The following is a 90517-nucleotide window of genomic DNA, read 5'->3' as shown; positions in this document are numbered from 1 at the left end:
AACAGCGACGTTTAATAACGGTACTTGCGAATGGGTTGTAATAGGAACACAAGCAGCAGAACCAATCACAGAATGTTATGAAACGGCAACGTTTAATAATGATACGTGTATTTGGGAGGTAACAGGAGAACAATCAGCAGCACCAGCGACAGAATGTTGGGAAACAGCGACGTTTAATAATGATACTTGTAGTTGGGTTGTAACAGGAACACAAGAAGCAGCACCGACAATTGGTAATCAAACTGATTTATGCATTGATAATGATTTCGATTTTGATTTATTTAGTCTATTAGGAGGTGATTTTCAAACAGATGGTTCGTGGTCTGTAACTTCAGGAAATGCAACTATAAACGGAAGTATGTTTAATCCCTTTGAGTTGGAATTAGGTGTGCATACATTTACTTATTTTCAGAATACTACAGAATGTCCTAGAAATACAGAAGTTACAATTACTTTAAATGATGACTGCATAGTGTTAGGTTGTGGTGATGAAGTAATAATTTCTAAAGCGGTTACTGCAAATGGAGATCAATGGAATGAATATTTTACTGTAGAAGGTATAGAAGATTGTGGATTCACCGTTGATATTAAAATATTTAATCGATGGGGAGCTAAAATTTATGAATCTAGAGATTATAAGAACAACTGGAATGGATTTACACACAGTAACTCGGTTGGAGGTGCAGATAAAGTTCCGACGGGAACATATTATTACATTGTTAACCTAAAAGGGAGTGGTTTGAAGCCTCTAGTTGGTCCGATTTATCTAGGTACCAAATAATTAAACTATCATCAATAAGTTGGTTGTTGTAATAATATTGTATTAACCACACAGTTATCTACTGTGTGGTATTGAATGAAGATACTGCCAAATTTAACCATCTCTTGATAAATTGGGTTTGATGGAGAACCGTAAAGGGATTGTTAGCTAATCTATTTGTTACGTAGCATATTCTTGTTTAAGGCATATCTCAATATTAGTGCTATCGCGTCTGCCATACGTTAACAATCTTATCTCAAATTTGAGGGTGCCATTACTATTAAAATTGAAACTTGGAATTATTTCAAACCAAGATTCTGTAAGTTATCGGTTAGAGTTTAAACCTCACAATTACGTAAACGTAATTAGGATTGGTTGGCTTTTTTAATATTATTAATAACACCACCATCTAAAAGAATATTGGTGCCAGTAATTAATCTTGCGTCATCACTAATTAAAAAGCGAATAACATCGGCAATGTCTTCTGGTTGACCATTTCTTTTTAAAGGCGTTGCTTTTTTTATTAACGCCATTCTTTCTGGATGTTCTTCAGCTGCTTTTTTACCCCACTTATCTGCGTGTTTCTGAGTTAGAAATTGCACGCCACGTTTCGCGAAAATATACATTATATTAGAACTCTCATTTACGAATTTGCTAATCGTGTTGAATGAATCGACCTTTTTGGGATTAGACAAGGCAGCATAATAGTTGGCGTTTGTTGGTTCTGTATGAGACATCACTGAAGTTAGTAAAACTGCAGAAGAATTTTTCGTTGCTAATCTATAAAAGCCATCAATTAACAGCTCTGTGGCTAGCCAATCGATTGTAAAAACTTTTTTAAATCTTTCAAGGGTCCGCTTATACCAGCAGTATGAATTAGCGCTTTGAACAGCCCATTTCGGGATGTAAAATCTACAAGTTTCTCGATATCATCTTCATTCGTAATATCGCAAGGTGTTCCTTTAGCACTAAAACCTTCTTTTATAAGACTAGTAATCGATATATCAACTAATGCTTGTGAATAGTCGGTGATAATTAACAAATCCTTTTTTAGTACCCTTGCGCACTATAGAGCTATACCTCCGGCATCTTCAGTAATTACAATTACTCTTTATTGTGTTTTTATTTTAAAAAAAATAAGATTTAGCAGTAGAATCTAAAAGTGCTTTCATTTTTCCGTTCTAAAACTGATCTAGGTCATTGGACACCTTCTCTTTTAGTCTTAAATTTAATGAAAAGAGTTGCGTGTTTCAAAATTCAATATTTTGTAAAATTGAGCGATTTTTAAGTGATGTTTTACTTTTACAGGAGGGCTCTATACATAGAGTCTATCGCCTCTATCTGAAACAATAAATCACAATTTGTTACGTCGAATATAAATTACTTAAATAGAAAACTAATGAAGAGAAATATTTCATATTATCACGAAAATCATCTGCGCATTATTGCAAAAACAACATTTCCTAAACTGATTAAATCGAAAAAGGAAGGTGATAAAATTCATTTTAATCAGCATCTACTAAAAATTATGCCCGAATTGAAAATATATATCAAAGGACGGCTAGATGCAGCAATTAATAAAGGGGGCTTTCCTAAAGGAATGTACAAAGCTGACGATTTTATAGATCAACTCTTCATAGAGATTTATGACCATATAGAAACTATTACCGATGATAAGGATTTTTATCTCTGGCTTTTCAAAAAAACAAATGCCCTTTTAGAGGATGTAATTATTGAGGAAGAATTTGATGACTTTTTCTTTAAAAATATTGACGACTATTCGAAGCCTGAATGGGACGCTATGGAAGAAAACTTTAGTACTGACGGTGGAGGTGATTTAGTAATGATTGAAGAATTGAACGATAGTTCATATAATAAAAATGACTATACTTTGAACCACGTATTTATAGAAGATAACTTGAAAGCCCTTACTAATACTATAGATAAAGACTTAAATGAAGAAGCTCTAAGCCGTCATATTCAATTGGTTTTACATAATCTCTCGCTACCAATGCAAACGGTTTTTGAGCTCTCAACAAAACAACATCTTAGTTTACAAGATATTGCTGAAATAAGAAATGTTACGGTGGAAGAGGTGGATAAAATTTTGAGTAACGTAAGAAAAGCATTAGAATTAAGTTTGTTAAACAGGTATCCATCACGTTAAAAATGTGATAGGTTTTAAAGCGTAAAATTAGAAATATAGTGCCCATAAGACTTCTGTTATCGGCACTTAAATTGGTGATCGAGAAATGCGGACGCTTCAAGATTGTAAGGTTTTAAATGGTGCATTAGTTGTGTCTAACAGCCCGATACGAATATTTTTAAACACCTACCTCCGTAGCATACTAAATAGTAATAGAAGACCAAGTAAAGTGAGCATTTTTGGCTGATTTAAATCAGTTATAAAATTGTTTTTTTTACGTAACTTGATGCATAAGTGTAATTTATAACGTTAAAATATATGTTAGGAGAATTAAATAGTAGACAAATTGAATTTGTATTGCACAGTCTTATAATTGGAAGAATAGGCTGTCACGCCGATGGTAAAACCTATGTGGTTCCTATAACCTATGCTTATGACGGGAAATATATTTACGGACATACTACGGAAGGACTTAAGATTAATATGATGCGAAAAAACCCGATGGTGTGTTTTCAAGTTGATGTTATGGAAAATATGAGTAATTGGCGAAGTGTTATTGCTTGGGGAAAATACGAAGAATTAAAAACACGAGAAGAACGCCAAGAAGGTGTTAAGATACTGAGAGACTCCGTAATGCCCGTAATGACTGGTGATACTACCATTAAAAATTCTATGAGAGATTCTCATCAAAAAAGTAACGAAGCTATGGTAGGGGTCGTTTATAGAATAGAATTGAAAGATAAAACGGGACGATATGAAAAAATGTAGTAAAAAATAGATAAAATCGAGTCAGTTATTAGAGTAGAATCGTGACGGCATATGTTAAATAATAGCGCATACCCGTGGTGTTGAAATACAGTGTATTAGAGTTTAGTTTTTATTTCTTGGTTTTAGTTGGTAAAACCACATTTAGTCCCTTATTTACATTAGTAATGTGTTTTTATTCGATATCAAGAGTATTTGGAACACGATTATCAAAAGTCAATTAAAAGAGGTTTTATTTCTGTTTTGCATTCTTATATATAATATTATAAATTAATTGTTAGTCCCTAAGATGACGGTTATCATCTTAGGGTACGCAATAATCTTCTATTTTTGAACGAACCTAAAATTCGCAATGCATATTTTTACTAACATAAAATCCGCCTCAAAGTCCTTTTTTACCGAAATTGGAGAATTGTCGTTTTTTACCGTTCGATTTTTTAAAGATGTACTTAAACGTCCTTTAGAATTGAAAGAATTAGGACGACAATGCTATAATATGGGTAATCGCTCTCTCTTTTTGGTCTGTATTACTGGGTTTATAATTGGTTTGGTTATCACCTTGCAAACACGTCCCACTTTAATGGAGTTTGGTGCCGCAAGTTGGATGCCATCTATGGTGAGTATATCTATAGTTAGAGAAATTGGCCCTATCATTATAGCTCTGGTTTGTGCGGGGAGAATAGGTTCTAGTATTGGTGCAGAGTTAGGTTCTATGCGTGTTACTGAGCAAATTGATGCAATGGAAGTTTCGGGAACTAATCCGTTTAAATATTTAGTAGTAACGCGTGTTTTGGCAGTTACTCTTATGCTTCCTCTATTGGTTATTATCGGTGATGCCATAGCCTTATATGGCTCCTTTTTAATTGAAAACAGCAAAGGGAATGTCTCTTTTACACTCTATTTTAATCAGGTGTTTAATGCCTTAGAATTTGCCGATATTATACCAGCAACCATTAAAACATTCTTTTTTGGTTTAGCCATTGGTATAGTGGGGTGCTATAAAGGGTATTATTGTAAAAAAGGGACGGCCGGCGTTGGTAAGGCGGCAAATTCGGCCGTAGTCGTAGCTTCTCTGTTATTATTTGTAATAGACTTTATTGCCGTTTTTGTAACTGATATTTTCTTTGATTTATGATGGATAAAAAGCACATAACCGAACGTGACATTGTTTTAGAGATTAAAGACCTGCAAAAAAGCTTTGGAGATAACCACGTAATTAACGGTTTTAATTTAAAACTTTATCAAGGTGAAAATTTGGTGATAATGGGTAAATCCGGTTCTGGAAAGTCTGTAATGATAAAATGCTTAGTGGGCTTAATGGAATTAGATAGCGGCTCGATTTCTGTAATGGACAAAGATATTACTAATTTAGACCAGAGAGCTTTAGATATTTTAAGAGCAGATATAGGATTCCTTTTCCAAGGAAGTGCTTTGTACGATTCTATGACGGTACGAGAAAATTTAGAATTTCCCTTAAGACGTCATTCCGATAGATTTGATGAGACCAATACCGAAGCTATGGTTATGGAAGCGTTAGAGAGTGTTGGGTTAATCCACGCTATCGATTTAATGCCTTCAGAATTGTCTGGTGGAATGCAAAAGCGCGTGGCTTTGGCTAGAACCCTCATCTTAAAACCGAAAATTATGCTTTACGATGAGCCTACCAGTGGCTTAGATCCTATTACATCAAAAGAAATTATAATGCTTATGCAGGAGATTCAGAAAAAATATGGCACATCATCACTTATTATCACTCACGATGTCGATTGTGCTCGTGTTATTTCAGATAGAATGATTCTACTAATTGATGGTACCAATTATGCAGAAGGCTCATTTGCAGATTTATCTAAGCGTGAAGATCCAAAAATAAAAGCCTTTTTTAAAAATAAATAATTATGAAACATTCAAACTCACAAAAATTTAATTTAGGGCTCTTTGTAATTATTGGGATAATTCTATTTATTGCGGCGGTTTATCTTATAGGACAACGTCAAGATATGTTTAAGAAAACATTTACGATTAGTTCTTTTTTTCAGAATGTAAATGGTTTGCAAAACGGTAATAATGTGCGCTATGCTGGAATAAATATTGGTACGGTTAAAGGCATCTTAATGATTAACGATTCAACAATAAAAATAAATATGAGTATCGATGAGAAAATTATTACTCACATTAAAAAAAATGCTATTGCAACTATTGGATCAGATGGATTAGTAGGTAATATGATTGTGAATATTGTGCCAGGCAAAGGGGCTTCAGAGGTTATAAAAAATGGCGACCGTATTGAGTCTTACAGTAAAATCGGGCCAGAAGATATTTTAAACACGTTAAATACGAGTTCAGAAAATGCAGCGATATTGACTTCCGATTTGTTGAAAATAACAAAAAATATTACTCAAGGAGAAGGAACTATTGGCGTATTACTTAATGATACAACTATGGCAAAAGACTTAAAAATATCTATCGCTAGTCTTAAAAATGCAAGTTATGGTGCCTCTAACTCTATTCGTGAAGTAAATAAAATACTCTTAAAATTAAAAACTAACGACACCTCTGTGTTAGGCGTTTTGCTTAACGATACCTTATCTGGTGCTAAATTAAAAGCAATGGTAACTAATCTTGAAGCGTCTAGTGCGAAAATGGATAGTGTAGTAGATGCGGTTAACGCTGCTGTTTCAGACTTTAATTCTAGCGAGGGGGCGTATAATTACATCGTGCAAGACACCGCCTTAGTGAATAGTTTAAAATCTACATTACAGAATATAAATGAGGGTACAGACAAGTTTAACGAAAATATGGAAGCGCTTAAGCATAATTTTCTAACCCGAGGTTATTTTAGAAAGTTAGAACGCCAAGAAAGAAAAGCGGCGAAAAAAGAGAAGTAAGACGCAGTTATTGTATTTCGGGCTAAAGACTTAATTAAGTTTTCGTTTTTAATGCTATAAAAGTAATTTCTGGACGCATACCAATTCGAGCAGGGAACCCTAACCATCCCAAACCTCGATTAACATAAAGGTATTGAGATTTGTGTTGGTACAGGCCGGCCCAATGTTTAAACTTATATTTTATAGGACTCCATTGCAAGTTTTTATATTGAAATGCGGCCTGCATACCGTGAGTGTGGCCAGCAAGAGTTAACGTAATATCGGTTTTATCTATAACTTCCTCAGGCCAGTGTGTAGGATCGTGCGACAATAGAATTTTAAACGGAATGTTTTCAATATTGGCCATCGCTTTCTTTAAATCGCCATACTCCTTAAAGGCGGGTTTTCCCCAGTTTTCTATACCTATTATTGCTATTTTCTCAGTATCTTTTGAGATAACCTCAGACGCGTTTAGTAATAATTTAAAATTAATTGTCTTGAAAAAGTGTTGAATCGCCTCAAAATTCTCCTGCTTTAATTCTGGTGTTTCCCATTCGCTGTAATCGCCATAATCGTGATTACCTAAAATAGCATATTTTCCTTTTTTTGCTTCTAATTTTTTAAAAACGCTGTCCCACCCGCGTAATTCCCAAGCATAATTATTTACTAAATCGCCGGTTATAACAATATAATCGGGTTTTAAATTATTAATCTTTTCAATAGCACTTTCTAGTTTTTTATAGGCGTAATTGAAACTACCTAAATGCAAATCTGAAATTTGAACAATCGTTAATCCATCGAAAGATTTTGGTAGGCGTTTAGATTCTATTGTATGATGGTATACTTTAAATTTATAAATAGCTTTAAAAACACCATGTAAAATCACGAAAAAAGGTAAGAATCCTGAAAGCACTCCAATTATAGGAATTATAATTAGCGACTTGTTTTCAGAAAATAAGAAGTTGGTAAAATAGAGAATTGAGATTACAATAATAAAGACAAGCTTGGGGACAAAAGATAAAACACCAAGCCCATAAAACCTGGAAATAAGTAATTGCTTTCTTACTGGGCTAATAGCGTCTAAAGTAATTTTTAAAACTAAAATGGATACCACCAACCCCACAGTGAACAGCCAAAACATAGTGTATAGTAGTGTTTTAAAAATCACAGAATCTACAAAATGCATTATGGATTGCAACCAATAAAAGGCGGTGATATCTACTAATAATAGGGCAACACATAATAAAGTAATAGTTAAAAGAGAAAACGATTTCATAGTTGTTATTTTAGCGGTCCTATTTTTTGACACCTCTAAGATATGGCCTTAACAGGATACATCCTACTATCGTGGATATTCATTGCGTTGATTTTTTAATGGAACCTACAAAACATCAAAAGGTAGTCTAAAATGATATTAAATAACTTAGGTCGTCTATAATAATCAAAACTTGTAATCAAGGTTTTATCATGTATAGAGAGCAAATTGTAACAGGCGTAGAAGGTAGTCGGTTTTGAAATTTAAAATAAGCGCTTTGGTACGAGTAAGATAACATTAAGAAATAATAACTGAGAAATTAAAATTACAAAGACTATTAATGATGAACTCTGAAGTTTGCAAGCGCTATTTTTTAGAGTAACTAAATAATAAGTGTACTAACGCAGAGTAATAACGACTATAAACGGGAATTGAGTAATGTTCTATTCTTGCTTTGCGATATTTACTTTAACATCCAATTCTGGGATTTTAATAAGCTCAATGGTGGCAGACGCTAATACAATTTTACCTTCTGAATTTTCAAATTCTACTCGAATTCTATCACTTAAATGGTGTTTCACAGAGCGTCGTTTTTTAAAATCTACAATATACCTAAGGTTAAATTTAATCCAATTATCGGTAAGTGATACCGCTAAGGTCGGTTGTACTTCAGCATCTTCTATATAATATTTCTTAACGATACCTTCCCATTGTGATTTAGAATTAATTGTAAATTCCGATAGTATTTCAGAAGCTATTTTAATAACAATCGCTTTTGCCAAATCAATATCTGATCCATAGCGAATAGGTAAATCAAGTTCATCCCAAATAAACGGAAAATCTTGCGAGTAATTATAAACACCACCTTTAAAAACATAAGCATTACTCAACTTTACAATCCGACCGCTATAGTTATCGCCACTTATCCATCCTCCAATCTCCATCATGGTGGTGTACATACTATCCACATCAATAACATCGCCTTTAATATTATTAATTTCTATGCGATCTCCAGGTTGGTACACTTTAAATAAAAGAATATAAATAGAGCCGACAATACTCAAAATGAGCTCCTGCAAAGCAAAAGCCAACCCAGCGGTGATTACTCCTATAATAAGAGTCAAATCTTTAATAGAACCCGAAAAATAAGAGATTGCTAGCAAAAAAAGTAAAATATAGCCAAAAACCTCCGTGCCTTTTTGCGCTTTATACCGAATGGCAGTATTTGTTATTTTTCGTTTTAGATAGGCTCTTATTAATTGTATGCCTATTGTAACGACTAAAACAACAATCATAAACTTGAAAGCCATTAAAATAAAGGGATAATCATTAAACCAGTCTTGCATATTAGTTAGTTCTACCATTATATTTTTAAAGGAAGTGTTTTTAGAGTTCGAATATTTACTGGTTTTCGTAGTTACCTTATATTCTCTTCAAAAGTTTTTGTCATAATCGATAAATCAACTTTCAATACGACGTTGGTGCAGCCACTTATAAACTCCCCTTTTTTAATTCAATATTAAGCGTGCCGAGTAGAATGAGTTCCGATTTATTAATACCAGAGAAACTTACCGCTATCTCCCTAGCTGTTTTTAAAATGAGCATACGTATTTGGTCTGTAAAAATAAATTCATTTTGTTTTTTGAAGTCTATAAAACTATTGTAACAATCTTCAGCACTACGCTCTTTATCTTTACAAAGGTTTGTAAATGTATTAACAATGGTGTTTTTAGAATTGGTTATAGAAGACTCTTTAGGTGGCCAGTAATTTTTTATTAATTTCTCGGTGCCAATGACCTCTTCGTCTCTAACGGTATTATCAGCAGACGCAACAGCATAAAATAATTGACCTAAGCTTTGGTTAAATTGAAATGTTATGTTTTCGTCTGTATTCAAAATGCGTGTTTTTACGGCTTAAAAGTAAGTTGTTTGGTGCTTTATAACTATGATATAAATCAGTTTGAATTAAATAAAGAAAAACTTCACGGTTAGTATTAGGCTACCCGTTGCGAAACAATTAAATTTAAACCTAATAGTGTACATCTTAAATCCCAAATTAATGATTCCTCAAAATCAAGAAATATTTAATATACTACTCGAAGCTGTTTCAGAAGGTGTCATTATAGTGGATAGCACACAAAAAATTGTGGAAGTTAACCAGACTGCTGAAACCCTATTTGGATATAAAAAACGTGAGTTACTTCAAAAAGAATTAAATAGTCTGATCCCTCCAGAATACCATAAAAACCATCATAATCACTTTGAGAATTTCATTAAAAGTGGTGAACGCAGAAGTATGAAAGAGGCTTCAGATATTTATGGTTTAAAAAAAAACGGCTCTAAAATTGCTATAGAAGTTGAACTAAGTCCCTTTACCATATACAATAATAGCTATGTTATGGCTTTAATTAATGATGTCTCGGAACGGAAGGAAATCGAGAGAAATTTAATGTTAAAAAGTAGTGCCTTACAGTCTGCCAGTAATGGCATTTTTATTACAGATGCGCTACAAGAAGATAATCCTATTATTTATTCTAACACTGCATTTCAAAATCTTACAGGGTATTCAAGCGAAGAAATAATTAATCGAAATTGTAGGTTTTTACAAGGGATTGATGGGGACAAAGACAGTCTTAAGCTATTAAAAGAGGCCTTTACAAACGCGAACAGTAGCCAAATTAAATTGCGTAATTATAAAAAAGACGGCACTTTTTTTTGGAATGATATTTACATTATGCCTATTATTAATAGTGAGGGTGTGGTTACTAATTATATTAGTATTCAAAATGATATAACAAACAGTATTAAAGCGGAAGAAGAGAGTAACCATTTGTCTAATATTATCCATAAGTCTTTAAATGAAATTTATGTTTTTGATGTACTAACTTTAAAATTTCTTAATGTTAATTACGGCGCACAAAAAAACTTGGGTTATACGCTCAAGGAGTTGCAAAAATTGACGCCTTTAGACCTGAAAATTAATGATAGTGTAACCGATTTTAGAGAAAACATGGCGGTTCTTTTAAAAAAGGATCTCGAAAAATTAGAGTTTGAAAGTGTTCACCAAAGAAAAGATGGATCGCTCTATCCTGTCGAGGTACACTTACAACTTTCTTGTTATGGAGAAAAAGAGGTTTTTGTTGCGATTGTTCTAGATATTACAGAGCGTAAAAATTATACTAAAAAATTAGAAAAGACTGTTGAGGAGCGCACCAAGCAACTTAAAATGGCGTTGTCTAAAGAAAAAGAACTTAACGAACTTAAAACAAAATTCTTAACGTTAGTGTCTCATGAATTTAAAACACCTTTAAGTGGTATTTTAACTTCGTCTGTATTATTAGGTAAATATAAACGTAGTAAAGAACAAGATAAACGGGATAAGCACGTTAAAATTATTGGTGATAAAGTAGAGTATTTAAATACAATTCTCAACGATTTTTTGTCTTTAGAACGCTTAGAATCGGGAATGTTAAAATATAATTTATCGCACTTTAAACTTAGTAAAGTTATAGATGAGGTTATTTACAACGCCAATATGCTATTAAAAGAAGGACAGTTTATTACATACCCCGATAATATTGATGATTTATCGCTCTTTCAAGATGAAAAAATTATGGTATTAGTGCTTTCTAACTTAATTAATAACTCTATATTATATTCTAAAGCGCATACAACAATAACTATTGGTGTAGCTCAAGATAATACTTTTACAACAATCGAGATTAAGGACCAAAGTATTGGTATCCCTTTAGCAGACCAGAAAAATATATTCGATCGGTATTTCAGAGCGCGTAATGTTGTTAATATTCAGGGCACTGGAATTGGTTTAAATATTGTTAAAACGCATCTAGAAAATTTAGGGGGTACCATACGTTTTACAAGTAAAGAAAACGAGGGTGCAACCTTTACAATAACGCTTCCTAATACGGCAAAACAATGACAAGTATTTTACTTATTGAAGACGATCTCGTGCTGAGAGAAAATATCGCCGAAATTTTAGAACTTTCAAATTATAAGGTTTATATGGCATCAAATGGAGCGGTTGGTGTGACTTTGGCTAATGAAATTGTGCCAGATATTATTGTGTGTGATATTATGATGCCCGAGCGCGATGGTTATGATACACTTAAGATGTTGTCTAAAAACGAGATTACAAAGTATATTCCTTTCATATTTCTTTCAGCAAAAACAGAACATAAAGATGTGAGAAAAGGAATGAATATGGGGGCGGACGATTATATTACGAAACCTTTTACAGAAGAAGAACTTATTAATGCTATCGAAAGTCGTTTGGCTAAGGCATTAATTCTTAAAGATTTTAATACGGTTGCTAACGGCGCTACATTAGAAGGTATGAAGTCTATTAATGACTTGAAAAATTTCTTCGATGATAATGGGACTTATTTTACATTTCAAAAAAATACCACAATTTATTGCGAAGGCGGTCACTCCAATTATATTTATCTCATCAATAAAGGTATAGTAAAATGTCATCAAAGCGACGAACAAGGTAAAGAGTTGGTTACTTCGTTATATAAAGAAGACGATTTGTTTGGTTACACTTCATTTACCACGAGCGTACTAAATAAAGCCACCGCAATTGCTATTGAAGACGTGCATTTAACGGGGATTTCAACTGTTCTATTTAATGAGTTATTAAGTGATAATCCTAAGGTTGCTTTGGAGCTGATGCAACTAATATCAGACGATCTTTTAATTGTAAAGAACCAATTACTGGAAATGGCGTATGGTTCGGTAAATAAAAAAACGGCAAAAACCATTTTAAAATTTGCTGAAAAATTAAATCGAAAACCAGAGGATCCCATTAATATCTCTCGCAGCGATTTAGCTAGTGTTGCAGGAATAGCCACTGAAACTTTAATTCGGACTTTAACCCGTTTTAAAAAGGAAGGTATTATTACTGCGGATGGGAGAAATATTAGAGTTTTGGATCTCGAGAAATTGAAAAATATGACATAGGCTTTAAAAAAGACTGTAATAAAATGAGCAATATCATTTTAAGTTTGTCGTCTTATCTTTAAATTAGCCATTCTAAAATTAATGAGCTATGAAAAACATATTACTACCTACAGACTTTTCTGAAAATTCTTGGAATGCCATAAATTATGCTATTCAGTTTTTCGAAAACCAGAAATGTAACTTCTATATTGTGCACATCAACGATATGAGTGATGCAATGACTAGTGGAGTGCCGCCATACTTAGACAAAAGCGAAAGAGAGGCTATTCAGCTCAAACAGTCAAAACATAAAATAAGCACACTTTTAGAACGTGTTGAAACCTTATCTATAGATCGTAAGAATCATAACTTTTACTCCATATTAGAAAAAAATATTTTCGTAGCAGGTATTCGTAAAATTATAGACCAAAAACAAATAGATTTTATTGTGATGGGGACTAAAGGTAAGTCGGGCTTGAAAAAAGTTATTTTAGGTACTAATACAGCCGATGTTCTTACAAAAGTAAAATGCAACACTTTAGTAATACCCGAAAACGCAACCTTTACTTCGCCTAAGGAAATTGCATTACCTACCGATTTTTCGCTAGCACATAATTTGCAAATTTTACAACCAATAGCCGAAATCCTAGAACGATTTAATGCTACATTACGCATTCTGCATATTAGTAAAAACAAAATAAACCTTAATAACGACCAAACGCAGAATAGAGAACTACTGGAAGATTATTTTCACCACCACGAACATCATTTTCATTACTTAACTGAAAGTAAAGTAGAAATTGGTATTCAAAACTTTGTAGAAAGCAGAGATATAAATATTATTTGTATGGTAGCAAAAAATTTAAACTACTTCCAGAAAATACTTTTACATTCAAAAGTGGGTAGCATAAGCTATCACACAGACATTCCGTTTTTTGTTATACACGAGAAAAAAGAGGATTTCGAATAAATAAATTCAAATTAAAAAGCTGTATTAAGGATTTAGAAGAACAATACAAAAAGAATCCTAACCGTTGTTTTTAAGCGAAATATTGGGCGTTATAAAACGGCGAGATTCTCTATTTTAGAGATCTCATAATTTAACTCTTAACCTGATATAGCGCTTCTTTTTATAATTTTAGAACCCTCTAAACAAGCCTCTGAAAAAGAATAATTTTATATTATTTTTTTTAGAGGCGATGTGGGTTTCACGCTAATCACTCTTGAGCGTAATTAAAAGATTAAACCACATAACCGTTAAGCGAAGTAGTCGCTCTTTAATTATAAATAATTAAGATTCACCTTAATTTACACACCGTTAATAAGAATTATCGGGAATACAAATTGGTCGCTATAAACAGAGGCGCTAAAAGTCTTATTTTAAATGGTGTAATCTGATATATATCATAGTTTCTCAAGAATTATGTACTTAGTTTTATAGTTAATATATAAAATAAGCGATCATGCTATCGATACTATTACCAACAGATTTCTCAGAAAACTCAGTGAATGCGATTAACTACGCTTTGGCATTCTTTAAAAATCAAAAGGTGCAATTTTATTTTATGCATACGTATAGAAATGCATTTTACGACCATAGTGATCTAAAATCGCGAAAAGATTTTGAAGTTGTTTTAACTAAGGTGAAAAAAGAGTCTCAAGAGAATCTTGAAAATCTGCTTAAAAAAGTGAATGAATCGGAATCAAATCCGAAGCATAGTTACCACAGTATTTCGGCCTTTAATACGCTTGTGGAAGAGTCGAACGACATCGTCGATGATAAAAATATCGATTTAATTGTTATGGGCACCAAAGGCAAATCTGACGCGCGAAATATTGTTTTTGGAAGTCAGGCTTTTCAAGTTTTAAAGTATGTACAATGTCCTGTTTTAACAATTCCAGCACAATATACTAATACGGCACTAAAGCGTATATTGTTTCCAACAAGTTATCTCATTCCATACAAACAACGTGAGTTAGAGTTATTGTGCGTATTAGCGAAATTGCACCGAAGCGCTGTAGATGTGGTACACGTTTCTACAAGTAATAAACTGTCTATACGTCAAGAAGATAATCAAAAGTTTATAAAGGAGGCACTTATAAATAGCACAGTTAATTTTAGCGTAAAAAACGGTAAAAATATCACTCAAGGTATTTCAGAATACATTCAAGAAAACGATATCGATATGTTAACGATGGTCAATACGCAATATTCCATTTTGGAGGATATGCTTTTTCCTTCTAAAATTGATCAAGTGAGCCTCGGCTTAGAGATTCCGCTTTTAGCGCTTCAAAATACGTCCCGCAATTAAAATATAACACAGAGTTATCCTTATGAAACATATACTTTTACCAACCGATTTTTCTGATAATTCCTGGAATGCAATTCAATATGCTATTACGCTTTTTAAAGATGAGAGGTGCACGTTTCATTTGCTAAACACTTATATTCCAGTAGTGTATACTGCCGAGTTTGTATTGGGGTATCCTGCGCAGTTGGAACTGGGAGATGTTATAAAAAACACGTCAATAAATAACCTTAATGCGTTTAGTGAGAGACTCTCTGAAACGTTACAGAAGAATTCCAAACATACCTTTAAAACCGTTTCTCGGTTTGACTACTTAATTTCTGGGATTAAAGAATTTATTTCCCAAAACGACACCTATCTTATAGTAATGGGTACTAAAGGCGCCACTGGTGCTAACGAGGTGTTATTCGGTTCTAATACAGTGCACGTATTTAAAGAAATAAAATGCCCTATATTGGCAATTCCATCGGGATTTGAATATCAAAAACCACGTCAAATTCTTTTTCCCACAGATCTTCAGATAGATTTTGATACAGAGCAATTAGAGGTGTTAAAACAAATGGTTAAAGCGCACCATTCTAAAGTTAATGCACTGCACGTTTCTATGGGAAAGGCATTAACGTCTAGACAGAAAAATAGCCAATCACAATTAAAAGAACAATTTGCAGACGCCTTCTTTTTATTTCATCATTACGAAAGTAGGACAGTTACCGCTGCAATTGATAGTTTTCAGACAACGACAGATGTGAATTTACTCGTAATGATTAATAATAAACAATCGTTTTTCGAAAATATATTTTTCAAATCTACCATAAATCAAATTGGTTTTCATATTAATGTACCCTTTTTGGTTATTCCTGCTACGCACTGACTTTTATCAGTATAAAATAGTATTTATAATGTTAGTTTAGCGTTTTATTTTAAGATAAACACTATGAAAATTAATATACTTTTACCAACAGATTTCTCAGTAAACGCTTGGAGTGCGGCTTTATATGCCTTCAAATTATACGAAAAAGAAGACTGCACATTTCACTTTTTGCATTCCTCGAACCTGCCAGTGGTGGCTATGCAGAACGTGTCTAATAAATTAGCACGTGTTATGGACGAAAACGCAAAGGCAGCGCTTTTAAAATTAAAAAAATTAGCCGAAGAATCTAAGGTGAGTATTACTCATAATTTTGAAACGATTGTAACTAATGAGGACTTAAAAGATGCGCTTGAAACCTGTGTAGAAAGTAAAAAAATAGACCTTGTTGTTATGGGGACCAAGGGAGCTACTAATGCAACAGAACGATTTATTGGAAGTAATACGGTAAGTATTATAAAAAGAGTAAAGAATTGTCCGGTGCTTGCTGTACCAGATAATTTCGAATTTGTTAATCCAAAACAAATTGCGTTTCCAACAGACTTTAGCCGTCTTTATAATACAGAGTTACTGCCGTTAAAACAGTTAGCAGAATTATTCGATTCTAAAATTAGAATTGTTCATCTTAATAAAACTGACGATATTTCAGAAGCTCAAGATTATAATTTAGAGCAGCTTAAAATAGCTTTAAAACAATATTCTTACACGTTACATTGGATTCCGGAATACGACAAAAAAGATCAAGGAATTAAAGATTTTATTGAAGAGTTAGGTGTAAATATACTGGTTATGATTAATTACGAACATAGTTTTATTGAAAACATTATGAGAGAGCCGGTTATAAAAAAGATAGGTTTTCACCCAACTATTCCTTTTTTAGTTATACCGTGTAAAAGCTAAAAGGATGCGTATTATTATAAAAGAATAAATATAGAATACTATGAGACATCATATTCTACTACCTACTGATTTTTCCAAGAACGCTTTAAGCGCAGCGCTATATGCGATAAGATTATATAATAGCGAGCCGTGCACGTTTTACTTTTTACACGCTTGGTCTTTTTCAAATTCTAGTACGCGCACTTATATTAGTTCGGAGTACATTGATAAATTAGAAGAAAAAGCGCAATACCAATTGTTAGGGCTGAAAACACAAGCTGAAGCAGATAAAACAAACGCATTGCATAAGTTCGAGATTTTTTATAGTAAAGATCCTCTGGTAAAAAGTATTGAGGTAGCTATTGAAACTCACAGCATAGATTTAGTTGTTATGGGAACAAATGGGGCCTCAGGCACTAATAGATTTCTTTTTGGTAGTAATGCGGTTAGCATTATTACTAAAATGAAGCTATGTCCTATTTTAGTTGTTCCGGCCGATTTCGATTATATAGAACCTAAACATATTGGTTTTCCAACGGATTTTAAGCATTTGTATAGCTCAGAATTGCTCTCTTTAAAGCACTTTTCTAAGCTGTGTAATTCTGAGGTTAAAGTGGTTCATTTTAATGAAAGTGATGATTTATCACACAGACAGAATACTCATTTAGTACTACTAAAAGAGTCTTTGGAAGGGTATAAGCATAGTTTTCATTGGATGACAGATAATAATACTAAAGAGCTTGCTATAAAAGAATTTATTAGAGCACAGGACATTAATGTTTTGGCCATGATAAATTATAAACACAGTTTTATTGAGAGTATTACAAAAGAGCCCATCGTAAAAAATATAGGCTTTCATCCTGTTATCCCTTTTTTAGTCATTCCTTGTTTTAGCTAAAAACTATTACTTTAAATTGAGAAGGACGATGTTAAGTTATGTGTAATGGCGTAAAAATAAAAGTATGAGACATAAAATTTTACTGGCAACAGATTTTTCTAAAAACTCCGTAAAAGCCATTCACTACGCTAGGGAATTATATAAAAATGACTTTTGCGATTTTTATCTACTTAATGCGTTTTCAACAACGCGCCCTATTTTAAAAAGTTTATTACAAGCAAATCCTGAAGGAGAATGGTACCAAACGGCAAAGCTAGACTCAGAAAATGGTTTAGCCAAGGTTTTCGATATTATAGCACTGAACGATAATTTTAACTCTAAGCATAGTTTTAAAGTCATTTCAACGTATAATACTGTTGTCGATGCCATTAAAATAATTGTAGACGAAAAAGACATAGAAATGGTTGTAGTGGGAACCAAAGGAGAAACAGATGCATTAACAACCTCTTTTGGAAGTGTGGCGGTTAATGTAATGGAGAAAATACGAAATTGTCCCGTAATAGTAGTGCCCAATAAGGCGCAATTAGCATTACCTAGAGACATCGTGTTTCCAACAAGTTATAAAACACATTATAAGAGAAGAGAACTCAACTATTTAACCAACATTGCTAAATCGTGTAATGCAACGATTGTAGTTCTCCATATTTTAGAGCAAGATGAATTAGATAAAAGACAGTTAGAAAACAAGAAATTACTTCAAGAAATATTAAAAGGGACAGACTATAAATTTCATAATGTTTCAAGTGATTCTGTTTTAAGTGCTGTAAATATATGTGTAGAAAGTAGATCTAGCGGTATGGTTGCTTTTATAAATAGGAAGCATGTTTTTTTCGAAAGTATACTTACCAATCCAATGGTGAAAGAAATTTCATTTCAATTAAACGTGCCTATTCTAGCGCTGCACGATTTAAGAAATTAATAAATAAGTCTATTAATATTTTAAACTAATCGTTTCCGATTACTCTTTTTTCTTGATAAGAATAAACTCTAATTTTTTGAGACCGATTGTGATGCCAAAAAAAAAGAGTTTATCAATTAATACTTCTAGTAGAGTCCTTTTATCGCAGAGCGCACTTAAGGTATTTAACGAATAAATTTAAAATTGCTCAATTAAGTAATTTATAAGATCTGTTGTCGTTACAATTCCGACTAAATTATCATTATCAACGACAGGTATAGCGTGAAATTCTTTTTTAGACAGTATTTCTGCCACTTCTTTTATGGTTGTATTTGCGTTTACATTAACTAAATTCTTTGCCATAACTTGTTCTATGGAGAACATATTATAAACCGTTGAATCGATCTCTTGTTCGTCTTCATAGGCGGCTTCAACAAAACTTATACGTAGTAAATCTGTGTAACTTAACATTCCTACAATCTGAGATCCTTTTACAACAGGAATATGTCTAATGTTATGTTCCTTAAAAATTTTTTCCGCGACTTCCAATGAATCATTTGTATTGAGTGTGATAACGTTTTTTGTCATTATGCTAGATACTGGTGATCTTTTTTTCATTACTTTTTAGTTTTAGATTATACGCTAAGTTAAAGCAAATAAGGTGTGTATAAGATGATAAAAGTCATTATGCACAGTAAAAACAGCTATAAATTAAGGGTGATTAAAACACTTTTTATTATATATTTTTGCGCCATAATATACTTGTTTTTGCTATTAAAAATGATGACTTAAAAGTTTCAAAGCACAATTGAGATGTCAATTTTTAAAAAAAAAATGAAGCAATGTTTTGTTCTGTAATATTATTTGTGCTAACCATAATTTTTAAATGGCTTTACTATCTTAATATAGAAAATAACTACGAGGCCTAGTTGCGCTAAAAATAGGTGTAAATTATCGTGCAATATTTCCAATGTAAAGCAGTCTTATAAGCACAATACATTATTTTATTGAGGGGATAATGCTAAATATGGACAGATAAAAACGTGGCGTTTCTAAAATAAATTTAGATTAGGTTGGAGCAATTAAAGGGAACTTAAAGTAGGTGTTCTTTTATTTTGAATAGGTAAACTAAGATAAGTTTTAAGTTAAATGTCGTTTTTGCACTATACACATTAGTGCACCTATTTATTTTTAGTATTGTAAATAAAATATAAATCCAACAAACGTAATTTTTAGATAATTAAAACACCGAGATTACGAGGGTTTAGAGTGGTGCCTTATTAAATAGCTGCTTGTGCGATGATGTGATTGTTTGTCTAATTTAGGTAATCGTTAGGTTTCGGTTTAACTAGGCTAATGGTTTTATAAAATTCCTTGTTTATATTTGCATTTAAATTTAATGGCAATTTAAATGAAATTAAAATCTGTACTATTCTGCATTACTGTGTTGGTCGCGTTAAGTGCTTTTTCTCAAAATGACACTTTAGTGATCGCTAATGGAGATAGAATTATTGGAGAGATAAAAAAAATGGAGCGTGGAGTGTTAACCATTAAAACATCATACAGTAATAGTGATTTAAAAGTTAAATGGAAAAAAGTAAGTACGATTAAAAGCATTGAAAGTTTCCTGATAACGGCTTCCAATGGCACGCGTTATAAACTGGACGGAATAAACTCCGCCACCGCAAATGAAATTATTGAAATTAGTGACAATAATAGTGTTATAAATATTTCTGATGTCGTCTTTATTAAACCAATCAAAGATGGTTTTATGTCACGTTTAAACGCCTCGGTTTCTTTTGGGTACAATTTTACGAAGGCAAGTAATTTAAGTCAATTATCGTTAGCAAGCAATTTGGGGTATACCTCCGATTATTTTAGTGTTGGAGCTACCTTTAATTCCGTGAGAAGTAATCAAGATGAAGTAGAAGAAATTCAACGAACGTACGGGGAATTGTCTTTTAATTATTTCTTAAAACGCGATAATTTCTTAATCTTCCAATCGGAATTCCTTTCTAATAGCGAACAAAAATTACAGCTAAGAATAACAAACAAGTTAGGTTTTGGTAAATATTTTGTCCACAATAACCGTATGTACCTTGCAGGTGCTATTGGAGTGGCGTGGAATAATGAAGACTTTTACGAAGCGCTAAACAACAACCGAAATAGTGGTGAAGCTTATGCGTCTTTAGAAGTTAACCTGTTCGATTTTAATGATTTGGGTTTAGTGTCAGGTGTCACCACTTACCCAAGTTTAACTGAGAAAGGGAGGGTGAGAACCGATTTTAAAATAGATTTTAAATACGATTTACCCTTAGATTTATTTGTTAAAATAGGATTAAATTACAATTACGATAACAGACCAATTGAAGGCACCTCGTACGATGATTATATTATTCGTACCACCCTAGGATGGGAATTATAATAAACAAGATTTAAACCCGAAAAAAAATGCCCCATAAGTATATAAGGCATTTGGTATAAATAGAATCAGGTTGTATTAAAATTGGGTTTGTTTAAACGATCGTTGTTGCATCAGACCTTTATCTTTATCGAAATACTCAATTACAAAATCATTATTTTGATTGAAATAACCAACTCCAGAGTAATCATTCATCGTTATAACATAGATTTCGTCGTTTTGAGTTCGTCTAGCGGTACCAAAAACACGTTCTGCCTCATTACTTGTTACGCTCATTACAAAGCCTGAATTGGTCGATTTAAATCCGTACGAACGATCATTGTAAGTATAATAAGTGATTTCAGAAATTTCTTCAAAACGATCGTCATTATCTTTGTCAACGCTAATGGTTTTCGTTATTTTTGTTGGCGTTTCAATCATTGGTGCGTCAATCTCCCCAGATTTTAACGGCGCTGTTTTAACTTCCTGCTCTTTCTTGGTAACAATTTTAACTTTCTTTTCCACCATTTTACCATTTTCATTTACGGTTTCAGTTTTTATTTGAGTGGATTCCATTTTGTCTACTGGCTTGGTTTGTGCAAATGCGATGGAACCGACCATTAGCGTTGTGATAAAAAATATAGTTTTCATTGTGTTGTTTTTAGATTAATAATTACTGAGTTGTCAGCGTTAACTTATTTTGTTGCTAAAATTTATCCTAAATTTCTTCTTGTACATCTTCAACGATACCCAAAACATCTGGTGCATCATCAATGTCGTCGCACATTGTAGTGCCTTAAATTTTTTATCTGCTCATTTCTCTTCTTGACACAAGATGAATACAGCTAAGCTAAAAATTAGCGTTGAAATTATAAGTAAGCGTAATTTTTATACGTTATAAAGTTTTAGTAATAGAATAGTGGTTATAATTCGGTTGGTTAGGTTTATTCTATTTCATAGATCCTTTAATTAACGACAGGATAAAAAGAACGATAAAAATAAAAAATAGAACTTTAGCTATTCCTGCAGATGCTCCTGCAATTCCTCCAAAGCCTAATACTCCGGCAATAATGGCTATTATAATAAATGTGATTGTCCAACGTAACATAATGGTTTGTTTTAAGGTTAATAAGTCAATTCTTGACTTATACTTTTACTGAAATATCAGAAAAGATTGATAGTTATTTGTTACAAATCTAAAGGCAATTAGAAAGGTATTCTTGCTCATTTAAACCGTTAATTAACTCATTTGGGAAAGCGTTAATTTTTTCACAGTGTTTTAACAAAAAGCAATCAATAGTTATTATAATTTAACATAATTATGCTTTTTTAGTGAGTAAAAATAGAATCTGTCCGCGTCGTGATACAGTTAAATATCGTTTTATACGAACAACTAATAGTCTTTCAATTGACTTATTTTTAGACTGATAATCGTATAATACTATGAGATATGAATTATAAACTCTCTATCGACGCAACTCGGCAGGCTCTAGAAAACACATTCAAACGGTATTTCCTTTTTCCTAATATTTACCGAGCGCACAAAACAATAGATGGCGCTAAAGAAACTACGATACTTATTATTACATTGCAACAAAGTGATGTCATTTCTCAGGGTATTTGGGGGATTTTACCTCACAATTATGAAAATGATTGGAAAATGTTTCAGAAAGCGCTTAATACGTTAAGCGTTAAAAGTAAAGATGTAGAGTCCCAATCGCATTATGAAGAGGCCTTTTTTATACGCTGATGTTTAATTTTAGTAACGGGTATTGTCGCTACGTATTTAAACGATGGTGTTTTACAAAGAATTTTAATTCAAGCAAAAGATACAAAACCCTTCACCTTAGCAGGGATTTATAATGTAACAAACGATGTATTTTTAACGGTCTCCATCATTAATACTCTAAAAAAAGAAAGTATTACTGGTAACAAGTCAATACCTCTAAAAATGCCAGTAATAATACGAGAAGCGCAAAGAGAAGACTGGTTAGGCCTTAATACAGAAATGAAAACCATTAAAATAATAGTAAAAAGCGCAAACGAATTGCAGCTCTACACCATTAAAACAACTTAATTTTTAACGTAAAGTTTAACGTCGCTTATTTTTTTGAAAAGCACTCGGACTAATTTTATACTTATTTTTGAATATCTTAGAGAAATAACTTCTACTACTAAAACCTATGGTGTAAACAATTTCCGAAATATTTAAATCACTTGTATTTATTAAGTCTCTCGCCTTTTCAAGTCTTACGTGTCTAATGTATTCGGTTACCGTTCTTGCGTACAACAGCTTAAATCCTTCTTGAAGTTTCGCTTGAGCCAAGCCAGAGTTTAGCGATAATTTCTCTAAAGAATACTCAAGAGAAACGTTATTAGAAATCGTGTTCCCAAGTGCTCGTATGGTTTTTAGTTCGTTTTTAGTTAACGATTTAGAAATGGGTTTGTTAGTCACCGCTTTATTATGCTGTTGCATATGTAACGATAGCACTTGGTAAACTTGCCCCTCAATAAGTAAAATACGGAGCATTCCTTTTTGTTCAACTTTTCTAAACTGGCTAATATGGTCGGCCAGTTTTAAATTATAAGTTCCATAATAAGAAAATACATTTTGATAATCCGTATCGTAGAACACCTTAAAAAGTTTATCGTTTAAAATAGACGCATCATTTAATCGTTTGTTAAGGAATTTAATTCTATTAATTTGAATAACATTAACTTCCAGTTTTATGCCTTTAGGATAATACTCGTTGCTATAACCCCCATTTTTACTTGTCATAATGACCGACTGAAATTGCTCGAGTGTTTTGTAATTGTCTTGATGGTTAAAACGGTGTTTAAAATGCCCGTTCAAACAATATATAAACGAAATAGGGTTATAAACAGAAGTGTCTTTTTTTAGAACAATATCTTCAAAAAAAGCAATATCATAGTATAAAAAATCACCTCCCCATTCAAAAACAATATAACGGATGGCTCCCTTTGCGACTGCGTTGTCTACCGTTAAAATGTGTTCTCCCCAGCGACTTTCGATAGTCCCTCCTATAACGTTTTGAATCTGCTTAATAGTACTTTCTGTATCTTCAGCAGTAATATGAATTTCCCTCATTACAAATTTTGACATGTAAATATAAAATATTAAACTTAAAAAGTGGCTATATTGCCTTCGTAAAAAAGAGGTCTACTGTTTATGGCCTGCGTATTAAATTAGTTTTAAGAAACACTCAGCAAATAATTATCTTATATGATTTCATTGAATGCCTACGATTATGCTTTCATAATTGGCTTTTTTCTAGTAACCCTTACAATAGGTTTTGTCGTTTCAAAAAAATCAGGTAAAAGCACGAGTGAGTATTTTTTATCGGGTCGTACAATGCCGTGGTGGTTATTGGGCGTATCTATGGTAGCTACAACTTTTTCTACGGATACTCCAAACTTAGTCACCGATATTGTTCGTAATAAGGGGGTGAGTGGTAACTGGGTATGGTGGGCTTTTTTAATAACCGGACTTTTAACGGTTTTTGTTTATGCTAAACTGTGGCGTAAATCGGGAGTAAATACAGATATTGAGTTTTACGAACTACGCTACGGTGGTCGACCCGCACGTTTTTTAAGAGCATTTAGAGCGATTTATTTAGGCGTTGTTTTTAATGTTTTGGCTATGTCGGCCGTAACCTTGGCGGCAATAAAAATTGGACAAGTAATGTTAGGCTTATCTCCTCTAGAAACTATTTTTATTGGAGGCCTCGTAACTGTTGTTTTTAGTACTGTTGGGGGGTTTAAAGGGGTGGTTTATACCGATTTCATACTTTTCTTTGTCGCGATGTTTGGTGGTATAGCCGCAGCGTATTATTGTGTTAATTTACCTGAAGTTGGTGGGTTGACGGCATTAATGGAAAATGAAAACGTAGTTAATAAATTGGATATTCTACCCTCTTTTACAGACACTGAAGCCTTAATAACTCTTTTAATAATTCCGCTTGCTGTACAATGGTGGAGTGCATGGTATCCTGGTGCCGAGCCCGGAGGTGGTGGTTATATAGCACAGCGTATGCTAGCTGCAAAAAACGAAAACCATGCGATCGGGGCGACGTTCTTTTTTAATATTTTACATTATGCCTTACGTCCGTGGCCTTGGATTTTAGTCGCGCTAGCATCATTAGTAGTCTATCCGGATATAGCAAGTATTCATGAAGCTTTTCCTAATATAGCTGAAGATAAACTAGGTCACGATTTAGCGTATTCAGCGATGTTAACAAAGCTGCCAAACGGACTTTTAGGTATCGTCTTAACGTCTTTAATTGCTGCTTATATGTCTACTATTTCAACGCATTTAAACTGGGGATCCTCTTATATTGTCAACGATTTTTATAAACAACATATCAAATCTGAGGCGTCCGAAAAAGAACTCGTTAATGTGGGGCGACTATCAACAGTGTTATTAATGGTTATTTCTGCCGCTTTGGCTTTAGTGCTCACAAATGCTTTACAATTATTCAATATTATTTTAATGTTTGGCGCAGGAACGGGGCTCATCTTTATTTTACGTTGGTTTTGGTGGCGTATTAACGCATGGAGTGAAATTTCAGCAATGGTCGTTTCTGGAATTATTTCAATTTTAATAAGTTTTACAAGTTTTGGCGATTGGCTATTTGGAGGCGCCAATATTTTAACAGGAGTAGAGATTGATGGCCTAATGCCAAGCTGGATGACGTATCCCTTTATAGTATTGGTTACTACTGTATCGTGGCTTTTAGTCACTTTCTTAACGCCTCCCGAAACGAATAGTACTTTGTTTGATTTTTGTAAAAAAATACAGCCTGGCGGTCCGGGGTGGTCTAAAGTGATCGCAAAAAGTAAATTAGAAGGTAAAGATATCTCCGTGATGACTAGTGGTAGTTGGAATGTGCCTTCGGGAATTTTAGCGACGTTAGTAGGGTGTATCGCGGTATATAGCGCCTTATTTGCAACCGGATATTGGATTTATGGTCGTTATACCAAAGCACTATTATTAACACTATCTACAATCGTGTTTGCTTTTATTCTAAAGCTTTTGTGGAAAAAAATAAAAGCAGTTACTTTTTAAAATTAGGCACTATTTTTTCTTTTCGTACCTTGTGTAATAAGAGTATCTTTGTAAAAAAAAATAAAAAGTATGCATAAAGCTGGTTTTGTAAATATTATTGGAAATCCTAATGTTGGGAAATCTACTTTAATGAATGCCTTCGTGGGCGAAAAATTATCGATCATCACCTCTAAGGCGCAAACAACGCGTCATAGAATTTTAGGAATTGTTAATGGTGAGGATTTTCAGGTAATTTTAAGTGATACTCCAGGTATTATAAAACCTGCATACCAGCTTCAAGCGTCTATGATGGATTTTGTAAAGTCTGCTTTCGAAGATGCCGATTTACTTATTTATATGGTGGAAATTGGTGAAAAAGAACTGAAGGATGAATCGTTTTTTAATAAAATCATCAGTGCTAAAATCCCGGTTTTATTGTTACTTAATAAAATTGACAAATCCAATCAAGAGGAATTAGAAGAGCAAGTTCAGCTTTGGGCAGAAAAAGTGCCGAATGCCGAAATTATTGCTATCTCGGCTTTAGAAGGGTTCAATGTAAAAGAAGTGTTCGATAAAATTATCGAGTTGCTTCCAGAATCTCCAGCGTTTTATCCTAAAGACCAGTTAACGGATAAGCCAGAGCGTTTCTTTATAAATGAAACGATTAGAGAGAAAATTTTAATACACTACAAAAAAGAAATTCCTTATGCTGTTGAAATAGACACCGAAGAATTTTTTGAAGAGGAAAAGATTATTCGTGTCCGATCAGTGATTATGGTAGAACGCGAAACACAAAAAGGAATTATCATTGGTCATAAAGGAAGTGCCTTAAAACGCGTTGGAGTTGAAGCTAGAAAGGATTTAGAAAAATTCTTTGGTAAGCAAATTCATTTAGAACTGTATGTAAAAGTAAATAAAAACTGGCGTTCTAATTCAACTCAATTAAAACGATTTGGTTATAATAAATAAGGAGGTTTAGACCTTTGTCTGTAACACATCTTTCATAAAACGGTAAAGTGCATTCATTTCAGCCTGATTAGAAGATTTACTTACCCTTGCGGCAAAGTACAATACAAACCAAACAATTACCATAAAGGACATACCCCAAATTTGTAATTGGTAGTCGGTGTTTAATGAAGCGTTAGAGTAAGCCCAAATGGCAAAAGCGATAAATAAACCGGCGACAGCGAAATGTAAAAACATAAAGAGCGTCCATACTGTTGGGTTAGGCCCGAATAAACCATACAGCCGACTGTTTTTCTCATCAACTTCATTTATTTCTAAATGTAACTGTGGCGACCAAAATTGTTGCTTAGCTTTTGGTAATTTAATAAATACGTGGTCCTCGATCCGCGAAACGATAAATTCCGTTTTTTGAGAACCTATAGTTTCAAAAGCATCTAAAATCAAGGACTTACTAGTGTTGAGTTGCCTTTTAAAACGCGGGCGCAAAACCACATCATTTATGTTTTTATTCATAATCTTTTAATAATGAGATTAAAATAGTATTTTTTCTTGACACCAAAACACTATCTTTGCAAAATAATTTGAAACCATGAGTAATATAGTAGCTATAGTAGGAAGACCAAACGTTGGGAAATCGACGTTTTTTAATCGTTTAATTCAACGACGTGAAGCCATTGTTGATGCCGTTAGTGGTGTAACAAGAGATCGTCACTATGGAAAAAGCGATTGGAATGGTAGAGAGTTTTCTTTAATAGATACCGGTGGTTATGTTAAAGGAAGTGACGATGTCTTTGAAGCTGAAATCGATAAACAAGTAATTTTAGCTATCGAAGAAGCCGATATTATTATTTTTATGGTAGATGTAGAGTCTGGTGTCACTGGTATGGACGAAGAGGTTGCTGAATTATTGCGCAAAGTAAAAAAACCAGTATTTTTAGTCGTTAATAAAGTCGATAATAATAAGCGTGCAGAAGATGCCGTAGAATTTTTCTCTTTAGGATTAGGGGAATACTTTACTATTGCTAGTATAAACGGAAGTGGAACAGGTGATTTATTAGATGCTCTTGTTAAAGTTCTTCCAGAGAAAGTAGAGCAAGAAGAGGAAGAAGGGGAAGCATTCCCACGTTTTGCTGTTGTAGGCCGACCAAATGCCGGTAAATCTTCATTTATAAATGCCCTTATTGGTAAAGACCGTTATATCGTTACTGATATTGCAGGAACAACTAGAGATTCTATAGATACAAAATATAACCGTTTCGGATTCGATTTTAATTTAGTCGATACGGCCGGAATTCGTAAAAAGTCTAAAGTTAAAGAAGATTTAGAATTCTACTCGGTAATGAGAAGTGTACGCGCGATCGAGCATAGTGATGTTTGTCTTATTATTTTAGATGCAACACGCGGCTTTGATGGACAGGTACAAAACATCTTTTGGTTAGCTCAAAGAAATAGAAAAGGAATTGTGGTTTTAGTTAATAAATGGGATTTAGTAGAAAAAGATCACAAAACGACTATTGAATTCGAAAAAGTAATCCGTAAGCAAATGGAACCTTTTACTGATGTGCCCATAGTATTTATATCTGTGTTAACTAAACAACGTATCTATAAAGCAATAGAAACAGCTGTTGAGGTTTACCAAAACCGGACTAAAAAAATTAAAACAAGCGTTCTTAACGACACGTTCTTACCAATTATAGAGAATTATCCACCGCCAGCATACAAGGGGAAATTCGTTAAAATTAAATATATTATGCAGTTGCCAACGCCGCAACCGCAATTTGCCTTTTTCTGTAACTTACCACAATATGTAAGAGATCCTTACAAACGTTTTTTAGAGAATAAGCTAAGAGAGCTTTATGATTTTAAAGGGGTGCCGATAAGCGTTTACTTGAGAAAGAAATAAATATAATTTCAAATGTTAAGAGTTTATAAAAGTTTTTTGCTCGAGTAGTTTAAACAATTAACGAAATACACGCCTTTTAGAAACCGTCTTAAGTTTTAAAGAATAAATAAGAACAGCATAGCCATATGCTGTTTTTTTTGTTTTATGCTGAAGTGTTAGAGCTTCAATTTATAAACATTACGCTAGCAAAAGTAGAGATAGAAAAAGAATAAGTAGACTTAAAGTGATACTCTATATTCTTTGCATAAGACTTAAGATGAAAAAATATAATTATTAATTGATAATTGTTTTCGACTTTTATTAACTCTAGAAATATTGAAATTGGAACAAAAAGAATAGACCAGAGACTAACGTTATAAATAATTGATTTTAAGTTTAATATAATTCTTCTTCTGTTTTTTATAAACAATAAAAGCGATTAAAGAGAAGAATATTATGTTTAGAAACAGAAAAGTAAAATGTACAGAAATCGTATTGGTTACTGTAATTCTTAGAAAATCGTCCACCAACAAAAAAGGTAACAAAAAGAATAATGCAGCGACAGTTAAGAATTTAATAGGACTATAGTATTAGCCTCTAAATCCATTCCAGTAATCTGAACGGTAAGATGCTAGGATTTAGTAACTCTACTTTAATGTTTTAAGAAAAGATTGCTCTAATGAAAATATATTATTAATTAAGGCCTCTAAAATTGAAACACTCGAAAGTCTTTTAGTATGGTAAGTTTGTCCGCAATTTGGACAGTGTTTTAATGTTATCTCATAAGAGATAAAGAGCATTTCCTATAATTTGTAATTGGCTTCGTTGCTAAAAGGCTAAATTTTATAGAGCTTTTATTACGCTAAAGAAGTTGAAATAGTGAAATTATTTCTAAAAGGCAATAAGTTTTACCAGCCGCCCGAAGCTCCACCACCACCAAAACCACCACCACCAAAACCGCCACCAAAGCCGCCTCCGCCACCAAGGCCTCCGCCGGAGCTACCACCGAATCCACCGCCGCCAAAGGCGCCGCGTCCAGCGCTGCTTAAAATAATAGCATCGAGAATACTAGGTCTGTTAGAATGGTTTCCACCGCCACCGCCTCTTTTATTTTTAGAAATAGAAGCTATGATGACAATAAATACAATGAATAAGAAAAACATTAAACCAACAGGGAATCCCTCTTTTGAGGCGGTTTCTCGCGTTCCAGTATACTCGCCTTGCATAACCTCAAAAATAGCATCGGCACCGCGGTTTAATCCGCCGTAATAATCGTTGCGTTTAAAGAAGGGTATAATATCTATTTCTATAATACGTCTGGACATTGCATCGGTCATTAAATGCTCTGTCCCTTTTCCTGTACTTATTCCTATTTTACGGTCGTCTCGTGCTAGTAAAATAAAAATTCCATTATCTTTTTTAGCATCTCCAATACCCCATTCTTGAGCCCAATTAGCGCCGAGATAATTAATATATTCGCCTTCAGTCGAGGCAATTATAGCAACCACGATTTGTGTTGATGTGCTATCAGAATATTTAATAAGTTTAGTTTCTAAAGTGCTTTTCTCATTTGGTGATAGTAAATCGGAATAGTCGTAAACACTCGTTTGTCCGCCGTCTTTTAAAGGGGGCTTTTCTGGAATGTCGAACTGTCCAAAAGTGAGTGAGATTGAACATAAAGCAAAGACTAAGAATAGTGCGCTTTTTTTCAATGATTTTAAATGAAATCTACGGGATAGAGAATCGAACATAGTGTTTTTTAACCTTTAGAAATAGAATCTGAGAGTTCGTTTTTATCGGTATCATCCCAAGGGAAATACCCTTGTAACTGCTCTCCTGCTTTTAAAATACCGTCGATTAAACCTTGTTTAAACTTACCATTCTTAAAATGTGTTTGTATACTGTATATGGTATCGTCCCAAAACGTTTCTGTAACGACAGCATTAATACCTTGGTCACCGTAAATCGCAAAGTTTCTATCGTCTACAGCAACATAAATTAGCACGCCGTTACGTTGTGCTGTGTTGTGCATTTTTAGTTCGGAAAACACTTCTAAAGCGCGATCTTCAATGGCGCCTTTAGAGGTCTTCTCTATATGTACTCTAATTTCTCCAGAGGTTTGTTTTTCTGCAACCCGAATAGCGGCTACAATTTCTTTTTCTTCACTTGGTGTTAAAAAAGCTTCAGTTGTATTTGGCATATTTTATTTAAAATCAAAATCTACGTCCGGAGCCTTCTCACTTCCTGCTTCAGCTTTGTAGTAATCCATTGGTTCGAAGTTAAAAATTCCCGCTAAAATAGAATTAGGGAAACGTTTAACATGCTTGTTATACGGTTCGATTGCTTCGTTAAAACGATCTCTCGCTACATTAATTCTATTTTCGGTTCCTTCTAATTGCGACTGTAATTCTAAAAAGTTTTGGTTAGCTTTAATATCGGGATAACGCTCTACAGTGACTAATAAGCGCGATAATGCACTACTTACTCCGCTTTGCGCTTGGTTAAATTTTTGCAATTGTTCTGGTGTAATATTCGAAGGGTCGATTGTTACTGAGGTTGCTTTAGAACGTGCATTAATAACAGCTTCTAAAGTGCTTTTCTCGAAATCTGCAGCACCTTGCACTGTTTTTATTAAACTCCCTATAAGGTCGTTTCTACGTTGGTAACTACTCTCTACATTACCCCAAGATTTGGTAGCCGATTCTTTTAAATCGATAGCTGTGTTATTAAAGTTTTTTCCCCAAGAATAGAATACTACAACAAGTACTCCTAAAATAATTACAGGGATAAGCCATTTTTTCATAATAGTTAGTTTTAAAGTTGGTTTTTTAGTTTAATAAGTTCGTTTTTTACACCTTCTAATTTACTAATTATTTCATAAGTCGAAAGTGTTTGTCTGCGTTCATCTTTTATGTGTGTTTTGGCACCTTCAAGCGTAAAACCTCTTTCTTTTACAAGATGATAAATAAATTTTAAATGCTCTATATCTTCGGGTGTAAACTTACGATTTCCTTTGGCATTTTTCTTTGGTTTTAACACATCAAATTCTTTCTCCCAAAACCGAATTAATGAGGTGTTCACCTTAAATGCTTTGGCTACTTCGCCAATGGCGTAATAGCGTTTTTCTGAGAGTTCTATATGCATTAATCTAAAGATTGATTTTCTAATGAAGCGTGCTCGAGAAGTTTATCAAACTCTTCGGCTGTTAAACTGCCATAATAAAAATGAATAGGGTTGATGCGTTCATCATCCTTAAAAATTTCATAGTGTAAGTGTGGGCCTTCAGAGCGACCAGTGCTGCCTACAAATCCAATAATATCGCCGCGTTGTACTTTCTGGTTCTTTCTTACATTGTACTTATACATATGCGCATACAAAGAGACGTATCCATAACCGTGATCTATTCTAATATGATTACCGTAACCTGTTGAGTTATTATCGGCTCTAATCACGACACCATCTCCAGACGCATAAATAGGAGTCCCTCGAGAGGCCGTGAAATCCATACCATAATGAAATTTTCTTGCTTTTGTAAAAGGATCAGTTCTATAACCATAACCTGAAGCTACGCGTGCTAAATCTTCGTTTTTTACCGGTTGAATAGCAGGAATAGTAGCCAGGAATTTTTCTTTTTCTTCGGCTAAAAGTACAATTTCGTCTAAAGACTTGGACTGCACTACAATCTGTTTTTGTAAGACATCTAAACGTTTACTTGTTTCTGTAATTATTTTAGAATTATCGTAACCTTGTAATTTCGAATATCGATTTACACCTCCAAAACCGGCTCTTCGCTGCTCTTCAGGGATGGGGTTAGCTTCAAAATATAATCTGTAAATATTATTATCTCTATCTTCTACGTTGGCGAGAACAGTTTCTGCGTCGTCCATTTTTTTATTCAGTAAATTAAACTGAATCTGCATATTACTTAATTCGCGTTTTAAGGCTTTTTCTTTGGGTGATTCTAAGTACTGACTTCCTATAAAAACAACCACAAAACCGAACAGTGCAGCGGCAAATAAAAAAAACAAGGCATACTTAATTGTACGTCTTTTTTTACGTTCTATTTTGCGATACGATAATGTATCTGAATCATAATAATATTTTACCTTACTCATTATCTAATTTATGCTATTTTTGCAATGCTAATCAATTAAAAAAAAGAGTTTAATTGATTAGTTAACGAACAAACCTACAAAAATATTATCGTAATATTTTTGATATTAGTATAATTGTAGGTAAGCTCCCTTGAAATTTAAGAGATAAATTTAAGGGATAAAAATTAAAAACAATTTACTGTTAATAGTAATTTAACAGAAGTAAGAATACTAGATACATTATGAAATCTCAAGACGTTCGCTCTACCTATTTACGTTTTTTCGAAGATAAAAAACACAGTATTGTGCCATCTGCACCAATGGTTTTAAAAGATGACCCTACCTTAATGTTTGTTAATTCGGGAATGGCGCCTTTTAAAGAATATTTTTTAGGAAATGCAAAACCAAAAAACACCCGCTTAACCGATTCGCAAAAATGTTTACGTGTTTCGGGTAAGCATAACGATTTAGAGGAAGTAGGTTACGATACCTACCACCATACGTTATTTGAAATGCTGGGGAATTGGAGTTTTGGTGATTATTTTAAAAAAGAAGCGATTGCGTGGGCTTGGGAGCTTTTAATAGACGTTTACAAAATAGATCCAGACATACTATATGTTACCGTTTTTGAAGGTAGCAACGATGGCGATGCTCTAGAAATGGACCAAGAGGCGTACGATTTATGGAAAGAAATTATTCCTGAAGACCGTATTTTAATGGGGGATAAAAAGGATAACTTCTGGGAAATGGGCGATCAAGGCCCTTGCGGCCCGTGTAGCGAAATTCACGTCGATATTCGTACCCCAGAAGAAAAAGTATTAGTTTCAGGTAAAGACCTTGTAAATCAAGATCATCCACAAGTGGTAGAAATCTGGAATTTGGTATTTATGCAATACAACCGTAAAGCCAATGGTTCTCTAGAGGTGTTACCAAATAAACATATCGATACAGGAATGGGATTCGAGCGTTTGTGTATGGTGTTACAAGACGTGAAATCTAATTACGATACCGATGTTTTTACGCCTATTATTCGTGAGATTGAAACTATTACTGATACAGAGTATGGTAAAGACGCGGAAATCGATATTGCAATTCGTGTAATTTCTGATCACGTTCGTGCTGTGGCGTTTTCTATTGCCGACGGGCAGTTACCTAGTAATACGGGGGCTGGTTATGTCATTCGTAGAATTTTACGTCGTGCTATACGTTACGGGTTTACCTTTTTAGATAAAAAAGAACCGTTTATCTACAGATTAGTAAGCGTTTTAAGTAAAAAAATGGGCGACGCGTTCCCCGAAATTAAAAGCCAAAGACAGTTAATAGAAAATGTAATAAAGGAAGAGGAAACGTCTTTTTTAAGAACGTTAGATCAAGGCTTAGTGTTGCTAGATAGAATTATTGAGACCACAAAAGGAAAGGAAGTTTCTGGAGATAAAGCGTTCCAATTATACGATACTTATGGTTTTCCGATAGATTTAACCGCTCTAATTTTATCTGAAAAAGGATTGGAATTAGACGAAAAAGGATTTAACGAAGAATTACAAAAACAAAAACAACGGTCGCGTGCTGCCAGTGAAATGTCTACCGAAGATTGGATCATTTTAATAGAAGATGCCGTTGAAGAATTTGTAGGATACGACCACTTAGAAGCCCAAGTTAAACTTACACGATACAGAAAAGTAACCTCTAAAAAAGAAGGAGAGATGTATCAGTTAGTGTTTAATTTAACCCCTTTTTATGCTGAAGGTGGTGGCCAAGTCGGTGATAAAGGATATTTAGAAGACGCCAAAGGTGATGTTGTTTATATTCTTGATACTAAAAAGGAAAATAACGTAATCATTCATTTTTCTAAAAATTTGCCTTCTAATTTAAACGCCGCGTTTACGGCGGCAGTAGATACAAAACAACGCTCTCGCACCGAATGTAATCACACAGCAACACACTTACTACATCAAGGTTTAAGAGAAGTTTTAGGCCTGCACGTAGAGCAAAAGGGGAGTGCAGTACACTCAAAATATTTACGCTTCGACTTTTCTCATTTTTCAAAAGTAACACCAGAGCAATTACGCGATGTTGAAGATTTTGTGAATGCAAGAATTGAAGGTAAATTGGATTTAGAAGAACACCGATCGGTACCAATGGAAAAAGCCTTGGAACAAGGGGCAGTAGCTTTGTTTGGTGAAAAATATGGCGATACAGTGCGTACTATTCGTTTCGGACAATCTATGGAGCTTTGTGGTGGGACACACGTAAAAAACACTGCCGATATTTGGCATTTTAAAATAGTATCAGAAGGTGCCGTCGCATCTGGAATAAGACGTATAGAAGCCATTACCAACGATGCGGTGAAAGACTTTTATTCTGAAAATAATCGTGCGTTTTTTGAAATGAAAGATTTGCTTAACAACGCCAAAAAGCCTGTAAAAGCTTTAGAATCTTTGAAAGATGAAAACACGGCGTTAAAAAAACAAATTGAAAGCTTACTAAAAGATAAAGCGAAGAATTTAAAAGGTGAATTAGCGAATGAACTTACAGAAATTAACGGGATTCAGTTCTTGGCAAAAAAAATAGATTTAGATGCCTCGGGAATTAAAGATGTTGCTTTTGAATTAGGAAGTAAACATAAAAATTTATTCTTATTATTCGCAACTGCCGAAGCGGATAAAGCGATGTTAACCTGTTATATTTCTAAGGAATTGGTTAAAGAACGCAACCTTAACGCGGGGCAAGTGGTTCGCGAATTAGGAAAGCTTATTCAAGGTGGTGGTGGTGGCCAGCCGTTCTTTGCAACTGCTGGAGGTAAAAACCCTGCAGGAATTGAGCAAGCGCTTTACCAAGCTAAAAACTATATTCAATAGCTATCATAAAATTAAAAAGTGAAACTTCAAACCCAAATACCAATACAAAAAGCCGATAATCCTATCGATTACGAGTCTAACGTTGTGCTATTTGGGTCTTGTTTTGCCGAAAATATTTCAGAGAAATTTAGTTATTTTAAATTTCAAAATACGTCCAATCCCTTCGGGATTTTATTTCATCCCAAAGCGATTGAAAATCTCATAGTTAACGCACTTCAGCAAAAAGTATATACAAAAGACGATGTTTTTTATTACAATGAACGTTGGCAATGCTACGATGCGCATTCAAAATTAAGTTGCACTTCGGAAGAAGGGGTATTAGCCACTTTAAATGCTAAATTGGAGTTAACCAATTATCAGCTTAAAAAAGCCTCTCATATTATAATCACGCTAGGAACGGCTTGGGTATATGCGTTAAAAGAAAGCAGTGTAATTGTCGCTAATTGTCATAAAGTGCCACAAAAGGAGTTTGAGAAGTGCTTATTAACCATCGCCGAAATCACTAAGAGTTTAGAAACTATTATTAGTAAGGTGAAGGCGATTAATCCTAAAGTTCAGTTTGTTTTTACCGTATCTCCCGTGCGCCATATAAAGGATGGTTTTATTGAAAATACATTAAGCAAATCGCACTTAATTGCTGCTATTCATCACCTTCTAAAAACGGAGTCTAACAGCGATAAAAGAGTCTCTTATTTCCCGTCTTTCGAAATTATGATAGACGAACTTCGAGATTACCGCTTTTATAATGAAGACCTTTTGCATCCTAATATGATGGCTGTGCATTATATTTGGGAGCAATTTCAATCCGCTTGGATTGTACCAAAAGCGACACCTATTATGAAAGAGATTGACGCGGTTCAAAAAGGACTCATTCACAAACCTTTTAACCCGTCCTCTCAAGCTCATTTAAAATTTCTTGAAGATTTACAGCGTAAAATAGCTCATTTACAGTCCTTAAACATTAATTTTTAATGCGTTTTATGAGACTTCGATGTTTATCAATTTAATTAGCAGTTTGTCGAATAATTATGGATTGTGCTATTATAAAGTGTACCTTTAAAAGGCTATTAATCAATTAGGAACATCAATACTTAGAGTTTTAATTACTTTTGTATTGATGTTTTTTTTATGTCTTTTTAGTTTTTCTTAATTATAGCCTTTCAACAACTTTTACTGCTGCTTATCGATTTTTTCGTGAGCGGAAATCATAATTTTGTATGTTTATATTGCTATTAATCATATTTATATTTAGGACATCAGTAACTTGCAAGTTTTTAATTGCTTCGTGTTGCTGATGTTTTTTTAGGTCTAATTTATAATGGAAGCTAGAAGTTTTCTTATCTTGGTTTTATGCGAAATTTAATTTTTGGCGTTGTTATAACGCTAGTAGTCGTGCTCACCTTTAAATATTGTGGCGACCAGAATGAAGATAAAATTATTTTAAAAGAACATTCTGCACTTATACAAGAGCAACTTAAAAATGTGGGCAAATTGGTGGTTACCGAAGGGTATTTTAGTCAGGTTTTTAATTACAACAAATCTGAAGCATTATTTGGGAACTTTATTAATGTTGAAAAGAAAGCACTCGTTGTTGTAAATGCAGAAGTTACGGTTGCGTACGATTTAAGCAAAATTGAATATAAAATAGATGAAGAAAATAAAACGCTGTACATTTTAAATATTCCCGAAGAAGAAATTAAAATCTATCCCGATTTTGAATATTATGATATTCAAGCCGATTTTTTAAGCCCGTTTGCAGCAAAAGATTATAACGCCATTAAAGATAAAGTAAATAGAGCTTTGATGAAAAAGATTGAAAATTCTGATTTAAAAGCGAATGCTAAAAACAGACTCATTAGCGAACTCTCTAAGTTTTATATTTTAACGCATTCTTTGGGCTGGACGTTGCAATACAACGAAACAATTATTGAAACGCCCGAAAAATTACAAGAAACGTTAAAGGATTTAAAATTATAATTTACTTTTTAAACCGAGCCAACCACCACCATTTGTAGCGCTAATATTATTTAAGTTTAAAAACTTTGCAGCTTTCGACGAGCGTACACCACTAGCACAACACGTAATTATAGGTTTGTTTAGAGCTTTTACTTCTTGGACGCGCGTATTTAACTCGTCTAAAGGAATATGCACCGAATTTGCGATGTGCCCATTATCCCACTCGCGCTGTGAGCGGACATCTAATATTACCGCGTTGTTATCCAGAAAAGCGTGTACTTCTCTTTTTTTTGCTCCAAAAATAAAATCTAAAAGTCCCATAGTGTTTTATTATTTTTTAATTAATGCTACCCCATCTTCAATTAAATGAGTGGCCTTAGGCTTAGCTAATTTAATCGTTTCTAAGTGCCCTATAATATTTTCTTTTAATTCTGCGGCTTCAGTTTTATGGAGAAGTTCGTACAATTCAATAGGTAATAGCCAATCTAATGGATGGTTGTCTTTAAGTGTGTTAAATACTGTTTTAATAGTATCTAAGCTAAATGAGTTTTTAGCTCTTAACGTTTTGATTGTAGAATATAAGCTTTCTAATTCTAAAACGGCAGCACTTTTCTCAATTTTCCTAGTTTCGGTAAGCGATACGTGGTAAAGATTATCGTAAGACCTATAATCTGCAGATCCTGCAAACGCAGAGACAATACGCGAGCCTACCGCAAGTCGGAAAATACCATCTTCGGGCGAAAATAAGACGCGCTCTTTATAGGTTACCGTGCAATCTTCAAATTCAATAAGAATCAGTTTTCCGTAGATATTTCTAATTCCTGTAATATTAAGCCCTTCAACTAAAATCCCACTTTCATATTCAAAAGCAATACGTTTTCCATCATAAAAGTTATACGCTTTTAAATCTCGTGGCCCCATATCTTCAATCGCTAAACTAATATCTTTTAATTTGCCTATAGGAGAACTAAAACCATTAGGGTTTCCTTCGGTACCCAAACCAATTAACTCTTTTTCGCGGTTGGCTAAAGCTGTAGGGCCTTCGGTTTTAAAAAACACGACGTTGTTGTCTTCATCGGTAATCATTTCGGTAAATATACCCGAAATTTGTAAGCCTGTATTCAATTCAATCGCGCCAATTTTCTTAGAGTCTATAAGTTTCTGCAACCCTCTAAAGCCTCCTTTTCTTAGGGCCATTGTATTCGAGAATTCTTCTAAAACTTGCATTAAATACGCGAAGTCTGGAGTAACGTATAGCTGCGGTTGTGGTTTTGTAATATCGAACTCTTGCTCGGCAGCAGCAATACTATAGCGTTTTTTCTTCACATTATCGGTCATACACCATGTGCTTTCTCCAATAGAAGATAGCAATCCTGCACCGTAAATTTTCGGATTTTCTAAGGAGCCAATCAATCCGTATTCTACAGTCCACCAATGTAAATTTCTAATTTGAGCCATTTCAGAAAGGGGCACCTTTTTATCCTGAAGTGTATTTACTAAATCTTCGGCTTCTTTAATCTCTTCTGCGCTAGACGTGGCAGCTTCCTTTAAAATAGAGAGTTTTCTCACTGCTTCGTACATATCATTGTCGTGAGACGACAAGATTGCTTTCGATCCAATTTCACCAAAACGTCTTAAATATTCTGCATAATCTGGGTTCGCAATAATAGGTGCGTGGCCTGCCGCTTCGTGAATAATATCTGGAGCTGGTGTGTACTCTATGTTTTCTAATTGGCGAATATCCGAGGCTATTACTAAAATTTTAAACGCCTGGAATTCCATAAATGCATTTGGAGGAATAAATCCATCGACAGCTACAGCAGCCCAACCAATATTCTTTAAAATCCTATTCATACCATACATACTTGGCACGTCGTCAATAGAAATCCCCGTCATTTCCAAACCTTTAAGATAAGATTCGTGAGCAATTTTACTTAAATACGACACGTTTTTACGCATTACATAGCGCCAAACCGCTTGGTTTATTGGCGAATAATCAGCGTAATTTTGTGGTTTAATAAATTGCTTTAAATGTGGCGGAAGTTTATCAATTAAGGGATTTGTTTTTATATTGCTGTCCATAACGGTTGTCAATTCTATCATTAAAGTAAGTACACAAAGTTATAAATTAATCTTACGCATAGATTAAGATTAACGTTTGATTATAATCTTAACAAAACAGAGTCATACCTTTTAAAATGAAGCCACAAAACCGAAAAGACGAAATTGTAAAAGCTGCAGCAAAACTATTTAAGAAAAAAGGATATAGTGCGGTAACAATGCGCGATTTAGCAACAGCATTGGGGATTAAAGCGGCTAGCTTATATAATCATATCAATTCCAAGCAAGAGCTTCTTAATACCATTATCATTTCTATAGCCGAAGAATTTACCAATGAAATGAATAGCATTAAAAATGCCGATACCGCTACCGCCCAGAAATTAACCGATATTGTCGAGTTACATATTAAAATAGCCAGCGAAAATACCTATGGTATGGCATCTTTAAATAACGATTGGATGCATCTTGAAGACCAACTAGAGTATTATTTAACCTTGAGAAATGGCTACGAAGAAGATTTTAGAAACATTATTAAAGCGGGCATAAAGCATAAAGAGATTGTAGATGAAAACCCAGAAATTATACTCTTCTCCCTCTTGTCTACTTTGCGCTCGTTATACCTTTGGATTCCTAAAAAAGAAGCATTAGATAAAAATAGCCTATCTAAAAGTCTAAGTCATATTTTAATTAAAGGTATTAACTCGTAAACATTAACAATTAGGTATTAAATAATTTTGTAAATTTGTGCTTAAACTAACAGGTGTTAGTTAAAATTAGTGAATACAATATGGCAGATTTTTACAACATAAAAGTTGCAGATATATATAAGGAGACGAAAGATACAGTGGTCATTACTTTCGATATTCCCGAAGATTTAAAAGAGACTTTTAAATTTAAACAAGGACAGCACTTAACTTTACGAAAAGAAATTAACGGAGAAGACATTCGTCGTAACTACTCTTTATGCTCAAGTCCGTTAGATAATCAATGGAAAGTTGCCGTAAAAACCATTCGCGGCGGCGTGTTTTCTAACTACGCCTTTAACACTTTAAAACAAGGCGACGCGCTACAATTAATGCCGCCTCACGGTGAGTTTTATATAGACTGCGATCCCGCAACGGCAAAAAACTATATTGCATTTGCTGCAGGAAGTGGCATTACACCAATGCTGTCAATTATAAAAACACACCTTGAAAGCGAGCCAAACAGTACATTTAAACTCTTCTATTTGAATAGAACCGTAAAATCCATTATCTTTAAGGAAGAGATCGAACAGCTTAAAAATGAGTATTTTGGAAGATTTCAAGTGTTTTATTTTTTAACTAAAGAGCAACGTGATATTCCGTTTTTAAATGGCCGTTTCGATAAAGAAAAGTTGGCTGTGTTAACCAAAACTTTTATCGATGTTCCAGATACAGATCATGCTTTTATTTGTGGTCCTCAGGATATGATTTTTCTAATTAGCGACGAGTTACAAGCTGCTGGATTACCGAAAGAAAAAATTCATTATGAACTGTTTTTCTCTGGTAGTAGCGAAGAAGAAAATAAACATATCGCCGAAGTTTTAGATAAAAAAGTAGAAGGCACTCAAGTTACAATTATAGATGGCGGAAAAGAATTTCATTTTATAATGGACGACGATTTCGATAACATCTTAGATGGTGCTTTGGCTGCAGGAGCCGATTTGCCATTCGCCTGCAAAGGAGGCGTATGTAGCACCTGCAAATGCCAAGTTAAAGAAGGTGCCGTAGAAATGAAAGTAAATTATGCCCTCGACGATAACGAAGTGGCGCAAAACTACATATTAAGCTGTCAAGCCGTACCAACAACAGATAAAGTGGTAGTCGATTTCGATGTATAAGACCTTAATTATAAGGCATCATAAACTCTAAAATAGTTTGTGATTTTTTTTAAAATAATAATTGGGGCGTTACCTTAAAGGGTCAGGCTTTTCGCTATATCTTTTTTGAGAAAAACAAAAAAGGATGTCGCCGCAATCCTTAACGCAATACCAAGATAATATTCACTAATACTATAATACAATGAGTGAAGAACAAATTAAAAACTTAGAAAAGCAATTCGAAGAGCGCATTGCTAGAGACGAAAAAATAGAACCTAAGGACTGGATGCCGGATAAATACCGTCAAACTCACATTAGGCAAATGTCGCAACACGCACATTCTGAAATTGTAGGTATGTTACCCGAAGGTAACTGGATTTCTCGAGCGCCAACATTGCGTCGTAAAGTCGCTTTGTTAGCGAAAGTACAAGACGAAGCTGGACACGGTTTATATTTATATTCCGCTTGCGAAACGTTAGGTATTTCTAGAGACGCATTATACGAGCAATTACACTCGGGTAAAGCAAAATACTCTTCAATATTTAATTACCCCACAGTAACTTGGGCAGATATGGGAGCCGTTGGTTGGTTAGTAGATGGTGCAGCCATTATTAATCAAGTACCTTTATGTAGTACATCCTTCGGGCCGTATGCTCGCGCAATGGTGCGTGTCTGTAAAGAGGAGAGTTTTCACCAACGCCAAGGTTACGAAATCATGCTAAAATTAACCCAAGGTACACCAGAACAAATAGATATGGCGCAAGATGCACTAAATCGCTGGTGGTGGCCTAGTTTAATGATGTTAGGTCCTACAGATGCCGAATCTGTGCATACCGAACAATCTATGAAATGGAAACTAAAAAGAAAATCTAACGACGACCTACGTCAGCAATTTATAGATCAAACCGTACCACAAGCCGAATTAATTGGTTTAACCATCCCCGATCCCGATTTAAAATGGAACGAAGAGCGTGGAAGTTATGATTTTGGAGAGATTAATTGGGACGAATTTTGGCAAGTAGTAAAAGGTCACGGTCCAATGAATAAAGAACGCATGAAAGCGCGAATTGACGCTTGGGAAGGTGGCGAATGGGTACGCGATGCAGCAATGGCTCACGCCGAGAAAAAAGCAGAACGTAAAATAAAACAAGCAATTTAAATTGTACGATGTCTTTAGCGCTGCTAAAAGAACATTACACAAATAAAAATATAATTATGTCAACAAAAAACTGGCCACTTTGGGAGGTCTTTGTACGCAGTAAAAACGGATTAGAACATCGTCACTTTGGAAGCCTTCACGCTGCCGATGCAGAAATGGCACTTGAGAATGCAAGAGATGTATACACGAGAAGAAATGAAGGGGTAAGTATTTGGGTTGTAGAATCTAAAGATATTACGGCTTCAAATCCAGAGCACAACGGCGAGTTATTCGAGCCTGCTCAAGATAAAGTATATCGTCACCCTACCTTTTACGATCTTCCAGACGACGTGAAATATATGTAATGTAAGCGTGCTTTAAATTACAATTCCCACGAAAATGGGAAACTCACGAATTAAATAAACGTTTTTAGAGGCAATCAAGATCTCGACTGCGCTGGACCAAACATCGAGAAAAAGTCTACTAAGAATTAAAGTGTCTCCGTTAGCGCAGTCGAGAGGTTGTAGTTTAATACTTTAAAATAGGAAGAGAAGTCTCATTCAATAAAAAGAATCCCACGGTCGTGGAAAGCAAATATGAAAAACGAAAACTTATATAATTATATTCTCGGTATCGCAGATAACTCCCTAATTCTAGGACAAAGATTAGGCGAGCTAACAGGGCACGGGCCAAGTTTAGAAACAGATATCGCGTGTACAAATATGTCCTTAGATTTATTTGGCCAAGTAAGAAGTTATTACCAATACGCAGCAAAACTAAAAGGCGGTGATGCGACCGAAGATACCATTGCTTTTCTTCGTAAAGAGCGCGATTATGTAAATGTACTATTAGTGGAGCAACCAGACAGAGATTTTGCTTACACAATGGCACGTCAGTTTTTGTTTGATGTGTACCACTTGTTATTTTTACAAGAGCTTCAAAAGAGTCATGATATTACCTTGACTGCAATCGCTAAAAAATCAATTAAAGAGGTAAGCTATCACCAACGTTTTTCAACAGATTGGATTAAACGCTTAGGAGACGGTACAACCGTGAGTCACGATAAAATGCAAGAAGCTATCGATTCATTATGGACCTACACCGACGAATTATTTCATCAAACGGCGGCCGATAAAGCAATGGTTGCTGAAGGAATTGGTGTCGATGTAACCGCACTCAAAGTTAAATACTATTCGCTAGTTAACGCTGTTTTAGAAGAAGCGACTCTAAAAATACCTGAATCGAAATGGTTTCAAAAAGGCGGTAAAAAAGGAATTCACACAGAACATTTCGGTTATATCTTAAGCAATATGCAGTACATGCAGCTTGCCTATCCAAATATGGAGTGGTAATTAATTTATAAAGCCTCTTTACATGCCGTCTAGAGGTCGTAGATTAAAGAAGAAGTGTAAATCGGAATGGTAACGAGGTCTTGACTGTTCTCGACTAAACAGTGAGAAAAAAGGGTATAGTAATAATAATGTGGCCTCCGGTACAGTCGAAAGATTATAGTTAAAATGAAAACGTAAAGAGATTATATCTTAAAATAAATATGACAACAGAACAAAATATCGACGAGATTTTAATTCCAATTTTAGAACACGTCTCAGATCCTGAAATTCCTGTTTTATCAATTATGGATATGGGAGTAGTGCGTTCTGCAGTCATAAAAAACAAAATAGTATACGTCGAAATTACACCAACATATAGTGGTTGCCCGGCTATGGACGTCATTGGAGACGATATAAAGACCGTACTAAAAGTAGCGGGATACGATTCTAGAATAGAATTGATTTTGGCTCCAGCTTGGACCACCGATTGGATTACGCCACGCGGCCGGAAAGCTTTAGAGGATTATGGTATAGCAGCGCCTTTGGGTGCAGAAGCAGACAAGGATGTATTGCTAAACGGAAAACGTATTGTAAAGTGTACGAATTGCGGATCTCAAAACACACGTTTAGTGAGTCAATTCGGTTCCACGGCATGTAAAGCACAATTTCAGTGCGACGATTGCCAAGAGCCTTTTGATTATTTTAAATGTTTAAAATAGTAATCTCGCGCAAGTAAAAACCTCATACCTCGTACAAAAAATAACAATTGATACGATTTTCATTTTTTTATTGAGTAGTGTTTCTTCTATAGAAGCACTCTTAATTTAAAACAAAAAAATATAAATTATGACAGAAAGCATTCAGCTTAAAATCGAAAATAAAGTAGCGACCATTACGCTAAACAGACCAGAAGTGTTTAACAGTATTAATCGTGAAATGGCCTTTTTATTTCAAGATACATTAGATGCTTGCGAAAAAAATGATGAGGTGCGAGCAATTGTTATCACTGGAAGTGGGAAAGCATTTGGGGCAGGTCAAGATTTAAAAGAAGTTACAGATCCTGATTTAAACCCTGGATTTAAAAAAATATTAGACGAGCATTACAACCCTATAATTACGCGTATTAGAAACATTAAAAAACCAATCGTTGCGGCAGTAAATGGTGTTGCCGCTGGTGCAGCAGCTAACATTGCATTGTCCTGCGACATTGTTGTAGCCCACGAAAAAGCAAGCTTTATACAAGCGTTTAGCTTAATCGGTTTAGTGCCAGATAGTGGAGGTACATTCTTTTTACCGCGATTAATTGGTTTTCAAAAAGCATCGGCTTTAGCAATGTTAGGCGATAAAATATCTGCCGAAGACGCCGATAAAATGGGAATGATTTACAAGGCTATTCCGGCGGAACAATTCGAAGAAGAAGTTTCTAAACTCGCTTTAAAATTAGCCAGTATGCCAACAAAAGCTTTAGGGTTTATAAAAGAATTGTTTAATAAATCGGTAACAAATTCTTTACAAGAACAATTAGCTTTAGAGTCTAAATTTCAAATTGAAGCCGCTCAAAGTGATGATTATGCAGAAGGTGTTGCTGCATTTATGGAAAAACGTAAACCAGAATTTAAAGGGAGATAAGTAGTAATATAATAGTTAAGCATCTCATAATAACAAAAAAGAATGTTTTAGAATACGGAATATAAGCACAACTAAGCGTGTGTGATTCAATTTTCTGTATTCAACATTCAAAATTAGATATTAATATATGAACGTAGGAATAATAGGAGCAGGAACAATGGGTTCCGGAATAGCGCAAGTCGCATCGACAGCAGGTTGTACTGTTAAATTATTTGATCTAAACCAATCTGCTTTAGATAAAGCCAAAGCCGCTTTAGAAAAAATATTAACACGTTTAATAGAAAAAGGACGCGTTGATGCCGACGAGAAAACGCGTATTCAATCTAATATCTCTTATGTTAATACTTTAAAAGAATTATCAGATTCTAATGTAACAATTGAAGCTATTGTTGAAAACATAGAGGTTAAAAAGAACGTGTTTATAGAACTTGAACGTTATGTTTCAGAGGACTGTATAATTGCTTCGAACACGTCAAGCTTGTCCATAGCCTCGATAGCGGCATCATTGCAAAAACCAGAACGTTGTGTTGGCATCCACTTTTTTAATCCAGCACCATTAATGAAGTTAGTTGAGGTTGTACCCGCTATTCAAACCTCAAAAGAAGTTTTAGAAAAAGCAAAGCAAACCCTATTAGATTGGAAAAAAGTTGTTGCGGTAGCGAAAGACACACCAGGATTTATTGTTAATAGAGTAGCGCGACCATTTTATGGCGAATCGTTGCGTATTTACGAAGAAGGAATTGCCGATTTTGCAACTATCGATTACAGTTTGAAAACCATCGGAAAGTTTAGAATGGGACCCTTCGAATTAATGGATTTTATAGGTAACGATGTTAATTATACCGTAACCGAAACAGTGTTTACAGCGTTCTATTTCGACCCAAGATACAAACCGTCGTTTACGCAAAAACGATTTGCCGAAGCAGGATATTTAGGAAGAAAATCAGGGAAAGGATTTTATGATTATTCAGAAGGCGCTTTAAACGCAGAACCGAAAGAAGATAAAGTTTTAGCACAAACAATTTTCGATCGCGTATTGGTAATGTTAATTAACGAAGCAGCAGATGCGCTGTTTTTAAATATCGCTTCGGCCGAAGATATTGATATAGCAATGACGAAAGGGGTGAACTATCCAAAAGGATTATTGGCTTGGGCAGATGAAAAAGGTATCAATTGGTGCGTTTCAAAATTAGATGCTTTATACAACGACTATCACGAAGATAGATACCGCTGCAGTCCATTGCTTAGAAGAATGAAAAATGAAAACAAAACATTCTTTTAAATACGTAGTTATTACGATTGCAACGTAGGAATTCTTAAAAAAAAAACTGGGACGATGTTTTAAGTGAAACAGAGGTTTCCTAGAGTGTAATCGAAGGACTGTTTTACTATAAAAAAATAACACCTAATCACTAATACCAAATAGCTAATGCCTACAAAAGGACACCTCATACCTAAAAATATGCTAAGTCTCGACTCCTATAGTACGTGGTTAGGAATAGAAATTCTAGACTCTGAAATAGGACGTTGCAAAGTCGCAATGACGATTAGAAAGGAAATGCTAAACAGTATGGGTAAAGCGCACGGCGGAATAAGTTATTCCCTAGCTGATACCGCTTTTGGTTTTGCCGCAAACACTCACGGAAAATTTGCTGTGTCTATAGAAACCAGTATTAATCATATTGAAGCATTGAACGAAGGCGATTATATTACGGCAGAATCTGTTATAGAATCCGTAAAAAATAAGCTAGGGTTTAATATTATAGAAGTAAAGCGAGGTGACGAATTAGTTGCTTTGTTTAAAGGCGTAGTGTATCGTACAAATAAAGACTGGGAATAAAATGTCTTGTAATACAAAGGTATAAAAGTCCTTAGATTAAAAATATAAAAATAGTATAATGGCAAGATGAGATAAAAGTTAACGAAGCAAATGAGGCTTCAAAAACCGTAATCTAACATCGGCAATTAAAAATAAAATAATAAAATGGAAGCATATATAATAGATGGTATAAGAACGCCAATAGGAAGTTACAAAGGAACACTTTCCGCTGTTCGTACAGACGATTTAGGCGCCTTGGTCATTTCAGAAATAGTAAAAAGAAATCCTAGTATTCCAAAAGAAGCTTACGACGATGTTATAATGGGTTGCGCCAATCAGGCGGGAGAAGACAACCGTAACGTGGCGAGAATGTCGTCATTATTAGCAGGATTACCAGTTACAGTCCCAGGAGAAACCGTAAACCGTTTATGTGCCTCAGGATTGTCGGCAATTATTCACGCTAATCGAGCTATTAAAGCAGGAGATGGCGATGTGTTTATTTCTGGAGGAGTTGAGAATATGACGCGTGGGCCCTACGTAATGGCAAAACCATCATCAGCATTTGGAGGCGATTCTAAACTGTACGATTCTACTTTCGGATGGCGTTTTATCAATCCTAAAATGCAACAGCAATACGGTACAGACGGTATGGGGAATACGGCAGAAAACCTTGTCGAAAAATTCAATATCTCGCGAGAAGATCAAGATATTTTTGCTTATTGGAGTCAGACAAAAGCGACTAAAGCGCAAGAAAATGGCCGTTTAGCAAAAGAAATTATAACCGTCGAAATTCCGCAACGTAAAAAAGATCCTATTAAATTTTCAAAAGATGAGTTTGTAAAACCAACGACCTCTTTAGACATATTAGGAAAACTTCGCCCAGCATTTAAAAAAGAAGGAGGAAGCGTAACAGCAGGAAATTCTTCAGGATTAAACGACGGTGCAGTAGCGACCATTATCGCTTCAGAAGACGCTGTAAAAAAATACAATTTAAAACCACTAGCGCGCATCGTTAGTTCGGCAGTTGTCGGTGTCGCGCCAAGAATTATGGGAATTGGCCCAGTCGAAGCTTCAAATAAAGCCTTAGCAAAAGCCGGGTTGACTATGGACGATATCGATATCATCGAACTTAACGAAGCCTTTGCTGCTCAAGCTTTAGCGTGCACACGTGCTTGGGGATTGGCAGATAACGATCCACGATTAAATCCAAACGGAGGTGCTATAGCCATTGGTCACCCGCTTGGCGTTACGGGTGCAAGACTTGCCTTTTCGGCCGCTATAGAACTGAAAGAACAGAGCAAGCGTTACGCCTTAATTACAATGTGTGTTGGGGTTGGTCAAGGTTACGCCGCCATTATTGAAAACGTAAGCAAGTAGCATTTGGGCGTTACCACAAGGGTCGCGCTTGCACTACTCGCTTCCAGACACAAAAAGTCTGGAGAGCTCAAAACACACCGTTTAATCGCTAACGCAGTAAAACGGTTTAAAATAAACAGATCATTTCGAGACTGTGTTTAGATAAATACAATCGAGATAGATAAATCATAGTTTCCTTTTATTTAGGAAAAGATAAAATAGTAATCGATGAAAAAATTACAGAATTACGTCACAGGGCAATGGATAGAAGGTAATGGAGAAGGTGTGCCAATGCACGACGCCGTTACTGGAGAAATTGTAGCACTATCTGATACCGAAGGCTTAGACTTTGCCGAAATTCTTCAATATGGAAGAACAAAAGGAGGTGAAGTCCTTAGAAAAATGACTTTTCAAGAGCGCGGTAATATGCTAAAATCTTTAGCGCTGTACTTAACGAAAAGGAAAGCCGCTTTTTATGAATTAAGTTACCGTACCGGAGCAACAAAAGTAGATAGCTGGATAGATATTGAAGGAGGTTTCGGAAACTTATTCGCCAATGCATCCTTGCGTAAATTATTCCCTAATCAGTCGTATCACGTAGAAGGCGAACCTATCGATTTATCTCGTGGCGGACGCTTTATGGCCCATCATATTCTGGTGCCTAAACGAGGGGTCGCGATTCATATTAATTCTTTCAATTTTCCAGTTTGGGGAATGTTAGAGAAATGTGCAGTTAATTGGATGGCAGGAATGCCGGCAGTAGTAAAACCAGCAACAAATACGTCTTTTTTAACCGAGGCTGTTGTTCGCGAAATTATAGCTTCAGGTATTTTACCAGAAGGAGCGTTACAATTAATAGCAGGTTCTGCACGAACTATTTTAGATGGTGTAGGGTCTCAAGATGTCGTAACGTTTACAGGATCGGCAACTACTGGTCGTTTATTAAAATCACATCAACGTATCATAGACGAATCGGTGCCTTTTACTATGGAAGCCGATTCATTAAACGCTTCAGTTCTTGGAGAAGATGCCGTACCGGGAACACCAGAATTCGATTTGTTTATAAAAGAAGTCCGTACAGAAATGACCGTGAAAGCGGGACAGAAATGTACGGCTATCCGTCGTATTATTGTGCCTCAAAATTTAGTCGAAGATGTTCAGATTGCTTTAGGTAAGGCTTTAGATAAAGTCACTATTGGAGATCCGCGATTAAAAGAAGTGCGAATGGGCGCTTTAGTAAGTAAAGAGCAAGTGGCAGAAGTTCGCGAGCGCGTTCAAGAATTGTCTAAAACAGCAAAAATAGTTTATGGCGATTTAAACCACGTTAAAACTATTGGAGCCGATGCTTCAAAAGGGGCGTTTATCTCACCTATTTTATTACGCGAAGATGACCCTTTTAAAAACTTAGCGGTGCACGAAACAGAAGCTTTTGGTCCAGTAAGTACCATTATGCCGTACAAGAGCTTAGACGAAGCAATAACTTTAGCGCAATTAGGTAAAGGGTCGTTAGTGTCTTCTATCACCACAAATAACGATGCAATTGCTAAAGATTATGTTATCAATGCAGCAAGTCACCACGGAAGAATTTTAGTAATCAATCGTGAGAGTGCAAAAGAAAGCACGGGCCACGGATCGCCGTTACCAAGTTTAGTGCACGGTGGACCCGGGCGCGCTGGTGGAGGAGAAGAAATGGGTGGAATGCGAGGTGTAAAACACTATATGCAGCGTACCGCTATTCAAGGTTCTCCAAGTACATTAACAGAAATTACAGGTATTTATCAGCCTAACTCAAAATATAAGGACGCCCCACAGCATCCGTTTAAATACCATTGGGAAGATATCCAACCGGGGATGTCTTTAAAAACGCACAAAAGAACGTTTACAGATACCGATATCATTAATTTTGCCAATGTCACTTGGGATCATTTTTATGCGCACACCGATATCACGTCTTTAGAGGGCAGTATTTTCGAAAAAAGAACAGCACATGGTTATTTTATAATTTCGGCAGCGGCAGGGTTATTTGTATATCCAAACAAAGGACCGGTTTCTGCTAACTACGGATTAGAAGATTGCCGTTTTTTACGTCCGTTATACCATAACGATACCGTTTATGCACGTTTAACATGTAAGCAAAAAGTAGATAGAGATGTTGCTTCGGCAGAACACCCAAGCGGAATTGTTAAATGGTTTGTTGAGGTTTTCGATGCCGAAGACGAACTTGTCGCCGTCGCTACTATTTTAACTATGGTACAAAAGAAACAAGAAACGTTTGTAGAAATTACCGATGAGAAAATAGAAGACTGTTTAAGTATATTAACGGCAGACACAAAACCACAATGGGGTATTTTGACACCTCAACATTTATTAGAACATTTAGAAGAGGGGTATAGAATAGCATCAGGGGAAATCCAGGATTTCAATTGCGTAACGCCTGAGGAAATAGTGGAGAAAGTCCATAATTCATTATATACTTATGATAAGTTTCCTAAAGGAACAGTATTCCCAACTTATAAAAAAGGCGAATTAGAAGATTTAAAACACCCAGATTTCGAAACAGCTAAAGCAAAATTAGTAGAAGCAAGAGACGCATATCTGTTATTCTTCAAAGAAAATTCGGACGTTGTTTTAAAGAATATGGTTTTTGGTGATATGAATAAATACGAATGGTATTTATTAGAGCGTAAACACCTTAATCATCATTTCGAACAGTTCAATTTGCTGTAACAAATTAAACTGTTCGAAACACCCGAGAAGTCGGTTGTCCTAAACGAAAATAGCTTTTGTTTTTTATAGGATGGATAGTTTAAATAGAAAAGGGGTGTTCCATTTGTTGTAATTTTATTAGGATGTCACTGCGCACATATTGCGCAGACGCCTTAATTTATATGAGATGTTTAAAAAGTATTACACATATATTTTAACGCACGACAGAAATCACCTCTTTTAAGTTGGGGTAACAAATAATAGTCAGAGCAGAATTAAATAACATAAAGTAGCTACTTATATAACCCTCTTAGGCCATTATAATATTTAGAAGCTAGTTTACTTCGAAGAGCATACCGCTATAAGGGTAGCTATTAAAAGAGAAAAAAACAGCTAAAAAGTGGAAAAGAGAATGGAAGTAGAATATAATGGCGATGAATCCCGATTGGACACTTTCATAAATTACTAAAGGAAATATTAATACGAATGCGTAACACCTGCGCATTGATATATAAAAAAGATGAACACACCATACGTAACATTAGACATACAAAACGAAGTAGGACATATAGAATTCTATCATCCTGCGCACAATTCCTTACCGGGAGATATTTTAGCAAAATTAGCACAAACCATAACAGAGGCAGGAACAAACGACGCTATTAAAGTTATTGTTTTAAAAAGTGGAAAAGATAGAACGTTCTGTGCTGGAGCTAGTTTTAACGAATTAATAAATATTAATGATGCGGCGACTGGAAAAGTATTCTTTTCAGGATTTGCCAATGTAATTAACGCGATGCGTAAATGTCCTAAATTCATTATCGGACGTGTTCAAGGTAAAACCGTTGGAGGTGGCGTAGGTTTAGCAGCGTCGACCGATTATTGTATGGCAACGAAATTTGCTGCAATAAAGTTAAGTGAATTAAATATTGGTATCGGACCATTTGTTGTCGGTCCAGCAATCGAGCGTAAAATAGGCTTGAGTGCAATGTCGCAAATCGCTATCGACGCCAATGCGTTTTATTCAGCAGAATGGGCACAACAAAAAGGATTATTTGCTCAAGTCTATGATAGCATGGAAGAATTAGACGACGCTGTAAATGCAACTGCCGAACATTTATGTACTTACAATCCAGAAGCGATAAAAGAAATGAAAGCCGTTTTCTGGAGTGGTACTGAAAACTGGGATGAGCTTTTAGCTGAACGCGCTGCCACTAGTGGTACTTTAGTGCTTTCCGAATTCACAAAAGAAAAGCTTAAAGATTTTAAATAAAATCGGTATTCACCAATCTTTCCCAATCACTAATCATAAATAATATGATATATAAATTTAAAGGGTACACGCCTGTTGTACACGAAAGTAGTTTCGTACACCCACAAGCAGCAGTTACTGGAAATGTAATTATTGGTAAAAACTGTTACATCGGCCCTGGAGCTGCGATTCGCGGAGATTGGGGACAGATTATTTTAGAAGACGGTGTAAATGTACAAGAAAATTGTACGGTGCACATGTTTCCAGGGAAATCAATTATCCTAAAAGAAAACGCTCACGTAGGCCACGGTGCTATCATTCACGGGGCTAATTTGGGCAAAAACTGCCTGATTGGTATGAATTCCGTTATAATGGACGATGCCGAAATTGGTGATGAATGCATTGTTGGCGCTATGGCTTTTGTAAAAGCCGAAACTAAAATACCTAATCGTAGTTTGGTTGTTGGTAATCCGGGAAAAGTGATAAAACAAGTGAGTGATGAAATGATTTCTTGGAAAACAGCTGGTACACGATTATATCAACAATTGCCAGCCGATTGCCATGAATCATTAGAAGCAGTTGAACCATTACGAGAAATACCAAAAGACCTACCAATACAAGAAGATTTTTATAAAACATTGCAAGCTTTTAAAAATAATAAATAAAATAGGATACTATGTATAATAAAGAAATAGAGACACTTCCTTTAGTAAAGCTTAGAAAACTGCAAAGCGAACGCCTTGTAACTCTTGTAAATCGCGTGTATAAAAATGTTCCATTTTATAAAAATTTGTTTGATGAAGCTGGTGTAGACGTTTCATCTATAAAATCTATTAATGACATCCATAAGCTTCCTTTTACGAAAAAAACGGACTTAAGAGATCAGTATCCTTTTGGGTTTTTAACCGTGCCTCAAGATAAATTAGCGCGTATTCACTGTTCTAGTGGTACTACAGGAAAGCCTACAGTAGTCGCTTATACAAAGAATGATTTGGATGTTTTTTCTGAAGTAGTAGCAAGGTCTTTGTCGGCAGGCGGTGCTAAACCGGGTATGAAAATGCATAACAGTTATGGTTACGGCTTGTTTACTGGAGGTATAGGTATACACTACGGAGCAGAGAAATTGGGTATGGCGGTAGTTCCTGTGTCTGTAGGAATGACCGATAGACAAATAACTCTTTTGCAAGATTTTCAGCCAGAAGTTATTTGCTGCACACCTTCCTATGCGCAAACGATTGCTTTTGAATTAGAAAAAAGAAACTTAAACATTTCAGATATTAATCTAAAATATGCTATTCTGGGGGCAGAGCCTTGGACCGAAGTTATAAGAAAAGATATTGAGACTTCTTTAGGGGTAAAAGCTACTAATATTTATGGGCTTAGTGAGGTTATTGGACCTGGTGTATCTCAAGAAGCGTATAACGAACAGGGTACAGGGAGTTATGTTTGGGAAGATCATTTTTTTCCAGAAATAGTAGATAAAGATACTGGAGAACCACTTCCTTATGGTGAGGAAGGTGTCTTAGTATTTACAACGCTGACTAAAGAAGCGATGCCTTTTTTAAGGTATTGGACCAATGACATTTGTAGTCTATCGTATGATGAAAGTACTTCTAGAACTCACATTAAAATGGGAATGTTAAAAGGGCGTGCAGACGATATGTTAATTATTCGAGGTGTCAACTTATTTCATACTCAAATTGAAGAAATATTTAATGGATACCATCAATTAGCTCCCAACTATCAGTTAATTGTAACTAAAGAAGGGCTCTCGGATCAAGTAGAAGTAAAGGTGGAAACCAATAGTGATTTTCAGGTAGAAATAGGATTAGGAAATGGATTCACTAACGAAGACGTTGTAAAAAATTTAGCATTGATTTCCATATCTAATGCATTGAAAAAGAATATAAAAGATAAAATAGGATTAAGCATTAAGGTCACTTTAAACTGTTGTGGAGCAATACCTAAAAGTGTAGGAGGGAAACTAAATCGTATAATCGATTTACGAAATTCATAAAACTGATATAAACCTATAAGGCGACTGAAGCTACTAAAACCGAAAGACTGACTATTAGTTAAAGCGATTAGGCGTTAGTAGGTTGCCTAAAAGTGTCGATTTAAGTAAAAGGAATCCAAATGTAGTAGACCATATTTTGATTTCTTACAACTATTTAAAGAATCCTACTCAAATCAATCTCATTAGTTTCTTTACTCGTGGATAACGTAATTAAACTCTGCACATTTCCTAAATAAGGAAGTAAAGTCAATTTCGAAATAATAAACGTTTCGTAAGCTTCAATATCTTCAACAACCAGTTTTAATAGATAGTCGAAATTTCCGCTCACACGGTGGCACTCGATAACTTCGGGGAAACTGTTAATCTGAGTCACAAATTTCTCTAGAAAACTTCTGGTATGACCTTGCAAGGTAATACCTATAAACACGGTTTGTTTTAATCCTATTTTTTTATTGTTTAAAACAGCAACATACTTTGTAATATACCCTTCCTTTTCTAATTTCTTAATACGTTCAAAAATAGGTGTCGTCGTCATTCCTAACTCCGTAGCAATACTTTTTGTTGTTCTATTACTGTTGTGTTGCAGCAACGCTAAAATTCGAGTGTCTATTTTATCAAGACCATTCTGCATAAGAAAATTATTTTTTTATACTTACAAATATACGAACTAAAAGAATTTAAAACTAGAAATAGGATTTTAAAAAGATTTATAGTCTTTACGAATTAATGATCCTAGGTTTTAACATTTGTCAGACTATAAATTTAGTACTTTTAATTCTTTAACTAAAACCGATTTTAAGCTTGAAAAATTTTGAATTAATAATGCCTAAAATGGGCGAAAGTATTACCGAAGGAACAATCATTAATTGGTTAGTAAATGAAGGCGATAGTTTTAATGAAGGTGATATTATTCTAGAGGTAGCGACAGACAAAGTAGATAACGAAGTCCCAGCGCCAGCCTCAGGAAAATTAACTAAAACCCTTTTTCAAGCCAAAGATGTTGTGCCAGTAGGTACTGTAATAGCAACTTTAGCACTGTCTGAAGAACTTCATGCTTCTACCGAAGGCAGTAAATCAGCTTCAATTGAAGATAAAAAGCTTCCAAAAAAGGAAAAACAATCAAAAAAGCCAACTAAGAAGCATCAAGCGGCATCACAGCCACAAGTAACAACTGGTGCTTTTTCAACAGCCAATACCAATACATTCTTTTCTCCGCTAATTATAAAAATAGCGAAAGAATACCATATCAGTTTTGAAGAACTAGCACGAATTCCAGCCACAGGAAACGACGATAGATTACGTAAAAGCGATCTGTTTAATTATATAGAGGATGGCAGGCCTTATAAATTTGCTCAGCCCATAACTCAAGATCCTACGGCATACCGAATTCCGCAACTAAACTTCGATAAAGGGAAGGGTAAGGTCATTGAAATGGATAGAATGCGGCAAATGATCGCCGATCATATGGTGTATTCTAAGCATACTGCACCACATGTTACCGCTTACGTGGAAGCCGATTTAACCAATATGGTAAATTGGAGAAATGCTAATAAAGTGGCTTTTCAAGAAAAATACGGTGAGCGCTTAACCTTCACACCATTATTTGTAGAAGCCGTAGCAAAGGCGGTTAAAGACTTCCCGAATATTAATGCATCGGTAGACGGTAATAAGATTATTGTAAAAGAAAATATTAATATTGGTATGGCAACCGCACTTCCAAGTGGTAATTTAATTGTGCCTGTTGTAAAAAATGCCGATACGAAAGATTTAAAAACCCTTGCCGAAAACGTTAACGAACTTGCCGGAAAAGCAAGAGAAAATAAATTGGCGGGAGACGATATAAAAGGAAGCACGTTTACAATTTCTAACGTTGGTACTTTTGGTAGCGTTATGGGCACGCCTATTATAAACCAACCCGAAGTAGCCATTTTAGCTTTAGGAATTATTAAAAAGCGTCCCGAAGTTATCGAAACAGAAAATGGAGATGAAATCGCGATACGTAGTATGATGTATTTATCGCTGTCTTTCGATCATCGTGTTGTCGATGGCTTTTTAGGCGGAAGCTTCGTACGCCGGGTTGCCGATTATTTCGAGCAGTTCGATGTCAATAGAAAACTATAATATTTATGTTCTATATAAGCACTAGAACCGATTAAAACATATCATAATGAAACACAATATAGCAATTACTAAAATTGCAGAATCGAAAGTTAAAGACCTCGATTTTAACAACATTCCTCTAGGGACCACTTTTACAGACCATATGTTTATTTGCGATTATAGCAATGGCGAATGGAGTAATCCAAGAATAGAACCTTTATCCGCTATTCCAACGCATCCGGCAGCAATGGCTTTACATTACGGACAAGCGATTTTTGAAGGTATGAAGGCAACGAAAGACGCCAATGGAAATCCGGTGATTTTTCGTGCCGATAAAAATGCGGCACGCTTAAATGCTAGTGCCGACCGTATGGGAATGCCACATTTTCCCGAAGATTTATTCGTAGAAGGTTTAAAAGCAATGGTGTCTTTAGAACGTAATTGGATTCCGCCAGCCGATGGAAGTGCATTATATTTAAGACCGTTTATGTACGCCGACGAAGCCTTTATTGGTATGCGTGCAGCAACACATTATAAGTTTATAATTATGGCCTCACCAGCAGGACCGTTTTTTAGTAAGCGCATTAAATTATGGGCCGAAAAGCAATACATTCGTGCAGCGCACGGTGGAACGGGAGAAGCTAAAGCCGCAGGTAATTATGCAGGAGCTGTACTTCCGACGGAGCTAGCAAAAGCAAAAGGGTACGACCAGGTGTTGTGGCTCGATGCGGTCGAGCATAAATATATTCAGGAGGTGGGAACAATGAATATTTTCTTCAAAATCGACGGAAAATTCATTACTCCTAAACGCGATGGTTCCATTTTAGATGGCATTACGAGAATGAGTGTTATCGCTATTTTACGCGATAAAGGTTTCGAAGTTACCGAGCGCGCCATTACTATCGACGAGGTGCAAGAAGCTTCAAAGAATGGCACGTTAGAAGAAGCTTTCGGTACAGGTACCGCCGTTGGTATTGCTTACATTCAGGAGATTGGAGTAGACGATGAAGTAGTTCACGTTTCCGACGAAAGTCCGGTTGGTTTAGACGTTAATAATACCCTAGACGCTATAAAAACAGGCCAGACCGAAGATAAATTTAATTGGTTAATTACCTTGAAAAACGAGTTAGCATAGCAGTGTTTGGGCGTTACCACAAGGGTCGCGCTTTCGGCAGTCGCTTCCCGAAGAAAAATCGGGAGCGCTCCAACAAAGCCTCAATCCCTAACGCAGTTTTAAGTTCCGATAGATCAAATTAAAGTAAACGATTAATCGCAATAGCAAAAAAATAAACCGTCAGTTAGCGTAATTATTAAACATAATACAGCAGCGATATTTCAGAAAAAAAGTAACGGCACTGTTATTAAAAACTCGCTAACCGACGAATAGATTTTAATATGAAAAAAGACATTTTAGAAAAAGGATTTTTAAATCTATGCACCGCCAAAGCAATGGCCGAGTTGTACGAAGCGAACTTTAAACAAGTTTCAAAATATGTACACGCTACCTCTCGTGGACACGAAGCGATACAAATCGCATTGGGTATGCAATTGTTACCACAAGATTATGCCTTTCCATATTACAGAGACGATGCGATGTTGCTGTCTTTCGGTTTAAAACCGTACGACTTAATGTTGCAATTATTAGCAAAAAAAGACGATCCGTTCTCTGGCGGACGAACCTATTATGCACACCCGAGTTTAAAGGATCAAGATAAACCTAAAATTCCGCACCAATCGTCGGCAACAGGAATGCAGACTATCCCTGCAACAGGGACAGCAATGGGAATGCAGTATTTAGAAAAACAAGGTTTAGATAATTCAATTCTTGATACATCTACCCAAGCGCAATCTAAAGAACTCAAACCAATTACGGTATGCTCTTTAGGGGATGCCTCAGTAACCGAAGGCGAAATTTCCGAAGCGTTCCAAATGGCCGCTTTAAAGCAAATGCCTATTTTATACTTAGTACAAGATAATGGTTGGGATATTTCTGCCAATGCAGCCGAAACCCGTGCTCAAGATGCCTTCGAGTATGCGCAAGGTTTTAAAGGATTAGAAGCTATTACTATTGATGGTGCCAACTTTACAGAAAGTTACCAAGCCTTAGAAAAAGTAATAGAAACCATCCGTACCGAACGCAGACCGTTTTTAGTACACGCCAAAGTACCGTTGTTAAATCATCATACTTCTGGAGTGCGAATGGAATGGTATCGCGATGATCTAGAGGAAGCAAAAACAAGAGATCCGTATCCAGTTTTAAAACAACAATTGTTCGATAACGGATTTTCGCAAAAAGATATTGATAAAATAGAAGCGGCGGTAAAAGTGAATGTTCAAGCTGATTTCGATAAAGCACTATTAGCCGAAGACCCAAAACCTGAAGATTTATTTACTAACGATTTTGCACCGACGCCAATTACCGAAGAACGAGGAGAACGCTCTCCAAAAGGTGCCGAGAAAGTGGTTATGGTAGATTGTGCGTTATTTGCTGTAGAGGAAATAATGAGAAAGCACAAAGAGTGTTTGTTGTACGGCCAAGATGTTGGAGGTCGCTTAGGGGGTGTGTTTAGAGAAGCAGCAACGTTAGCGCAGAAATTTGGTGATGACCGTGTATTTAATACCGCAATTCAAGAAGCTTTTATTGTTGGTTCCACAGTGGGAATGAGTGCCGTAGGTTTAAAGCCCATTGTTGAGGTTCAATTTGCCGATTATATCTGGCCAGGATTAAATCAATTATTTACAGAAGTGAGTAGAAGTTGCTATTTAAGTAACGGGAAATGGCCTGTAAGTATGATTTTACGGGTGCCAATTGGTGCCTACGGAAGTGGCGGGCCTTACCATTCATCGTCTGTAGAAAGTGTGATTACTAATATTCGCGGCATTAAAATAGCATATCCTAGTAATGGTGCCGATTTAAAAGGACTGATGAAAGCGGCGTATTACGACCCGAATCCTGTGGTTATCCTAGAACACAAAGGTTTGTATTGGAGTAAAGTGCCCGGAACAAAAGGGGCGACGTCTGTCGAGCCTAGCGAAGATTACGTCCTGCCATTTGGTAAAGCGTGGGTATTACAAGAAATATGGAAACAAGACGACTTAGAAACGTTAACCATTGTTACCTACGGAATGGGCGTGCATTGGGCAATGAATGCAAGTGAAGAATTAGGTATGAAAGACCAAATTGAAGTGATCGATTTACGAACGTTATTCCCGCTTGATGAAGACACAATAATGAAATCGGTTAAGAAAACAGGTAAATGTTTAGTCGTTACTGAAGAGCCGTCAAACAACAGTTTTGCTAGAGCATTAGCAGGTAAAATTCAAGAGGAATGCTTTAAATATTTAGATGCGCCAGTACTAACTATTGGAAGTGAAAATATGCCAGCAATTCCCTTAAATTCTACTTTAGAAGAAACAATGATTCCTTCAACAGAAAAAATAAAAGTAAAAATAGAAAGCCTTCTTAATTATTAAAACTTAATTTTTATAATTAAATGCGAAGAAGGGATTGTATCAATAAAATACTATTAAAAAAGAGAAGTTCTAGGGCTTCTCTTTTTTTATGCTTTAAAGTGAAACGGTTATTAGGCCCTATTTTTCGTCATACGATTTTCGAATGGCTAATCCAATCGCCTTTGCTAAAAGTGGCGGTACGGCATTCCCTATTTGTACCATTTGCTTGGATTTCGAGCCTTCAAAAATAAACCAATCGGGGAACGATTGTAGTCGTGCCATTTCTCGAACCGTTATTACACGCGGTTCGATAGGGTGAATATTGACACCGCCATGATTTTCTTTAATAGTGCAACTCGCTTCATTCCACGAGCATTTTTTCCACGAGTCACTATAATTATCGTATAAACTTTTACCTTCGGGTACGGCTGCCAAGCGCGTTTTCATATCCTCGCGATGTTTAGTGCGAACATGATTTATAGAGGGGTTGTCTTTCACCTTAATTAAATCTTTTATGGCTTCTTTTGTGGTGATATAAGTGGCAGGTTCCAATAACGGTGCAGGGTGATAATTAGTTTTATTAATTTTATTAGCGATAAAAATGATACGTTCTCTTTTTTGCGGGACATAATAGTCGGCAGCATTTAAAACGGTAACATTTACGTTGTAGCCTAAAGCTTCAATATCTTTAATTATTTTATTTTCAACTTTGCCTTTTAGCATTGAGCGCAGTCCTTTTACGTTTTCTGCAACAATATACTCCGGATTTAATTCTGAAATAATATCTAACATATCTTTGTACAACGAATTGCGCTCATCTTCTACAATGCGACTACCCGACATACTAAATCCTTGACAAGGAAATCCGCCAGAAAGGACCGTTAATGGTTTGCCGTTAAGTTGTTGTTTAACGGTGTAAATAAATTCTTTTTTTATGGCGTTACTCGTAATATCACCTTCAATATGAGGATGTTTCAAGTTTTTACGATACGATTCCCCAGCTTCCTTAAACCAATCAAGTCCACAAAGAGGAGTAAAACCAGCTAGCTGGAAACCTAGAGCCATTCCGCCAGTGCCACTAAATAAATCTGCTGAGGTGAGCTGTGTAGCTTTCGGGGTATCCCATAAATCACTAATATCAGTCCAATTAATAGTATCTGTTTTTTTAGATTTTAGGTGCTTTGGCTGTTTTTCAGCGCCTTGCTTCTCTATGGTTTCCGATTTAAAAGTGTTTAAAAATTGAAGATAGTCCGCTTCAGAAATACGATGAACACCACCAATTTTTGTCGATTGTAATTTGCCCGAATGTATATGTCTTCTTACTGTTTTTAGGGAAACGTTTAGTTTTTCGGCGATATCACTAATTCTTAAAAGAGGTTTGTTGTTGTCCATATTTTACAAATATAAGAGTTCAATAGATGTGATAATAATTTTATTTTAAGTCTGTAATTATTAAATAGTTGTAAATTAATACCATAAAACAGGATGAGATGTATAATTATAAAGCAAAAATTATTGCTGTTTACGATGGCGATACGGAGACTGCTGTTGTAGATTTAGGTTTTTTACATTTTCAGCAAATGAAATTACGTTTGTACGGTATCGATACGCCAGAAGTTAGAGGAGCTGAAAAAATTGAAGGCAAAAAAGTAAGAGACATTTTAAGAGAAATGATTTTGGATAAAGAAGTTGAAATTATTTCCTATAAAGATAAGCAGGGTAAGTATGGTCGTTATCTAGCAACTATTATTTTAGAAGGAGTAGATGTTAACTTGTGGTTGGTTGCAAATGGTCACGCTACAGTTTATTTCCCTTAATGTATTTGGTTTACAATTAATTAGTATATTTAACTTAAACTAATTAAACATATTTAAAATGAGAAAATTGATTTACACGGCTTTAGCCATAAGTTTTATGACCGTTGCATTTACATCTTGTAGAGATGAAAAATCTCAAAAAGAAGAGTTGATTGAAGAAATGAAAAATGAGGGCGCTGAAATCAAAATTAAAACAGATGGCGAAGACACTAAAATAAAAATGGAAACTGAAGATAAAAAGGTGAAAATTAAAGAAGACGGCGAAGAGACTAAAATAAAAATAAAAACGGACGATTAGTAGCGTCTAAGAGTAAAGAAAAAAGCGATTCAATTTTTAAAATTGAATCGCTTTTTTAAAATTTATTTTTTAGCTTCCGGCGGATACTTCGATAAGATTTCAAAAACGAATTCATTAATTCGTGCTTCTTTTTCATCGATATTTCCCGAGGTGTTTAAATACCCTGAACCTTTACCTTGCCAAATAAGTTCTTTTTTATTGGCATCGATTAAATCAATATACAAACTACCTTGCATAGAAGTACTCACTGTATTGCGGTTATAATAAGGACTCCAGCCCCAGCCGTAACCGTACATTCCGTAACCTCCGTTGTTATACACGTTAACTTCTTGGCGTGATTTTGTAAAAATACTAACGAGAAGATCTGGCGTTTCCGATTTTGTAAACCCTTTTGCCATCATTTCCGATTCTATGGCTCTTAGAATTCTACGTTTGTCTATGTCGCTAATTTCGGCCTTATCGATTCCTGTTTTAAAGAAAGCAAAGGTTTTGTAAGTACTAAAATTAGCATTCTTATCGTAATCCGACTGCACCCGCACCGAACTACACGAAGCAACTACTAAAAGAAGTAGTAATACAGGTAGTGTTTTTATTAATTTCATCTTTTTCAATTTTTATGTTAGTAATTATAAAGCGTCTATAATTTCATCATCTACTAAATTAGGTAAGGTTACTTTTAAATTAGGTTCCATTTCCATAGCGCGTTTTATTGCGAAAACAGCGCCTTCGTTTCTTGCCCAACTACGTCTAGAAATCCCGTTGTTAACATCCCAGAAGAGCATTGATTTTAAGCGCTTTGACGCTTCTTTAGTACCATCAATAACCATACCAAATCCACCATTTATAACTTCGCCCCAGCCAACGCCGCCACCGTTGTGTATACTTACCCAAGTTGCGCCGCGAAAGCTATCGCCAATTACATTTTGTATGGCCATATCTGCCGTAAACCGTGAGCCGTCATAAATGTTTGAGGTTTCACGATATGGGGAGTCCGTACCTGAAACATCATGATGATCGCGACCTAATATAACGGTCTCGATGTCTCCTTTTGCAATTGCTTGGTTAAAGGCTTCGGCTATTTTTGCACGACCTTCTGCATCGGCATATAATATTCTAGCCTGAGAGCCAACAACCAATTTATTAGCTTGAGCGCCTTTAATCCATTGAATATTATCGCTCATTTGCTGTTGTATTTCTTCCGGAGAATGACGTTTTATCTCTTCTAAAACCTCACAGGCAATGGTGTCTGTTTTAGCTAAATCTTCAGGTTTTCCAGAAGCACACACCCAGCGAAAAGGGCCAAAGCCATAATCGAAACACATGGGCCCCATAATATCTTGTACGTAACTTGAATATTTAAAGTCGATTCCGTTTTCGGCCATAATATCTGCTCCTGCGCGCGAGGCTTCCAATAAGAAGGCGTTACCATAATCGAAGAAATACGTGCCCTTTGCCGTATGCTTATTTATAGCGTCCGTGTGAAGGCATAACGTTTCTTGAACTTTCTTTTTAAAGGCCTCTGGATCTTTGGACATCATTTGATTGGCTTCTTCAAAGGATAAGCCCATAGGGTAATAACCACCAGCCCAAGGATTATGAAGTGAGGTTTGATCGCTTCCTAAATCGATGTGGACATTCGCCTCATCAAATTTTTGCCACACCTCTACAATATTTCCTAAATACGCGATAGAAACGGTTTGTTTTTCGGCCTTTGCTTTTTCAACGCGTGCCACTAACTCATCTAAATCGGTAATTTTTTCATCGATCCATCCTTGATCTAAACGTACCTGGGTTATTTTAGGATTTACTTCGGCACACACCGTAATACAACCTGCAATATTGCCTGCTTTTGGTTGCGCTCCAGACATACCTCCTAAGCCAGAGGTTACAAATAGATTTCCTTTTGGCGTTTTATTAATTTTTCTAAAAGCGTTTAAAACCGTAATAGTGGTGCCGTGCACAATACCTTGTGGCCCAATATACATATAGCTTCCAGCAGTCATTTGTCCGTATTGCGTAACGCCTAACGCATTAAATTTTTCCCAATCGTCCGGTTTTGAATAATTAGGAACCATCATTCCGTTAGTCACGACGACTCTTGGTGCTTCTTTATGCGAGGGGAATAATCCCATAGGGTGCCCAGAATACATAACTAGTGTCTGCTCGTCGTTCATTTCGGCTAAATACTTCAATGTTAAACGGTATTGCGCCCAATTTGAAAACACACCACCGTTACCCCCATAAGTGATTAATTCATGCGGATGTTGCGCAACGGCATTATCTAAATTATTTTGAATCATTAACATAATCGCTGCAGCCTGTTTCGATTGTGCTGGATAGTCGCTAATAGGGCGGGCGTACATTTTATAATCCGGACGCAAACGATACATATAAATACGACCATAAGTATCAAGTTCGTGCTTAAACTCATTAATTAAAGTGTTATGGTGTTTTTTATCGAAATAACGCAATGCATTTCTTAATGCTAATTTTTCTTCTTCGGGAGATAGAATGGTTTTACGCTTTGGTGCGTGATTGATTTCGGTTTCGTAAGGTTTTTTGTTAGGTAATTGATCTGGAATACCTTCTAGAATTTGCGCTTTAAAAGTCATTTTAATATGTTTTTGTAATCAGTAGTGACGGTACATTCCTACTAATTAAAGAGTTAACGAAAGGCATTGTTTTTTATAGGCTAATGCTTCGGAATTATGTGGTTTTTGTATTTGTTTTTTTATTGAAACCATAAGGGCAATGTCTACATCCGCTTTGGCAGCAATACCCTCTTTTTAAGTGGTATTGTTCTGTAAAACACTTATAACCTTCGGGTGTTAGGTAATAATCACCCTCTTCAATTGGTATAAATTTCTTCATATGTTACAAATATAATGTAAATTGGAGTGGTTTTTGAACGCTTTTAAAAGTGATATTATTTTCTAAATATTTAGTGCCTAAAGGCTATTCTGGTTTAACGATGTATCCGTTTGTGTTTTTAAAGTCGAAAGTTTTAAAAGACGACGCTGTTTTAATTAATCACGAGAAAATTCATTTAAAACAGCAACTCGAGTTGTGCCTTCTTCTTTTTTATATTGTTTATGGTATTGAATTTATTTGCAGATATATTCAGTATAAAAACACCCACAAAGCGTATAAGAATATTTCATTTGAAAGAGAGGCTTATGCGAATGAGTCTAACCTAAACTATTTAAAAACACGTTCGTTTTGGCAATTTTTAAAGTATATTCGTAGCTATGATTTTTAACTTAGAAAACAGCATAAACGAACGCGTTATTTTACGGCATAATGAAGATGTGGAGGTCTATCTTAAACGCGAGGATGCTATACACCCTATTATTTCTGGAAATAAATACAGGAAATTAAAGTACAATGTCGCATTTGCTAAAGAGAATAACGACGGGACACTTTTAACTTTTGGAGGAGCTTTTTCTAATCATATTATTGCAACCGCTGCCGCCGGAAAATCAGCCGGATTAAAGACCATAGGAATTATAAGAGGTGAAGAGCTTGCCAAGAAAACGGTACACAATGAAACGTTGGAGTATGCTAAACGTTGCGGAATGCATTTAAAATTTGTAAGTCGCGAACAATTTAGAGATAAAAGCAATCCGGAGTTTTTAAATGCTTTAGAGAATGAATTCGGTTCGTTTTATGCCGTACCCGAAGGCGGTACTAACGATTTAGCTGTTAAGGGCTGTGAGGAGATCTTAAGTGAAGGAGATAAAAGTTTCGATGTGGTGTGCGCATCTGTTGGAACGGGAGGTACAATCTCTGGGTTAATTAACAGTTCTAACCCTAATCAGAAAATTTTAGGTTTTTCGGCATTAAAAGGAAGCTTTTTACAAGAGGATATTAGTAAATTTGCAAATCGTAAAAATTGGGAATTAATTACCGATTATCATTTTGGGGGCTATGCTAAAATAAAACCTGAGTTGATAACGTTTATAAACCAGTTTAAAGCGCAAAATGATATTCCTTTAGATCCTATTTACACGGGAAAGATGTTATTTGGAATTTCAGATTTAATAAAAAAAGGATATTTTGCTAAAGGAACGAAGATTTTAGCAATTCATACCGGAGGATTACAAGGTATAGCAGGAATGAACGCTATTTTAAAACAAAAAGAATTACCGTTAATACAATAAAATTAATGAAAAAAATAGTTACCATTATATGTTTAAGTATGCTCGTTTTAAGTTGTGGATCGCGTAAAAAGGTGGTTACCAGTAAATCTAAAAATAAAACAGAACGCGTTATACGACAACCTAAAACGAATACGGGAGAGAATGTAATTATTGCTGCCCCTAAAGACAGGGGAGAAGTAAAGTCGGCGACTAAAGTGTATGCTACTGCAACGGAAGCGTATATTGCAAACTATAGCGGTATTGCGAAAGATGAAATGAGAGATTATGGCATTCCTGCTAGTATAACATTGGCGCAAGGTATTTTAGAGTCGGGTTCTGGAAACGGACGTTTATCGGTTGAGGCAAATAATCATTTTGGTATTAAATGTCACCGTGAGTGGACGGGCGATAAAATTTATCACGATGATGATGCAGCGCAAGAATGTTTCAGAAAATATAAACACTCTAAATATTCTTTTAGAGATCATTCATTATTCTTAAAAGAAAGAAAACGTTACTCTACCCTTTTTAATCTACCAATAGACGATTACGAGGCGTGGGCCAAAGGACTAAAAGCGGCAGGTTATGCAACAGACAGAAAGTATCCAGCAAAACTAATTAGCTTAATAGAACGTTACCAATTGTATCATTACGATTTAGAAGTTTTAGGAAAAGAACCAAAACGCTTGGTACAAGACGACACCAAACATACGGTAGTGGCTGGCGATACCTTATATTCATTATCGAGAACTTATAACATGTCGGTGAAAGCACTTCAAGATTTAAATGGCCTTAGATCGAACGAATTAGCGATAGGTCAAATTTTATATATTAAACCATTATAAAAGAGTAAAATATTTTATGATTTATAAACGTAGTAGTGCTTTGTTTGCAAAAGCAGAGCAAGTTATTCCTGGAGGTGTGAATTCTCCAGTTCGAGCATTTAAAGCGGTAGGAGGAACGCCTATTTTTGTAAAAGAGGCAAAAGGGGCTTACCTATACGATGAAGATGGCAACACATTAATCGATTACATAAATTCTTGGGGTCCTATGATTTTGGGTCACGCTTACGAACCGGTTGTTAATGCAGTAATCGAAAAAGCGAGAAAAGGAACCTCCTTTGGGATGCCAACCGAAATAGAAACTCAGATTGCAGAATTAGCAGTTTCAATGGTGCCAAACATAGATAAAATCCGTTTTGTAAATTCAGGAACAGAAGCCTGTATGAGTGCAGTGCGCTTGGCAAGAGGGTATACCGGGAAAGATAAAATTATAAAGTTTGCTGGTTGCTACCACGGACATAGTGATTCGTTTTTAATACAAGCAGGAAGTGGTGCTGTGACTTTCGGGAGTCCGAATAGTCCAGGTGTAACCGCAGGAACAGCAAAAGATACGTTACTAGCAAAGTACAACGATATAGGAAATGTTGAAGCATTAATCGAAGCAAATAAAGGAGAAATAGCGTGTATTATTATAGAGCCTGTTGCCGGAAATATGGGGTGTATTCCGCCAAAAAACAATTTCCTGCAACAATTAAGAGCTTTATGTGATGCCAATGACATCTTGTTAGTTTTTGATGAGGTGATGACCGGTTTCAGATTGGCCAAAGGTGGTGCTCAAGAACTGTATAATGTAAAAGCCGATATTCTATGCTTCGGAAAAGTTATTGGTGGCGGCTTACCAGTTGGTGCTTTTGCCGCAAATAATGCAATTATGAACCACTTGTCGCCTCTAGGCCCCGTGTATCAAGCAGGAACATTAAGCGGGAACCCCTTAGCAATGGCAGCAGGGTTAGCTATGTTAACAGAATTAAATAACGATAAAGAGATTTTTAATCGTTTGGCTGAAAAAACTGAATATTTACACAAAGGTTTATCTGAAGTATTGGTAAATCGAAATATTACTCATACTATAAATAGAGTAGGGTCTATGATTTCTGTGCATTTTGATGAAACTGAAGTCATTGATTTTGAAACAGCAGCAAAAGGAAATAACGAAACATTTAAAATGTTTTTTCATGGCATGTTAAATAATGGTGTTTATATCGCGCCAAGTGCTTTCGAGACGTGGTTTTTAAGTGATGCTTTATCCTATAAAGATTTAGATAAAACCATTGCAGCGTGTAACGCCGTTTTTGAATAGATATTAGATAGACATAAAAAAAAGCGATTGTAAATGTACAATCGCTTTTTTTTATGTCTTGTCCCGTTCTGAAATAGCGATACACTAAAACAATAGTGTAATGAAACGTATAGAAAACACTGGGCACGTAAAGCGTACCCAAAAAGATTACTCACTTTATTTTAAACTACAAATTATTCAAGAAGTTGAACAAGGACTTCTTACAAAAAGTCAAGCACAGACCAAATATGGTATTCAAAGTGACTCCACTGTAACTAAATGGTTAAAAAAATAGGGTAATTTTGATTGGGAAAATCAAACACCCGTTACTATGTCTAAAATACCTGAACAAAGAATACTTGAGCTAGAAGCAAAAGTTAAGTTGTTAGAAAAACAAAAAGCTAGAGCGGAACATTTAGCAGAACGAGCAGACAAAAAGGTTATTATTTTTGATATGTTGGTTGATATGGCTGAAAGAGAGTATGATATTCAAATAAGAAAAAATTACACACCCAAGTTATCGATCAGTACCGAGAGCAAACCAAAGAAAAAATAGTTTCTACTTGCGGATTACTTGGGGTAAATAGACAGGTGTATTACCGAACTAAAAAATCAAAACTGCGTAAGCAAAATTTAGCACAACAAGTCATCGATTTGGTTTGTGTATTAAGAATGAAGATGCCACGTTTAGGTACAAGAAAACTATATTATTTGTTAGAAGAGGATTTAAAAAAGATAAAAACAGGAAAGGATAAGCTCTTTAGAATACTTAAAGCCAATCATTTATTAATTATTCCAAGGAAATCATATCATATTACAACAGACTCACACCATAGATTTAGAAAGCATAAAAATAAAGTTTGTAACCTAAAGATTAATAAACAAGAACAAGTTTGGGGTAGTGATATTACTTATGTTGGAAGGCGAGAAACCCCAAGTTATTTAGCGTTAATTACGGATGCTTATTCCAAGAAAATTGTAGAGGTTTAACGTGTCCAATAGTTTATCTGTTGAAGGTTCATTTCAAGCATTAGGTATGGCTATAAAAAACACCCCTTAATTCATCATTCAGATAGAGGTTTACAATATTGCTAAAATGATTACCAAGAATTACTTGAGCAAAATGGAATCAAAACCAGTATGACAGAAAAATATGATCCTTACGAAAATGCAGTAGCAGAAAGAATCAATGGAATTTTAAAGCAAGAATTTAATATCGCTAAATATGAGGTAAACCTAAAAATAAAGAAACAAATCATTAATGAATCAATCAAAATTTATAATCAAGAAAGACCTCATTTATCAAATCATATGTTGACTCCAAATCAAATGCACAAACAATGTAAAATAGAAATGAAAACTTATAAATCAAAAAAGCTGAACAATGGAGTCATTGTTCAGCTTTAAATATTAAATTTAATCCTTTATTACTCTGTAGCGATTATTCAGGACTAAATAACTTATACTTTTTAAGATTATATTACTAACGCTGGTTACTTAGACTCGTTAATGATTGTAAATCTTTTATATTGTTCTTCTGTTAATACACTTTCCATTGTAGCCGAAAATTTTGCTTCAACAGTAGCCATATTTTTCGCATACGCAGGAGTGTTAACACCGTCGTGCTTCGCTAAAGAATATTCTTTAAGCGCTTTTTCTCGATAAGCTTGATAGGTTTCTTCCAATGCATCATCAGAAAATTTTAATTCTTTTCTTAACTCGTATGCCTTTTCGTTAGCCACTTTGTTAATCTCAAGTTTGTTCTGAGCAACTGCGTTTTGAGTTCCTAAAACGAGCGCAAAAGCAAAGAAGCAAAAAGTAATTATTTTTTTCATTTTTTCAAGTATTATTCATTAATTATCCAAAGGAAAGCTATTTACATAATATTCGCAAATAAAAAAGACGCAGATTAATTATGCTGCGTCTTATTATTGTTGACTTAAAGTGAGTAAATGCATCACCTTTTTAAGAGTTAATAGCTATTGTGCTCTTCTTTTATTTAATTTGTCTTCTCTTTTATTCTGTTCTTCTTTAATGGACGACCATTTTGTGTATTGCTCAGCAGTTAAAATTGATTTCATATGATTGTCTCTTTCGTTTTTAAGCGCGTGACGTTTATTTTGAATTTTCTTACGCTCGCCTTTAGAAAGTGATTTATTATTGCGAGCAGCCATCATTTCTTTTTCTAAATTTGCATTTTGAAGCGAAAGAATACTTATTCTTTTTTGTTGTGCTTCATTTAAAGTTAATGCTTTCGTTAAACGTGCTGTTTGCATTTCTGCAATTTCTTCAACGCTACTATTGTTAAATTTTTCAGCTTTTTCATTTTGTGCATTCATCTGGAATGTTACCAATGCAATGGCAATTAATACTAATTTTTTCATCGTTTTTAAGTGTTTATTATCGCGTAAGCGAATCGTTAATATAGTGTTGTTAGTTGTTTTTAAGACTATTAAGCGAATTTAAGGTTTAATAGTATGCGTAAATATAACTTCTTTTTTACAGTTTAGCGTCTCTTCTAAATACTTTATCTTTACGTAAATCTAAAATACGTATTATGAAAAAAGGATTAACTCTAGTTTTAAGCCTTGTAGCCTTATGGTCTTGTAAAAATGAGGTTGAAAAAACCACACCTATGGTAGAAATTGAAACTGAACAAACAGAAATGCAAGTTAACTTAAACAAATATGTTAGTGTGAAACTAACCACAGATTTGAGTGGTCTTACCGAAAACGAGCGTAAAATGCTACCTATTTTAATTAAGGCTGCCGATAAAATGAATGCTCTTTTCTGGTACGAAGCGTATGGTGATTGTGATGCTTTATTAAATTCTATTGAAGATAACGACACGAAAAAATACGCGTCTATTAATTATGGCCCTTGGGATCGCTTAGCAAATAATAAACCGTTTGTTGACGGTGTAGGTGAAAAACCCAAAGGCGCTAATTACTATCCGCAAGATATGACAAAGGAAGAATTTGAAAATGCAACGTTAGAAAATAAATCGGGTTTATACAATTTTGTACGTCGTGACGAGAGTGGGAAATTATTCACGATTCCTTATCACCAGAAATTTGAAGCTGAAGTAAAAGAAGTTTCAAGTTTATTATTAGAGGCAGCGGAATTAGCAGACGACGCCGGATTTAAAAAGTACTTAGAGTTGCGGGCCGCGGCAGTATTAAATGACGAATACCAAGCGAGTGATTTTGCTTGGATGGAAATGAAAAATAATACGTTGGATATTGTTATTGGGCCCATTGAAACATACGAAGATCAATTATTCGGGAATAAAGCGGCTCACGAAGGTTATGTTTTAATTAAAGATCAAGAATGGAGCGAGCGTTTGGCAAGGTTCAGTCGCTTTTTACCAGAATTGCAAAAAGGATTACCTGTTGCCGATAAATACAAACAAGAAGAGCCAGGAACCGATAGCGATTTAAATGCTTACGATGTTGTGTTTTATGCGGGTGACTGTAATTCTGGAAGTAAAACGATCGCGATTAACTTACCAAATGATGAAGAGGTACAACTTAAAAAAGGAACACGCCGCTTGCAATTAAAAAATGCAATGCAGGCAAAATTTGATAAAATATTATTACCAATTACCGATGTGCTAATTACCGAAGACCAACGTAAGCACGTTACTTTTAATGCTTTTTTTGCAAATACAATGTTCCATGAAGTCGCACACGGTTTAGGTATTAAAAACACCATTAATAATAAAGGAACAGTTCGTACCTCTTTAAAGGAATACGCAAGTGCACTGGAAGAAGGTAAAGCAGATGTTTTAGGATTATATATGGTGCAACAACTGCACGCTAAAGGTGAGCTTAAAGAAGATTTAAAAGATAATATGGTTACGTTTATGGCTGGTATTTTTAGATCTGTGCGTTTTGGCGCGTCTAGTGCGCACGGAAAAGCAAATATGATTCGTTTTAATTTCTTTAAAGAAATGGGATCATTTTCTAGAAATGAAGATGGAACATACGCCGTACAATTTGATAAAATGGAAGTCGCAATGAAAGAATTATCGAAAGTGATTTTAACCTACCAAGGAGAAGGCGATTACGATGGTGTTGGGGCTTTTGTAAGTAAATACGGAGAGATTCCAGAAGAACTTCAAAGTGATTTAGATCGTTTAAGCGAAGCAGGTATTCCTGTGGATGTAATTTTCGAACAAGGGATTGAAACTTTAGGCTTATAAGTGTTATAACAGGATATGTTTCAAATTTTATGAAAGCTTCGAGGTCTACTTGAAGCTTTTTTGTGCGGTTTATGTTTAACCAGAAACAGCGTTACTTTATTAAAAGTAACGCTGTTTTATATTAAACTATATTGAGGTTTAAACTAGCTCGACAAACAAACCATCGTCTGTTTTTTCGACTTTTGCTACACCTAATTTCGTTAATCCTTTAATGGTCTTATCCCATTTTTTATTACTCAAGCCAGAATCGGCTTTAAGTATATTTAAATCTACTGGCGATTGTTTCTTTAAAATAGCGAACACTGCTTTTTCATCGTCACCCATTGGAATTGCTTTTTTCTCTGGTCGCATTTGCGGAAAGAAAAGCACCTCTTGAATAGATTGGTTATTTGTTAAATACATAATTAAACGGTCCATTCCAATCCCCATTCCAGAGGTTGGAGGCATACCATATTCTAAAGCACGTAAAAAGTCTTCGTCAATAAATTCGGTAGCTTCATCATCTCCTTTTTGCGCTAGTTTTAATTGGTGCTCAAAACGTTCACGTTGGTCAATCGGGTCATTAAGCTCAGAGTACGCATTGGCAATTTCTTTACCACAAACCATTAATTCAAAACGCTCGGTTAATTCAGGATTGTCTCTGTGTTCCTTACATAGTGGGCTCATTTCTTTCGGGTAATCGGTAATAAAGGTAGGTTGGATATAATTACCTTCACATTTTTCGCCGAAAATTTCATCAATTAATTTTCCTTTACCCATAGTAGCATCTACTGCAATACCCATACTTTTTGCAGCTTCGCGGATCTCGTCTTCGGATTTATTCGTAATATCAAAACCTGTAAAATGCTTAATAGAATCGGCCATAGTTACACGTGCGTAAGGCGCTTTAAAACTAATTTTATGCTCGCCAAAAGTCGCTTCACTCGTTCCGTTAACAGCAATTGCACAATGTTCTAGAAGTTTTTCGCAAAAATCCATCATCCAATTGTAGTCCTTATAAGCCACATAGATTTCCATCGCTGTAAACTCCGGATTATGGGTTTTATCCATTCCTTCGTTTCTAAAGTTTTTAGAAAACTCGTAGACACCATCAAAACCACCAACAATTAAACGTTTTAGGTATAATTCGTTAGCGATACGCATATATAACGGAATATCTAAACTATTATGGTGTGTAATAAATGGTCTCGCTGCAGCACCACCTGGAATAGGTTGTAAAACAGGAGTTTCTACCTCGAAATATCCAGATTCGTTAAAAAAGTTACGCATAGCATTAAACAACCTTGTACGTTTAATAAATACTTCTTTAACGTGAGGGTTTACCACTAAATCGGCATAGCGACGGCGGTAACGCAATTCAGGGTCAATAAAGGCATCGTGTGCATTCCCATCCGAATCAATTTTTGGTAATGGTAATGGTTTTAATGCTTTACTAAGCAATTTAAATTCTTTTACCATCACTGTTTTTTCACCTACTTTCGTTGTGAAAAGCTCACCTTCAATACCAATAAAATCACCAATATCTAGTAATTTTTTATAAACATCGTTGTATTGACTTTTATCATCTCCAGCACAAATTTTGTCACGATTAAAGTATACTTGAATTCTGCCTTCGCTATCTTGAAGTTCGGCAAAACTTGCATTACCTTGAATACGACGAGACATTAAACGTCCTGCAATAACCACCTTTTTACCGTTTTCAAAATCCTGTTTGACTTGCTTTGAAGTCTCAGAAACAGGAAATAAATCGGCTGGATAAGGGTTGATTCCTAACTCGCGTAATTTGGCAAGTTTTTCTCTTCGTACGAGCTCTTGCTCAGATAATTGTGACATAGTTAAATTTGTGTGTAATTAAGCCTGCAAAGATAAGATTATTACACTGCAATTAAAATTATTTTTTGGATACCATTCTAGTTACGCGTACACAAGTTGCTTCCCGATAAAAAAAGAGAGCGCTTCCATAACTGCTTAACTAAGACCTCATAATGAATAGTTAATAATAAAATTAAAATCGAAAGAGTAAGCGCTAACGTTAAGTGTAACAAAAAGATTTAATAACCGTCTTATGTAGTGTTATAGGATATGTAAATTTTTCTATCGTCAATCAAATCAAATCAAATCAAAAAAATAAATCAAAGTTATGGGGTTTTGGAGAGTATTATTGTCAATAATTTGTCCGCCGTTAGCCGTTTTAGATAAAGGCTGTGGTTCTATATTAATTGTGTTTTTATTATGGCTCTGTGGCTGGGTGCCTGGCATTGTTGCCGCTTTAGTGATTTTAAATAACCCAAATAGGTAGGTCTTTATAATAAGGGCAGTTTTTACTAAACTTTTAAAAAAATTACGACGTCTTTCAATTAGTAATTCTAGCTTAACTTATCATAATAGTATTCTCTACCTTTTTTTAAACTACTTTCACTTAGTAACATTAAGAGCTTCAGTAATTAATTTGTAATTTTGTAGTCTATGAATAAGCACATCGAACTACAGGATTTAGGGTCTAAAGATTTTAAAGATACTTGGAATTACCAAGAGGAATTATTTAAAGGGATTTTAGATATTAAAATTAGAAACAGAAGAGAAGATGCAAGTTTGGAAACCAATAACTATTTTCTTTTTGTTGAACATCCGCATGTTTACACCTTGGGTAAAAGTGGAGATGTGTCCAACTTATTGCTTAATGAAGATCAGCTAAAAGAAAAAGGAGCCGCGTTTTATAAAATTAATCGTGGTGGTGATATTACGTATCATGGACCCGGACAAATTGTTGGTTACCCTATTTTGGATTTGGATAATTTCTTTACCGACATACATAAATATTTACGCTTTTTAGAAGAAATGATAATTCTTACTCTCGACGAGTACGGATTAAAAGCCGAACGTAGCCCTGGAGAAACTGGCGTGTGGCTAGATGTTGGGACGCCGTTTGCTAGAAAAATTTGCGCAATGGGTGTACGTGCGAGTCGCTGGGTAACAATGCACGGTTTTGCCTTAAACGTAAATGCTAATTTGGGCTATTTCGATAATATTATTCCTTGTGGCATTCGCGGAAAAGCCGTGACTTCTCTTAATGTAGAATTAGGAAAACTAACCGTTAACGAAGACGAAGTCAAAGAAAAATTAATAAAACACTTTGCAATGCTTTTTGAAGCTGAGTTTACGACAGCAAAGGTGTAATTTACTATGGTATACAAATTAAAAAAAGCGGCCTTATTTTTACGAGATTGCTTTTTTTATGATCTATAAAGCGTGGATTATAGTAGTTTCTGCTCTTCTTCATTAATAATTTGTGCTTTTATAGCCTGATGTAATCGGTCTTTTGCTTCAGCATAAGAAATGTCGTAGGCTCTAGAAAACTGATGGTATTCTTTTGGGAAGTGTTCCAATAAACTATCGTAATAAGTGTTTAGCTCTTCTTTGGTAGGGAGTTCGAATTTTAGTTTAAGCTGAAAACGACGTAACAATGCCGAATCGATAGCATTACTATAATTAGTGGCTGCAATTAAAAGCGCGTCTTTTGGGTAATAATCAATAAGCTGAATAATGCTATTTACCAGACGCTGCATTTCGGCAGAGTCTTTTTGGTTAAGGCTTCGCGATGTGCCTAAATAATCAAATTCGTCAATAAATAACACCGCTTTTTCTTGCGCCGCTTTTTTAAACACAGTGGCTACATTTTTCGGCGTCTCACCTAATCTTGCTGATACAATCGTACTTAAATCTAAAATATAGATTTTTTTGTTAATGTGTTTAGCAATGGCTTTTGCTGTTGTTGTTTTTCCGCAACCGGTGTGGCCGTACAATAAAATTTTGTTATCTGCCGCTAAATCGTACTTGCTTAACGCATCAATATGCTTAAATTCTTTAAGTAAACGCGTTAAAGAATTTTTATTCTCTGGACTAAAATGAATGGTATCAAAGTCAATTGTTGTTTCGTCGTGAATCGTTAAATTAGAAACGCTCATTATCTTGTTTTAATTAATTAAGCTTCATTGTTAAAAAACACCTTATAATAATGCATTTTTTTGTCCTCGTCATAACCACGTTCTAAATGTTCACTCGCCGCATCAGGCGCATCAATATCTAATTTAATTTGTATGTGAGTATCTAGTTTTATATCGGTTTTAATCTTTTTCTTTTCTTTTGTAACTACAGCTTCAGCCAAATCGAATTGATTACGTAATACTAAACTTAAATCTGTTTCATAATCTTTTTTAAAATCTTCAAATTCTCGAATGTGTTTTTCATCAGTAAAAACCTCTTCTTTAAAACGCTCGACATTTATCGTTTCATTTTCTTTAAAATAATCTATCGTTTTCGCTAAAAAGATATTGCGCTCTTGTTCGCCGTAACTTGTTTTTAAGACTTCGGTAGAAAACTCTTTGCATAATTCTAAATAGTTATGCGTATGGTTATTCATATCGTCGGCATACTTAATATTTAAGAAATTATCGATCCAATATTGCGCGTCGTAACTGTTATTGTCTACACTTAAAATAATATGGCCTTCGGTGTCTTTTTGGTTTAAAATTAAACAGCCTTTATCTACTTTTTTAGAGCTAATTCCTTTTTGTACCAGCACATCGTAACTATTATTTTCTAAAAAGGTTTGAAAAAAATTGACTTTACTCTCAATTTTAAAAATACCGATAGCATTTGTTACCATCTCCTTATATTCTATGCCTTCAAAAATAGCGACTAAAACATCTCCGGTTTTTATTTGCGCCGAATTAGATTGCTCGTATAAATGTTTTACAATATTTTTTGAAGACTCTACAAAGGCTTCTTCATCTCCTAAAATGGATTTTGCGTAGGCGTTTATTTCATTCAATTCTACATTTGCGTGATGATTAAAACGGAAACTTTGCACAACAGATCCGAAAGGACGCAACAAAAATGGAAGCATAAGTTCGTAACTCGCTTCGTCGAAATGCACTTCTTTCTCAGAAAAAGCATTTTTTGTATCGTTGTGTTTGTTACCGACTTTATGAATTATAAACTTCGAAATAGTCGCATTTGTACGTTTTATCATCTTGTAAATTTGAATTAAATCAGAATTGAGTTTTGCCTATGCAATAGTACTAATTATAGTAGAATTAAAATAACAAAAAATGATAACTCGCGTGTTTCTTTTTATATTGGAACTCTAATTTTTGAATGATTCTTTAGCGGAGAAATGACTACAGTTATGGATTGTGAGTAAATATAATGTAATTGTGAAGGAAAGTTTTTGAAGAAAAAAGAACTCCGCAATACGATTTAGAGGTTTGAAATTAAAAGTAGCATAAAACCAAATTGATTAATAGCACCTTGATTGTAGGAAAGGGTTTTACCACCTTATTAATTTCGATTTACTAATTCGTGCTCTATGGGTGTTACGGAGTTTAAGAATAATTGGAGGCTTAGTATGCAATATCGTAATAGTCGCAAACGGCTCTAAAATCAGTTACATCTACGCCAGCGTTCAATAACTCTTCATAAGCGTTTAGATTATTATTACTGTTTTTGGAACTATTGGATGCTTCTATAATTACAATTTTAAGCAAATCAATATCACCAGCATTAATACTATATGAGCTTCCGGTAACGCCATCTACATAATCTAAACTATAGTTGCCTACAGTAATGGTTATCGAAACACTAAAAGGAATAATATCGGCAACAGCAGGTAAAGGAAACCACATCTCGCCTCTTTTAATATAGCCTAGTATGACGTCATTATTTATGACATCTTGGGTTAATTCTGGCACAGATTTATCGTCGAACGAACCTGATTCCGTAGACATATCTATAGTTAATACTTGTACATTGGCATTGCCATTTATTCCATCAGTTCCCGAAATACCCTGTTCGCCTTGTGCACCAACAACGCCATCTGCGCCGTCTTCTACAGAACAGGAGAAGCTAAAACTAATTAATAAAGCTAATACTACATACTTCGTTTTTAATACTAAATGTTTCATAATTTTAATGTTTAAGATTAATAGTTTATTTACTTATTTAATTGGACTTTTTACAAAAGGTTAACAAGAGAACTTCTTTTTTTTTAATTTTTGTACAAAGACCCATATTCTGAAGTGTCTAAAGTATAATTGATTGTTTCTAAAGCAGTACATACCATTTTCATTGGTTTAGGTTTACGGCGCGAAGTATCTACCATATCCATTTCCATAACTAAACCGTCACCAAGACTTAACCATTTTTGATTGAATTTTTTAGTGCCTTTCATTTGTTGCTTCAGGTTTAAAAAACGCACTTCAGTTTCTTTTGTAATCCAAATAGAACCTTGGGAGTCTTGGCTTTTTACGGTATATTCTTCACATAAAAACTTTAAAATAGTTTTGGTGCGTCCTGTTTTTTTAAATGAAATGTTTTGTTCTGTTTCGACCTGTTCGGGAGCATCGTTTATATCGAAACCCATACTAATTACCGTTTTTTTGCCATCGACAGTCATAAAAGTGAATAGTGTATTTCTTGTAGCATCGATAACCATAATCATATCCTCCATACCTTTCTCTTCGTAATTATATTTTGAGCCCATATAATTGCCGCTTTCGGAAAGGAAATAGGTAATGTCGAAAGTCTTTTTACCATCATTAAATCTCATAACATATTTATGGGTAAACGCGTAGCTTCCAGCGGGAGCTTCAGCTTTACCCATAATATTAAAAGGACTGCTAGTTTTCGAAGTTTTTGAAGGATTATTAAATGTAGAGTCGAATGCTTTACTTGTTTCTCGTGCTGTTTTTTCTTCGGCTTTCCCTTCAATGGTACGCTCGACAACTTTGCCTAATTTTTTTCCTAGCTTTTTAAAAATCTGAGCGTTTATAGAAGTGCTAACACACATAAGAATAATTAAGGGGAGTAATTTAAATAGTTTCATAATTAAAAGGTTTTGGTTTACTATTTAATAGTATGGAAATAAAAAGGTTAACATTAAATATGAGTTTTTTTTAAAATGTTGTATTTTAGATTAAAGTAGTGTTAACCTTTTCGAAGCATTTACATTAATGGGTACATTAGATTTAGACATCACAATTGAAGACCTCCAAAAAGGATCGGAGATTATTTATAAAAAGATTTACGAGAATAATCGGGCCAGATTTATTCATTTTGCTAGGCGCTATAATTTGGAAGACGACGACATTATAGATGTATATCAAGACGCTTATATTGCCTTTTATACTAATGTAATGAGTGGAAAATTGCAGGCGTTAACTAGTAGCGTTTCTACCTACATTATTAGTATAGGAAAGTTTATGATTTTTGATAGGATAAAAAGAAGTAATAAAATGGAAATAGTAGATTTTGATGTGCGTCTATTACAAAAAGAGTCTAAAATTAGTGAAACCATTGAAATGGAGACAGAAGCATTAACAACGCAACAGCGCTTGCTTAAAAAACATTTTAAAACGCTAGGTAAACAATGCCAAGAACTACTCACTTTGTTTTATTACCGTGGATACACCATAAAAGAGATTTTAAGCCAAGGCGATTATAATACCGAAAATGTAGTAAAAAGCACCAAATCGCGTTGCATGAAAACATTAAGAGAACGCATAAAGCTTAACTAAATTTGTAATGAAAAAAGAAGAATTATTAAACGGTTATTTTTCTCACAGCTTAACACCAAATCAAGAACAATTATTTGAGAGTTTATTAGCTGAAGATGCCGAATTTAAGGCACAATTTGAATTTGAAAAAAACTTAAAACTTGCGATAAAAGAGACCGAAAGCGAGCGTCTTAAAACCAAATTGAAAACCTTAGAAACCGAAATAAAGACGCGTAAAGAATCTGATGAGAAAACACAATGGTTTAATTGGAAAATAGCGGCGGCAGTACTTTTATTTATGTCGGCTAGCTGGTTTGGCTACGATGCTTTTTTTGGTGTAAATACCGTAGAATTATACGCAACTAATTACGTTACACATCCTAATACTGTGTTTCCTATTACCCGAAGCGACACTATAAATTCTATAGAACGTCAAGCTTTTGTGGCATACGAAGCTCAAGATTTTGACATGGCTTTAACTAATTTTAATACTATTAAAAATCCTGAAGAATATATCTTATTTTATAAAGCGCAGACCTATTTAGAACTCGGTGACTTAGAAAAAGCAAAGGGACTACTTAATAAAAATACCACCGAAGCTTCTTCTTTTATTGGGGAATCACATTGGTATCTAGCGTTAATTTATTTAAAACAAAATGATATCGTACGGGCCAAAAAGGAACTCAAATTAGTTTTAAGGCAACAGAATTACAAACGTCAAGAAGCTAAAAAGTTATTAAATAAGTTAAGTTAATTTACGCCGATTTTTAATTAAAAGTAGTATAATTAAAAGCGCGACGATACCTATTATATATACTGTATAATTTGTTGTTGTTTGTAAAGGGGTTGTATTTCCAGAAATAATAAATCCAGACCAATAATAAGGGTGAGACAACCCCGTTTCTTTATTAGAATTAATAAATTCTAGTTTAGCGGCTTGGAGACTCTTATCTTTTGGTTGCCCAGAAGCTAGGTTAGAGTAAAATGCATCCATTAATTGTGAGGAAGACGCGTCGTTAATTTTCCAAAGCGTACTCGCTAAACTCGAGGCGCCACTAAAGTAAAACCCGCGCGCTAAACTGAGCAAGCCTTCCCCGCGTTTTAATTCTCCCATCCCGGTATCGCAAGCACTTAACGTTACCAAATCGGCATTAAGTTTTAAATTATATAGGTCTTTTACATATAGCAGATTTTCATTTTTTATGTTGGCGCTAAATGCCAAGTAGGAGTACTCTGGGGTAGAATTATTAAAAACGGCGTGAGTAGCCAAATGTAGAATACTGTATTTACTACTTAAAGTATCAAAAGCCTTCAAATTAGCTTGCGTATCAAAATATAAATCACTTTTAAAATGATTTGCTAAGCTTCGGATTTCCTTTGCTGTATTGGGTAACGGTAAAAGAGTGCTAATTTTACCTGCGAATGTAGGAGCAAAGGCTAAAAGTTTTCCATTGTTTTTCTTTTTGCCCTTTAATTGCTCTAATAATGTAGCCGAATTAATGTAGCTAATCTCATATTCTTGGATCGCATAATTATATTCTGTGTTTAAAGATTCTAGCGCTCCAAAAGGAATATAATTGAGTAAACCGTCAGGAATAATTACTAAGTTTTTAATTTTTTCTAGTTCAAATGTTTTCGGCATTAGAATAGCAAAAAGTTCTTTAGAAATTGTAGCTAAGTTTTTACGATTGGAAGTCGGCGAACTTATAAGTTTTTGAAAATTTAAAAGGGACGTTTGAAGTGCTTTAGTATTGCGAATGCGTTTCAGTTCTTTAGTAGAATTGGTAATGGTAATGCGGTAGATGAAAGAATTACCGTAGAAAAATGCAATTATGGCTTCCTTAGTTTTTAAGGATTTCTGAAGTTGATTTGCGGTAACGACGTCTTGATTGTATTTTAAATTGTAATAGTTTATGTGGTCTTTTTCAAGACCTTCGATAAGTTCTCGGTACTCCAATTGCAATTCGAATAATTCATCTTTTTTATCAGTATTAGTATTGGTGTTGAGTTCTTTTTCTAATGCCGTGATTTGGTATTTTAAAATGTGCTCTTTTTCGATAATATGATTAGGAATGTTGGCATAAGTAAAAGCCTCGCTAGTTAACAAGGCATCCAGAAGGAGTACACTTTTGTTTTTTTCGGTAAGAAAGAAAGCGTGGTCAATTAATGCTTCATTTTTAGTCTCTCCATATAAGTTGTACGTAGCATCCAGGCCTGTTTCAATTAAAGGATAAGCGTCGTTAATTAATAATAATTTATCCGTGTTGTTTTTAAAGGAGGGTTTTAAAATGTCTAAAATAGCAACGGCGCGATGTACCGTTTTTAGGGCGTTTTCGTAATCTCTAATTGTATTTAAGAGCTGTGCTTTTATCTTTAATAACCGAAATAACATTGTATTGTTTACCGATGAAGAAATTACGTTATCCCCAGAAACATTTTCTATAGCCTTATTTATTTGTAATAACGCTTTAGGATACTGTTGAATAGCACTATAGAATTTAGATAATTCTTGATAGATTTCGGCAGTTTCTATATGTTTTTTAGTGTTCCATTTAGCAGTATTTAATAGTAGTGCCTTATTAAAATTAGCTACCACAGCAACAGTGTCATTATATAAATGAGCCAATTGTGCCACTGTCTTATAATACTTATACGTATACGGATTGCTGTCCTCCAGAAAAGGTGCCATCTGTTTTAAATAGAATTCCGCACTATCAGTTAGTTTTAATGAAATATAGTTTTCTGCGATGGTATTGGCTTCGGTGAGTATTCCATTAGCATTATTAAAAACAATACTTTGTTTTAGCGATTTTTTATAATAGGTATTAGAAACTAAAGGTTGGTTTTGCTTTTTATAAATTTCGCCAATTAAACTGTAAATTCTATTCAGTTTAAAGACACTGTATGCATCTTCTGCGTGCGTATTTAAAAACCGAATCGCTTTGCTATAATAGTCTTTTGCCATTTCATATTTGCCATCGTTGCTATACATTTTCGCGATTGTTGTGTAGGCACCATAAACTAAATCGTTATTGGGATTATTATTTATGGCTCTAGGATCGCTTTGTGATACATCGATAATAGATTTTAGTGCATCGCGTGCTTTTGTATAATCGTTTAACTTATAGAAATAAACGCCTTTATCATAATTTGCCGAGTTCTTTATATAATACAAACGATCAAGTTGAGATAAAGCGTCTTCGCGAGCACTAAAAATACTGTCGATTTTTTCGATATTGCGTTTTAAAGTACAGAAATCATTAAAATAAGCCGCTGATTTGTTGGCGTATAAATAGGCGTAAATCACATTGGTATAAGTATTGGGGTCTTTTGAGGCCGAAACAATAGCGTTAGAATAGTGAAAAGTGGAGTCCTTATTAGTATACATATAAGTAGTCATCTTTTTAAACATGCTATGTATATCTTCACTTTCATTCTGAGCGCAAATAGAAATCGTGAAAAGCATAAAAAACAGCGACATGAGGCTGTGTTCTATTAATTTAAACGTGATGTTTCTTGGTTTAAAAACCATTATGAATCTGTAATTTGAAAATGAAACGCAGCAGTATAAAGAACTCTAGAGATTTTCAGAGAAAATCAAACTTAAAATTAAGGAGTGTTCTCTATAGGATGTACGCTAACCGAAACATCGTATGTTTTTTTAGAGTCGTCTTTCATTATTTTTTCTATGGTTAAAAAGCCTTCGTCTGTAAATTTTTCTAAATCGGTATTTAAATCGAAAACTACTAATCTCGTATCTAAAATGGGTTCTGGCATAATGTCTTTGGTAGAAAATATTTTTTTACCATTGTTGTCTGTTAAAGTAGCCGAAAGCGAAACAACAGTATTGGTCGCTACAACTTGATTAAGTCTATTAAAGACATCAAAACATAAACAAGGAACAGGCGGCGGCGGCGGTGGCGGCGGTATTATTGGCAGCACTCCTTTTTTAACGAGTATTATAGCTTGGTAATCATTGTTAAGTTTTAAAATTTCTGCTTCGGTCTCTTCGAGAAATACGATGCTATTCTCATCGTTTTTGCCTGCTTGGATTGTCGCGTTTAAACTTTCCAATTCTTTTTTTAAATCTATAATGCGATGTTTAATATAGGCGCGTTCCAAATCGCCTTCGTAAACATAATTATAACTGGTCAGTTCTTTTTTTACAGAATCGGTATCTATGTCTTTATCAGATTCTTTTTTATCATTATTACAAGAGATAAAAACTAAAAGGAACAAATAAATAAGAGGATTTATTTTCATAATACACTTGTTATTAGTTGGTTATTAAACTAAAGTTAAGCTATTTATGTCACATTATAAATAAAAGATAAAAGAAGTTTAAGCGCTGTTATAGAGAAATATAATAAAATTAGAGAAGTGAAAGGCTGTAATTAGTTAGCGCTAAAGCTTCGAATGTAACAGTATTAAAAGAACGTCAAGCCTGTTTAAAAGAGTAAAATAAGCTTGAAAATTATCGTTTTTAGTCTGAATAATTTCCGCTTTGCGAATTAATTAATTTCGTACAGTAAAATAGAATTAGACTCTCCTTTAGTAATAAACTCCAAATTGCTGTCCTTATCAATATTGTCTAATTCAATAGTAGAGTTACCATAAACAGGGAAGTTATCGATGCTTTTTGCTTGGCTATCAAAAAGTAAAACTTTTTGGGCTTGTAAATCGGTTACCGATACGTAAATTTTATTATTGATATAGAATATCTTTGGCGCTGTGTAGTTTCCAAAATCCAATTCTAACGTCTTATTTCTAATCATTAGTTTGTTGTCACTTTGTGCAGCCAATGTTTTTGTGGTAGTAGTAAACGCTACGTTATCGTTTAAATCTAGATTTTTTATGCTAGCGCCTCCTTTTTGGTCAATGCTTATTAGTTTCCCGTCTTGGGTAATCGTTGTAAACGTATTGTTGTATTCGTAAACGCCTTGATCGCTGTAATTAGCTTTAGTTTTTGGGGTAACACGAGCCGAACCGCGACGTGATAAAATATGAAGTTGCTTCTCTGTTTTTACCAAAATATAATCTTTATTTCCTAAACGTATGTGTTGCGGTTTGTGATTAATCGTTCCGTTTGCTTTAGTAAATTTAAATCCTTTTACTGTTTTTCCTGTAGCATCATAAAGTAATACATTGGAGCCTTGCGTAACAAATAATCTGTATTTTTTATTAGTATCGTAATCAAATACCGATAAGGGCTGTGTGATTTTATCTTTAAAAATCATCGGGAAATTGTCTACATTCTTTCCGTTTCTAGCAATTACATACACGTGGTTTGGCGTTGCAAATACTAATTGTAATCGGCCATTTTTATAGGTGTCAATCTGTTCAATACTACCTAAAATTGGTCCTTTTAATTGTTTCTTCCATAAAATATTTCCAGTATTAGAAATTAAATACAGTTTGTTTTTAACATCTTGGACTACAATTTCTTTTTCTTTAGTACGATGGTTTAGCACAAACTGCGGTGTATTTAAAATATCGTTATCTAATTTAATATTTAAAAGTTCTGTAACGGCATTGCGTTCTGCTTTTGCTTTATTCTTTTTAATGATGGCATTAACGTGGGCGAAATTAGTATCGTATATGTATTGAATGCCAGATAATTTATACGCTTGTAACGTCGGTTTAATTTCAGAATCCAGCCCCTTTTCTAAAGTAGTTTTTAAAATTGAAGAGGTCGCCATTTGAAATAAAGACGATTGGTCGCTAAAATTTGAAACCACTTCATTATAATAGTCCCGATCGCTAAGAGTCGTTTTATTTTGGTAGTTCGCAATAATATTTTGAAGGTTTTCTATGGTGTTCGAAAACACAAAAAACTGATCGATATTACAATAATAAGCGGCCTCTTTAAAACCGATAAGTGGCGAAAATGTTTTTTGAAAAACAGCAGGCGCATCAAACCTATATATGGTGACTTGTCTGTACTCTTCCGCTTCGGTTTGTGCACTAATTAAAGCATCTCTAGTAGCAATTACATCTATCGAATTTAATACAACAGCTGTATTATCGCTTTCCGTGATGACGCCAACTTCCACAATATTGTTAAAAAGGGTTGTAATAGAAGTGCTGGTTTTAGTCCCATTGAAAGCCTCCAAATTCGATTTAAAAGTGGCAAACGAATCAAAAGTAAAACTCATTAAATAATCGCAGTTTGAGGGTGCTATTTTAGCAATTTGAGTGTCTTGTGGTGTCGTGTTTTTAAAAACGTTGATTAAACTATTTGTAGAATCGTTAGCCATAGTAATACCATTTAGTAAAATACGGTCTTGAGAAATCTCGGTATCAAAAGCACTATAATTTGTAAAACGAGAGGTGAAAAGACTGTCCGAAGGTAAAAGTGTAGTTTGCGTTTTTAATTGTTTGTGATTTAAAATCACTGAAAACGATTGGTCTGTATTTGTCGTTTTAATTATTTTATCTAACTGTGCGTTCTTTTTTGTGGGTTGTAAAATAGCCTCAAGAAGTGGCTGTGTAGAGGCTGCAAAAGCGATACTGTCTTTTATTACCGCATATAAACGTTCGTTTTTAATCGTTATTTTTTGTGCTATGTATTGGTTAATCTTAAATTGTTCAGATTTATGATTCTGTAACGAGTCAATTTTAAATAGGTTTGGTACATATTTCGTAGCAAATGTAAACTGCAAACTATCGTTTTTATCCTTTAATAAAGAGAGCACAATACGTTGGGTAGTATTTACATAATCTAAGGCGACTAATTTTTGAGATAGTTTGTCGTAATTTTTAGTGTCGGCTAAGTCTCCAAGTAAACTATTGTTTTTAAGGTTACTGGTTAAACTTTCTTTGTCTTTTATATGAAGTATAACCGAAGCATTTTCAGGAATTGCATCATATAGCGACGTGGTGTTAGACGTGTTTTGGCAACCCGAAAGTATAAACACTGATAAAAGACTAAAATAAATGTTTTTCATAAAGACTAGTGACATATTTTGGTAAAATTACTTAATCTATTTCTTTTAAAAGAATAAATTAAATCTCAAGTTTTATTTGGTCGGGCAAAAGCTTAAAACTCTTTCGGTGGTATTTTGTAACACCATATTTTCTAATCGCTGCGCGGTGTTCTTTGGTGGGGTATCCTTTGTTTTGCTTCCAGTTGTACATAGGGAACTCCTTATCAATAGTGTTCATATACGCATCGCGATAGGTTTTTGCTATAACCGAAGCGGCCGCTATACTTAAAAACTTGCTATCCCCTTTAACTATAGTCTCGTGGGGTATGTTTTTATAAGGTTTGAATCTGTTACCATCAACAATTATAAACAGGGGTGTTGGTTTTAAATTCCCTATGGATTGTTGCATTGCTAAAATTGAAGCATTCAAAATATTAATCTCGTCTATTTTTTCTTGGTAAACGTGCGCGTAACTAAAACAAAGAGCTTCAGCTTCAATAATAGGTAATAAGGCATCGCGTTTTTTTTTAGAAAGTTGCTTAGAATCATTTAATAAAAGATTTTTAAAATGAGTAGGTAATATAACAGCGGCAGCCGTAACTGGGCCAGCTAAACAACCTCGGCCAGCTTCATCTGTGCCACATTCTAATTCTAAACCAGAATAATTTAATTTCAACATTTATATAATACTTAGTATTTTGGCGTTATTAAAGGTAATATTTAAGTCTTTCTTTGTAGAAGATAAAATTCCAAAAAGATATTTCCTATTTTTGACGAAACTTAAGACCTGAGTTTTAAAGTTTAAAAATAATTATGATTTAATGAATAAAATAATTTTAATCCTATTTTTATTAATCTTTAGCATTACAGCCACCGGACAAATAAAACAAACTCTAACTAGAGCTGATTTACAACAAAGCAATAGGAACGATACTATTGCTGATAATAGGGGCGCAAATAAAAGCACTAGCAATAAAAACGTTAAAAATGACGCTGTTAAAATCACCGATTATTTAGTCGTGTCTCAGGCCAACGATACCACTCATGTCGATACCACATTAACCATACAAAAGGAGTATAAATACAACTATTTGCGCAAAGATAATTTTAATCTTATGCCATTTGCAAATATCGGACAAAGTTATAATACGCTAAGTTACGACTTCGAGAACACAAGCCTTTTACCCGGGTTTGGTGCGCAAGCTAGACATTTTAATTATATGGAGGCCGAAGATATAAAGTATTACCACGTGCCAACACCGTTAACCGAGTTGTTTTATAAAACCGCTTTTAAGCAAGGGCAATTATTAGATGCTTTTTTTACCGTAAATACCTCAAAACAATTTAATGCCTCTATAGCTTACAAAGGACTTCGTTCTCTAGGTACTTACCAAAACGTGCTAACAAGTACCGGGAATTTTAGGTTTACCTCGAGCTATCAAACTAAAAACAAGCGCTATAATGTGCGCGGGCATTTTGTAGCTCAAGATTTAATGAATCGAGAAAATGGCGGACTAAAAGACAGTAATGTTACTTTTTTCGAATCTGGAGATAAAGATTTGCTAGACAGAGCCCGATTGGAAGTCAACTTTCAAGACGCCGAAAACATTCTTAAAGGCAAACGTTTTTATCTAGATCACAGTTATCAGTTTATAAAAAAAGAAGATTCAACCTCACAAAACACCCTAAACGTAAAACACGTAATCTCTTTAGATCGCCGTGCATATAAGTACGAACAAGAGGCAGCAAATACCTATTTCGGGGAAGCCTTTCAAGCCACCACATTAAAAGACACCGTCTCATTAGAAAACTTTTATAACCAAGTACAAATAAATTACGCTAATAATACACTAGGAGAATTGCAGTTTAATGTTAGTAATAACCATTACAATTACGGGTACGATAAAGTTGTAGTGCTAGAAAACGAAACATTAACCAATCGTTTAATTGGTGATATTGTTACTGTTGGCGGTAAATACAAAAAACAAATTGGTCAATTTAAAGTTAAAGGAGATGTTGGTTTAAATGTATCTGGCGATTTCGAAGGTAATTATATAAAAGGTGAAGCAGCCTTTGCTTTAAACGACGATATTTTAGTTGCTGCACAGTTAAATCACAGCTCTAAAGCACCTAATTATAATGTTTTATTATATCAAAGTAGTTATATAAATTACAATTGGCAAAACAGCTTTAATAATACAAAAACACAGCAATTGGCCTTTCATATTAAATCGGATAAATACGTTAATCTATCCATAGACGCGACCACTATAAACGATTATATATACTTTAAAAATTCAGATGTAGATGGACTTGTAAAGCCGTTTCAAAATGAGGCTTCCATTTCTTATTTAAGATTTAAAGCCAATAAGGAATTTCGAGTGGGTAACTTCCACCTCAATAATACCGTAATGTATCAAAACGTAAAAGACGATAATCAGGTCTTTAACGTTCCAGAAGTAATTACCAGAAACACGCTCTATTATTCAAATTACATTTTTAAAAATGCAATGTTTTTGCAAACCGGCTTCACGTTTAACTATTTCACAGAATATAATATGAATGGTTACGATCCCTTACTAGCAGAATTTTACGTGCAAACCGATAGAAAATATGGTGGATTCCCGCGATTGGATTTCTTTATCAATGCGAAAGTGCGTCAAACGCGTATCTATATAAAGGCCGAACATTTTAACGCACCTTTTACCGGTTACGATTATTACGCCGCTCCAAACCATCCGTATCGCGATTTTGCCGTGCGATTCGGTCTAGTTTGGAACTTTTTTCTATAACTTATATTATATTTTGGGCGTTACCGCATTGCAAAACACTGTTTTGTTTTGCAATGCAGTCAGGCTTTCGGCAGTCGCTTCCCGATAAAAAATCGGGAGAGCTCCAACAAAGCCTCAATCCTTAACGCAGAGATCGCGACGA

General features: G+C 34.8%; 89 protein-coding genes. 56 read left to right on the top strand and 33 right to left on the bottom strand.

Annotated features, from left to right (window positions below):
- On the top strand, window positions 1-781 hold a 781-nt coding region (locus tag ES676_RS11405; RefSeq protein ID WP_148370460.1), incomplete at its 5' end, for a gliding motility-associated C-terminal domain-containing protein.
- A gap of 344 nt (window positions 782-1125) precedes the next feature.
- Here the strand turns inward: ES676_RS11405 and ES676_RS15115 are convergent.
- Window positions 1126-1497: an SDR family oxidoreductase gene (locus ES676_RS15115; RefSeq protein WP_246130351.1), complete on the bottom strand. Its 372-nt coding sequence runs from the start codon at window positions 1495-1497 to the stop codon at window positions 1126-1128.
- A 74-nt stretch (window positions 1498-1571) separates the two neighbouring features.
- Window positions 1572-1802, bottom strand: coding sequence for a hypothetical protein (locus ES676_RS15110; RefSeq protein ID WP_246124561.1), 231 nt, complete (start codon window positions 1800-1802; stop codon window positions 1572-1574).
- A 357-nt stretch (window positions 1803-2159) separates the two neighbouring features.
- On the opposite strand from ES676_RS15110, the gene ES676_RS11395 reads away from it, so the two are divergent.
- The 5 genes from ES676_RS11395 (at window position 2160) to ES676_RS11375 (ending at window position 6556) form a co-directional block, all read left to right on the top strand.
- Window positions 2160-2927, top strand: a complete 768-nt coding sequence (locus tag ES676_RS11395) for a sigma-70 RNA polymerase sigma factor region 4 domain-containing protein (RefSeq protein WP_148370459.1) — start codon at window positions 2160-2162, stop codon at window positions 2925-2927.
- A 297-nt stretch (window positions 2928-3224) separates the two neighbouring features.
- Window positions 3225-3674: a pyridoxamine 5'-phosphate oxidase family protein gene (locus tag ES676_RS11390; protein ID WP_148370458.1), complete on the top strand. Its 450-nt coding sequence runs from the start codon at window positions 3225-3227 to the stop codon at window positions 3672-3674.
- A gap of 349 nt (window positions 3675-4023) precedes the next feature.
- A complete protein-coding gene (locus ES676_RS11385) occupies window positions 4024-4806 on the top strand; it encodes an MlaE family ABC transporter permease (protein WP_148370457.1) in 783 nt (260 codons plus the stop codon).
- Complete coding sequence (locus tag ES676_RS11380; protein ID WP_148370456.1) at window positions 4803-5564, top strand: ABC transporter ATP-binding protein; 762 nt, start codon at window positions 4803-4805, stop codon at window positions 5562-5564. Before ES676_RS11385 ends, ES676_RS11380 begins: the two co-directional genes overlap by 4 nt.
- 2 nt (window positions 5565-5566) lie before the next feature.
- Entirely contained in the window at window positions 5567-6556 is a 990-nt protein-coding gene (locus ES676_RS11375) for an MlaD family protein (protein WP_148370455.1), read from the top strand.
- Window positions 6557-6590: 34 nt separating this feature from the next.
- Here ES676_RS11375 and ES676_RS11370 read toward each other — a convergent pair whose 3' ends face one another.
- The 3 genes from ES676_RS11370 to ES676_RS11360 form a co-directional block, all read right to left on the bottom strand.
- Window positions 6591-7811 (bottom strand): metallophosphoesterase, encoded by a 1221-nt coding sequence (locus ES676_RS11370; RefSeq protein WP_148370454.1) that lies wholly within the window; start codon window positions 7809-7811, stop codon window positions 6591-6593.
- Window positions 7812-8233: 422 nt separating this feature from the next.
- Complete coding sequence (locus tag ES676_RS11365; protein ID WP_148370453.1) at window positions 8234-9154, bottom strand: mechanosensitive ion channel family protein; 921 nt, start codon at window positions 9152-9154, stop codon at window positions 8234-8236.
- Between the two features lie 127 nt (window positions 9155-9281).
- A complete protein-coding gene (locus tag ES676_RS11360) occupies window positions 9282-9686 on the bottom strand; it encodes a hypothetical protein (protein ID WP_148370452.1) in 405 nt (134 codons plus the stop codon).
- 163 nt (window positions 9687-9849) lie between these two features.
- Between ES676_RS11360 and ES676_RS11355 the strand changes: the two genes are divergently transcribed.
- The 8 genes from ES676_RS11355 to ES676_RS11320 all read left to right on the top strand — a co-directional run bounded on the left by ES676_RS11355 (window position 9850) and on the right by ES676_RS11320 (window position 18622).
- Window positions 9850-11730: a sensor histidine kinase gene (locus ES676_RS11355; protein WP_148370451.1), complete on the top strand. Its 1881-nt coding sequence runs from the start codon at window positions 9850-9852 to the stop codon at window positions 11728-11730.
- On the top strand, window positions 11727-12770 hold the full coding sequence (locus ES676_RS11350; protein ID WP_148370450.1) for a response regulator: 1044 nt from the start codon (window positions 11727-11729) through the stop codon (window positions 12768-12770). The genes ES676_RS11355 and ES676_RS11350 overlap by 4 nt, the downstream gene beginning before the upstream one ends.
- Window positions 12771-12858: 88 nt before the next feature.
- Window positions 12859-13719: a universal stress protein gene (locus ES676_RS11345; RefSeq protein ID WP_148370449.1), complete on the top strand. Its 861-nt coding sequence runs from the start codon at window positions 12859-12861 to the stop codon at window positions 13717-13719.
- 493 nt (window positions 13720-14212) lie between these two features.
- Window positions 14213-15061, top strand: coding sequence for a universal stress protein (locus ES676_RS11340; RefSeq protein WP_148370448.1), 849 nt, complete (start codon window positions 14213-14215; stop codon window positions 15059-15061).
- Window positions 15062-15083: 22 nt separating this feature from the next.
- Complete coding sequence (locus ES676_RS11335) at window positions 15084-15929, top strand: universal stress protein (RefSeq protein ID WP_148370447.1); 846 nt, start codon at window positions 15084-15086, stop codon at window positions 15927-15929.
- Between the two features lie 63 nt (window positions 15930-15992).
- Window positions 15993-16826: a universal stress protein gene (locus ES676_RS11330; RefSeq protein WP_148370446.1), complete on the top strand. Its 834-nt coding sequence runs from the start codon at window positions 15993-15995 to the stop codon at window positions 16824-16826.
- A 40-nt stretch (window positions 16827-16866) separates the two neighbouring features.
- Complete coding sequence (locus tag ES676_RS11325) at window positions 16867-17703, top strand: universal stress protein (protein WP_148370445.1); 837 nt, start codon at window positions 16867-16869, stop codon at window positions 17701-17703.
- Window positions 17704-17767: 64 nt separating this feature from the next.
- Entirely contained in the window at window positions 17768-18622 is an 855-nt protein-coding gene (locus tag ES676_RS11320; RefSeq protein WP_148370444.1) for a universal stress protein, read from the top strand.
- A gap of 177 nt (window positions 18623-18799) precedes the next feature.
- Here the strand turns inward: ES676_RS11320 and ES676_RS11315 are convergent, their stop codons facing one another.
- A complete protein-coding gene (locus ES676_RS11315; RefSeq protein WP_148370443.1) occupies window positions 18800-19219 on the bottom strand; it encodes a CBS domain-containing protein in 420 nt (139 codons plus the stop codon).
- Between the two features lie 793 nt (window positions 19220-20012).
- Here ES676_RS11315 and ES676_RS11310 point away from each other — a divergent pair.
- Window positions 20013-21026 carry a DUF481 domain-containing protein gene (locus ES676_RS11310; RefSeq protein WP_148370442.1) on the top strand — a complete coding sequence of 338 codons (1014 nt, stop codon included), beginning with the start codon at window positions 20013-20015 and terminating at the stop codon, window positions 21024-21026.
- A gap of 75 nt (window positions 21027-21101) precedes the next feature.
- On the opposite strand, the gene ES676_RS11305 is transcribed toward ES676_RS11310, so the two are convergent.
- The gene (locus ES676_RS11305; protein WP_148370441.1) at window positions 21102-21653 is read right to left on the bottom strand and encodes a hypothetical protein; all 552 of its coding nucleotides are present in this window, start codon (window positions 21651-21653) and stop codon (window positions 21102-21104) included.
- Window positions 21654-21951: 298 nt separating this feature from the next.
- Complete coding sequence (locus tag ES676_RS11300; RefSeq protein WP_148370440.1) at window positions 21952-22110, bottom strand: DUF1328 domain-containing protein; 159 nt, start codon at window positions 22108-22110, stop codon at window positions 21952-21954.
- A gap of 342 nt (window positions 22111-22452) precedes the next feature.
- On the opposite strand from ES676_RS11300, the gene ES676_RS11295 reads away from it, so the two are divergent.
- Together ES676_RS11295 and ES676_RS11290 are read left to right on the top strand one after the other, a co-directional pair.
- Window positions 22453-22752, top strand: a complete 300-nt coding sequence (locus tag ES676_RS11295; RefSeq protein WP_148370439.1) for a hypothetical protein — start codon at window positions 22453-22455, stop codon at window positions 22750-22752.
- 6 nt (window positions 22753-22758) lie between these two features.
- Window positions 22759-23079, top strand: coding sequence for an SOS response-associated peptidase family protein (locus ES676_RS11290; protein ID WP_148370438.1), 321 nt, complete (start codon window positions 22759-22761; stop codon window positions 23077-23079).
- 15 nt (window positions 23080-23094) lie between these two features.
- Here the strand turns inward: ES676_RS11290 and ES676_RS11285 are convergent, their stop codons facing one another.
- A complete protein-coding gene (locus tag ES676_RS11285; RefSeq protein ID WP_148370437.1) occupies window positions 23095-24111 on the bottom strand; it encodes a helix-turn-helix domain-containing protein in 1017 nt (338 codons plus the stop codon).
- Between the two features lie 135 nt (window positions 24112-24246).
- Between ES676_RS11285 and ES676_RS11280 the strand changes: the two genes are divergently transcribed.
- Both ES676_RS11280 and era read left to right on the top strand, forming a co-directional pair.
- Window positions 24247-26088, top strand: a complete 1842-nt coding sequence (locus ES676_RS11280; RefSeq protein ID WP_148370436.1) for a sodium:solute symporter family protein — start codon at window positions 24247-24249, stop codon at window positions 26086-26088.
- 69 nt (window positions 26089-26157) lie between these two features.
- Window positions 26158-27036, top strand: a complete 879-nt coding sequence (gene era, locus ES676_RS11275) for a GTPase Era (protein ID WP_148370435.1) — start codon at window positions 26158-26160, stop codon at window positions 27034-27036.
- A gap of 6 nt (window positions 27037-27042) precedes the next feature.
- Here the strand turns inward: era and ES676_RS11270 are convergent, their stop codons facing one another.
- Window positions 27043-27546 carry a GTP-binding protein gene (locus ES676_RS11270; RefSeq protein ID WP_148370434.1) on the bottom strand — a complete coding sequence of 168 codons (504 nt, stop codon included), beginning with the start codon at window positions 27544-27546 and terminating at the stop codon, window positions 27043-27045.
- Window positions 27547-27622: 76 nt separating this feature from the next.
- Between ES676_RS11270 and der the strand changes: the two genes are divergently transcribed.
- The gene (der, locus tag ES676_RS11265; protein WP_148370433.1) at window positions 27623-28936 is read left to right on the top strand and encodes a ribosome biogenesis GTPase Der; all 1314 of its coding nucleotides are present in this window, start codon (window positions 27623-27625) and stop codon (window positions 28934-28936) included.
- Between the two features lie 887 nt (window positions 28937-29823).
- On the opposite strand, the gene ES676_RS11260 is transcribed toward der, so the two are convergent.
- Genes ES676_RS11260 through ES676_RS11240 form a run of 5 tightly spaced genes read right to left on the bottom strand, consistent with a single transcriptional unit; the run spans window position 29824 to window position 33030 of the window.
- Complete coding sequence (locus ES676_RS11260) at window positions 29824-30666, bottom strand: TPM domain-containing protein (RefSeq protein WP_148370432.1); 843 nt, start codon at window positions 30664-30666, stop codon at window positions 29824-29826.
- An 8-nt stretch (window positions 30667-30674) separates the two neighbouring features.
- A complete protein-coding gene (locus ES676_RS11255) occupies window positions 30675-31115 on the bottom strand; it encodes a TPM domain-containing protein (RefSeq protein ID WP_148370431.1) in 441 nt (146 codons plus the stop codon).
- A gap of 3 nt (window positions 31116-31118) precedes the next feature.
- Entirely contained in the window at window positions 31119-31718 is a 600-nt protein-coding gene (locus ES676_RS11250) for a LemA family protein (protein ID WP_148370430.1), read from the bottom strand.
- 11 nt (window positions 31719-31729) lie between these two features.
- Window positions 31730-32059, bottom strand: a complete 330-nt coding sequence (locus ES676_RS11245; protein ID WP_148370429.1) for a MerR family transcriptional regulator — start codon at window positions 32057-32059, stop codon at window positions 31730-31732.
- A complete protein-coding gene (locus ES676_RS11240; protein WP_148370428.1) occupies window positions 32059-33030 on the bottom strand; it encodes a M23 family metallopeptidase in 972 nt (323 codons plus the stop codon). Before ES676_RS11240 ends, ES676_RS11245 begins: the two co-directional genes overlap by 1 nt.
- Before the next feature lie 221 nt (window positions 33031-33251).
- On the opposite strand from ES676_RS11240, the gene alaS reads away from it, so the two are divergent.
- From alaS to ES676_RS11225, 3 genes are all read left to right on the top strand, one after another.
- Complete coding sequence (gene alaS / locus ES676_RS11235; RefSeq protein WP_148370427.1) at window positions 33252-35867, top strand: alanine--tRNA ligase; 2616 nt, start codon at window positions 33252-33254, stop codon at window positions 35865-35867.
- A gap of 18 nt (window positions 35868-35885) precedes the next feature.
- Window positions 35886-36839, top strand: coding sequence for a GSCFA domain-containing protein (locus tag ES676_RS11230; protein WP_148370426.1), 954 nt, complete (start codon window positions 35886-35888; stop codon window positions 36837-36839).
- Window positions 36840-37217: 378 nt separating this feature from the next.
- A complete protein-coding gene (locus tag ES676_RS11225; RefSeq protein WP_148370425.1) occupies window positions 37218-37844 on the top strand; it encodes a DUF4230 domain-containing protein in 627 nt (208 codons plus the stop codon).
- Here ES676_RS11225 and ES676_RS11220 read toward each other — a convergent pair.
- Window positions 37839-38144, bottom strand: a complete 306-nt coding sequence (locus tag ES676_RS11220) for a rhodanese-like domain-containing protein (RefSeq protein WP_148370424.1) — start codon at window positions 38142-38144, stop codon at window positions 37839-37841. The genes ES676_RS11225 and ES676_RS11220 overlap by 6 nt on opposite strands.
- Before the next feature lie 9 nt (window positions 38145-38153).
- Window positions 38154-39905 (bottom strand): aromatic amino acid hydroxylase, encoded by a 1752-nt coding sequence (locus ES676_RS11215; RefSeq protein ID WP_148370463.1) that lies wholly within the window; start codon window positions 39903-39905, stop codon window positions 38154-38156.
- 116 nt (window positions 39906-40021) lie between these two features.
- Between ES676_RS11215 and ES676_RS11210 the strand changes: the two genes are divergently transcribed.
- The 14 genes from ES676_RS11210 to ES676_RS11145 all read left to right on the top strand — a co-directional run bounded on the left by ES676_RS11210 (window position 40022) and on the right by ES676_RS11145 (window position 54972).
- Window positions 40022-40591 (top strand): TetR/AcrR family transcriptional regulator, encoded by a 570-nt coding sequence (locus tag ES676_RS11210; protein WP_148370423.1) that lies wholly within the window; start codon window positions 40022-40024, stop codon window positions 40589-40591.
- Window positions 40592-40671: 80 nt separating this feature from the next.
- Window positions 40672-41745 carry a 1,2-phenylacetyl-CoA epoxidase subunit PaaE gene (gene paaE, locus ES676_RS11205; RefSeq protein WP_148370422.1) on the top strand — a complete coding sequence of 358 codons (1074 nt, stop codon included), beginning with the start codon at window positions 40672-40674 and terminating at the stop codon, window positions 41743-41745.
- Window positions 41746-41926: 181 nt separating this feature from the next.
- Complete coding sequence (gene paaA / locus ES676_RS11200; RefSeq protein WP_148370421.1) at window positions 41927-42883, top strand: 1,2-phenylacetyl-CoA epoxidase subunit PaaA; 957 nt, start codon at window positions 41927-41929, stop codon at window positions 42881-42883.
- Window positions 42884-42939: 56 nt separating this feature from the next.
- Window positions 42940-43227, top strand: coding sequence for a 1,2-phenylacetyl-CoA epoxidase subunit PaaB (gene paaB / locus ES676_RS11195; RefSeq protein WP_148370420.1), 288 nt, complete (start codon window positions 42940-42942; stop codon window positions 43225-43227).
- Between the two features lie 231 nt (window positions 43228-43458).
- Window positions 43459-44214 (top strand): 1,2-phenylacetyl-CoA epoxidase subunit PaaC, encoded by a 756-nt coding sequence (gene paaC / locus ES676_RS11190; RefSeq protein WP_148370419.1) that lies wholly within the window; start codon window positions 43459-43461, stop codon window positions 44212-44214.
- A gap of 200 nt (window positions 44215-44414) precedes the next feature.
- A complete protein-coding gene (gene paaD, locus ES676_RS11185; protein ID WP_148370418.1) occupies window positions 44415-44912 on the top strand; it encodes a 1,2-phenylacetyl-CoA epoxidase subunit PaaD in 498 nt (165 codons plus the stop codon).
- Window positions 44913-45039: 127 nt separating this feature from the next.
- On the top strand, window positions 45040-45822 hold the full coding sequence (locus ES676_RS11180) for an enoyl-CoA hydratase-related protein (protein WP_148370417.1): 783 nt from the start codon (window positions 45040-45042) through the stop codon (window positions 45820-45822).
- 127 nt (window positions 45823-45949) lie between these two features.
- A complete protein-coding gene (locus ES676_RS11175) occupies window positions 45950-47104 on the top strand; it encodes a 3-hydroxyacyl-CoA dehydrogenase NAD-binding domain-containing protein (RefSeq protein ID WP_148370416.1) in 1155 nt (384 codons plus the stop codon).
- Between the two features lie 147 nt (window positions 47105-47251).
- Entirely contained in the window at window positions 47252-47662 is a 411-nt protein-coding gene (locus ES676_RS11170; RefSeq protein ID WP_148370415.1) for a hotdog fold thioesterase, read from the top strand.
- Between the two features lie 144 nt (window positions 47663-47806).
- Complete coding sequence (pcaF, locus tag ES676_RS11165) at window positions 47807-49018, top strand: 3-oxoadipyl-CoA thiolase (RefSeq protein WP_148370414.1); 1212 nt, start codon at window positions 47807-47809, stop codon at window positions 49016-49018.
- A 207-nt stretch (window positions 49019-49225) separates the two neighbouring features.
- Entirely contained in the window at window positions 49226-51724 is a 2499-nt protein-coding gene (gene paaZ / locus ES676_RS11160) for a phenylacetic acid degradation bifunctional protein PaaZ (RefSeq protein WP_148370413.1), read from the top strand.
- Between the two features lie 499 nt (window positions 51725-52223).
- Window positions 52224-52976 (top strand): enoyl-CoA hydratase/isomerase family protein, encoded by a 753-nt coding sequence (locus ES676_RS11155; protein WP_148370412.1) that lies wholly within the window; start codon window positions 52224-52226, stop codon window positions 52974-52976.
- Between the two features lie 44 nt (window positions 52977-53020).
- Complete coding sequence (locus tag ES676_RS11150) at window positions 53021-53620, top strand: acyltransferase (protein ID WP_148370411.1); 600 nt, start codon at window positions 53021-53023, stop codon at window positions 53618-53620.
- An 11-nt stretch (window positions 53621-53631) separates the two neighbouring features.
- Window positions 53632-54972, top strand: coding sequence for a phenylacetate--CoA ligase family protein (locus tag ES676_RS11145; protein WP_148370410.1), 1341 nt, complete (start codon window positions 53632-53634; stop codon window positions 54970-54972).
- A gap of 154 nt (window positions 54973-55126) precedes the next feature.
- Here the strand turns inward: ES676_RS11145 and ES676_RS11140 are convergent, their stop codons facing one another.
- Window positions 55127-55603, bottom strand: coding sequence for an Lrp/AsnC family transcriptional regulator (locus ES676_RS11140; protein ID WP_148370409.1), 477 nt, complete (start codon window positions 55601-55603; stop codon window positions 55127-55129).
- Window positions 55604-55803: 200 nt separating this feature from the next.
- On the opposite strand from ES676_RS11140, the gene ES676_RS11135 reads away from it, so the two are divergent.
- The 3 genes from ES676_RS11135 to ES676_RS11125 all read left to right on the top strand — a co-directional run bounded on the left by ES676_RS11135 (window position 55804) and on the right by ES676_RS11125 (window position 60546).
- Window positions 55804-57093, top strand: a complete 1290-nt coding sequence (locus ES676_RS11135; RefSeq protein WP_148370462.1) for a dihydrolipoamide acetyltransferase family protein — start codon at window positions 55804-55806, stop codon at window positions 57091-57093.
- 46 nt (window positions 57094-57139) lie between these two features.
- Entirely contained in the window at window positions 57140-58207 is a 1068-nt protein-coding gene (locus ES676_RS11130) for a branched-chain amino acid aminotransferase (protein ID WP_148370408.1), read from the top strand.
- Between the two features lie 260 nt (window positions 58208-58467).
- Complete coding sequence (locus ES676_RS11125) at window positions 58468-60546, top strand: alpha-ketoacid dehydrogenase subunit alpha/beta (protein ID WP_148370407.1); 2079 nt, start codon at window positions 58468-58470, stop codon at window positions 60544-60546.
- A 117-nt stretch (window positions 60547-60663) separates the two neighbouring features.
- On the opposite strand, the gene ES676_RS11120 is transcribed toward ES676_RS11125, so the two are convergent.
- A complete protein-coding gene (locus ES676_RS11120) occupies window positions 60664-61917 on the bottom strand; it encodes a DNA cytosine methyltransferase (protein WP_148370406.1) in 1254 nt (417 codons plus the stop codon).
- Between the two features lie 98 nt (window positions 61918-62015).
- Here ES676_RS11120 and ES676_RS11115 point away from each other — a divergent pair, with 98 nt between their 5' ends.
- Window positions 62016-62342, top strand: coding sequence for a thermonuclease family protein (locus tag ES676_RS11115; RefSeq protein WP_211357882.1), 327 nt, complete (start codon window positions 62016-62018; stop codon window positions 62340-62342).
- Window positions 62343-62400: 58 nt separating this feature from the next.
- Complete coding sequence (locus tag ES676_RS11110) at window positions 62401-62640, top strand: hypothetical protein (protein WP_148370405.1); 240 nt, start codon at window positions 62401-62403, stop codon at window positions 62638-62640.
- A gap of 62 nt (window positions 62641-62702) precedes the next feature.
- Here ES676_RS11110 and ES676_RS11105 read toward each other — a convergent pair whose 3' ends face one another.
- The 3 genes from ES676_RS11105 to ES676_RS14735 form a co-directional block, all read right to left on the bottom strand.
- Window positions 62703-63242, bottom strand: coding sequence for a DUF4136 domain-containing protein (locus ES676_RS11105; RefSeq protein WP_148370404.1), 540 nt, complete (start codon window positions 63240-63242; stop codon window positions 62703-62705).
- Between the two features lie 24 nt (window positions 63243-63266).
- Window positions 63267-65252 carry a urocanate hydratase gene (locus ES676_RS11100; protein WP_148370403.1) on the bottom strand — a complete coding sequence of 662 codons (1986 nt, stop codon included), beginning with the start codon at window positions 65250-65252 and terminating at the stop codon, window positions 63267-63269.
- A gap of 94 nt (window positions 65253-65346) precedes the next feature.
- Window positions 65347-65511, bottom strand: coding sequence for a DUF5522 domain-containing protein (locus tag ES676_RS14735; RefSeq protein WP_170234451.1), 165 nt, complete (start codon window positions 65509-65511; stop codon window positions 65347-65349).
- Window positions 65512-65560: 49 nt separating this feature from the next.
- Between ES676_RS14735 and ES676_RS11095 the strand changes: the two genes are divergently transcribed.
- The 8 genes from ES676_RS11095 to ES676_RS14945 all read left to right on the top strand — a co-directional run bounded on the left by ES676_RS11095 (window position 65561) and on the right by ES676_RS14945 (window position 70307).
- Window positions 65561-65899, top strand: a complete 339-nt coding sequence (locus ES676_RS11095; protein WP_148370402.1) for a hypothetical protein — start codon at window positions 65561-65563, stop codon at window positions 65897-65899.
- Window positions 65889-66800 carry a 1-aminocyclopropane-1-carboxylate deaminase/D-cysteine desulfhydrase gene (locus ES676_RS11090; protein ID WP_148370401.1) on the top strand — a complete coding sequence of 304 codons (912 nt, stop codon included), beginning with the start codon at window positions 65889-65891 and terminating at the stop codon, window positions 66798-66800. The genes ES676_RS11095 and ES676_RS11090 overlap by 11 nt, the downstream gene beginning before the upstream one ends.
- 5 nt (window positions 66801-66805) lie before the next feature.
- Window positions 66806-67624 (top strand): glucosaminidase domain-containing protein, encoded by an 819-nt coding sequence (locus tag ES676_RS11085; RefSeq protein WP_148370400.1) that lies wholly within the window; start codon window positions 66806-66808, stop codon window positions 67622-67624.
- A gap of 16 nt (window positions 67625-67640) precedes the next feature.
- A complete protein-coding gene (gene hemL / locus ES676_RS11080) occupies window positions 67641-68921 on the top strand; it encodes a glutamate-1-semialdehyde 2,1-aminomutase (protein ID WP_148370399.1) in 1281 nt (426 codons plus the stop codon).
- 100 nt (window positions 68922-69021) lie between these two features.
- Window positions 69022-69195 carry a transposase gene (locus ES676_RS14960; RefSeq protein WP_211357883.1) on the top strand — a complete coding sequence of 58 codons (174 nt, stop codon included), beginning with the start codon at window positions 69022-69024 and terminating at the stop codon, window positions 69193-69195.
- Between the two features lie 36 nt (window positions 69196-69231).
- Window positions 69232-69456, top strand: coding sequence for a hypothetical protein (locus tag ES676_RS14955; protein WP_211357884.1), 225 nt, complete (start codon window positions 69232-69234; stop codon window positions 69454-69456).
- A gap of 116 nt (window positions 69457-69572) precedes the next feature.
- The gene (locus ES676_RS14950; protein WP_215731644.1) at window positions 69573-69890 is read left to right on the top strand and encodes a hypothetical protein; all 318 of its coding nucleotides are present in this window, start codon (window positions 69573-69575) and stop codon (window positions 69888-69890) included.
- A gap of 138 nt (window positions 69891-70028) precedes the next feature.
- The gene (locus tag ES676_RS14945) at window positions 70029-70307 is read left to right on the top strand and encodes an integrase core domain-containing protein (protein WP_262712306.1); all 279 of its coding nucleotides are present in this window, start codon (window positions 70029-70031) and stop codon (window positions 70305-70307) included.
- Window positions 70308-70393: 86 nt separating this feature from the next.
- Here the strand turns inward: ES676_RS14945 and ES676_RS11070 are convergent, their stop codons facing one another.
- Both ES676_RS11070 and ES676_RS11065 read right to left on the bottom strand, forming a co-directional pair.
- Entirely contained in the window at window positions 70394-70735 is a 342-nt protein-coding gene (locus ES676_RS11070) for a hypothetical protein (protein WP_148370398.1), read from the bottom strand.
- A gap of 144 nt (window positions 70736-70879) precedes the next feature.
- Complete coding sequence (locus ES676_RS11065; RefSeq protein WP_148370397.1) at window positions 70880-71284, bottom strand: hypothetical protein; 405 nt, start codon at window positions 71282-71284, stop codon at window positions 70880-70882.
- A gap of 173 nt (window positions 71285-71457) precedes the next feature.
- On the opposite strand from ES676_RS11065, the gene ES676_RS11060 reads away from it, so the two are divergent.
- Complete coding sequence (locus tag ES676_RS11060) at window positions 71458-73104, top strand: dipeptidyl-peptidase 3 family protein (RefSeq protein ID WP_148370396.1); 1647 nt, start codon at window positions 71458-71460, stop codon at window positions 73102-73104.
- A 138-nt stretch (window positions 73105-73242) separates the two neighbouring features.
- Here ES676_RS11060 and lysS read toward each other — a convergent pair whose 3' ends face one another.
- On the bottom strand, window positions 73243-74937 hold the full coding sequence (gene lysS / locus ES676_RS11055) for a lysine--tRNA ligase (protein WP_148370395.1): 1695 nt from the start codon (window positions 74935-74937) through the stop codon (window positions 73243-73245).
- 307 nt (window positions 74938-75244) lie between these two features.
- On the opposite strand from lysS, the gene ES676_RS11050 reads away from it, so the two are divergent.
- Window positions 75245-75403 (top strand): YqaE/Pmp3 family membrane protein, encoded by a 159-nt coding sequence (locus ES676_RS11050; protein WP_148370394.1) that lies wholly within the window; start codon window positions 75245-75247, stop codon window positions 75401-75403.
- Between the two features lie 167 nt (window positions 75404-75570).
- Window positions 75571-76281 (top strand): lipoyl(octanoyl) transferase LipB, encoded by a 711-nt coding sequence (gene lipB / locus ES676_RS11045; protein ID WP_148370393.1) that lies wholly within the window; start codon window positions 75571-75573, stop codon window positions 76279-76281.
- Window positions 76282-76358: 77 nt separating this feature from the next.
- Here lipB and ES676_RS11040 read toward each other — a convergent pair whose 3' ends face one another.
- The 4 genes from ES676_RS11040 to ES676_RS11025 form a co-directional block, all read right to left on the bottom strand.
- A complete protein-coding gene (locus ES676_RS11040) occupies window positions 76359-77069 on the bottom strand; it encodes an AAA family ATPase (RefSeq protein ID WP_148370392.1) in 711 nt (236 codons plus the stop codon).
- Window positions 77070-77086: 17 nt separating this feature from the next.
- Window positions 77087-78136 carry a nucleoid-associated protein gene (locus tag ES676_RS11035; protein ID WP_148370391.1) on the bottom strand — a complete coding sequence of 350 codons (1050 nt, stop codon included), beginning with the start codon at window positions 78134-78136 and terminating at the stop codon, window positions 77087-77089.
- 370 nt (window positions 78137-78506) lie between these two features.
- A complete protein-coding gene (locus ES676_RS11030; protein ID WP_148370390.1) occupies window positions 78507-79067 on the bottom strand; it encodes a hypothetical protein in 561 nt (186 codons plus the stop codon).
- An 83-nt stretch (window positions 79068-79150) separates the two neighbouring features.
- The gene (locus tag ES676_RS11025; RefSeq protein ID WP_148370389.1) at window positions 79151-79987 is read right to left on the bottom strand and encodes a DUF4412 domain-containing protein; all 837 of its coding nucleotides are present in this window, start codon (window positions 79985-79987) and stop codon (window positions 79151-79153) included.
- Between the two features lie 127 nt (window positions 79988-80114).
- Here ES676_RS11025 and ES676_RS11020 point away from each other — a divergent pair, with 127 nt between their 5' ends.
- Together ES676_RS11020 and ES676_RS11015 are read left to right on the top strand one after the other, a co-directional pair.
- A complete protein-coding gene (locus tag ES676_RS11020) occupies window positions 80115-80678 on the top strand; it encodes an RNA polymerase sigma factor (RefSeq protein WP_148370388.1) in 564 nt (187 codons plus the stop codon).
- Between the two features lie 7 nt (window positions 80679-80685).
- Complete coding sequence (locus tag ES676_RS11015; protein WP_148370387.1) at window positions 80686-81411, top strand: tetratricopeptide repeat protein; 726 nt, start codon at window positions 80686-80688, stop codon at window positions 81409-81411.
- On the opposite strand, the gene ES676_RS11010 is transcribed toward ES676_RS11015, so the two are convergent.
- The 4 genes from ES676_RS11010 to ES676_RS10995 form a co-directional block, all read right to left on the bottom strand.
- Window positions 81403-84057, bottom strand: a complete 2655-nt coding sequence (locus ES676_RS11010; RefSeq protein WP_170234450.1) for a CHAT domain-containing protein — start codon at window positions 84055-84057, stop codon at window positions 81403-81405. The genes ES676_RS11015 and ES676_RS11010 overlap by 9 nt on opposite strands.
- A 209-nt stretch (window positions 84058-84266) precedes the next feature.
- A complete protein-coding gene (locus ES676_RS11005) occupies window positions 84267-84920 on the bottom strand; it encodes a hypothetical protein (protein ID WP_148370385.1) in 654 nt (217 codons plus the stop codon).
- Between the two features lie 248 nt (window positions 84921-85168).
- A complete protein-coding gene (locus ES676_RS11000; protein WP_148370384.1) occupies window positions 85169-87604 on the bottom strand; it encodes a ribonuclease HII in 2436 nt (811 codons plus the stop codon).
- Between the two features lie 58 nt (window positions 87605-87662).
- Entirely contained in the window at window positions 87663-88262 is a 600-nt protein-coding gene (locus ES676_RS10995) for a ribonuclease HII (protein WP_148370383.1), read from the bottom strand.
- A gap of 142 nt (window positions 88263-88404) precedes the next feature.
- On the opposite strand from ES676_RS10995, the gene ES676_RS10990 reads away from it, so the two are divergent.
- Window positions 88405-90375 carry a putative porin gene (locus tag ES676_RS10990; protein WP_148370382.1) on the top strand — a complete coding sequence of 657 codons (1971 nt, stop codon included), beginning with the start codon at window positions 88405-88407 and terminating at the stop codon, window positions 90373-90375.
- Window positions 90376-90517 lie beyond the last annotated feature (142 nt).

It is taken from the genome of Bizionia saleffrena, assembly GCF_008086175.1.
GTDB classification, from domain to species: domain Bacteria; phylum Bacteroidota; class Bacteroidia; order Flavobacteriales; family Flavobacteriaceae; genus Bizionia; species Bizionia saleffrena.
Note: the sequence above shows the minus strand (reverse complement) of the source record. Positions and strands in the feature narration are given on the sequence as shown.

What these genes read in the sequence shown, in the direction of transcription:
- ES676_RS11300 (WP_148370440.1), bottom strand. Translation starts at nt 22,110, where the DNA reads ATGTTACGTTGGACAATCACATTTATTATAATAGCCATTATTGCCGGA.
- ES676_RS11365 (WP_148370453.1), bottom strand. Translation starts at nt 9,154, where the DNA reads ATGGTAGAACTAACTAATATGCAAGACTGGTTTAATGATTATCCCTTT.
- paaB (WP_148370420.1), top strand. Translation starts at nt 42,940, where the DNA reads ATGTCAACAAAAAACTGGCCACTTTGGGAGGTCTTTGTACGCAGTAAA.
- ES676_RS11070 (WP_148370398.1), bottom strand. Translation starts at nt 70,735, where the DNA reads ATGAAAAAAATAATTACTTTTTGCTTCTTTGCTTTTGCGCTCGTTTTA.
- ES676_RS11000 (WP_148370384.1), bottom strand. Translation starts at nt 87,604, where the DNA reads ATGAAAAACATTTATTTTAGTCTTTTATCAGTGTTTATACTTTCGGGT.
- ES676_RS11345 (WP_148370449.1), top strand. Translation starts at nt 12,859, where the DNA reads ATGAAAAACATATTACTACCTACAGACTTTTCTGAAAATTCTTGGAAT.
- ES676_RS11130 (WP_148370408.1), top strand. Translation starts at nt 57,140, where the DNA reads ATGAAACACAATATAGCAATTACTAAAATTGCAGAATCGAAAGTTAAA.
- ES676_RS11040 (WP_148370392.1), bottom strand. Translation starts at nt 77,069, where the DNA reads ATGAGCGTTTCTAATTTAACGATTCACGACGAAACAACAATTGACTTT.
- ES676_RS11240 (WP_148370428.1), bottom strand. Translation starts at nt 33,030, where the DNA reads ATGAGTAAGGTAAAATATTATTATGATTCAGATACATTATCGTATCGC.
- pcaF (WP_148370414.1), top strand. Translation starts at nt 47,807, where the DNA reads ATGGAAGCATATATAATAGATGGTATAAGAACGCCAATAGGAAGTTAC.
- ES676_RS10990 (WP_148370382.1), top strand. Translation starts at nt 88,405, where the DNA reads ATGAATAAAATAATTTTAATCCTATTTTTATTAATCTTTAGCATTACA.
- ES676_RS11135 (WP_148370462.1), top strand. Translation starts at nt 55,804, where the DNA reads ATGGGCGAAAGTATTACCGAAGGAACAATCATTAATTGGTTAGTAAAT.
- ES676_RS11280 (WP_148370436.1), top strand. Translation starts at nt 24,247, where the DNA reads ATGATTTCATTGAATGCCTACGATTATGCTTTCATAATTGGCTTTTTT.
- paaA (WP_148370421.1), top strand. Translation starts at nt 41,927, where the DNA reads ATGAGTGAAGAACAAATTAAAAACTTAGAAAAGCAATTCGAAGAGCGC.
- ES676_RS11330 (WP_148370446.1), top strand. Translation starts at nt 15,993, where the DNA reads ATGAAAATTAATATACTTTTACCAACAGATTTCTCAGTAAACGCTTGG.
- der (WP_148370433.1), top strand. Translation starts at nt 27,623, where the DNA reads ATGAGTAATATAGTAGCTATAGTAGGAAGACCAAACGTTGGGAAATCG.
- ES676_RS11215 (WP_148370463.1), bottom strand. Translation starts at nt 39,905, where the DNA reads ATGGACAGCAATATAAAAACAAATCCCTTAATTGATAAACTTCCGCCA.
- paaC (WP_148370419.1), top strand. Translation starts at nt 43,459, where the DNA reads ATGAAAAACGAAAACTTATATAATTATATTCTCGGTATCGCAGATAAC.
- ES676_RS11310 (WP_148370442.1), top strand. Translation starts at nt 20,013, where the DNA reads ATGAAATTAAAATCTGTACTATTCTGCATTACTGTGTTGGTCGCGTTA.
- ES676_RS11370 (WP_148370454.1), bottom strand. Translation starts at nt 7,811, where the DNA reads ATGAAATCGTTTTCTCTTTTAACTATTACTTTATTATGTGTTGCCCTA.
- lipB (WP_148370393.1), top strand. Translation starts at nt 75,571, where the DNA reads ATGAATAAGCACATCGAACTACAGGATTTAGGGTCTAAAGATTTTAAA.
- ES676_RS11350 (WP_148370450.1), top strand. Translation starts at nt 11,727, where the DNA reads ATGACAAGTATTTTACTTATTGAAGACGATCTCGTGCTGAGAGAAAAT.
- ES676_RS11145 (WP_148370410.1), top strand. Translation starts at nt 53,632, where the DNA reads ATGTATAATAAAGAAATAGAGACACTTCCTTTAGTAAAGCTTAGAAAA.
- ES676_RS11225 (WP_148370425.1), top strand. Translation starts at nt 37,218, where the DNA reads ATGCGAAATTTAATTTTTGGCGTTGTTATAACGCTAGTAGTCGTGCTC.
- ES676_RS11005 (WP_148370385.1), bottom strand. Translation starts at nt 84,920, where the DNA reads ATGAAAATAAATCCTCTTATTTATTTGTTCCTTTTAGTTTTTATCTCT.
- ES676_RS11380 (WP_148370456.1), top strand. Translation starts at nt 4,803, where the DNA reads ATGATGGATAAAAAGCACATAACCGAACGTGACATTGTTTTAGAGATT.
- ES676_RS11335 (WP_148370447.1), top strand. Translation starts at nt 15,084, where the DNA reads ATGAAACATATACTTTTACCAACCGATTTTTCTGATAATTCCTGGAAT.
- paaD (WP_148370418.1), top strand. Translation starts at nt 44,415, where the DNA reads ATGACAACAGAACAAAATATCGACGAGATTTTAATTCCAATTTTAGAA.
- ES676_RS11050 (WP_148370394.1), top strand. Translation starts at nt 75,245, where the DNA reads ATGGGGTTTTGGAGAGTATTATTGTCAATAATTTGTCCGCCGTTAGCC.
- ES676_RS11295 (WP_148370439.1), top strand. Translation starts at nt 22,453, where the DNA reads ATGAATTATAAACTCTCTATCGACGCAACTCGGCAGGCTCTAGAAAAC.
- ES676_RS11340 (WP_148370448.1), top strand. Translation starts at nt 14,213, where the DNA reads ATGCTATCGATACTATTACCAACAGATTTCTCAGAAAACTCAGTGAAT.
- ES676_RS11320 (WP_148370444.1), top strand. Translation starts at nt 17,768, where the DNA reads ATGAGACATAAAATTTTACTGGCAACAGATTTTTCTAAAAACTCCGTA.
- ES676_RS11245 (WP_148370429.1), bottom strand. Translation starts at nt 32,059, where the DNA reads ATGCATATAGAACTCTCAGAAAAACGCTATTACGCCATTGGCGAAGTA.
- ES676_RS11025 (WP_148370389.1), bottom strand. Translation starts at nt 79,987, where the DNA reads ATGAAACTATTTAAATTACTCCCCTTAATTATTCTTATGTGTGTTAGC.
- ES676_RS11140 (WP_148370409.1), bottom strand. Translation starts at nt 55,603, where the DNA reads ATGCAGAATGGTCTTGATAAAATAGACACTCGAATTTTAGCGTTGCTG.
- ES676_RS11255 (WP_148370431.1), bottom strand. Translation starts at nt 31,115, where the DNA reads ATGCCAAATACAACTGAAGCTTTTTTAACACCAAGTGAAGAAAAAGAA.
- ES676_RS11125 (WP_148370407.1), top strand. Translation starts at nt 58,468, where the DNA reads ATGAAAAAAGACATTTTAGAAAAAGGATTTTTAAATCTATGCACCGCC.
- ES676_RS11170 (WP_148370415.1), top strand. Translation starts at nt 47,252, where the DNA reads ATGCCTACAAAAGGACACCTCATACCTAAAAATATGCTAAGTCTCGAC.
- ES676_RS11390 (WP_148370458.1), top strand. Translation starts at nt 3,225, where the DNA reads ATGTTAGGAGAATTAAATAGTAGACAAATTGAATTTGTATTGCACAGT.
- paaZ (WP_148370413.1), top strand. Translation starts at nt 49,226, where the DNA reads ATGAAAAAATTACAGAATTACGTCACAGGGCAATGGATAGAAGGTAAT.
- ES676_RS11175 (WP_148370416.1), top strand. Translation starts at nt 45,950, where the DNA reads ATGAACGTAGGAATAATAGGAGCAGGAACAATGGGTTCCGGAATAGCG.
- ES676_RS11105 (WP_148370404.1), bottom strand. Translation starts at nt 63,242, where the DNA reads ATGAAATTAATAAAAACACTACCTGTATTACTACTTCTTTTAGTAGTT.
- ES676_RS11115 (WP_211357882.1), top strand. Translation starts at nt 62,016, where the DNA reads ATGTATAATTATAAAGCAAAAATTATTGCTGTTTACGATGGCGATACG.
- ES676_RS14955 (WP_211357884.1), top strand. Translation starts at nt 69,232, where the DNA reads ATGTCTAAAATACCTGAACAAAGAATACTTGAGCTAGAAGCAAAAGTT.
- alaS (WP_148370427.1), top strand. Translation starts at nt 33,252, where the DNA reads ATGAAATCTCAAGACGTTCGCTCTACCTATTTACGTTTTTTCGAAGAT.
- ES676_RS14735 (WP_170234451.1), bottom strand. Translation starts at nt 65,511, where the DNA reads ATGAAGAAATTTATACCAATTGAAGAGGGTGATTATTACCTAACACCC.
- ES676_RS11385 (WP_148370457.1), top strand. Translation starts at nt 4,024, where the DNA reads ATGCATATTTTTACTAACATAAAATCCGCCTCAAAGTCCTTTTTTACC.
- ES676_RS15115 (WP_246130351.1), bottom strand. Translation starts at nt 1,497, where the DNA reads ATGTCTCATACAGAACCAACAAACGCCAACTATTATGCTGCCTTGTCT.
- ES676_RS14950 (WP_215731644.1), top strand. Translation starts at nt 69,573, where the DNA reads ATGAAGATGCCACGTTTAGGTACAAGAAAACTATATTATTTGTTAGAA.
- ES676_RS11100 (WP_148370403.1), bottom strand. Translation starts at nt 65,252, where the DNA reads ATGACTTTTAAAGCGCAAATTCTAGAAGGTATTCCAGATCAATTACCT.
- lysS (WP_148370395.1), bottom strand. Translation starts at nt 74,937, where the DNA reads ATGTCACAATTATCTGAGCAAGAGCTCGTACGAAGAGAAAAACTTGCC.
- ES676_RS11260 (WP_148370432.1), bottom strand. Translation starts at nt 30,666, where the DNA reads ATGTTCGATTCTCTATCCCGTAGATTTCATTTAAAATCATTGAAAAAA.
- ES676_RS11315 (WP_148370443.1), bottom strand. Translation starts at nt 19,219, where the DNA reads ATGAAAAAAAGATCACCAGTATCTAGCATAATGACAAAAAACGTTATC.
- ES676_RS11060 (WP_148370396.1), top strand. Translation starts at nt 71,458, where the DNA reads ATGAAAAAAGGATTAACTCTAGTTTTAAGCCTTGTAGCCTTATGGTCT.
- ES676_RS11375 (WP_148370455.1), top strand. Translation starts at nt 5,567, where the DNA reads ATGAAACATTCAAACTCACAAAAATTTAATTTAGGGCTCTTTGTAATT.
- paaE (WP_148370422.1), top strand. Translation starts at nt 40,672, where the DNA reads ATGGCAGATTTTTACAACATAAAAGTTGCAGATATATATAAGGAGACG.
- ES676_RS11030 (WP_148370390.1), bottom strand. Translation starts at nt 79,067, where the DNA reads ATGAAACATTTAGTATTAAAAACGAAGTATGTAGTATTAGCTTTATTA.
- ES676_RS11065 (WP_148370397.1), bottom strand. Translation starts at nt 71,284, where the DNA reads ATGAAAAAATTAGTATTAATTGCCATTGCATTGGTAACATTCCAGATG.
- ES676_RS11220 (WP_148370424.1), bottom strand. Translation starts at nt 38,144, where the DNA reads ATGGGACTTTTAGATTTTATTTTTGGAGCAAAAAAAAGAGAAGTACAC.
- ES676_RS11250 (WP_148370430.1), bottom strand. Translation starts at nt 31,718, where the DNA reads ATGAAAAAATGGCTTATCCCTGTAATTATTTTAGGAGTACTTGTTGTA.
- ES676_RS11395 (WP_148370459.1), top strand. Translation starts at nt 2,160, where the DNA reads ATGAAGAGAAATATTTCATATTATCACGAAAATCATCTGCGCATTATT.
- ES676_RS11180 (WP_148370417.1), top strand. Translation starts at nt 45,040, where the DNA reads ATGACAGAAAGCATTCAGCTTAAAATCGAAAATAAAGTAGCGACCATT.
- ES676_RS11355 (WP_148370451.1), top strand. Translation starts at nt 9,850, where the DNA reads ATGATTCCTCAAAATCAAGAAATATTTAATATACTACTCGAAGCTGTT.
- ES676_RS11090 (WP_148370401.1), top strand. Translation starts at nt 65,889, where the DNA reads ATGATTTTTAACTTAGAAAACAGCATAAACGAACGCGTTATTTTACGG.
- ES676_RS11150 (WP_148370411.1), top strand. Translation starts at nt 53,021, where the DNA reads ATGATATATAAATTTAAAGGGTACACGCCTGTTGTACACGAAAGTAGT.
- ES676_RS11305 (WP_148370441.1), bottom strand. Translation starts at nt 21,653, where the DNA reads ATGAAAACTATATTTTTTATCACAACGCTAATGGTCGGTTCCATCGCA.
- hemL (WP_148370399.1), top strand. Translation starts at nt 67,641, where the DNA reads ATGATTTATAAACGTAGTAGTGCTTTGTTTGCAAAAGCAGAGCAAGTT.
- ES676_RS11155 (WP_148370412.1), top strand. Translation starts at nt 52,224, where the DNA reads ATGAACACACCATACGTAACATTAGACATACAAAACGAAGTAGGACAT.
- era (WP_148370435.1), top strand. Translation starts at nt 26,158, where the DNA reads ATGCATAAAGCTGGTTTTGTAAATATTATTGGAAATCCTAATGTTGGG.
- ES676_RS11325 (WP_148370445.1), top strand. Translation starts at nt 16,867, where the DNA reads ATGAGACATCATATTCTACTACCTACTGATTTTTCCAAGAACGCTTTA.
- ES676_RS10995 (WP_148370383.1), bottom strand. Translation starts at nt 88,262, where the DNA reads ATGTTGAAATTAAATTATTCTGGTTTAGAATTAGAATGTGGCACAGAT.
- ES676_RS11110 (WP_148370405.1), top strand. Translation starts at nt 62,401, where the DNA reads ATGAGAAAATTGATTTACACGGCTTTAGCCATAAGTTTTATGACCGTT.
- ES676_RS11210 (WP_148370423.1), top strand. Translation starts at nt 40,022, where the DNA reads ATGAAGCCACAAAACCGAAAAGACGAAATTGTAAAAGCTGCAGCAAAA.
- ES676_RS11285 (WP_148370437.1), bottom strand. Translation starts at nt 24,111, where the DNA reads ATGAGGGAAATTCATATTACTGCTGAAGATACAGAAAGTACTATTAAG.
- ES676_RS11015 (WP_148370387.1), top strand. Translation starts at nt 80,686, where the DNA reads ATGAAAAAAGAAGAATTATTAAACGGTTATTTTTCTCACAGCTTAACA.
- ES676_RS11020 (WP_148370388.1), top strand. Translation starts at nt 80,115, where the DNA reads ATGGGTACATTAGATTTAGACATCACAATTGAAGACCTCCAAAAAGGA.
- ES676_RS11035 (WP_148370391.1), bottom strand. Translation starts at nt 78,136, where the DNA reads ATGATAAAACGTACAAATGCGACTATTTCGAAGTTTATAATTCATAAA.
- ES676_RS14960 (WP_211357883.1), top strand. Translation starts at nt 69,022, where the DNA reads ATGAAACGTATAGAAAACACTGGGCACGTAAAGCGTACCCAAAAAGAT.
- ES676_RS11270 (WP_148370434.1), bottom strand. Translation starts at nt 27,546, where the DNA reads ATGAATAAAAACATAAATGATGTGGTTTTGCGCCCGCGTTTTAAAAGG.
- ES676_RS11085 (WP_148370400.1), top strand. Translation starts at nt 66,806, where the DNA reads ATGAAAAAAATAGTTACCATTATATGTTTAAGTATGCTCGTTTTAAGT.
- ES676_RS11010 (WP_170234450.1), bottom strand. Translation starts at nt 84,057, where the DNA reads ATGACTACTTATATGTATACTAATAAGGACTCCACTTTTCACTATTCT.
- ES676_RS11120 (WP_148370406.1), bottom strand. Translation starts at nt 61,917, where the DNA reads ATGGACAACAACAAACCTCTTTTAAGAATTAGTGATATCGCCGAAAAA.